At 71.1% G+C, this 115,343-nt stretch carries 99 protein-coding genes, 3 tRNA genes, 1 other RNA gene and 1 pseudogene (2 of these 104 running past the window's edge); 70 read left to right on the forward strand and 34 right to left on the reverse strand.

Annotated elements, in window-relative coordinates; all coding sequences use genetic code 11:
* The 3 genes from mmsA to HRF36_RS01655 form a co-directional block, all read left to right on the forward strand.
* On the forward strand, positions 1-89 hold the end of the coding sequence (mmsA, locus tag HRF36_RS01645) for a multiple monosaccharide ABC transporter ATP-binding protein (protein WP_173205230.1). It extends 1,462 nt beyond the left edge of the window; the window shows 89 of its 1,551 coding nt (coding positions 1,463-1,551); the start codon falls outside the window, past its left edge; its stop codon occupies positions 87-89.
* Positions 86-1,453: a multiple monosaccharide ABC transporter permease gene (mmsB, locus tag HRF36_RS01650; RefSeq protein WP_173205233.1), complete on the forward strand. Its 1,368-nt coding sequence runs from the start codon at positions 86-88 to the stop codon at positions 1,451-1,453. The genes mmsA and mmsB overlap by 4 nt, the downstream gene beginning before the upstream one ends.
* Positions 1,454-1,563: 110 nt before the next feature.
* On the forward strand, positions 1,564-2,661 hold the full coding sequence (locus HRF36_RS01655; protein WP_173205236.1) for a sugar-binding protein: 1,098 nt from the start codon (positions 1,564-1,566) through the stop codon (positions 2,659-2,661).
* 96 nt (positions 2,662-2,757) lie between these two features.
* Here the strand turns inward: HRF36_RS01655 and HRF36_RS01660 are convergent, their stop codons facing one another.
* Positions 2,758-3,165 (reverse strand): hypothetical protein, encoded by a 408-nt coding sequence (locus HRF36_RS01660; RefSeq protein ID WP_173205239.1) that lies wholly within the window; start codon positions 3,163-3,165, stop codon positions 2,758-2,760.
* 322 nt (positions 3,166-3,487) lie between these two features.
* On the opposite strand from HRF36_RS01660, the gene HRF36_RS01665 reads away from it, so the two are divergent.
* On the forward strand, positions 3,488-3,709 hold the full coding sequence (locus tag HRF36_RS01665; protein WP_173205241.1) for a hypothetical protein: 222 nt from the start codon (positions 3,488-3,490) through the stop codon (positions 3,707-3,709).
* A gap of 82 nt (positions 3,710-3,791) precedes the next feature.
* Positions 3,792-4,340 carry an MOSC domain-containing protein gene (locus HRF36_RS01670; RefSeq protein WP_371739962.1) on the forward strand — a complete coding sequence of 183 codons (549 nt, stop codon included), beginning with the start codon at positions 3,792-3,794 and terminating at the stop codon, positions 4,338-4,340.
* 40 nt (positions 4,341-4,380) lie between these two features.
* Here HRF36_RS01670 and HRF36_RS01675 read toward each other — a convergent pair whose 3' ends face one another.
* Positions 4,381-4,947 carry a TetR/AcrR family transcriptional regulator gene (locus HRF36_RS01675; RefSeq protein WP_173205244.1) on the reverse strand — a complete coding sequence of 189 codons (567 nt, stop codon included), beginning with the start codon at positions 4,945-4,947 and terminating at the stop codon, positions 4,381-4,383.
* A gap of 315 nt (positions 4,948-5,262) precedes the next feature.
* Between HRF36_RS01675 and HRF36_RS01680 the strand changes: the two genes are divergently transcribed.
* The 3 genes from HRF36_RS01680 (at position 5,263) to HRF36_RS01690 (ending at position 9,216) form a co-directional block, all read left to right on the forward strand.
* Entirely contained in the window at positions 5,263-6,492 is a 1,230-nt protein-coding gene (locus HRF36_RS01680) for a multidrug effflux MFS transporter (protein WP_173205247.1), read from the forward strand.
* Positions 6,493-6,518: 26 nt separating this feature from the next.
* On the forward strand, positions 6,519-7,229 hold the full coding sequence (locus HRF36_RS01685) for a phosphatase PAP2 family protein (RefSeq protein WP_173205250.1): 711 nt from the start codon (positions 6,519-6,521) through the stop codon (positions 7,227-7,229).
* Between the two features lie 64 nt (positions 7,230-7,293).
* The gene (locus HRF36_RS01690) at positions 7,294-9,216 is read left to right on the forward strand and encodes a helicase HerA-like domain-containing protein (RefSeq protein WP_173205253.1); all 1,923 of its coding nucleotides are present in this window, start codon (positions 7,294-7,296) and stop codon (positions 9,214-9,216) included.
* 22 nt (positions 9,217-9,238) lie between these two features.
* Here HRF36_RS01690 and HRF36_RS01695 read toward each other — a convergent pair whose 3' ends face one another.
* The 3 genes from HRF36_RS01695 to HRF36_RS01705 form a co-directional block, all read right to left on the reverse strand.
* On the reverse strand, positions 9,239-9,877 hold the full coding sequence (locus HRF36_RS01695) for a hypothetical protein (RefSeq protein WP_173205256.1): 639 nt from the start codon (positions 9,875-9,877) through the stop codon (positions 9,239-9,241).
* Between the two features lie 158 nt (positions 9,878-10,035).
* Positions 10,036-10,416, reverse strand: coding sequence for an RNA-binding S4 domain-containing protein (locus HRF36_RS01700; protein WP_173205259.1), 381 nt, complete (start codon positions 10,414-10,416; stop codon positions 10,036-10,038).
* Positions 10,417-10,466: 50 nt separating this feature from the next.
* Entirely contained in the window at positions 10,467-10,991 is a 525-nt protein-coding gene (locus tag HRF36_RS01705; RefSeq protein ID WP_173205262.1) for a YbaK/EbsC family protein, read from the reverse strand.
* A gap of 120 nt (positions 10,992-11,111) precedes the next feature.
* Here HRF36_RS01705 and HRF36_RS01710 point away from each other — a divergent pair.
* The 7 genes from HRF36_RS01710 to HRF36_RS01740 all read left to right on the forward strand — a co-directional run bounded on the left by HRF36_RS01710 (position 11,112) and on the right by HRF36_RS01740 (position 16,478).
* A tRNA-Ser gene (locus HRF36_RS01710) sits at positions 11,112-11,196 on the forward strand.
* 176 nt (positions 11,197-11,372) lie between these two features.
* A complete protein-coding gene (locus HRF36_RS01715) occupies positions 11,373-12,692 on the forward strand; it encodes a PP2C family protein-serine/threonine phosphatase (protein ID WP_173205265.1) in 1,320 nt (439 codons plus the stop codon).
* Positions 12,693-12,788: 96 nt separating this feature from the next.
* On the forward strand, positions 12,789-13,523 hold the full coding sequence (locus HRF36_RS01720) for an ABC transporter ATP-binding protein (protein ID WP_173205268.1): 735 nt from the start codon (positions 12,789-12,791) through the stop codon (positions 13,521-13,523).
* Positions 13,523-14,347 (forward strand): hypothetical protein, encoded by an 825-nt coding sequence (locus HRF36_RS01725; RefSeq protein WP_173205271.1) that lies wholly within the window; start codon positions 13,523-13,525, stop codon positions 14,345-14,347. Before HRF36_RS01720 ends, HRF36_RS01725 begins: the two co-directional genes overlap by 1 nt.
* Positions 14,340-14,504 (forward strand): hypothetical protein, encoded by a 165-nt coding sequence (locus HRF36_RS01730; RefSeq protein ID WP_173205274.1) that lies wholly within the window; start codon positions 14,340-14,342, stop codon positions 14,502-14,504. The genes HRF36_RS01725 and HRF36_RS01730 overlap by 8 nt, the downstream gene beginning before the upstream one ends.
* 82 nt (positions 14,505-14,586) lie before the next feature.
* Entirely contained in the window at positions 14,587-15,810 is a 1,224-nt protein-coding gene (locus HRF36_RS01735) for a histidine kinase (RefSeq protein WP_173205277.1), read from the forward strand.
* Positions 15,807-16,478: a response regulator transcription factor gene (locus tag HRF36_RS01740; RefSeq protein WP_173205279.1), complete on the forward strand. Its 672-nt coding sequence runs from the start codon at positions 15,807-15,809 to the stop codon at positions 16,476-16,478. The genes HRF36_RS01735 and HRF36_RS01740 overlap by 4 nt, the downstream gene beginning before the upstream one ends.
* Positions 16,479-16,530: 52 nt before the next feature.
* Here HRF36_RS01740 and HRF36_RS01745 read toward each other — a convergent pair whose 3' ends face one another.
* Complete coding sequence (locus HRF36_RS01745) at positions 16,531-17,022, reverse strand: GNAT family N-acetyltransferase (protein ID WP_173205282.1); 492 nt, start codon at positions 17,020-17,022, stop codon at positions 16,531-16,533.
* Positions 17,023-17,098: 76 nt separating this feature from the next.
* Here HRF36_RS01745 and pta point away from each other — a divergent pair, with 76 nt between their 5' ends.
* Together pta and HRF36_RS01755 are read left to right on the forward strand one after the other, a co-directional pair.
* Positions 17,099-19,261, forward strand: coding sequence for a phosphate acetyltransferase (pta, locus tag HRF36_RS01750; RefSeq protein WP_173205285.1), 2,163 nt, complete (start codon positions 17,099-17,101; stop codon positions 19,259-19,261).
* Complete coding sequence (locus HRF36_RS01755; RefSeq protein ID WP_173205287.1) at positions 19,258-20,451, forward strand: acetate kinase; 1,194 nt, start codon at positions 19,258-19,260, stop codon at positions 20,449-20,451. The genes pta and HRF36_RS01755 overlap by 4 nt, the downstream gene beginning before the upstream one ends.
* A gap of 116 nt (positions 20,452-20,567) precedes the next feature.
* Here HRF36_RS01755 and HRF36_RS01760 read toward each other — a convergent pair whose 3' ends face one another.
* Complete coding sequence (locus HRF36_RS01760; RefSeq protein ID WP_173205290.1) at positions 20,568-21,248, reverse strand: SDR family oxidoreductase; 681 nt, start codon at positions 21,246-21,248, stop codon at positions 20,568-20,570.
* 54 nt (positions 21,249-21,302) lie between these two features.
* Between HRF36_RS01760 and ffs the strand changes: the two genes are divergently transcribed.
* The 4 genes from ffs to recR all read left to right on the forward strand — a co-directional run bounded on the left by ffs (position 21,303) and on the right by recR (position 33,974).
* Positions 21,303-21,399, forward strand: an RNA gene (gene ffs, locus HRF36_RS01765) — signal recognition particle sRNA small type.
* Positions 21,400-21,811: 412 nt separating this feature from the next.
* Complete coding sequence (locus tag HRF36_RS01770) at positions 21,812-30,784, forward strand: hypothetical protein (protein ID WP_173205293.1); 8,973 nt, start codon at positions 21,812-21,814, stop codon at positions 30,782-30,784.
* Positions 30,785-30,932: 148 nt separating this feature from the next.
* Positions 30,933-33,371 (forward strand): DNA polymerase III subunit gamma and tau, encoded by a 2,439-nt coding sequence (locus HRF36_RS01775; protein ID WP_173205296.1) that lies wholly within the window; start codon positions 30,933-30,935, stop codon positions 33,369-33,371.
* A 3-nt stretch (positions 33,372-33,374) separates the two neighbouring features.
* Complete coding sequence (recR, locus tag HRF36_RS01780) at positions 33,375-33,974, forward strand: recombination mediator RecR (RefSeq protein WP_043595550.1); 600 nt, start codon at positions 33,375-33,377, stop codon at positions 33,972-33,974.
* Between the two features lie 42 nt (positions 33,975-34,016).
* On the opposite strand, the gene HRF36_RS01785 is transcribed toward recR, so the two are convergent.
* Positions 34,017-34,826 (reverse strand): DUF1206 domain-containing protein, encoded by an 810-nt coding sequence (locus tag HRF36_RS01785; protein WP_173205298.1) that lies wholly within the window; start codon positions 34,824-34,826, stop codon positions 34,017-34,019.
* Between the two features lie 156 nt (positions 34,827-34,982).
* Here HRF36_RS01785 and HRF36_RS01790 point away from each other — a divergent pair, with 156 nt between their 5' ends.
* The 8 genes from HRF36_RS01790 to HRF36_RS01825 all read left to right on the forward strand — a co-directional run bounded on the left by HRF36_RS01790 (position 34,983) and on the right by HRF36_RS01825 (position 44,176).
* A complete protein-coding gene (locus HRF36_RS01790; protein WP_173205301.1) occupies positions 34,983-36,248 on the forward strand; it encodes an aspartate kinase in 1,266 nt (421 codons plus the stop codon).
* Positions 36,249-36,357: 109 nt separating this feature from the next.
* Positions 36,358-37,410 carry an aspartate-semialdehyde dehydrogenase gene (locus tag HRF36_RS01795; RefSeq protein ID WP_173205319.1) on the forward strand — a complete coding sequence of 351 codons (1,053 nt, stop codon included), beginning with the start codon at positions 36,358-36,360 and terminating at the stop codon, positions 37,408-37,410.
* A gap of 128 nt (positions 37,411-37,538) precedes the next feature.
* Positions 37,539-39,020 (forward strand): malate:quinone oxidoreductase, encoded by a 1,482-nt coding sequence (locus HRF36_RS01800; RefSeq protein ID WP_173205321.1) that lies wholly within the window; start codon positions 37,539-37,541, stop codon positions 39,018-39,020.
* Positions 39,021-39,096: 76 nt separating this feature from the next.
* The gene (locus HRF36_RS01805; protein ID WP_173205323.1) at positions 39,097-40,260 is read left to right on the forward strand and encodes an Rv2578c family radical SAM protein; all 1,164 of its coding nucleotides are present in this window, start codon (positions 39,097-39,099) and stop codon (positions 40,258-40,260) included.
* 170 nt (positions 40,261-40,430) lie between these two features.
* On the forward strand, positions 40,431-41,666 hold the full coding sequence (locus HRF36_RS01810; RefSeq protein ID WP_173205325.1) for a sensor histidine kinase: 1,236 nt from the start codon (positions 40,431-40,433) through the stop codon (positions 41,664-41,666).
* Positions 41,663-42,835, forward strand: a complete 1,173-nt coding sequence (locus tag HRF36_RS01815; protein ID WP_173205327.1) for a hypothetical protein — start codon at positions 41,663-41,665, stop codon at positions 42,833-42,835. Before HRF36_RS01810 ends, HRF36_RS01815 begins: the two co-directional genes overlap by 4 nt.
* Entirely contained in the window at positions 42,822-43,571 is a 750-nt protein-coding gene (locus HRF36_RS01820) for a response regulator (protein WP_082486345.1), read from the forward strand. The genes HRF36_RS01815 and HRF36_RS01820 overlap by 14 nt, the downstream gene beginning before the upstream one ends.
* Positions 43,571-44,176 carry a thymidine kinase gene (locus HRF36_RS01825; RefSeq protein ID WP_173205329.1) on the forward strand — a complete coding sequence of 202 codons (606 nt, stop codon included), beginning with the start codon at positions 43,571-43,573 and terminating at the stop codon, positions 44,174-44,176. The genes HRF36_RS01820 and HRF36_RS01825 overlap by 1 nt, the downstream gene beginning before the upstream one ends.
* A 332-nt stretch (positions 44,177-44,508) precedes the next feature.
* On the opposite strand, the gene HRF36_RS01830 is transcribed toward HRF36_RS01825, so the two are convergent.
* The 3 genes from HRF36_RS01830 to HRF36_RS01840 all read right to left on the reverse strand — a co-directional run bounded on the left by HRF36_RS01830 (position 44,509) and on the right by HRF36_RS01840 (position 48,187).
* Positions 44,509-44,585 (reverse strand) — tRNA-Pro (locus HRF36_RS01830).
* A 78-nt stretch (positions 44,586-44,663) separates the two neighbouring features.
* Positions 44,664-45,584 carry a metallophosphoesterase gene (locus HRF36_RS01835; protein WP_173205331.1) on the reverse strand — a complete coding sequence of 307 codons (921 nt, stop codon included), beginning with the start codon at positions 45,582-45,584 and terminating at the stop codon, positions 44,664-44,666.
* Positions 45,585-45,628: 44 nt separating this feature from the next.
* Positions 45,629-48,187: a transglycosylase domain-containing protein gene (locus HRF36_RS01840; RefSeq protein ID WP_173205349.1), complete on the reverse strand. Its 2,559-nt coding sequence runs from the start codon at positions 48,185-48,187 to the stop codon at positions 45,629-45,631.
* A gap of 50 nt (positions 48,188-48,237) precedes the next feature.
* On the opposite strand from HRF36_RS01840, the gene HRF36_RS01845 reads away from it, so the two are divergent.
* On the forward strand, positions 48,238-48,396 hold the full coding sequence (locus tag HRF36_RS01845) for a hypothetical protein (protein WP_167599048.1): 159 nt from the start codon (positions 48,238-48,240) through the stop codon (positions 48,394-48,396).
* A complete protein-coding gene (locus tag HRF36_RS01850) occupies positions 48,396-48,866 on the forward strand; it encodes a RidA family protein (protein ID WP_173205352.1) in 471 nt (156 codons plus the stop codon). Before HRF36_RS01845 ends, HRF36_RS01850 begins: the two co-directional genes overlap by 1 nt.
* Before the next feature lie 70 nt (positions 48,867-48,936).
* Here the strand turns inward: HRF36_RS01850 and acs are convergent, their stop codons facing one another.
* Positions 48,937-50,889, reverse strand: coding sequence for an acetate--CoA ligase (acs, locus tag HRF36_RS01855; RefSeq protein ID WP_173205355.1), 1,953 nt, complete (start codon positions 50,887-50,889; stop codon positions 48,937-48,939).
* 368 nt (positions 50,890-51,257) lie between these two features.
* Here acs and HRF36_RS01860 point away from each other — a divergent pair, with 368 nt between their 5' ends.
* The 15 genes from HRF36_RS01860 to HRF36_RS01930 all read left to right on the forward strand — a co-directional run bounded on the left by HRF36_RS01860 (position 51,258) and on the right by HRF36_RS01930 (position 66,468).
* A complete protein-coding gene (locus tag HRF36_RS01860; protein ID WP_173205358.1) occupies positions 51,258-52,340 on the forward strand; it encodes a TadA family conjugal transfer-associated ATPase in 1,083 nt (360 codons plus the stop codon).
* Positions 52,337-53,374 (forward strand): type II secretion system F family protein, encoded by a 1,038-nt coding sequence (locus HRF36_RS01865; protein WP_173205360.1) that lies wholly within the window; start codon positions 52,337-52,339, stop codon positions 53,372-53,374. Before HRF36_RS01860 ends, HRF36_RS01865 begins: the two co-directional genes overlap by 4 nt.
* Before the next feature lie 103 nt (positions 53,375-53,477).
* Positions 53,478-53,732 carry a DUF4244 domain-containing protein gene (locus HRF36_RS01870; RefSeq protein ID WP_173205363.1) on the forward strand — a complete coding sequence of 85 codons (255 nt, stop codon included), beginning with the start codon at positions 53,478-53,480 and terminating at the stop codon, positions 53,730-53,732.
* Entirely contained in the window at positions 53,729-54,115 is a 387-nt protein-coding gene (locus HRF36_RS01875; RefSeq protein ID WP_173205366.1) for a TadE family type IV pilus minor pilin, read from the forward strand. The genes HRF36_RS01870 and HRF36_RS01875 overlap by 4 nt, the downstream gene beginning before the upstream one ends.
* Positions 54,112-54,501 carry an Rv3654c family TadE-like protein gene (locus HRF36_RS01880; RefSeq protein WP_173205369.1) on the forward strand — a complete coding sequence of 130 codons (390 nt, stop codon included), beginning with the start codon at positions 54,112-54,114 and terminating at the stop codon, positions 54,499-54,501. Before HRF36_RS01875 ends, HRF36_RS01880 begins: the two co-directional genes overlap by 4 nt.
* Positions 54,502-54,660: 159 nt before the next feature.
* Positions 54,661-57,624, forward strand: coding sequence for a type I DNA topoisomerase (topA, locus tag HRF36_RS01885; RefSeq protein ID WP_173205372.1), 2,964 nt, complete (start codon positions 54,661-54,663; stop codon positions 57,622-57,624).
* Between the two features lie 40 nt (positions 57,625-57,664).
* Complete coding sequence (locus tag HRF36_RS01890) at positions 57,665-58,813, forward strand: DNA polymerase III subunit delta' (protein ID WP_173205375.1); 1,149 nt, start codon at positions 57,665-57,667, stop codon at positions 58,811-58,813.
* A 123-nt stretch (positions 58,814-58,936) separates the two neighbouring features.
* Positions 58,937-59,599: a TetR/AcrR family transcriptional regulator gene (locus HRF36_RS01895; RefSeq protein ID WP_173205378.1), complete on the forward strand. Its 663-nt coding sequence runs from the start codon at positions 58,937-58,939 to the stop codon at positions 59,597-59,599.
* Between the two features lie 57 nt (positions 59,600-59,656).
* Positions 59,657-59,732, forward strand: a tRNA-Thr gene (locus HRF36_RS01900).
* 206 nt (positions 59,733-59,938) lie between these two features.
* On the forward strand, positions 59,939-60,661 hold the full coding sequence (locus HRF36_RS01905; RefSeq protein ID WP_173205381.1) for a hypothetical protein: 723 nt from the start codon (positions 59,939-59,941) through the stop codon (positions 60,659-60,661).
* A gap of 70 nt (positions 60,662-60,731) precedes the next feature.
* The gene (locus tag HRF36_RS01910; RefSeq protein ID WP_173205383.1) at positions 60,732-61,715 is read left to right on the forward strand and encodes a Gfo/Idh/MocA family protein; all 984 of its coding nucleotides are present in this window, start codon (positions 60,732-60,734) and stop codon (positions 61,713-61,715) included.
* A gap of 31 nt (positions 61,716-61,746) precedes the next feature.
* The gene (dacB, locus tag HRF36_RS01915; protein ID WP_217270851.1) at positions 61,747-63,282 is read left to right on the forward strand and encodes a D-alanyl-D-alanine carboxypeptidase/D-alanyl-D-alanine-endopeptidase; all 1,536 of its coding nucleotides are present in this window, start codon (positions 61,747-61,749) and stop codon (positions 63,280-63,282) included.
* A gap of 38 nt (positions 63,283-63,320) precedes the next feature.
* Complete coding sequence (locus tag HRF36_RS01920; protein ID WP_173205386.1) at positions 63,321-63,929, forward strand: isochorismatase family protein; 609 nt, start codon at positions 63,321-63,323, stop codon at positions 63,927-63,929.
* Positions 63,926-65,419: an NAD-dependent succinate-semialdehyde dehydrogenase gene (locus HRF36_RS01925; protein WP_371739964.1), complete on the forward strand. Its 1,494-nt coding sequence runs from the start codon at positions 63,926-63,928 to the stop codon at positions 65,417-65,419. Before HRF36_RS01920 ends, HRF36_RS01925 begins: the two co-directional genes overlap by 4 nt.
* Positions 65,416-66,468, forward strand: coding sequence for a Gfo/Idh/MocA family oxidoreductase (locus HRF36_RS01930; RefSeq protein WP_173205389.1), 1,053 nt, complete (start codon positions 65,416-65,418; stop codon positions 66,466-66,468). The genes HRF36_RS01925 and HRF36_RS01930 overlap by 4 nt, the downstream gene beginning before the upstream one ends.
* Before the next feature lie 40 nt (positions 66,469-66,508).
* Here the strand turns inward: HRF36_RS01930 and HRF36_RS01935 are convergent, their stop codons facing one another.
* The 9 genes and pseudogenes from HRF36_RS01935 to HRF36_RS01975 form a co-directional block, all read right to left on the reverse strand.
* Entirely contained in the window at positions 66,509-67,543 is a 1,035-nt protein-coding gene (locus HRF36_RS01935) for an enoyl-CoA hydratase/isomerase family protein (RefSeq protein ID WP_173205392.1), read from the reverse strand.
* A 56-nt stretch (positions 67,544-67,599) separates the two neighbouring features.
* Entirely contained in the window at positions 67,600-69,552 is a 1,953-nt protein-coding gene (locus HRF36_RS01940) for an ABC transporter ATP-binding protein (RefSeq protein ID WP_173205396.1), read from the reverse strand.
* 174 nt (positions 69,553-69,726) lie between these two features.
* Positions 69,727-71,073, reverse strand: coding sequence for an MFS transporter (locus HRF36_RS01945; RefSeq protein ID WP_173205398.1), 1,347 nt, complete (start codon positions 71,071-71,073; stop codon positions 69,727-69,729).
* A 225-nt stretch (positions 71,074-71,298) separates the two neighbouring features.
* Positions 71,299-71,919 (reverse strand): annotated as a pseudogene (ribA, locus tag HRF36_RS01950) (GTP cyclohydrolase II); the annotation flags it as partial.
* A 17-nt stretch (positions 71,920-71,936) separates the two neighbouring features.
* Positions 71,937-72,938: a bifunctional diaminohydroxyphosphoribosylaminopyrimidine deaminase/5-amino-6-(5-phosphoribosylamino)uracil reductase RibD gene (gene ribD / locus HRF36_RS01955; RefSeq protein WP_173207815.1), complete on the reverse strand. Its 1,002-nt coding sequence runs from the start codon at positions 72,936-72,938 to the stop codon at positions 71,937-71,939.
* Positions 72,939-72,976: 38 nt separating this feature from the next.
* A complete protein-coding gene (locus HRF36_RS01960; RefSeq protein WP_173205404.1) occupies positions 72,977-73,681 on the reverse strand; it encodes a GNAT family N-acetyltransferase in 705 nt (234 codons plus the stop codon).
* Between the two features lie 2 nt (positions 73,682-73,683).
* Positions 73,684-74,688 (reverse strand): tryptophan--tRNA ligase, encoded by a 1,005-nt coding sequence (gene trpS / locus HRF36_RS01965; RefSeq protein ID WP_173205407.1) that lies wholly within the window; start codon positions 74,686-74,688, stop codon positions 73,684-73,686.
* A gap of 50 nt (positions 74,689-74,738) precedes the next feature.
* The gene (locus HRF36_RS01970) at positions 74,739-75,584 is read right to left on the reverse strand and encodes an exodeoxyribonuclease III (RefSeq protein WP_173205410.1); all 846 of its coding nucleotides are present in this window, start codon (positions 75,582-75,584) and stop codon (positions 74,739-74,741) included.
* Between the two features lie 10 nt (positions 75,585-75,594).
* Complete coding sequence (locus HRF36_RS01975; RefSeq protein WP_173205413.1) at positions 75,595-76,755, reverse strand: YihY/virulence factor BrkB family protein; 1,161 nt, start codon at positions 76,753-76,755, stop codon at positions 75,595-75,597.
* A 165-nt stretch (positions 76,756-76,920) separates the two neighbouring features.
* Between HRF36_RS01975 and ptsP the strand changes: the two genes are divergently transcribed.
* Positions 76,921-78,570: a phosphoenolpyruvate--protein phosphotransferase gene (gene ptsP / locus HRF36_RS01980; protein WP_173205416.1), complete on the forward strand. Its 1,650-nt coding sequence runs from the start codon at positions 76,921-76,923 to the stop codon at positions 78,568-78,570.
* 33 nt (positions 78,571-78,603) lie between these two features.
* On the opposite strand, the gene HRF36_RS01985 is transcribed toward ptsP, so the two are convergent.
* Positions 78,604-79,347, reverse strand: coding sequence for a hypothetical protein (locus tag HRF36_RS01985; protein WP_173205419.1), 744 nt, complete (start codon positions 79,345-79,347; stop codon positions 78,604-78,606).
* A 189-nt stretch (positions 79,348-79,536) separates the two neighbouring features.
* On the opposite strand from HRF36_RS01985, the gene HRF36_RS01990 reads away from it, so the two are divergent.
* Both HRF36_RS01990 and HRF36_RS01995 read left to right on the forward strand, forming a co-directional pair.
* A complete protein-coding gene (locus HRF36_RS01990) occupies positions 79,537-80,652 on the forward strand; it encodes a DUF6177 family protein (RefSeq protein ID WP_173205422.1) in 1,116 nt (371 codons plus the stop codon).
* The gene (locus HRF36_RS01995) at positions 80,652-80,999 is read left to right on the forward strand and encodes a hypothetical protein (protein ID WP_173205425.1); all 348 of its coding nucleotides are present in this window, start codon (positions 80,652-80,654) and stop codon (positions 80,997-80,999) included. Before HRF36_RS01990 ends, HRF36_RS01995 begins: the two co-directional genes overlap by 1 nt.
* Positions 81,000-81,078: 79 nt before the next feature.
* On the opposite strand, the gene HRF36_RS02000 is transcribed toward HRF36_RS01995, so the two are convergent.
* The 5 genes from HRF36_RS02000 to HRF36_RS02020 form a co-directional block, all read right to left on the reverse strand.
* The gene (locus HRF36_RS02000) at positions 81,079-81,834 is read right to left on the reverse strand and encodes a succinate dehydrogenase iron-sulfur subunit (protein ID WP_173205428.1); all 756 of its coding nucleotides are present in this window, start codon (positions 81,832-81,834) and stop codon (positions 81,079-81,081) included.
* Position 81,835: 1 nt separating this feature from the next.
* Entirely contained in the window at positions 81,836-83,644 is a 1,809-nt protein-coding gene (gene sdhA / locus HRF36_RS02005) for a succinate dehydrogenase flavoprotein subunit (protein WP_173205431.1), read from the reverse strand.
* 58 nt (positions 83,645-83,702) lie between these two features.
* Positions 83,703-84,152, reverse strand: coding sequence for a succinate dehydrogenase, hydrophobic membrane anchor protein (gene sdhD / locus HRF36_RS02010; RefSeq protein ID WP_173205434.1), 450 nt, complete (start codon positions 84,150-84,152; stop codon positions 83,703-83,705).
* Between the two features lie 4 nt (positions 84,153-84,156).
* Entirely contained in the window at positions 84,157-84,609 is a 453-nt protein-coding gene (sdhC, locus tag HRF36_RS02015) for a succinate dehydrogenase, cytochrome b556 subunit (RefSeq protein WP_173205437.1), read from the reverse strand.
* 185 nt (positions 84,610-84,794) lie between these two features.
* Positions 84,795-85,937, reverse strand: coding sequence for a glycosyltransferase family 1 protein (locus HRF36_RS02020; RefSeq protein WP_173205440.1), 1,143 nt, complete (start codon positions 85,935-85,937; stop codon positions 84,795-84,797).
* A gap of 96 nt (positions 85,938-86,033) precedes the next feature.
* On the opposite strand from HRF36_RS02020, the gene HRF36_RS02025 reads away from it, so the two are divergent.
* The 10 genes from HRF36_RS02025 to HRF36_RS02070 all read left to right on the forward strand — a co-directional run bounded on the left by HRF36_RS02025 (position 86,034) and on the right by HRF36_RS02070 (position 96,461).
* The gene (locus HRF36_RS02025; protein ID WP_173205443.1) at positions 86,034-87,152 is read left to right on the forward strand and encodes a mannose-1-phosphate guanylyltransferase; all 1,119 of its coding nucleotides are present in this window, start codon (positions 86,034-86,036) and stop codon (positions 87,150-87,152) included.
* Positions 87,153-87,319: 167 nt separating this feature from the next.
* Positions 87,320-88,405, forward strand: a complete 1,086-nt coding sequence (locus HRF36_RS02030) for a BMP family protein (protein ID WP_173205445.1) — start codon at positions 87,320-87,322, stop codon at positions 88,403-88,405.
* Positions 88,406-88,562: 157 nt separating this feature from the next.
* A complete protein-coding gene (locus HRF36_RS02035; protein WP_173205448.1) occupies positions 88,563-90,083 on the forward strand; it encodes an ABC transporter ATP-binding protein in 1,521 nt (506 codons plus the stop codon).
* Entirely contained in the window at positions 90,080-91,357 is a 1,278-nt protein-coding gene (locus HRF36_RS02040) for an ABC transporter permease (protein WP_173205451.1), read from the forward strand. The genes HRF36_RS02035 and HRF36_RS02040 overlap by 4 nt, the downstream gene beginning before the upstream one ends.
* Positions 91,354-92,643: an ABC transporter permease gene (locus HRF36_RS02045; protein ID WP_173205453.1), complete on the forward strand. Its 1,290-nt coding sequence runs from the start codon at positions 91,354-91,356 to the stop codon at positions 92,641-92,643. Before HRF36_RS02040 ends, HRF36_RS02045 begins: the two co-directional genes overlap by 4 nt.
* Positions 92,640-93,077: a cytidine deaminase gene (locus tag HRF36_RS02050; RefSeq protein WP_173205456.1), complete on the forward strand. Its 438-nt coding sequence runs from the start codon at positions 92,640-92,642 to the stop codon at positions 93,075-93,077. The genes HRF36_RS02045 and HRF36_RS02050 overlap by 4 nt, the downstream gene beginning before the upstream one ends.
* Positions 93,078-93,162: 85 nt before the next feature.
* A complete protein-coding gene (locus HRF36_RS02055) occupies positions 93,163-94,458 on the forward strand; it encodes a thymidine phosphorylase (protein WP_371739965.1) in 1,296 nt (431 codons plus the stop codon).
* A gap of 135 nt (positions 94,459-94,593) precedes the next feature.
* Positions 94,594-95,715, forward strand: a complete 1,122-nt coding sequence (locus HRF36_RS02060) for an adenosine deaminase (protein WP_173205461.1) — start codon at positions 94,594-94,596, stop codon at positions 95,713-95,715.
* 2 nt (positions 95,716-95,717) lie between these two features.
* The gene (locus HRF36_RS02065; RefSeq protein ID WP_173205464.1) at positions 95,718-96,164 is read left to right on the forward strand and encodes a PTS sugar transporter subunit IIA; all 447 of its coding nucleotides are present in this window, start codon (positions 95,718-95,720) and stop codon (positions 96,162-96,164) included.
* A gap of 24 nt (positions 96,165-96,188) precedes the next feature.
* A complete protein-coding gene (locus HRF36_RS02070) occupies positions 96,189-96,461 on the forward strand; it encodes a PTS sugar transporter subunit IIB (protein WP_173205467.1) in 273 nt (90 codons plus the stop codon).
* Positions 96,462-96,551: 90 nt separating this feature from the next.
* Here HRF36_RS02070 and HRF36_RS02075 read toward each other — a convergent pair whose 3' ends face one another.
* From HRF36_RS02075 to HRF36_RS02090, 4 genes are all read right to left on the reverse strand, one after another.
* A complete protein-coding gene (locus tag HRF36_RS02075) occupies positions 96,552-98,264 on the reverse strand; it encodes a phospho-sugar mutase (protein ID WP_371739966.1) in 1,713 nt (570 codons plus the stop codon).
* Positions 98,261-99,094 carry a purine-nucleoside phosphorylase gene (locus tag HRF36_RS02080; RefSeq protein WP_173205470.1) on the reverse strand — a complete coding sequence of 278 codons (834 nt, stop codon included), beginning with the start codon at positions 99,092-99,094 and terminating at the stop codon, positions 98,261-98,263. The genes HRF36_RS02075 and HRF36_RS02080 overlap by 4 nt, the downstream gene beginning before the upstream one ends.
* A gap of 61 nt (positions 99,095-99,155) precedes the next feature.
* Complete coding sequence (locus tag HRF36_RS02085; RefSeq protein WP_173205473.1) at positions 99,156-100,913, reverse strand: biotin carboxylase N-terminal domain-containing protein; 1,758 nt, start codon at positions 100,911-100,913, stop codon at positions 99,156-99,158.
* Positions 100,914-100,992: 79 nt separating this feature from the next.
* Complete coding sequence (locus tag HRF36_RS02090; RefSeq protein ID WP_173205476.1) at positions 100,993-101,682, reverse strand: nucleoside triphosphate pyrophosphatase; 690 nt, start codon at positions 101,680-101,682, stop codon at positions 100,993-100,995.
* A 26-nt stretch (positions 101,683-101,708) separates the two neighbouring features.
* Here HRF36_RS02090 and HRF36_RS02095 point away from each other — a divergent pair, with 26 nt between their 5' ends.
* From HRF36_RS02095 to HRF36_RS02110, 4 genes are all read left to right on the forward strand, one after another.
* On the forward strand, positions 101,709-102,950 hold the full coding sequence (locus HRF36_RS02095) for a class I SAM-dependent RNA methyltransferase (RefSeq protein ID WP_173205480.1): 1,242 nt from the start codon (positions 101,709-101,711) through the stop codon (positions 102,948-102,950).
* Positions 102,951-103,021: 71 nt separating this feature from the next.
* Complete coding sequence (locus HRF36_RS02100; RefSeq protein ID WP_371740044.1) at positions 103,022-103,732, forward strand: response regulator; 711 nt, start codon at positions 103,022-103,024, stop codon at positions 103,730-103,732.
* Complete coding sequence (locus tag HRF36_RS02105; protein WP_173205486.1) at positions 103,722-105,029, forward strand: sensor histidine kinase; 1,308 nt, start codon at positions 103,722-103,724, stop codon at positions 105,027-105,029. Before HRF36_RS02100 ends, HRF36_RS02105 begins: the two co-directional genes overlap by 11 nt.
* Positions 105,026-106,072, forward strand: a complete 1,047-nt coding sequence (locus tag HRF36_RS02110; RefSeq protein WP_173205489.1) for a hypothetical protein — start codon at positions 105,026-105,028, stop codon at positions 106,070-106,072. The genes HRF36_RS02105 and HRF36_RS02110 overlap by 4 nt, the downstream gene beginning before the upstream one ends.
* Before the next feature lie 281 nt (positions 106,073-106,353).
* Here HRF36_RS02110 and HRF36_RS02115 read toward each other — a convergent pair whose 3' ends face one another.
* A complete protein-coding gene (locus HRF36_RS02115) occupies positions 106,354-106,632 on the reverse strand; it encodes an acyl-CoA carboxylase epsilon subunit (protein WP_173205492.1) in 279 nt (92 codons plus the stop codon).
* On the reverse strand, positions 106,629-108,242 hold the full coding sequence (locus tag HRF36_RS02120; protein WP_173205495.1) for an acyl-CoA carboxylase subunit beta: 1,614 nt from the start codon (positions 108,240-108,242) through the stop codon (positions 106,629-106,631). The genes HRF36_RS02115 and HRF36_RS02120 overlap by 4 nt, the downstream gene beginning before the upstream one ends.
* Positions 108,243-108,348: 106 nt before the next feature.
* Here HRF36_RS02120 and HRF36_RS02125 point away from each other — a divergent pair, with 106 nt between their 5' ends.
* The 7 genes from HRF36_RS02125 to HRF36_RS02155 all read left to right on the forward strand — a co-directional run bounded on the left by HRF36_RS02125 (position 108,349) and on the right by HRF36_RS02155 (position 114,616).
* Entirely contained in the window at positions 108,349-109,128 is a 780-nt protein-coding gene (locus HRF36_RS02125) for a biotin--[acetyl-CoA-carboxylase] ligase (RefSeq protein ID WP_173205498.1), read from the forward strand.
* A 4-nt stretch (positions 109,129-109,132) separates the two neighbouring features.
* Positions 109,133-109,681 carry a PH domain-containing protein gene (locus HRF36_RS02130; protein WP_371739967.1) on the forward strand — a complete coding sequence of 183 codons (549 nt, stop codon included), beginning with the start codon at positions 109,133-109,135 and terminating at the stop codon, positions 109,679-109,681.
* A gap of 28 nt (positions 109,682-109,709) precedes the next feature.
* Entirely contained in the window at positions 109,710-111,014 is a 1,305-nt protein-coding gene (locus HRF36_RS02135; RefSeq protein ID WP_173205504.1) for a UDP-glucose/GDP-mannose dehydrogenase family protein, read from the forward strand.
* A 95-nt stretch (positions 111,015-111,109) separates the two neighbouring features.
* The gene (locus HRF36_RS02140; RefSeq protein ID WP_173205507.1) at positions 111,110-111,586 is read left to right on the forward strand and encodes a hypothetical protein; all 477 of its coding nucleotides are present in this window, start codon (positions 111,110-111,112) and stop codon (positions 111,584-111,586) included.
* On the forward strand, positions 111,583-112,722 hold the full coding sequence (locus tag HRF36_RS02145; RefSeq protein WP_173205510.1) for a 5-(carboxyamino)imidazole ribonucleotide synthase: 1,140 nt from the start codon (positions 111,583-111,585) through the stop codon (positions 112,720-112,722). Before HRF36_RS02140 ends, HRF36_RS02145 begins: the two co-directional genes overlap by 4 nt.
* A gap of 17 nt (positions 112,723-112,739) precedes the next feature.
* Positions 112,740-113,276 carry a 5-(carboxyamino)imidazole ribonucleotide mutase gene (gene purE / locus HRF36_RS02150; protein WP_371739968.1) on the forward strand — a complete coding sequence of 179 codons (537 nt, stop codon included), beginning with the start codon at positions 112,740-112,742 and terminating at the stop codon, positions 113,274-113,276.
* Complete coding sequence (locus tag HRF36_RS02155; protein ID WP_173205512.1) at positions 113,273-114,616, forward strand: LCP family protein; 1,344 nt, start codon at positions 113,273-113,275, stop codon at positions 114,614-114,616. Before purE ends, HRF36_RS02155 begins: the two co-directional genes overlap by 4 nt.
* A 37-nt stretch (positions 114,617-114,653) precedes the next feature.
* Here the strand turns inward: HRF36_RS02155 and HRF36_RS02160 are convergent, their stop codons facing one another.
* Positions 114,654-115,343: the 3' portion of a glycosyltransferase family 1 protein gene (locus HRF36_RS02160; protein ID WP_173205515.1), read on the reverse strand. 450 nt of this gene lie beyond the right edge of the window; the window shows 690 of its 1,140 coding nt (coding positions 451-1,140); its start codon lies off the right edge, out of view; it ends in the stop codon at positions 114,654-114,656.

A 115,343-nucleotide genomic window follows, 5' to 3' on the forward strand; every position in this document is an offset into this window, starting at 1 on the left:
CCGTCACGAACGAGATCGAGGCCTCAGAGGCCGACGCCGAGACGCTCATGCGAACCATGACCTCGAAGAAGAAGGAGCAAGCCGCATGAGTGGCATCAAAGACCTGAAGAAGGTGTTCGGCGGCAACGCGTCGAGTGCACGCCAGTTCGGCATGATCGCGACGCTCGTCGTGGCGATCGTGTTCTTCCAAGTGCTGACCGGTGGCCTGACGCTCGACCCGCCGAACCTGATCGCCCTCGTGAGCCAGTACTCGTACATCCTGATCCTCGCCATCGGCATGGTGATGGTGATCGTCGCCGGGCACATCGACCTCTCGGTCGGCTCGGTCGCCGCCTTCGTCGGCATCATGGTCGCCACCGCCATGAGCAACTGGAACTTCCCGTGGCCGCTGGCCATCGTCTTCGGCCTCGTGGTCGGGGCCGTCATCGGGGCCTGGCACGGCTTCTGGGTCGCGTACGTGGGTGTCCCCGCGTTCATCGTGACCCTGGCGGGCATGCTGCTGTTCCGTGGTGCGAACCAGTTCGTCGGCGACGCCACGACCCTGCCGGTGCCCGAGGCCTTCACGGTCATCGGCGCGGGCTACCTGCCCGAGTTCGGTCCGAACACCGGCTACAACAACGCGACCCTGCTGCTCGGTCTGGTGCTCATCGTCGCCGTGGTCTACAACGAGTTCCGCATGCGCCGCATCCAGCAGAAGATGGGTTCCGAACGGGCCCCTCTCTGGGTCAGCCTCGTCAAGCTGGTCGTGCTCGTGGGGATCATCGCCTACGCCGCGACGCTCTTCGGCGGCGGACGCGTCGGCACCTCGTTCCCCGTGTCGGGCATCATCCTCGGCGTCCTCGTGCTCATCTACGGCTTCGTGACGCAGAACACGATCTTCGGTCGACACATCTACGCGGTCGGCGGCAACTCGCACGCTGCAGAGCTCTCGGGCGTCAAGGCGAAGCGCATCAACTTCTTCGTCATGATGAACATGTCCGTGCTCGCGGCCCTGGCCGGCATGATCTACGTCGCCCGTGCCGGTGCCTCCGGCCCGCAGGACGGCCTCAACTGGGAGCTCGACGCCATCGCCTCCGTCTTCATCGGTGGTGCGGCGGTCGCCGGCGGCATCGGAACGGTGACCGGCTCGATCGTCGGTGGATTCGTCATCGCCGTCCTCAACAACGGGCTGCAGCTGCTCGGGGTCGAGTCCGACAAGGTCCAGATGATCAAGGGACTCGTCCTGCTCATCGCCGTCGCCGTCGACGTCTACAACAAGAGCCAGGGTCGGCCCTCGATCACCGGCTTCCTCACGCGGGGCCTGCGCCGCGACAAGAACGGCATCGCCGCCTCCGATCTGCCCCCGGGCGCCCAGAACGGTGTCGGCCGCGACGCCGAGACGACCGAGCCCGCCCTCACCCCGAACGGCGACATCTCGGACGTGCAGCGTCCCAAGGCCACCACGCCCAACTAGACCCACCACCCGCGCGCCCGTCCATCGACGGCCGGGCGCGCCTCCACCGGGAGTCCGCACCGCGGGCGACCACACGGCACCACCACTCACAACGAGAAAGTAGACACAGCATGCGCAAACTCGCGCTGACGACCTTCGCGGTCGCCGCAGCAACGACGCTGATCCTGAGCGGCTGCTCGAACTCGGCCCGCACCGACGCGGGTTCGGGCGATGCGGCCGCAGGTTTCGAGTCCGGTTCCCTCATCGGCGTGGCCCTGCCCGCCAAGACCAGCGAGAACTGGGTCCTCGCCGGCGACCTCTTCACCCAGGACATCACCGATGCCGGGTTCAAGCCCGACGTCCAGTACGCTGCCGCGTCCGCCCCCGTGGCGAACCAGCAGGAGATCGTCCAGTCGATGGTCACCAAGGGCGCCAAGGTCATCGTCATCGGCGCCGCCGACGGCGGTCAGCTCGGCACGCAGGTCAAGGCAGCCCACGACGCCGGCGCCGTGGTCATCGCCTACGACCGTCTCATCCTCAACACCGACGACCTCGACTACTACGTGGCCTACGACAACTTCAAGGTCGGCGAGCTCCAGGGCCAGGCCCTGCTCGACGGCATGGCCGCCAAGAAGGCCGAGGGCCCGTACAACGTCGAGCTGTTCTCCGGCTCCTCCGACGACGCCAACTCGAAGGTCTTCTTCGACGGCGCGATGAGCGTCCTGCAGCCGAAGATCGACGACGGCACGCTCGTCGTCGCCTCCGGTCAGACCGACATCAAGCAGACGGCGACCGACGGCTGGAAGCCCGAAAACGCCCAGCGCCGCATGGACTCGCTGCTCACCAGCACCTACGGCTCCACCGAGCTCGACGGCGTCCTGAGCCCGAACGACACCCTGGCCCGCGCCATCATCACCTCGGTGAAGCAGGCCGGAAAGGCCATCCCCGTGGTCACCGGTCAGGACTCCGAGGTCGAGTCGGTCAAGTCGATCATGGCCGGCGAGCAGTACTCGACCATCAACAAGGACACCCGCAACCTCGTCAAGCAGGCCGTCGCGATGGTGACCTCGCTCAGCAAGGGTGACAAGGCCGAGACGAACGACGACGAGTCGTACGACAACGGCAACAAGGTCGTCCCCGCGTACCTGCTGCCGCCCCAGATCGTGACGAAGGACAACGCCGCCGAGGCGTACGCCAACGACACGACCCTCGAGCCGCTCACCAAGTAACACGCCCTCTGCCGTCGGCGGCGCCTTCGCGCCGACCGACCAACAAATGGAGCCGGTCACCCCGTCAGGGGTGACCGGCTCTTGGCGTTCCAGCCGTCAGGCGGTGCAGGCGCGGTAGGTCCCGAGTCCGCCGAGCGCGAGGCCGACATAGGCCACGGCACCGGCCGTCGTGTACACGGCGATCGCCGTGCCGGCCAGACCGATCGCGCAGTCGATCGTGATGGCGTTGGGGTCGGCCACCTGACCGGGTGCGGCCAGGTTGGCCGAACTGATCAGCTTCCCGTCGAGGTACTTCTGCAAGTACGACCCTCGGCAGGTCTGCAGGGACGTGCCGGCCGGCAAGGTCAGGCTCGACCCGTCGGGTTGGACGCAGACGTAGTAGTACTGGCCCGCAGGGTCGGCCTGGGCCGCGGTCGAGCCGCCGACCACCAGGGCGGCGGCGGCTGCCATCGTCGTCGCGACCTTGGCGAAGGTCTTCTTCTTGGTGTTCACAGAGGTGTTCATGTTGCTGCCTCTCTTTCGTCACGACCTCGCCGCTTTGCGAGGCCGACTACAGGCAAGCACCCGGGATGCCCCGCCGGGACCGTCTCGTCGACATGTGAGCACTATCGGACAGACGGGTCTACCCTCATCGATTTGCCGATTTCGGGTGTGCTTGTACACGCACGGACGGAACCGGCCGGACCCTCGTTCGAGAGTCCGGCCGGCCTCATTCAGACGTACATGAGGTCCGCCCGCGAACTCCGCGTGACAGGCGCCCTTCTGCTTCGACGCGGCGTTGTCGACGGACACGAGGAGTCCGTCCCCACCTGTCGAGATGATTTTCATGACGCCACCGAAAGTCGCGACGATGTATTCCTGGGTGACATTGTTCGTGGCCACCTTGCCGCCTCCCGTCATCTCGATCGAGATGACCTGCTTTCCGCTGAGGTACCCCTTCAGGTACGAGCCCTTGCAGGTGCTCAGGGCCGCACCCGAGCGAAGCGTGTTGTTCGAGCCGTTCGACGCGATACAGACCCACGTGTACTTGCCCCCGACGTCCGCGTGAGCGGCCTGCGGTGACACGATGGCCCTGAGGGGTGGCGGGGACCAGTCCGCACTTGTGTGGGCCGGCTGGCTAAGCTCGGCCCGTGCCCCGAGGATCGGACGATCGCCTGCCCGTCTCGGGCACCTTTCCCGTCGGGGTCGAACTGCTGATCGCCGCGCCCCGGTCCCGCTACGTCGGCCGGCCCGCCGACGGCCCGGCTCCGGTTTCGGGCCCCGAGCAGCACGCCACGGTGACGGTGCGGGCGCATCTCGGCATCGTGGGCGACCGGTACTTCAACTCCCCGGCCCATCGCGGCGCCTCCGTCACCCTGTTCGCCGCCGAACAGCTCGAGCACGTCGCCCGGCAACTCGGCCTCCCCGAGGGAGCGGTGCTCGACGCCGCCCTGACGCGGCGCAACGTGGTCGTGCGCGGGGTCGACGTCGACGCGCTCGTCGGGCGTCGGTTCGACCTCGACACGGGTGACGGCCCGGTGTCGTTCCAGGCCCACCGGGCGGCGAACCCCTGCGCCTGGATGGACGTGGTCTTCGGTGCGGGGGCGTTCCGCGCGCTGAGGGGGCGTGGTGGCATCCGATGCGAGCCGCTCAGCGACGGGGTGCTGAGCGTCGGGCCGGGAGTGCTGCGCGCCTCCTAGGCCGACCGGGCCGTGACGCCGGCGACGATCAGGCGTCGCGTCAGCCCCACCAGGTGGGCATCATGAGGTTCATGGTGTCGAGCAGGGCGCGGCGGCTCGTGCGCTTGCCGCCGAGCCAGGCCTCGATGGCGCCGACGAGCCCGTGCGCCAGGTGGCCGGCGGCGATGTGCACCGCCAGGCCCTCGGGCAGACTGCCGGGGGGCAGGGTGCCGAGATGCTGAACGCTGGACTCCTCGAAGTGCCGGGCCAGGGCCTGGTGGATCGAGGCGTCGAGTGGGTCGGGCAGGGCGAGGCGGTAGATCTCGCGATACCGGACGACGTGGTCCACGACCTTCTCCATCGCGCGTCGTGTCGCCTCACGGCCGTCCGCGCGGCCCTCGAGCCTCAGGGCGTGGTCCTCGTCGCGGATCGCGTCGAGCTCGGGGGTGAGCACCGAGGTGAGCAGGCTGCCGGGAGAGGTCGCATGGCTGTAGAACGTGGCGCGGTTGATGCCCGCTGCCCGGGTGACGTCGGCGACCGAGATGCTCGACACGGGCCGGGACGAGGCGAGCTCGACGACGGCGGCGTGCAGCGCCTTGGTGGTCTGGACGATGCGCGCGTCGACCATGAAGGGTCCTCCTCGGGTGCTCGGGCGGGACGGTCGCGCCCGAGGCCAGCTCGAGCCTAGACCGGGCCGGGTCGACCGCCGTCACGGCACGGCGCCGGGGGGCTGTCGCGGGGGCCCGCGGCCGGGATAGGCTGAGAGACGACGGGTGTCGTGCACCGATGCCGTCCCCCTCCCTCATCCCACCCCCTCGAACCACGTGGAGTTCGTGCGCGTCGGCGCGATCGCATCGATTCGACCCGCCAGCCGTCCCGCTCGTCGTGGCCGCGCCTCCACGTGCGCGTCGACCCGTGACCACCCCCAGACAGGACCTGCCTCGTGACCACCGTCGTCCACCCGGGTGACTCCCTGACCCGCCGCCAGCGGCTCGTCTACGTCATCGTGCTCGGAGCGCTCACCGCGCTCGGGCCGTTCACGATCGACCTGTACCTGCCGGCGTTCCCCGAACTCAGCCGCGACTTCTCGGTCGACAGCGGCGTCATCCAGCTGACCCTGACGGCGACCACGATCGGTTTCGGCGTCGGGCAGCTATTGGTCGGGCCGTGGAGCGACAAGGTCGGTCGTCGCACGCCGTTGATCGTGGCCACCGCCGTGCACATCCTCGCCAGCATCGGGGCCGCGAGCGCGCCGACCATCGAGCTGCTCGCCGTGTTCCGCGTGTTGCAGGGGATGGGGGCCGCCGCCGGTGGCGTCGTGGCCATGGCGACCGTGCGCGACCTGTTCGGCGGATTGCCGCTCGTGCGCATGCTGTCGCGCCTCGCCCTGGTCAACGGGCTCGCCCCGATCGTCGCTCCCGTCATCGGCTCGCAGCTGCTGGCCTTCACCAGCTGGCGCGGCATCTTCGTGTTCCTGGTGGCCTACGGCGCGTTCGTCATCATCGCGGCGATCTTCCTGATCGTCGAGACGCTGCCGCCCGCCCGTCGGCACGAGGCCGGGCACACGACGCTGGGCCAGCGCTACAAGGTGCTGTTCAGCGACCGCATCTTCGTCGGTGTCGCCCTGATCGGGGCGATGGTCTTCTCGGGCCTCTTCTCGTACCTGTCGGCGTCGTCCTTCCTCTTCCAAGAGGTCTACGGCCTGAACGCCCAGCAGTACGGCTACCTCTTCGCGATCAACTCGCTCGGCATCGTCGCCGGCGTGCAGATCAGCTCGCGGTTGGCCCGCCGTGTGGGGCCGCAGTGGATCCTCGCCTGCTCGACGGTCGTGCTGTTGCTCGCGGCCGCGGCGATCGTCGTGCTCGACTCGCTCGGGGCCGGCCTCGTGGGCATCCTCGTGCCGCTGTGGTTCTTCATCGCGGCCTGCGGCTTCTCGTTCCCGCAGGTGCAGGTGCTCGGCCTCGCCAACCACGGCAAGGAGGCCGGCACGGCGGCGTCGCTGCTCGGCGCCCTCAACTTCGGCCTGGCGGGACTCATTTCACCGGTGGTCGGGTTCCTCGGCATAGGGTCGGCCGTGCCGATGGGCAGTGTCATGGTGGCCACCTCGTGCGTGGCCATCGCGAGCCTGTGGCTGCTGGTGCGCCCGCGGACGGTGCCGGCGCTCGGTCGCTGACCCGCGCCTCCCGGTACCGTCTGGGTATGCGCACCGACCCGCTCGAGCCGAAGCCCGCCTCCCCGTCCGAGCAGCGGGTCGCCCGCCGCGTGCAGCGTCGGTGGTGGGTGTTCAGCGCGCTCGGCGCGATCGGCGTGGTCCTGCTGCTCGGCGTCGTGATCACGGCCCGGGCGGGCGTGATCGGCGTGGACGAGCGGTTCATGGGAGAACTGGTCGAACACCGCAGCCCGTTCTGGGACGTCCCCTCGTTGGTCTTCAACTCGATCGGCGCCGGGGTGGTCGGGGTCTTCGTCGTACCCCTCGGCGTCGCCGCGGTGTTCCTGCTCCGGCGTCGACCCTGGGCCGCGCTCTATTGGATCGCCGCCTGCGCGGTCAGTGCGGGCGTGGTGCAGGCCGTCAAGCACACGTTCGGCCGGGCCCGACCCGAGGACATCCTCGTGGTGAGCGACTACGGCTCGTTCCCGTCGGGGCACACGGCCAACGCGGCCACGCTCGCGGTCGTGCTCGGGGTCATCCTGCGACGCGTCTGGGTGTGGGTGGCGGGCGTTCTCTACACGGTGCTGATGCTGCTCAGCCGCACCTACCTCGGCGCGCACTGGCTGACCGACACGATCGGCGGACTGCTGATCGGTGCCGGGGTCGCGGTGATCCTGTGGGCCCCGGTGGCGCACCGGCTGCTCGACGAGCAGGAGCGCGTGCGTGGTCGTGGTTGGATCTGGCAGGGCCGAGGCGCGTGATGGTGCCGCCCGGCGTCGCCGAACTCGCCCGGACCGCAGGGCCGAGGGTGCCTAGGCTGGCCGCATGACGGACGCGCTCGAGCAGGCCAGGGCGGAGGCCGCTGCGGCGGTCGCCGCCGCCGAGAAGGCGAAGAAGGACGCGGAGGCGGCGCTCGCGCGAGCCGAGCAGCTCGCGAGCGAGGTGGACGTCGCCGAGGCCGCGGCCGACGCCGGACTGGTCGAGCCCGAACCGGTGGCGGGCAGCCCGGTCGAGGGTCTTCCCACCCCGCCCGGCGGCCCGCTCGACGAGGCAGCCGTCGACGCCGTCCGGGCGGGCTACGGCTTCGAGGGCCCCGCCCTCGAGCTCGGCGCCCTCGTGAACGGCGAGGCGCGGGTCGACGTCCCCGTGCGCATCCCGGTGTCGATGCTCAACCGCCACGGGCTCGTGGCCGGGGCGACCGGCACGGGCAAGACCAAGACCTTGCAGGTGCTCGCCGAACAGCTCTCGGCTGCCGGGGTGCCGGTCTTCGCGGCCGACGTCAAGGGCGACCTGTCGGGCATCGCCACGCCCGGCGAGGCGAACGACAAGCTGCTGACCCGCACGCGGGGCATCGGGCAGGACTGGTCGCCGCAGGCCGCCCCGACCGAATACTTCGCGCTCGGCGGCAAGGGTACCGGTGTGCCCGTCCGGGCCACGGTCAGCGGCTTCGGATCGCTGCTGCTCAGCAAGGTGCTCGGCCTCAACGACACGCAGGAGAGCAGCCTCGGCCTGGTGTTCCACTACGCCGAGCAGGCCGGTCTGCCACTGCTCGACCTGTCCGACCTGCGGGCCGTGCTGACGTGGCTGACCGGCGACGAGGGGAAGGGAGAGCTCGAGGGCCTGGGCGGGCTGAGCAAGCAGACCGTGGGCGTGATCCTGCGCGAGTTGATCACCTTCGCCGACCGGGGTGCCGATGCGTTCTTCGGTGAGCCCGAGATGGACACCGCCGAGTTCCTCCGCACGGCCGAGGACGGCCGAGGCGTGGTCAGCCTGCTCGAGGTGCCGGGCGTGCACGACCAGCCGGCGTTGTTCTCGACGTTCTTGATGTGGTTGCTCGCCGACCTCTACAACGACCTGCCCGAGGTGGGCGATCTCGACAAGCCCAAGCTCGTCTTCTTCTTCGACGAGGCGCACCTGCTGTTCAAGGACGCGTCGAAGGAGTTCCTGGCGCAGATCACCCAGACCGTGAGGCTGATCCGCTCGAAGGGCGTCGGCATCGTCTTCGTCACGCAGACCCCGAAGGACGTCCCCGGCGAGGTGCTCGCCCAGCTCGGCTCGCGCGTCCAGCACCAGCTGCGGGCCTTCACGCCCGACGACGCCAAGGCCCTGCGGGCGACGGTGTCGACGTATCCGACGAGCGACTACGACCTCGCCCAGGTGCTCACCACCCTGGCCACCGGGGAGGCGGTGGTGACGGTCATGAACGAGAAGGGCGCGCCCAGCCCGGTCGCGTGGACGCGCCTCCGGGCGCCGCGCGGATCGATGTCGCCGACCCCCGCCGACGTGATGTCGGCAGCCGTGGCCGCGTCGCCCCTGATCGACGCTTACGGAGCCTCGATCGATCGCGATTCGGCGCGCGAGATGCTCGCGCGGAAGCTCGAGGCCGCCGCGCTCGACCAGCGCGAGCGCACCGACGCCGCGGCGCGACAGGCGACGATCGACGCCCACATGAACGAGGCCGCCGCCCGCGAGAAAGCGGACGCGAAGGCGGCCACGGCGGCGGAGCGCGAGCGGAAGGCCGCCCAGGCCGAGTACGAACGTCAGCAGAAGGAGTTCGAGCGCGCCGAGCGGGCAGCGGCCAAGGCTCGTGCCGGACGCGGGACCACGACCCGCGCCTCCTCGGGGTCGCGCTCGCCGGGGGCCGGGTCGTCCGGGGGGTTGCTCGGCGAGGTCCTCGGCTCGACCGCCGGCAAAGCTGTCGTGCGCGAGGTCGTCAAGGGCATCTTCGGGACGCTTCGTCGGCGGTGATCCCCGAACCGCCCTGGCCGGGTCAGACGCCGTCGCCGAGCGCCTGGAAGAGCGCCACGAGTGCTCCTGTGGCCAGGGCGAACAGGCTGCCGGCGACGGTCACGCCGATCCATGGGCGGCTCTCGTACCAGTACGAGCTGTCCGGGTAGGCGGCGAAGAACTCGCGACGGGTGAGGGCGCGGGGCAGGACGGTGGTCGGGACGCCGAGGGCGTCGACGACGGCCTCCACCGAGGCCTCGGACCAGTAGGTGCTCCGCATCCGGAACAGGCGTCGCCCTCGGTCGTCGAGGGCGAGCAGCTGCGTGACGGTCTCGGTCGAGTGGTCTCGGTACGTGGGCACGAGCACCAGCGAGTCGATCTCGTCACGCCGTAGCCGGACGAAGCCGGGCAGCCAGCCGCGCTTGACGAACTCGGTACGCGTGACGGCGGCGTACGAGAGGCGGTAGCGCCAGTACATGAGGAGTCCCATGACCACGACTCCGGCCGAGACGGCCAGCACCCCGGACTGGTGGCCGGTCGGCAGGGTCAGCCAGAGCACCGCCGCCAGCACGGGCGACAGGCTGAGGACGCCGGTGAGCGTGGCGCCTCGGGCGAGCTCGCGTCGTGGCAGCACGGTGACGGTGCCGCGCTCGGTCGGCATCGCCGCGTCGGTCGTGCTCATGTCGTCCCCCAGAGGTCGGCGTGACTCCGAGTCCCCCGACCCGAGGCCGCTGCTGTCGGGGCAGCGCCGCGCCTTCAGAGTAGACGATGCGTTCGCACAGATACCGGGTCGATCCACCCCAGTGCGGGGAGCCCACGATCGGGGGAGTCGAGAGAGTGTCAGTTTTCGGGGCGGTCTCGAAGACGCTCGATCTCGCGGCGGTCGCGCTTGGTCGGTCGGCCCGCACCGCGGTCACGAACCGGCACGGCTGCGACCTCTTCGCGCGGCGGTGGCGGGGGAGTGAGGTCGGTCAGCGCCTCGGCCGCGGCCGGCGCGCCGACGCGTTTCACCAGGCAGGTCTTGACGAGGACGATGCGCTCGAACCCCGCGATGCGCACCCGGACCTCGTCGCCCGGACGGACGGCCTGGGCGGCTTTGACGCGGTCGCCGTTGACCCGGACGTGACCGGCGCGGCAGGCGGCGTTGGCGGCCGATCGGGTCTTGTAGAGCCGGACGGCCCAGAGCCAGGCATCGACGCGGGCGGACGAGAGGGGCGGCATGCGTCGATGCTACGGGTGGCCGCCGACGTCGACGCTCGGCGGGGTCGGGTTCAGAGGTCGTCGGCGGCGACCCGCACCGGTGTGCCGCCGGTCACCCGCACGAGTTCGTCGAAGGTCGTGGCGAAGACCGTGTTCGCGGTGCCGGCGCTCGCCCACACGACGTCGTGTGCCGTGAGGGAGGTGTCGATCAGGGTGTGCACCGGGTTGGGGTGGCCGAGCGGCGCGACGCCACCGATCACCTGGCCGGTCGCGCGCTTCACCTGGTCGGCGTTCGCCCGCATGATGGGGCCTCGGCCGAGCGTCGACGCGACCAGGTCGGTGTCGACACGATGCGCGCCGCTGGTGAGCACGAGCAAGGCCTCGTCGCCGGTGCGGAACACCAGGCTGCTGGCGATGGCGCCGACCTCGCAACCGAGGGCCGCAGCGGCCTGGGCCGCGGTGTGCGTGGACTCGTCGAACTCGCGGACCTCCCCTTCGGCACCGGCGGCGCGGAGGGCGGCGACGACGGCGCGGGCGCGTGGCGGCAGGGCGGCGACGTCGGGGGGCTCCGAGGAGGGGCGGTGCGCGTCGGTCATGCCCCGACGGTAGCCATGAGGGAGCCTCAAGGTCAGCAGCGACACGGGCGCGTCCGCAGGGGACCTCGGAGTCCGGTACGCTGGACTCGGTCGTGCGCCGGTTCACCGTGTGCCCGCCCTGGAGGATTCGCCTAGTGGCCTATGGCGCACGCTTGGAAAGCGTGTTGGGTGCAAGCCCTCAGGGGTTCGAATCCCCTATCCTCCGCATCAGATGGCTCTTCCCTGAGGGAAGAGCCATCTCTCGTTCCGAACAGGTCCGGTCAGCGACCGTTCGAATCTCCGGCCATTCGCGCCGACGGCCAGGCCGGACCTCCGAGCCACCCCACGTTCTGGGGTACCCCGATGCTCCCGCCGGAGGCTCGACCGCCCTAGCCTTCCTTCATGAGTGTCAGTCAGATGAGCCCCGACGACCGGCGCCCCAGCGTCTGGGGTGACTCGGGCCTTCTCGCGCGGGCGATGACGGCAGGCTCACGACGTCACGTCACGGTGCTCAAGCAGGGCTTCGTCTTCCTCTTCGTCGCGCTCGCCGCCCTCGTGAGCACGCTCATCCCGTGGCTGCCGGTCAGCGATGCGCCGTCGATGTGGGCCGGTGTCTTCGCCGCGTTCTGCGGCGTCGTGTTCGCCGCAGGAGTCTCGCGGCAGCCCCGCCTGCTCCGCTGGGAAATCGTCGTTCCTGCAGCGGACTTCGTGGCGGTGGGATTGCTCCGGTACGGAACAGGCGACAGCGCATCCGTCTTCGTTCCCATCATCCTGCTGCCCATCGTCTGGATCGCCGTGTGGCCAGGTCGATGGAGCATCGTGTGGCTGCTGATCGGATCAGCGGTGACCTTCCTGCTGCCGTTCGCGATCGAGCCAAGCGGACGCCCGCCCAGCGAGTTCATCCGCATCGCGTTCTCCTTGGCCATCTACGCGACCATCGGCCTCGCCATCAACGAGCTCGCACGACAAGCCAGTCGCAAGGTGCAGCTGTCACGTGCGCAACAGCAATCCGTCGAACGCGAGATCGACAGGGCCGCGATCATCCAGCAGTCGCTCCTGCCTCCGAAGACCAGTCTCCTTCCCGAGATGTTCTCCGTCCGGGGGAGGTGCATCCCTGCCCGCACCGTCGGGGGAGACTTCTACGACTGGTATCCCACGCCTGACGGCATCGCCCTGACCGTGGGAGACGTCATGGGCAAGGGCGTGGGGGCGGGGATGATCGCCGCAGCCGTGCGATCCGTCATCCGCAGCTCCTCGGACGACCTCGATCCCGCCGTGGCGCTGCAGCGTGCGACGACGGGCCTCGCGAGCGGTGACAGCGACGTCGACATCCAGTTCACCACCTGCTTCCACGCCCGCATCACCCCGTCGGGCGAAATCCGTTGGGCTGACGGCGGACACGGTCTGGCGGTCATCCGGCGCGCCACCGGTCTCGTCGAAGCGCTGCGGTCGGCCGATCTCCCCGTCGGACTCGGGGATCGCTGGACGTCGTACAGCGACCAGCTGCTGCCGGGAGACACGCTCGTCTGCATCAGCGACGGAGTCCTCGACCTGTTCCCGGACGAACTCCACGCGTTCAGCCAGTTCCAGCTCTTGCTCATCTCGAGCGGTGACCCGAGTGACATCGTGCAGCAGATCACCGAACTCGTCGGCGACGACGAGCAATCCGACGACGTCACCATCGTCGCAGCGACCTTCGCCCCTGCCCTCACGCGCGCGTGACGGCCGTCGCGCGGCGGACGGGACTGGCCTTTCGGACAGGAGGCGCTGGCCGTCCGGCGGGGGTGTCCGCGACGCGGTGTCGCGAAGCTGGACAGCATGAACGAACAGACCCCCCTGCCCCTCGAGGCACACGGCTTGCGCAAAGCCTTCCGCGGCCGACCTCGCATCGACGACGTCACCTTCTCCGTCCGCCCCGGCCGTGTCGTGGGCCTGCTCGGCCCCAACGGCGCGGGCAAGACCACCACCATCCGACTGCTGCTCGGCCTCGTCTCCCGTGATGCGGGCGACGCGCTCGTCTTCGGGGTCCCGTACCGCGATCTCGAACGTCCTCCGCAGCAGGTGGGCGTCGTCCTGGACGCCGGCGGTCTCCACCCGTCCCGGTCCGGCCGGCAGCACCTGACCATGGCGGCACTCCGGGCAGGGGTCGGTGCCGACCGGGTCGAAGCCGTCCTCGCCGAGGTCGGGATGAGCCGGGACGCCGACCGTCGTGCCGGCACGTATTCCCTCGGGATGCGCCAGCGGATCGCGATCGCGGCCGCGCTGCTCGGCGAGCCGCGCCTCCTCGTCCTCGACGAGCCCGCGAACGGGCTCGACCCCGCGGGCATGCATTGGCTCCGTCAGAAGCTCCGAGCCTTCGCGGCCGCCGGGGGCACCGTGCTGGTGTCGTCGCATCTGTTGAGCGACATCCAGGAGATCGCCGACGACGTGGTCGTCATCACCGACGGACGCGTCGTGGCCGAGGCCACGATGGCCGAGGTCCTCGCCGACCCGAGCGGCACCCTCGAGGGCTACTACCTCGAGGTCACCGGCACCGAGGGGATGGTGCGCTGATGTTCCGTGCAGAGATCCTCGGGCTCGTCACTACGACGGCCACCAAGGTCGCCGCCGCCGTCGCGGTGCTGGGTCTCGTCATGACCCAGGTCGTGTTCGTCGTCCTCCTCCCCGCCCTCGCATCGGGTCGGGTCGGCCCCGGGGCCGAGGCCCTCGGCGACGACCTGCCCGACATCGACCTGGCGTCCCCGACGACGCAGCTCGACGCCCTGTCACCGCTCGGCACCACGCTCGGCGGCGGCTCCGTCGGGCTGGCACTCGTCGCGATCGTGTTGCTCGGGGTCCTGGCCGGCACGAGCGACGACCGCCACGGCGGCATCGTCGGCGCCGTCCTCGCCAGTCCGCGCCGCGGTCGGGTCGTGGCGGCCAAGGCAGCAGCCGTCGGCGTCGGCGCAGCGGTCGTCGGTGTGGTCCTGGCCGTCATCAGCCTGCTCACGCTGGCCGGCTCGCTGGCCGTCACGACGACACCCTTCACCGCCGTCACCGGGCAGGTCGTCGCGACGTCGGCCCGCGGGGTCCTCGCCGTCGTCTGCCTCGCCGTCATCGGGCTCGCGGTCGGCATCCTCTGCCGTTCACAGCTCGCCGGCGTGCTCGTCATGATCGGCGTCCTCGTGGCCGAGCCCGTCCTCGCCGCGGTCGCCCAACTCGTCGGTGGCGGAGCAGCGGTCTCGGCGACCCAGTTCCTGCCCGTCGCCCTCGCACAGTCCGTCATCCACGGGGGCTCGGGCACGCTCGGCGGAGGAACCGCCATCGTCGCGCTCCTGGCCCTCACCGTGGTGGCGCTCGCCGCGGCATCTCTCGTCCTGCGCCGCCGTGATGTCTGAGCGGGATCGGCGCCCCCGCCGCCACACGAGGGTCGCCGTCCTGGTCGCCGTCGTGCTGATCGCGGGCGCGGTCGCGTCCGGCATCTGGTCCCGTGTCTCCGGCCCGACCGGCGAGCCGGCGTGGATCGGCGTCATCGAGACGATGACGGGCCCATGACGGGCAGCGGGCGGTGAGCACCGCCGACCGCCGGGACGCCGGCCCCTCCGGGGGTCGGCGTCGGTCATGGTTGACTCGTTCCATGAGCTCGGAGCCGCGACGCGCACCCGCCACGCGCCTCCGTTCGGTGTTCCCGGCGTCGCTCGTGGCGGCTGTCGCGCTCGGGTACATCGCTCTCGATCTCTGGGGAGGGGACGTCCCGGCGACGGTGCCCACCGACGTGCCACCCCTGGTGCACGCCGGCCTCGTGCTCGTGCAGGCGATCGCCCTGCTGGCTCGTCGGCGACACCCCCTGGGCGTGTTCGTCCTCGTCGGCGCCACCGATCTCGTGATCCTCGCCACCACCGCCGGCGAACTCGGCATCGGCGCCCTGGGCGTCATCGTCGGGGCGTACTCGGTCGCCCGGCGTCTCGACCGCACAGGCCGGCTCGTCGCTCTCCTGCTCGCCGGGACCGCGACGGCGGTCATCGGATCGGCCGCGATGATCGTCGGTCCGCTGAGCTCACCGGTCGGGGTCGTGCTCGCGACCGCCGTCGCCCGGGTCGTCGTGCTGTACCTGCTGCCGGCACTGGTCGCCGAGCACGTGCGGGGCCGCGAGCGTCTGCGCGAGGCGCTCGAGGCGCAAGAACGCTCGGCCGACCGGGAACGCCGGGACGACGCGGACCGCGCCGTCCGGTCGGAGCGTGCCGCGCTCGCCCGTGAACTGCACGACATCGCCGGTCACCACCTCTCCGGCATCATCGTCGGAGCGCAGGCGGCCACGGCCCTTCTCGCGAGCGATCCCGAGCGAGCGCGGGGGATGCTCCGGACCGTCCAGGAGGACGCCCGGATCACGCTCGGCGACCTGCGTCGCACCGTCGGACTGCTCCGCGACGACGAGCCCGGCGGCGGTCCCCGCCCCGCGCCCACCATGGCGGGCATCGGGCTGCTCGCGGAGGCGGCGCGTGACCGCGGTCAGGACGTCGCGCTGGCGGTCGTGGGAGGTCCGAGATCACTCGGCCCCCTGGCCGAGGCGACGGCCTACCGGATGGTGCAGGAGTCGTTGGCCAACGCCGCGCGACACGCCCCGGGGGCCCTCTGTCACGTCTCCGTCACGTGGGCGGCGGACCGCGTCGAGGTGGTCGTGCGGAACGAGGCCGCCGACGGGGCCCCGACAGCATCCGCGTCGAGTGCGGGCTTCGGGCTCGCGGGCATGGCCGAACGCGCCGAGCTCGTCGGTGCCCGGTTGACGACGGGACCCGACCTGCAGCACGGCGGCTGGACGAACCGGCTCGTGCTCGTCGGCGACCTCGGGCGGACCTCGTGATCCGCATCGTGGTCGCGGACGACCAGATGGTCGTCCGCGCCGGGCTCTCCGTCGTGTTGGGTGCTCTCGACGACCTCGAGGTGGTCGGCGAGGCCGTCGACGGCGCGGAGGCCGTGCGCCTGGCCCGCGACCTGCGCCCGGACGTGGTGTGCATGGACATCCGCATGCCCGGCACGGACGGCATCTCGGCGACCCGGCAGATCACCGCGGACCCCGCCATCGACGCCGGCGTGCTGGTGCTGACGACCTTCGACGTCGACGCCGACGTCTTCGCCGCGCTCGAGGCGGGTGCCGCCGGCTTCCTGCTCAAGGGGACCGACGAGGAGACCCTGGTGAGCGCCGTCCGGTCGGTCGCGGCGGGGGAGGGGACGCTCGACCAGAGGTTGACCCGCCGTGTGCTCCGCGAGTTCGGCGAGCGTCGCACGGGGGCGCCGGGACGGGTGGGCCCTCCGAAGACGGACGACGGGACACCTCTCACGGCCCGCGAGCTCGACGTGCTGCAGCTGCTGGCTCACGGGTCGTCGAACGCGGAGATCGCCGAGACCTTGTTCATCGAACCCACGACCGTGAAGTACCACCTCGCCGGGCTGCTCCAGAAGACCCGTTCCCGCGACCGGTTGCAAGCAGTGCTCTGGGGCATCCGCGCCGGGATCGTCGAGGTCGTCTGAGCGGTGGAGCCCCGTCGGCGTCGGCGTCGTCGGCGTCGTCGGACGGTCGGGGTCAGACGAGGAGGCGGGTCATGTACCTGAGGTCGAGCCACTCGCCGAACTTCGTGCCGACCTCGCGCAGCACGCCGGCGTCGACGAAGCCCAGTGACGCGTGCAACCGCATCGACGCCTCGTTGCCCGCCTCGATCAGCGCCACCATGACGTGCAGGTCGTCACGCGCGGCGCGGTCGATCAGCTCGGTCATCAGGGCGCGGCCGAGGCCCTTGCCCTGCTGCCCGGGCCGCACGTAGACCGAGTTCTCGCAGGTGTGCCGATAGCCGTCCTTCGAGTGGAAGGGCCCGTAGCTGCCGTAGCCGACCACCTCGCCGCCCTCCACCGCGACGATCGCGCTGCGCCGCGCCTCCTGGTGGCTGGCCAGCCACTCGCGTCGACCGTCGAGGGTCGGCGTGACGTCGGTCCAGATGGCCTTGGAATGCGCCACGGCATCGGCGTGGATCTCGAGGACGCCGGGCAGGTCGGCTTCGGTCGCGGTGCGGATCGGCATGCCGACAGCCTAGGAGGGGCGTCGCGGCCTCCGGCTTCCCCGGCGGCTCGAAGGCGGTCGCCCTAGGCTGGCGGGCGTGTCGACACGCATCTACATCACCTCTGCCGAAGGCCACACGGGCAAGTCCACGATCGCCCTGGGCGTGCTCGACACGCTCAGTCACGAGGTGGGCCGCGTGGGGGTGTTCCGACCGGTCGCCCGGTCCACCGACGAGCGCGACTACGTGCTCGAGCTGTTGCTCTCGCACGACAGCGTCGATCTCGCCTACGACGAGTGCGTCGGCGTCAGCTACGACGCGGTGCACGCCGACCCCGACGCCGCGCTCGCCACGATCGTGAGCAGGTTCGCGGCGGTCGAACGGCAGTGCGACGCGGTCGTCGTGATCGGCTCCGACTACACCGACGTCGGCAGCCCCACCGAGCTGTCGTACAACGCCCGCATCGCCGCCAACCTCGGCGCACCCGTGCTGCTCGTGCTCGGCGGCCGGAGCGCCGACGGCCAGACCCGGCGGTCGGGTGCCGACATGCGCCAGGTCGCCGAGCTGACCACCGCCGAACTGCGCTCCGAGCACGCCAGCCTCCTGGCCGTCGTCGCGAACCGGGTCGACCCCGACCACCTCGACGAGGTCGTCGACGGCATCGGCCACGCCCTCGAGGCATCACCCACCGGTCGCGTCCCGATCTGGACGCTGCCCGAAGACCGGGTGCTCGTCGCCCCGACGATGCGCGCCGTGCTGCAGGCCACCGGCGCGACCCTGCTCCGCGGCGACGACGCCCTGCTCGACCGTGAGGCGCTCGGCGTCGTCGTCGCCGCCATGTCGATGGAGAACGTGCTGCCCCGCCTCACCGAGGGGGCCGTCGTCGTCGTGCCCGGCGACCGCTCCGACGTGCTGGTCGCCACGGTGCTCGCGCACGCGTCCGAGACCTTCCCGTCCCTCGCCGGCATCGTGCTCAACGGCGGGTTCGCCCTCGCACCCCAGGTCGAGCGACTTCTCGAAGGCCTCGACAGTCCGCTGCCGATCGCCACCACGAGCACCGGCACCTACGACACCGCCCTCGCCATCACCCAGACCAGGGGCCGACTCGCCGCGGACTCGCCCCGCAAGTACGACCTCGCCCTGGCCCTCTTCGAGACCCACGTCGACGGGGCCGAGTTGCTGCGCCTGCTGCAGGTCAGCCCGTCCGGGGTGGTCACGCCGCTCATGTTCGAGTACCAGCTGCTCGAGCGGGCCCGAGGGGCACAGAAACACATCGTCATGCCCGAGGGCGACGACGACCGGGTGCTGAGGGCCGCATCGACGCTGCTGCAGCGCGGCGTCGCCGCCATCACGCTGCTCGGCGACGAGACGGCCATCCGTGCCCGAGGGGCCGAGCTCGGCCTGGACCTCGCCACCGCCCGGGTGCTCGACCCGTTCGACCCCAGCCTGCAGGTGCTCTTCGCGACCGAGTACGCCAAGCTGCGGGCGCACAAGGGCATCGCCGTCTCGCAGGCGATGGACACGGTGACCGACGTCTCGTACTTCGGCACCATGATGGTGAAGCTCGGCCTCGCCGACGGCATGGTGTCGGGGGCCAAGCACACGACGGCACACACCATCCGGCCGGCCTTCGAGGTGATCAAGACGCTGCCCGACGTCGGCGTCGTGTCGAGCGTGTTCCTCATGGCGCTCGCCGACCGGGTGCTCGTCTACGGGGACTGCGCCGTCATCCCCGATCCGACCGCCGAACAGCTCGCCGACATCGCGATCTCGTCGGCGCAGACCGCGCAGCAGTTCGGCATCGAGCCTCGCGTCGCCATGCTGAGCTACAGCACGGGCGACAGCGGCTCCGGCGCCGACGTCGAGAAGGTCCGTGCCGCGACGGCACTCGTCCGGGAACGCCGACCCGACCTGCTCGTCGAGGGGCCGATCCAGTACGACGCCGCAGCCGACCCGACCGTGGCCGCCGCGAAGATGCCCGAGTCCGAGGTGGCCGGCCGGGCGACGGTGTTCATCTTCCCCGACCTCAACACGGGCAACAACACGTACAAGGCCGTGCAGCGCAGCGCGGGCGCCGTCGCGATCGGACCGATCCTGCAGGGCCTCCGCAAACCGATCAACGACCTGTCGCGTGGCGCGCTCGTCGGCGACATCGTCAACACCGTCGCCATCACGGCCATCCAGGCCGGGACGCAGTCCGCCGCAGCCGCCATCAGCACCAGTACCAGCACCAGCCCCAGCACCGAAGGAGCCTCCTCGTGAGCACCGTCCTCGTCGTCAACTCCGGCTCGTCGTCGTTCAAGTACCAGCTGATCGAGCTCGACGGCGAACGCACGCTCGCCAGTGGCCTCGTCGAGCGCATCGGCGAGGCGGTCGGGTCGACCCGCCACCGGAACGAGGTCACCGGCGACGAGACCCGCAACGACACGCAGTCGATCGCCGACCACGCCGCCGGTTTCGCCGCCATGCTGACCGCGTTCGACGCGCACGGTCCGACGTTCGCCGAGTACCCGCCCGTCGCGGTCGGCCACCGCGTCGTCCACGGCGGAGCGGAGTTCGACAGGGCCACCGTCGTCACGACCGACGTCGAGAAGGCGATCGACCGGCTCTCGGCCCTCGCTCCGCTGCACAACCCCGCCAACCTCCAGGGCATCCGCGCAGCGAAGGAGGCATTCCCCGACGTGCCCCATGTCGCGGTCTTCGACACGGCCTTCCACCAGACGCTCGCCCCTGCCGCCTACACCTACGCGATCGACGCCGAACTGGCGGCGAAGCACCAGGTGCGCCGATTCGGCTTCCACGGCACGTCGCACAAGTACGTCAGCGAGAAGACGGCCGAGTTCCTCGGGCGGCCCCTAGCCGAGCTGAAGACCATCGTGTTGCACCTCGGCAACGGCGCTTCGGCGGCCGCGATCGACGGCGGTCGGTCGATCGACACGAGCATGGGCATGACGCCACTCGAGGGGCTCGTCATGGGCACCCGGTCGGGCGACATCGATCCCGCGGCGGTGTTCCACCTGCACCGTGAGGCCGGTCTCGACTTCGCCGAACTCGAGACCCTGCTCAACAAGGGCAGCGGGCTGCTCGGCCTGACCGGCAGCGGCGACATGCGGGACGTCCAGGACAGCGCGTCGCGGGGCGACGCCGTGTCCGAGGCGGCGCTCGCCGTGTACCGGCACCGCCTGCGGCACTACATCGGTGCCTACGTCGCCCAGCTCGGCGGCCTCGACGCCGTGGTCTTCACGGCGGGTGTGGGCGAGAACAACGCCCTGCTGCGCCGGCGCACCCTGATGGGCCTCGAGTTCTTCGGCATCCACGTCGACGACGACCGCAACGAACTCGCTTCCCGTGACACGCGCTACATCTCGCCCGAGGGATCGCGGGTCTCTGTCCTGGTCGTGCCGACGAACGAAGAGCTCGAGATCGCCCGACAGGCCGCCGCCCTCAGCTGAATCGCCGGGTCGGCTGCCCGACCCGGCCGCCCCGCGGACGCGAGAGAGCCCCGGTGCGCAGGTCGCGCCTCCGGGGCTCTCGCGCCTCGACCGTGGTGTCGGCGAGGAGGTGCGGGTCAGTACTTGATGGTCGCCAGCGCGTCCGAGACGGGGACGTCGCCCGAGACGGCCTCGAACTGCGTCTTGACGGCGGTGCCCTCGATCAGCGCCGTGGCGATGATCTCGGCCACGTCGGCGCGGGGGATGCTGCCGCGTTCGACCGTCGTGCCGACCGACACCTGGCCGGTGCCGGCGTCGTCGGTGAGGCCACCCGGGCGGACGATCGTCCAGTCCAGGCCCTCGCGACGGCGCAGGTCGGCGTCGGCCTCGCTCTTGGCGCGCATGTACACCTGGTACACGTCGTCGTCGTTCTCGGCGGGCAATTCGGCGCGCGCCGGGTCGAACTCGTCGGTGCCGATGGCCGAGACCATCACGTAGCGCGTGACGCCCGCCTTCTCGGCGGCGTCGGCCAACAGCACGGCGCCGTCCCGGTCGATGGTCAGCTTGCGCTCGGCGCCGCTTCCCCCGCCACCGCCCGCGGCGAAGACGACGGCGTCGGCTCCGTCGAGGTGGCCGGCGAGCGTGTCGACGTCGGTCTTCTCGAGGTCGAGGACGAGGGCACGGGCCCCCGCGGTCTCGAGGTCGGCGGTGTGGTCGGGGTTGCGGACGATGCCGACGGGGTCGTGCCCGGCGTCGGCGAGTCGGCGTTCGAGGAGCTGGGCGATCTTGCCGTGTCCTCCGGCGATGACGATTCTCATGCCCCCAGGCAACACCCCGGGTCGCGGCGACCACTCAGTTGCCGCTAAACTCGTCGAGGCTCCTCACGTGGCGTCATCCAGGCCAACTCCCCCAGGGCAGAAATGCAGCAAGGGTAACCGGGCTCTGGCGGGTGCGTGAGGGGTCATTTCCTTTTCCGGGGCCGAAGACCCCGTGCCCCCTGTTCGTGGGGTAGGCGATCCTGGCGAGGCCCCCTATGCTCGGCAGCACGGCGAGACCGAACCAGCTCGTCGGGAGCGATCAACCACCGCTCCGGCCGCACCCCTCACCACGGTGCGACCTCGCGCGACGGCGCCGTCGCACGCGCACCACCCGATCAGGATCAGGACCGATGAGCCCCTCACCACGGCACGTCAGCAGCACCCGCACCAGGCGAACGAGCCCGCGCATCGCGCGGTAGTGCCGTTCGCCTCGTCGTCGTCCCCGGACGGCGACCCGGCGGCGACACGGCGACACGGCAACAGAACAGCAGCACCTCCCGCCTCACCAGCGGGGGTTCTTCGGATCAGGCGGCGGGCACGTCCCGTCAGGAAGAGGCACACCCATGCGAAGCCAGGCGATCGAGCGTCCCCGGCGCTCCCACGCGTCCCGCGCACTGAAGGCGACGGCCGCCGCCGTCGTCGCGGCGGTGGTCGGCGCGCTCGTCGTCGTCGTCCCCGCTCAGGCGGCCACGACCGATCGCAGCGAGGCCGAGGCCTCGTTGGTCGGCGGATCGGGCATCGTCTCGCTCGACCAGGTCGCCGCTCTCGGCGGGGCCTACTCGGCCTACGGCACCACACAGAACCCGCCGACCTCGCGCAACCCCCTCGACCTGACCGCCTTGCAGCTCCTGAACGTGGGCCTGGGCAACGGCATCCGCCTCCTCGGCGGCAACGGGCTGCTGACCCTCGGCGTCGACGGCCAGTACGCGAACGCCACCGCGACCGGTGCCACGGCCTCGGCCGGCCTCATCGGGGCGGACGGCTCCATCGCCGTCGGCGACGGCAGCCCGGGCCAGGCGACGACCCTGCGCCTCCAGCCGCTGCTCGCCCAGGTGCCCGCCACCCAGGGCGTCCTCAGCGACGTCACGCTGCAGCTCGGCGCGCTGTCGTCGCAGATCACCCAGCAGCGCGGCGCCACCGCGGGCACGCCCACGACGGCCTACCAGGTCGCCGGCGCCCAGTACACGATGACCAGCCCCGCGGTCGCGGGAGTCACCTCGTCCCTGCGCAGCACGGTCACGGGCCTCGGGTCGACGGTCAACGCGGTCGGCGGCTCCGCGGCCTTGACGAACGCCGTGGCACCGGTGACCGCATCGGTCGTCGCCCTCGTCAACACCCTCCCCCTCGCCACCGCCGGGCAACCCACCGTCGTCGTGCGAGGCGCGGTGGACCTGACGTCGACCATCGACACCGAGCTCGCGCGTCCCCTCACATCGGGCATCGTGACGCTGACGCCTTCGACCGGCCAGATCGTCATCGACCTGCAGGCGCTCAACGGGCTTCCGGCGAACAGTGACCTACTGAACCCCGCCACTCTCACGGCGGTCACGACCGGCCTGACCGACATCCTGCAGAACCAGTTGCCGACGAACCTTGTCGCCGCGGCGAACGACGCCATCCGGTCGACCGCCCTCACCGTCGACCTCCAGCTGCCCGTCCGTCTCGCCGGCGTCAACCTCACGCTCGGGGCCACCACGACGACGACGGTCGGACAGCTGATCGACGGCACGACGCCGGCCGGCGCCACGGTCGTCACGGCGCCCCTCGGCCTCGGCGTCCTGGCAGGGGGCGTCACGAGCCTCGTCACCACGAGCCTGCTGCCGACCGTCGGTGCCCTGTACTCACCCGTCGTGAACGGCACGGCCCTCGCCGCGACCACGGCCACCCTGCGGACCACGACGACCGCCGTCATCACGACCCTCGCGCCGCTCACCGGCCTGCTGAACCAGCTCGTCCGCGTCACGATCAACGCCCAGGACGGCGTGGGCTTCCGGGACGGCCGGGGCACCGACGCGGGCTCGAGCTCCGTCCACGCGGTCAGCATCTCGGTCCTGCCGCTCGTGAACGCGGCCAGGGTCGACCTGGCCACCTCGACGGTGCGGGCCTCGGCCCTCGCCGCCCTGAACATCTCCACGCCTACCGCCGGGCAGGTCCTCCTGGTGCCGAACACCCCGGACGCCACGCGCAGCGTCGTGCTCAACGGTGCCGGCGAGCCCGGCGCCACCGTCAGCGTCGACCTCGGCGCCGGTCGAACGGGCACCGGCACGGTGGCGGCGGACGGCAGCTGGAGCGTGACCGTCGGGAACGTGCCCGCCGGGGCCTACACCGCCTCCGTGACCCAGACCCTCGGGGCCGTCACCACCGGCCCGGTCACGCGCGACTTCACCGTCGTCGCACAGCAGCCCCTCGTCGTCACCGCGCCCACGGCAGGACGCGTCTTCACCGTCCTCGACGCCGACGCCACGACCCCCGTCATCGTGTCGGGCACCGCCACGCCCACGGCCACCGTCGCGGTCGACCTGGGCGACGGCCGCACGGCCACCGCCGTCGTCGCCGCGGACGGCAGCTGGACGACGACCGTCGCGGGCGTGCCCGTGGGCGGCTACACCGCGTCGGTGACGCAGGGCCTCGGCGGTGACGTCTCGGCGCCCGTCACCCGGGCGTTCAGCGTCGTGGCCGGTGCAGGCCTCACGATCACGACCCCGACCCCCGGAACCCAGTACCGACTGCCCGGGGCCGACTCCACCCGTGACGTCACCGTCTCGGGCACCGGTCAGGCCGATGCCCCCGTCGCCGTCTCGCTCGGCGGCGGCCGCGACCTCACCGCCACGGTCGCCTCGAACGGCACCTGGTCCGTCACCTTCCCGGCCCTGCCCGTCGCCACCTACACGGCCACCGCGACGCAGACCGTGGGAGGCGCGGTGTCCGCCCCGCAGACCACCACCTTCAGCCTCGTGGCCGCGACCGGGGTGACGATCTCGACGCCGGCTCCCGGTGCGACGATCACGGTCGCCGACGCCACCTCGACCACCCCGGTCACGGTGACGGGCGCCGCCGAGCCGAACGCCCCCGTCCGCGTCGACCTGGGTGGCGGCTACGTCGCCACGACCACCGCCGACGGCGCGGGCGCCTGGACCGCGACGGTCTCGTCCGTGCCGGTCGGGCCTCGCACGATCAGCGTCACGGAGACGGTCGCCGGCGTCGTCTCGGTGCCGGTGACTCAAGCCCTGACGATCGCGGCCGGTGCGCCGCTCGTCATCGAGGCCCCGGCCGAGGGCACCACGGTGCGCGTCGTGAGCAGCGCCTCCTTGTCGGCCCTGCCCGTCTCCGGTACCGCCCAGCCCGGCGCCGACGTCCGCGTCGACCTCGGCGACGGCCTCACCGGCCGCGTCACGGCCGACGCCACCACGGGCGCCTGGTCGGTGATCGTCGCCGACGTGCCCGTCGGCCAGCGCACGATCTCGGCCACGCAGACGGTCGGCGGCACCGTCTCGCCCGCGCAGACGCGCGTCGTGACGATCGTCGCCGGGACCCCGGTCGCGATCTCGACACCCGCCCCCGCGGCGACCATCCCGATCGTCGGCGGGAACACGGCCGACGTGACCGTCACCGGCACGGCCGACCCGGGAGCGACCGTCACGGTCGGCCTCGGTGCGGGCTTCGAGGTGCAGGCCACGGTCGATCCCGCCACGGGCACCTGGACCGCCGTCATCACCGACGTCCCCGCCGGTGACCGGACGCTGGGAGCGACACAGACCCTGGGTGGCACCACCTCGGCACCGGTCACGCAGCCGCTGACCATCGCGCAGGGCACCCCGCTCGACATCACCACACCGCTCGACGGCGCCGAGTACTTCGTCTCCGGCCCGCTCGGCACGACTCCCGTCGTGGTCTCGGGCACCGGTCAGGTCGGGGCGACCGTCGTGGTCGACCTCGGCGACGGACTGATCGGTCAGACCGTGGTGCCGGTGTCCGGCACCTGGTCCGTCACGATCGCCGGCGTCCCCGTCGGCCCGCACACGATCTCGGCGACCCAGAGCGTGAACGGCTCGACCTCGGGCGCCGTGACCCGTGACATCCAGGTCAGCGAGGGAGGCGCCGTCGTCATCGAGGCACCCGCCCCCGGAACCCGCCTCGTGGTGGCCGACGACCAGGGCACGGTCACGGTCACGGTCTCGGGCACCGGCGTGGCCGGGCTGCCCCTGGTCGTGACGGTGGACGGCGTCGACCAGGCGCCCGTCGTCCCTGACGCCCAGGGCGCGTGGTCGCTCGACCTTCCCGCCGTCGCCGTCGGAGACCACGCCGTGGGGGCGAGCCAGCAGCAGGGTCCCGAGCTGCTCGAGGCCGCGCCGACGAACTTCTCCGTGGTGTCGGCGCAGACCGAACTCACCATCACCGCCCCCGGCGACGGCGACGTCGTCACGGTCGCCGGCGACGACGGCGTCACCGCCGTGGTCGTCACCGGCACGGCACACCCCGACGCCGCGGTCCAGGTCACCCTGGCCGGCACCGTCGTTCCGACGACTGCCGGGCCCGACGGACTCTGGTCCGTGACCGTCCCGGGCGTCCCCGTCGGCGACCAGGTCGCCTCGGCGGTCCAGACGGTCGGCGCCACGACGACGACGGTTCCCGTGACCCGGGACTTCGAGGTCCGCGCCGGTGCCGACGTGGCCATCACCACGCCTGCCGGCGACATCCGGTACGTCGTGGCCTCGCCCGAGGCCACGCAGGACGTCCCGGTGGCCGGGACGGCCCAGCCGGGTGCCGCCGTCACGGTGACCCTCGACGGCGTCGCCGTCGGCAGCGCCCTCGCCGACCCCACGACCGGCGTCTGGTCGGTCACCCTCGTCGGCGTCGGCGTCGGTGAGCGCGTCCTCGGTGCCTCGCAGGCCGTGCGCGACACGGTCCAGCAGGCCGAGACCCGTGTCGTGACGGTCGCCCCGGCCGCCGCGCTCACCATCGTGGCGCCGGCCGACGGCGTCCCGATCGTGCTGGCCGACCCGACCTCGACCACGACCCTCGTCGTGTCGGGTCAGGCCGAGCCGGGTGCGGTCGTGCGCGTCGACCTCGGCGACGGCTTCACCGACACGGTCACGGCCGACGCCACGACCGGTGCCTGGACCCTCTCGTTCGACGGCGTCCCCGTCGGCACGCGCACCATCACCGCGACTCAGACGGTGGGCACCTCGATCTCGGCTCCCGAGACGCGGGTCGTGCAGATCCTGGCCGGTGCTCCGCTCGTGGTCCTGGCACCCGCCGACGACTCGGTCGTCGACGTGGCCGGTCCGGACGTCGTGTCGACGGTGACCGTCTCGGGCACGGCGGCGGCCGGAGCCACGGTCGACGTCGTCCTCGACCCCTCGACCGGTGCCGACCTGGTGGGCACGACGACGGCCGACCCCGACACGGGCCGCTGGTCCGTCGACGTGGCGGGCGTCCCCGTGGGCACGGTCGACCTGTCGGTCACCCAGAGCATCGGTGGGACCACCTCGCCGGCGCAGGAGAGCTCGTTCGAGGTGCGCGCGGCGGCACCCGTGGTCATCCTCGACCCGGACGACTCGGTCTTCACCCTGCTCGACCCGGCCGGTTCGGTCGACGTGCCCGTCTCGGGCACGGCGTCTCCCGGCGCGACCGTCTCGGTGCGTCTGAACGGGGGAGCGGCCGTCGTCACGACCGCCGACCTCACGTCCGGCGACTGGTCGGTGCTCTTCTCCGACCTGCCGGCGGCCGTCTACCAGGTGAGCGCCTCGCAGAGCGTGAACGGCACCAGCTCGACCCCGGTCCTCGCCTCGTTCGAGATCGTGGCCGGCGCCGGGCTGGTCGTCCAGCAGCCCACGCCCGGCGCGGTCGTCACCGTCGCCGACGCGACCGCCTCGACGGCCGTCACCGTGAGCGGAACGGCCGAGCCCGGGGCCACCGTCCGCGTCGACCTCGGTGACGACCTCGTCGCCTCGACCGTCGCCGACGGCACGACCGGCGCCTGGAGCGTCGTCGTCCCCGGCGTCACGGTCGGCGAGCGCACCCTGAGCGCCACCCAGGCGCTCGGCGGCTCCGTCTCGCCCGCCGTCACGCAGCCGCTCTCGGTCGTCGCCGCGGCGCCGGTCGTGATCGAGCAGCCCGCCCTCGGTGCGGTCGTCGTCGTCGCCACGCAGGACGCCACGACCGACCTCGTCGTCTCGGGCGGTGCCGAGCCGGGGGCCGCCGTCACGGTCGACCTCGGTGACGGCCTGACCGCCACGACCACGGCCGACGACGAGACGGGCGGGTGGACCGCGACGGTCCAGGACGTCCCGGTCGGCGACCGCACCATCGCGGTCACCCAGGTCGTGGGCGGTTCGACCTCGGCACCCGTGACGCGCGACGTCTCGATCGTCGCCGCCCCGGCCGCTCCCGTCATCGTGACCCCCGTCCCCGGGGCCAGCGTCTCGTTGCTCGACCCGGCCGGCACCACCGCGGTGCTCGTCACGGGCACGGGTCAGCCCGGAGCCGCCATCGCGGTGGACCTCGGCAACGGCCTCACGGCCGGTGCCGTCGTCGACCCGCAGGGCGACTGGCAGGCGACGGTCGACGGCGTCCCGGTCGGCGAGTACACGATCTCGGTGACGCAGAGCGCAGGAGGCGCGACCTCGGTCCCGGCGACGCAACCGTTCACGGTCGCGGCAGCCGCGGGTCTCGTGGTCGACCGTCCCACCGACGGCACGACGGTCGTCGTGCTCGCCGACGGCGACACCGCCTCGGTGGTCGCGTCCGGTACGGCCCAGCCCGGAGCGACCGTGACGGTCGACCTCGGCGACGGCCTCGTCGGTACGGTGGTGGCCGACCCGGAGACGGGGGCCTGGACCACCACCGTGGCCGGCGTCCCCGTTGGCGACCGCACCGCCTCGGTCACGCAGACCGTCGACGGCGCCGTGTCGGCCCCGATCACCCGCGCCGTGTCGGTCGTCGTGGCCGCGCCGGTCACGATCACCTCTCCGCCCGCGGGTTCCTCCGTGGTCGTCGGCGACGCCGACGACACCACCGACGTCACCGTGACGGGCACGGGTCAGCCCGGCGCCACGGTCGTGGTCCAGGTGGGAGACGATCTGTCCGAGACGACCACGGTGACCCCCGGGGGCACCTGGACCGTCACCGTGGGCGACGTGCCCGTCGGGTCGTACCCGGTCGTCGTGACGCAGACGGTCCCGGCCGGCTCGACGACGCCTGCCACGCAGCAGCTCGACGTCGTGGTCGGCACGCCGGTCACCATCACCGAGCCCGCCGCGGGTGCCACGGTCGTCGTCCTCGACGGGCAGACCACGCCGGTCACGGTGTCGGGCACCGCCCAGCCCGGCGCGACCGTCACGGTCTCGCTCGGTGGTGGTCTCACCCAGACCGTCCCGGCCGACCCGACGACGGGGGCGTGGACCACGACCTTCGACGCCGTGCCGGTGGGGGCCGGGCCGATCTCGGTGGTGCAGCAGTACGGCACCGTGACGACGGTCCCCGTGACCCAGCCCTTCGCGGTGGTGGCGGCGGACCCGATCACGATCACCGACCCGGTGACGGGCACGCGCCTCCTGGTGCTGTCCGGCGACTCGACGGTGGATGTGCCGGTGACCGGTTCGGCGCAGGCCGGCGGGACCGTCTCGGTGACGCTCGACGACGGCACGGCTGTCACGGTCGACGTCGACGACGACGGCACCTGGTCGACCACCTTCACGGGGGTCGGCGTGGGCGAGCACGTGGTGTCCGCGACGCAGACGGTCGCCGGGGTCGAGTCGGCTCCGGTCACGACCACGGTCGTCGTCGAGGCCGCCGCCCCGTTGACCGTCACGGCGCCGACCGACGGGCAGCAGTACCAGGCGGGCGGCTCCGGCACCGCGCCGGTCGTCGTCCGAGGCCAGGGACAGCCGGGCGCGCCCGTCGCCGTCACGGTCGACGGGGGAGACCCCGTCACCACGACGGTCGGCGCCGACGGCTCGTGGCAGGTGCCGGTCGTGCTCGGCACCGGGACGCACACCGTCTCGGTCGTCCAGACCGTCGGCGACGCGACCAGCGTCCCGGTCGAGGTCCAGGTCGTGATCGTGCCCGCCCCGGCCGACCCCGCCGCCGCCCCGACCATCACCTCGCCGGCCGACGGACAGCTCGTGACCGACGCCGACGGTGACGGCTTCGTCGACCTGCCCGTCACCGGTACGGGCGAGCCCGGAGCGACCGTCACCATCACCATCGGCGGGCTCACGCAGACGGCGATCGTGACCGACGGCGGCACGTGGTCGGTCACCGTGCCGGGCGTCCCGGTCGGCACGCGCACCGTGGTCGTCGAGCAGACGGTCGCGGGCGTCGTCACCGGCACCGCGTCGGTGACCGTCACCGTGGCCCCCGCCGCGGAGGTCGCGCCGCTCGTGGTGACCTCGCCCGAGCAGGGGTCGATCCTGCCGTCGGGGACCGCGGGCACGACCGACGTCCTGGTCGGCGGCACGGCCCAGCCGAACGCCTCGGTGGCCGTCAGCCTGGACGGTGGCCTGCCGGTCACGGTCACGGTGGGCGCCGACGGCGGCTGGTCGACCACCCTGGTGGGCGTCGAGCAGGGGCAGCACACCCTGTCCGTGACCCAGACCGTGGGAGGCGCGGTGTCGGCACCCGAGACCGTCCTGTTCACGGTCACCGCTCCGGCGAACACCGATGCCGTGGTCATCACCTCGCCGGCCCCCGGGGCCCTGCTCGCCGACGTCGACGGGAACGGCGTCGAGGATCTCACCGTGACGGGCACCGGAACACCCGGTGCGCTCGTGGTGGTGGACCTGGGCGACGGGCTGACACGGACGGCGACGGTCCTGGGTGACGGCACCTGGTCGGTCGACTTCGCGGACGTCCCCGTGGGCGCCTACGTCATCACGGCGACGCAGACCGCGGACGCGGGCACGACCACGACGAGCCAGGACCTCCTGATCGCCGCGGTCGACCCCGTGCTCATCACGAGCCCCGTGGCGGGTTCCGTCCTGCAGGCCGGGGAGTCCGGCACGACGACCGTCACGGTGGTCGGGACGGCGGAGCCCGGAGCGACCGTCACGGTGCAGCTCGACGGGGGAGCGGCGCAGGTCGTCCTCGCGGACCCGGAGACGGGCTCGTGGACGGTCGTCCTGACCGGCGTCGCGGTCGGTCCGCACGTGGTCGCCGCAACGGAGACGATCGCGGGCGCCACGTCGGCCCCGGCCACCGTCGGGTTCTCGGTCTCGGCGGCCGCCGGAACGCCGGGGACCCCCGGAACGCCCGGAACACCGGGGACGCCGGGAACACCGGGCACGCCGGGAACCCCCGGCTTCCCGGGGCTGCCCGGAGCGGGCGCCGGCAACGGCAACGGCAACGGCACCGGCAACGGCACCGGCATCGGCGCCGGCGGGGGAGCGGTCGTGTCCGGGGACGCCTCGGGCCTGGCGTACACCGGCTCGGACGCACTCGGCTGGTTCTCGCTCGCGGCCTTCGCGCTGCTGATCGGACTCGGCCTCGTGTCGGCGACCCGACTCCGCCGTCGAGCGACGAGGTCGGCCGGGTAGTCCACCCGGTCGGAAGCCGCACCCGAGGGCCCGTCGTCACGACGGGCCCTCTCGTGCGTCCTGGGCGCCCGACGCGGGCACTCCCGGGGCCTGCCGACGACGCCTCCCGCCGTCGACCGTTGTCGGTGGCCCCGACTACTCTTGCTGTGTGGTCACCGCCCTGTATCGCCGTTACCGGCCAGAGAACTTCGCCGAGCTCATCGGGCAGACGCAGGTGACCGATCCGCTTCGCACGGCATTGCGCACCAACCGCGTCAACCACGCCTACCTGTTCAGCGGCCCCCGCGGTTGCGGCAAGACCACGTCGGCCCGCATCCTGGCGCGCTGTCTGAACTGCGCGCAGGGCCCGACCGACACGCCCTGTGGCGTCTGCGCCTCGTGTGTCGAGCTCTCGCGCGACGGTGGCGGCTCGCTCGACGTCATCGAGATCGACGCGGCCAGCCACAACGGCGTCGACGACGCCCGCGACATCCGTGACCGAGCCGTGTTCGCCCCGGCCCGCGACCGATTCAAGATCTTCATCCTCGACGAGGCCCACATGGTCACCCCGCAGGGCTTCAACGCTCTGCTGAAGGTCGTCGAAGAACCGCCAGAGCACGTCAAGTTCATCTTCGCCACCACCGAGCCCGACAAGGTCATCGGCACGATCAGGTCGCGAACGCACCACTACCCGTTCCGTCTCGTTCCCCCGGCGCAGATGCTCGAGTACGTGCACGAGCTCTGCGAGAGCGAGTCGGTCGAGGCAGCCCCCGGCGTCCTCCCGCTGGTCGTCCGCGCCGGAGGCGGTTCGGTGCGCGACACCCTCTCGTTGCTCGACCAGCTCATGGCCGGCAGTGAGAACGGCGCGATCGAGTACGAGCGCGCCGTCGCCCTGCTCGGGTACACCCACGCCTCCCTGCTCGACGACGTCGTCGAGGCGCTCGGCGCCCGCGACGGGGCCGCGGCCTTCGCGGCCGTCGACCGGGTCGTCCAGACCGGGCAAGACCCCCGCCGGTTCGTGGAAGACCTGCTCGAGCGCCTGCGCGACCTCATCGTCGTCGGTGCGACGGTCGACGGCGCTTCCGCGGTGCTGCGAGGCGTCACGGCCGACGAACTCGACCGTCTCGTGCACCAGTCGCACGCCTTCGGCGCCGCCGAGCTGTCGCGGTCGGCCGACGTCGTCAACCGGGCCCTCACCGACATGACCGGGGCCACGTCGCCGCGGCTGCACCTCGAATTGATGATCGCGCGCGTCCTCGTCCCCGAGAGCGACCAGAGCGGGCGGGGCGCCCTGGCCCGGGTCGAGCGCCTCGAACGACGTGTCGGGGTCGAAGGGCCCGGAGGCGGGCCGTCCGCGGCACCCGTGCCGACGACCGACGCTCGGCAGGCCGCGGTCCCGGCCGCGTCGGCTCGGCCCTCGCCTGCCGTCGCGCCACAGGTTCCGACCACCGCGGCTCCCTCCGCGTCGTCTCCCTCGGCGTCTCCGGTCGAGGCCACGGCGTCGACCGAGGCAGCCGGGGGTCCGTCGGCCGTCGAGAGCGCGACCGCGTCCTGGGCGACGGCCGCTCCGTCGACCTCGGCCGAACCGGTCGATGCCGGGGCCGCGACGACGACCGAACCCGCCCCTCCGTCCGCCCCGCACTCGGCCGCCTGGGCACAGGCTCCCGACGCCCCAGAGGGTGCCGGGGTCGGTGCGGCCTCGGTGACGCTCCAGCAGATGCGCGACAGCTGGCCCGAGATCGTCGAGGTCGTCCAGAAGGCGCGGCGCACGGCCTGGATGGTCGTCGTCACGGCCACCGTCGTCGACTTCGCCGACGACGTGCTGACGCTGGCGTTCCCCAGTGCGAACGACGTCGAGAGCTTCAAGCGTCCCCAGGGCGCGGCCGAAGGCGTCAGCGAGTACCTGCGTCGGGCGATCGTCGACGTCCTCGGCGTCAAGGTCAAGTACATCGCCCGGGTCGAGGGGGACGGACCCTCGGGGCCCACCCCCGCCGGTGCACCGCCTGCCGACGCCGACGTTCCTTCCGCCGCCGCCCCGTCGAGTCCGCAACCGTCACCGGCACCGACCGGCGAGGTCCGCACCGCGGTCGCGCCGGCCGAGCCCGCCCAGCCCGTCGAGAACGTCGAGAACGTCGAGCGGACGATTCCCAGGCCGGCCACGGCCTCCTCGCGCCCATCGGCAGAGGTGTCGGCACCCGCGCCTGCCGCGCGGCCCGGCGCCTCGGCTCCCGTCACGGGATGGGACGTCGCTCCCATCCCGCAGACCCCGCCCCCCGAGCCCGACGAGCCCGAGCACATCACCGAAGAGCCGCCGGGCGGGGTGCCGACCGTCGATGCCGCGCCTGCGCCGTCCCAGGTCGACGCGACGTCGGCAGGACGATCCGCCGCAAAGACGTCGTCCTCTCCGGTCCCTGGGTCCTCGTCTCCGGCCGTCGCCACCGGCGCCGGCCCGTCGGTGGCCGAGCGTCGCGTGGCCACCGGGGACCCGCGTCGGGGTATCCCGACGGGGTCGCGCTACGGCGAGGCCGTCGTGCGTGAGATCCTCGGGGCCCAGTTCATCGAAGAAGAGACGATCGCCCCTCGGGTCACGCCTCAGAGAAGCGAGTAGCGCGTGTACGAAGGCATCGTCCAAGAGCTGATCGACGAGTTCGGTCGTCTGCCGGGCATCGGGCCCAAGTCGGCGCAGCGCATCGCGTTCCACATCGTGCAGAACGAATCCTTCGACACGTCCCGGCTCGCCGAGCTGCTCGTCGACGTCAAGACCAAGGTCCGCTTCTGCGAGATCTGCGGCAACGTCAGCGAGCAAGAGACGTGCAACATCTGCCGCGACCCTCGTCGGTCACCCGCGACGATCTGTGTCGTCGAAGAGGCCAAAGACGTCCAAGCCATCGAGCGGACTCGTGAGTTCCGCGGCCTCTACCACGTGCTCGGTGGCGCGATCAGCCCCATCGACGGCATCGGTCCCGACGACCTGCGCATCCGCCAGCTCGTGCAGCGGCTGGCCGACGACACCGTGCAAGAGGTCATCATCGCGACCGACCCCAATCTCGAGGGCGAAGCGACCGCGACCTACCTCTCGCGCATGCTGGCGCCCTTCGGGCTCCGGGTCACGCGGTTGGCTTCGGGCCTGCCTGTGGGCGGCGACCTCGAGTACGCCGACGAGGTCACGCTCGGCCGGGCGTTCGAAGGCCGCCGACTCGTCTCCGAATGACGGCCCGCGCCTCCTGAACCCGCCCTCGGTCAGGGCTGCCGGTCAGAGGCGGGCGCGCCGCGCCCGGACGACGCAGTACGCGCCGTAGGCCATCAGCCCCAGGGCGACCGCGGTCAGCACCACGACTCCGAACGGCAGGTCCGCGAGGGCCTTCAGGGCGCCGTCGAGCCCCGTGGCCTCGCTGGGATCGGCGGTGACGGCCGCGACCGCGAAGAGCACGCCGACGACGCCGAGGGCTATCCCCTTGGCGACGTACCCCGTCACTCCGAGAACGACCGTGCCGCGACCGGCGGTGCCACCTGGCAGCGTCAGGTCCTCGCGGAACTTCTGTTTCACGCCCTTGACGACGAAGTACGCCCCGATGGCGACGATGGCGAGGGCGACGACGACGAGCAACACGACGCCCCCTGGCGCGCCGAGCAACCGGGCGCTGAGCGTCTGGGTCTGCCCCGAGCTGTCCGACGACGAGCCCCGGGCGAAGGTGAAGGCCGTGAAGCCCACGGCGAGATACGCGACGCCCTTGCCGCCTTCTTTCGCGCGGTCGGCCCAGTCGTCCTTGTCGGTCCCCCGGACGAGCGCGGCCTCGAGCAGCTGGAACACGCCGAGCCCCCACAGGCCCACGACGATCAGCCAGAGCAGGAGCACCCCGCCCGGGCGGGAGGCGAACTGTCCCAGGGCCCCGCCCTGGTCGGCCTCTCCGCCGCCGCCGAAGGCCACACCGAGGGCGATCACGCCGATCACGACGTGCAGCAGCCCGTTCATGGCGAAGCCCACGCGGGCGGCGGTCGTCAGCGCGCGGCTGTCCTGGAGGCGGCTGGCGGCTCCGCGGGCCTGGTCGGTGGTGTCGGGCATCGGTCCACCGTAGAGGACGGTCGTGGTCGACGCCCTCGGGCTCGGGCCGCGGCCCTCCGATCCGTGTGCGTCACACGCTCTCGACACCGAATAGAATCGCCGGACGCAGGCGTGAGCCGTTTCCCGGCGCGCCCAGTCCCCTTCTCAGGAGTCACCGTGAGCTTGATCGTGCAGAAATTCGGCGGATCGTCCGTCGCCGATGCCGAGAGCATCAAGCGCGTCGCCAAGCGCATCGTCGAGACCCGCAAAGCGGGCAACGACGTCGTCGTGGCCGTCAGCGCGATGGGCGACACCACCGACGAGCTGCTCGACCTGGCGAACGAGGTCAGCCCGTTGCCCGGCGGTCGCGAGCTCGACATGCTGCTCACCGCGGGCGAGCGCATCAGCATGGCCCTGCTCGCGATGGCCATCCGCAGCCTGGGCGTCGAGGCCCGCTCGTACACCGGCAGCCAGGCCGGCATGATCACCGACGCCCAACACGGCAAGGCCCGCATCGTCGACGTCACGCCCGGTCGGGTGCGCGACGCCCTCGATGCCGGGTACGTGGCGATCGTCGCCGGATTCCAGGGTTTCAACCGGTCCACCGGTGACATCACGACACTCGGTCGCGGCGGCTCCGACACGACCGCGGTGGCTCTCGCCGCGGCGCTCGAGGCCGACGTCTGCGAGATCTACACCGACGTGGACGGCGTCTTCACGGCCGACCCCCGTGTCGTGCCGAAGGCCCGCAAGCTCGACCGCGTCACGAGCGAAGAGATGCTCGAACTCGCCGCCGCCGGGTCGAAGGTGCTCTACATCCGTGCCGTCGAGTACGCCCGGCGCCACGGCGTCACCCTGCACGTCCGTTCGTCGTTCAACAACAACGAGGGCACGCTCGTCGTCAACCCGAAAGAGGGAGAGAACGTGGAAGAACCCATCATCAGCGGGGTCGCGGGTGACCTCAGCGAGGGCAAGATCACGGTCGTCGGCGTCCCCGACGTGCCGGGCAAGGCCGCCCAGATCTTCCGCACGGTCGCGAAGACCGGCGCCAACATCGACATGATCGTGCAGAACGTCTCGGCGGCGTCCACCAGTCGCACCGACATCTCGTTCACCCTGCCGAAGTCCGAGGGCGCCGTCGTGCTGCAGGCCCTCGAGTCCGACCGTGCCGAGATCGGCTTCGAGTCGTTGCAGTACGACGACCAGATCGGCAAGCTCGCGCTCGTCGGCGCCGGCATGCGCACCAACGCGGGCGTCTCGGCGCGGCTGTTCACGGCCCTCTTCGAGGCCGGCATCAACATCGAGATGATCTCGACCAGCGAGATCCGCATCTCGGTCGTCACCCGGGCCGACACCCTGAACGACGCGTTGCGCGTCGTCCACACGGCGTTCGGTCTGGACGCCGAGGTCGACGCCGTCGTCCACGGCGGCACCGGCCGCTGACGCGCCCCGTCCCTCGACCACCGGAGGCGCGCGCGGCTCTCGCACCGCGCCTCCGGGCCCTGCTCCCTCAGCACGAGACCCCGCACCACCGAACCCCCAGGAGGCACCCATGGCCGAAGGACTGCGCGTCGGCGTGATCGGCGCGACCGGACAGGTCGGCAAGGTCATGCGCACGCTGCTCGACGAGCGCGACTTCCCGGTCGCCGAGATCCGTTTCTTCGCCACCGCCCGGTCGGCGGGCACGACCCTGCCCTTCCGCGGGGTCGACATCGTCGTCGAGGACGTCGAGACGGCCGACCCCGCCGGTCTCGACATCGCCCTTTTCTCGGCCGGTGCCACGGGATCACGAGCCCATGCGCCGCGTTTCGCCGCGGCCGGCGCGCTCGTCATCGACAACTCGAGCGCCTGGCGCATGGACCCCGAGGTGCCGCTGGTGGTCAGCGAGGTCAATCCCCACGCCATCCGCGAGGCGGTCAAGGGCATCGTCGCCAACCCCAACTGCACCACCATGGCGGCCATGCCCGTCTTGAAGGTCCTCGACACCGAGGCCACCCTGCAGCGGTTGATCGTCAGCACCTACCAGGCCGTCTCGGGCAGTGGCCTCGCCGGGGCCGACGAGCTGCTGCAGCAGACCCGAGCCGCGATCGAGGGCGACACCATCGGTCTCGTCCACGACGGGCGAGCCGTCGACCTGCCCGAGCCCGTCACGTACCTCCGCCCCATCGCCTTCGACGTCATCCCGCTCGCGGGCAGCATCGTCGACGACGGCACGCGCGAGACCGACGAAGAGAAGAAGCTCCGCAACGAGAGCCGTAAGATCCTCGAGCGTCCCGACCTGCTGGTCAGCGGAACCTGCGTGCGTGTCCCGGTGTTCACCGGGCACTCGCTCTCGATCAACGCCGAGTTCGCCTCGGACATCACGGTCGAACGCGCCGAAGAACTGCTGCGCGACGCCCCCGGGGTGGTCCTGACCGACGTCCCGACCCCGCTCCAGGCGGCGGGAGCCGACCCCAGCTTCGTCGGCCGCGTCCGTCACGACGAGGGCGTCCCCGGCCACCGCGGGCTCGCGTTCTTCATCAGCAACGACAACCTCCGCAAGGGCGCGGCACTCAACGCGGTCCAGATCGCCGAGCTCGTCGCTGCCGAGCGCGCCCTGGCCTGATCGCTCGGTGCCGGCCTCGAGGCACCGCGGACGCACGAGGCCCCGGTCTCTCGACATCGAGACACCGGGGCCTCGTCCTCCGGTGACCACCCGGGATCGCCGAGGGGGCCGGGCCTAGACTGACCCTCGTGACCGATGCGAAGAAGCCCGTCGACGTAGCCCTCATCGGGGCCGGCATCATGAGTGCCACCCTCGGTGCCATGATCAAGCAGCTCGAGCCGAGTTGGACGATCCAGATCTACGAGGCGCTGGGTGACGTCGCCCTCGAGTCCAGCAATCCCTGGAACAACGCGGGTACCGGGCACTCCGCCCTCTGCGAGCTCAACTACACGCCCGAGCGGTCCGACGGCACCATCGACACGTCGAGCGCCGTCAAGGTCAACGAGCAGTTCCAGGTGTCCCGTCAGTTCTGGTCGTTCCTCGTCGCCGAGGGGGCCCTGCCGCAGCCCGACGCCTTCATCAACTCGACTCCGCACATGAGCTTCGTCTGGGGCGAGAAGAACGTCGAGTACCTGCGCAAGCGCCACGAGGCACTGCGCGAGCACCCGTTGTTCCAGGGCCTCGAGTTCAGCACCGACGCCTCCGTCATCCGGTCGTGGGCCCCCGTGTTGATCCCCGGGCGGGCGAAGGGCCAGCCCATCGCCGCGACGCGCATCGCCGCCGGGACGGACGTCGACTTCGGCGCCCTCACGCGCCTCCTGTTCTCGTACCTCCAGGGCGAGGGGGCGACGCTCGAGCTCGACCACCGCGTCACGAACCTCACCAAGCGCGCCGACGGCACGTGGCGCGTGGCGCTCCGCAAGCAGATCGGCGGAACCCCGACGACCGTCGACGCGCGCTTCGTGTTCGTCGGAGCCGGCGGGGGAGCCCTGCACCTGCTGCAGAAGTCGGGCATCGACGAGATCAAGGGCTTCGGGGGATTCCCGGTCAGTGGCGAGTTCCTGCGCTGCGACGACCCGGCGGTCGTGGGCAAGCACCAGGCCAAGGTCTACGGCAAGGCCGCCGTCGGGTCACCACCGATGTCGGTGCCGCACCTCGACACGCGCGTGGTCGACGGCAAGGCCAGCCTCATGTTCGGCCCGTATGCGGGCTTCAGCCCCAAGTTCCTCAAGCACGGTTCGATGTTCGACTTGTTCGCCTCGATCCGACCGCACAACCTCTACCCCATGATCCGGGCCGGGCTCGCGAACCTCTCGCTGGTCAAGTACCTCGTGGGTCAGCTGGCGGCGAGCAAGCAGACCAAGTTCGAGGCGCTGCGCGAGTTCATGCCCGACGCCGACCCCAAGGACTGGTACCGCATCACGGCAGGTCAACGGGTGCAGGTCATCAAGAAGGACCGCAAGAAGGGCGGGGTGCTGCAGTTCGGCACCGAGGTCATCACGGCGCGTGACGGCACCATCGCGGGCCTGCTCGGGGCGTCCCCGGGGGCCTCGACGGCCGTCCCGATCATGCTCAGCGTGCTCGAGCGGTGCTTCCCCGACCGCATCGTGTCGTGGAAACCCCGACTGAACGCGATGATCCCGACCTACGGCGACGACCTGTCGTCCGACGAGCAGCGAGCAGCATCGACGATCGGGGCGACCGCCGAGGCGTTGCACATCCACGCCTGAGCCCGGCCGGGCTCGGCGTCCTCGGACGCCGAGGCCCCGGGTTGACCTCGCTTCGAACGTGTGTTCGAATGGGGCCATGCGATGGTCCGAGCAAGCGATCGACACCGAGAACGCCTCGGCGCTGCCCGGCCTGGCCCGGTTGAACAACCTCATCACCTCCGTCACGACACCAGAATTCGCGGGGGTCACGTTCCACGAGGTCGTGGCGAAGAGTGCGCTCAACCGCGTCCCGGGCGGTGACTCGGCCTTGCCCTTCGGCTGGACGATCAATCCCTATCGCGGGTGCAGCCACGCCTGCGTGTACTGCTTCGCCCGTCCCACGCACGAATACCTCGACCTCGACGGCGGCGACGACTTCGACCGCCAGATCGTGGTCAAGGTGAACGTGGCCGAGGTCCTGGCGCGCGAGCTGCACCGCCCGACGTGGCAGCACCACCCGGTCGCCCTCGGCACCAACACCGATCCCTACCAACGGGCCGAGGGGCGGTACCGGCTCATGCCCGGCATCATCGCCGCGCTCGCCGACTCGGGCACGCCCTTCAGCATCCTGACCAAGGGCACGCTGCTGCGGCGTGACCTGCCCCTGCTCGCCGAGGCGGCGCAGCACGTACCCGTCGACCTGGCCGTGTCGATCGCCGTCTACGACGACGAGCTGCAGCAGTCGGTCGAGCCGGGCACCCCGACGACGTCGGCTCGACTGGCCACCGTCTCGGCGGCCCGCGAACTGGGATTGTCCTGCTCGGTCTTCATGATGCCCGTGTTGCCCTACCTCACCGACGGTCTCGACCACCTGCACGCGGCATTGGCGGCCGTCCGCGACTCGGGTGCTTCGAGCGTCATGTACAGCGCGCTGCACCTCAAGCCCGGGGTCAAAGAGTGGTGGTTCGCCTGGCTCGAACGAGAGCACCCCGAGCTCGTGTCGAAGTACCGTTCCCTCTACGCGCAGGGCACCTACGCGCCGACTGGCTACCGCTCCTGGCTGGCCGGGCGCCTCCGGCCCCTGTTGCGCGAGTACGGGCTCGAGAAGGGGCAGGCCGATCCGGCGACGGGGTCCATGCGCTCGGCGGCACTCGACGACAGCACGCGATCACTCCGTCTGATGGGGTTGAACGGCACCGGCACCGGCGTCACCCCGGGCAGTCCCGACCTGACGATCGACACCGGTCGCACCCCCGCACCGCGGGCCATGATCGCCCACGAGTTGCCCGGCGGGTTCCGCTCTCAGCCGAGACTGTTCTGAGCGACCGAGCTCACGGGGCACCGGTGGTTCGTGCGCCGGCCGGCTGGAACGGGGCACAAACCAGGCCTCTCGCCCGCCCGGCGTGGCTCTTGTCCCCACATGTCGGGGTACAGCCCGGGTCCACCTTCTGCCATGCTCTCTCCAGATCGCGAACGAGCCGAGGAGGCCCCATGCTGCTCGGCCTGCCCGCCCACCTGGCGCCCGTGGCCGTCGGCGACTCGGTGTCGAGGGCGTGTCACGCGATCGCGGCCACGGTCCTCGCGGCGGCCGCCGCCCTGCTGCTCGCCAAGCAGGCCGCCACACCCGACCTGTTGCTCTGGCCCGCCCTCGTCTCGCTGGTTCCGCTGGTGGTGCTGCTCCTCGTGGTCGAGCGCGCGCGCACCACGACGGCTCACCTCGCGTACCTGATCGTCGGGACCGCCGCCCTGTACTGGTACGCCGTCACGCTCTTCTCGCAAGTCGCCGCGGTGCAGGCATCGGACGCCTTCTCGCTCTCGCTGCCGAAGATCGCCCTCATCATGGTCGGCAGCACGGCCGTCGGACCCCGCCGGGGACTCCTCTGGTCGGCGGCGGGCTACGCGGCCGGCGAGCTCGCGACCCAGCTGGCGACCTGGCACACGGGAGCCTCCCTCCGGCTCGACGTCACCGCCCTGCTCGCGTTCGTGCTCGTGGCCGTGGTCACCGGCCACGCCGAGACGTCGCGAGGGCGCGCACGCAGAGCCCAACCGCGATTGCACCGTGCGGCGCTTGAGCAGCAGGTCCAGGGCATCCGTGTCGACATCGAGCAGCAGGCCGCGGCCCTCGTCCACGACACGATCCTCGGGCACCTCGCGGCCGTCGCGACCGCACCTCCCGGCGCTCTGCCGCCCGAGACCAGCCGGGCGATCGTCGCCGACCTCGAGATGCTCATGGGGCGAGACTGGCTCTCGGCCGGTACCGCGCCTCCCGGGGTCGCCGAGGCGGCTGCCGACGCCTGGGAGCACAGCCGGGTGCACGCCGCCGTCGAGCGGTCACGGTCGGGCGGTCTCGAGGTGTCGGTGACGGGGGACGTCTCGGCCGTCGGCCGGCTCGCCCCCGTCACGGCGGACGCACTCGGTCTCGCCGTCTCGCAGTGCCTCGTCAATGTGAGCCGCCACAGCGGGGTCGCCAAGGCCGAGCTCGTCGTCTTCGGTGACGGCACCGACCTCACCGTGATGGTGATCGACGACGGTGTCGGCTTCGACACGGCATCGGTGGCCCCTGATCGGCTCGGGCTCACGAACTCGGTCGAGGGCCGGCTGGCCCGGGTCGACGGTCACGTGCAGATCTGGTCGTCCCCCGGCAGCGGCACGTCGATCGTCCTCAGGGTCCCGTTCGCCGTGGCGACGTCGACCGTCGTTGCCACCGACGACGGGGTGCGGTCATGACCGCCGGCGTCCCTCCCCGGTCGGCCGCGCGCGCCTCCGGACGGACGCCCCAAGAGGTCGATCCCCTCGGCGCCCTGGCGGCCCGGCCGGTCACTCTCGGGGCAGCCCTCGCCGCGGTGCTCGTCGCCGTCGTGTATACGCTGCTGCGGGCTCCCGACGTCTCGTCGCCGGGGGCGGCGGTCGCGGCGCTCGTCGTCGTGGCCGTGGGTGGTGCCGTGCTCGTCGTCTCGGCCGTGCCCCTCAGGGCGCCGTTCGGGCCCGGGGCGCTCTGGTGCGTCGCCGCGGCCTGCGCGGCGGCAGGCGTCCTGTCCGCCCTGGCCACCGCTGGCAGCAATCCCTTCGTCCGGGACGACTGGGCGGGCATCGCCGCGGGTGTCCTCCTGCTCGGGGTGGCCCCGTACCGCTCCGCGCACGAGATCCTCGCGGCCGGAGGGGCCGTGGCGGCCGTCCTCGCGGTCGTGGTCCTCGTCGAGGCTCCCGGGTTCGTCACGGCGGTGCCCGTCGCGTCGTACGTCGTCGTCGCCCTCACGCCCTTGTTCGCCCTCACGGCCGCTTCCGCCGTCTTCTCGGCCGTCTTCGTCGCCCACGTCGAGGGATGGGTCTCCCGGGCCACGGAGTTCCGGAGGGCCGGCACCGACGAATTGCGGGTGACCCTGGCCCGGTCGGTCCAGCAGGACCGCGTCACGGTGCTGAACCGCGAGGTGGTGCCGTTCTTCGCGCGGCTGGTCGAGTCCGGCCGGATCGACGAGGACGACGCCGACGAGGCGCGGCGCGTGGCCGACTCGCTGCGCGCCTCCCTGGTGGCCGAGGCCGACGCGACCTGGCTGGCACGGCGTCTCGGGGGCCCCGGTCGTCGGGTCCCGGCCGAGGTCGTCGACCCCGATCGCCTCGCCGACCGTCTGGGGCCCGAGCACCGCACCGCGCTCTGGGCGCTCTTCGCCACGCTCGACGACGGTGACGTCGTCGACGCCCACTCGCTCCGGGTCGTGCTCGAGGCCGAGGAGGCGCGGGTCGGCATCACCGTCGAACTCGCGTGTGGGTCCTCGGTCGCCGCCGCTCGACGGTCCCTGGCCCCCTGTCTGACCGTGCTGCGACTCGTCTCGGGCGACCTGCGGGTCGACCGGGCCGCGTCTCTCCTGACACTAAGGTTTTCTTATGACCAGCACTGAGCCGAGCGGCCGCTCGTCCCACCGTCCGGGCTTCGGGAGGCCCGTCGCAGCACCCTCGTGGGCCACCGTCGGCCCGGGCTCCGAAGCGCCGCCCGCTCGTCGCGTCCGGCTCGCGATCCTCGACGACCACGAGGTGCTGCTCGACAGTCTCAGCAGCTGGATCAACGTCAACGCCTACGACTTCGATCTGGTCCTCACGGCACACACCTGGCTCCAGCTGGTGCACAGCGACAACTTCCCGACCGACCTCGTGTTCCTCGACTTCCAGTTGAAGGAGCCCGTCTCGATCGAGGCCCGGGTCCGGACGTGCCGCGCGGCCGGGGCCAAGGTCGTCGTGCTGTCCAGCCTCGACACCCGTGAGTCCCGCGAGCGGGCCCTCGAGGCGGGGGCATCGGCGTTCCTGTCGAAGACCTTGCCGATGCGCGAGGTGATGGACGCCGCCCGACAGGTCATGGGTGTCGCCCGCGACAACTCGCCCCAGCGCGACTGGCGTCCGCTCCCCGCCGGCGCGGCGAATCAGACCCGCCCGAAGCTCAGCGCAGGCGAGGCCGAGGCGTTCCGGTTGTACGTCTCGGGCTTCAGCACGAACGAGGTCGCGGCGCAGATGAACGTCCAGTACGAGACGGCCAAGACCTTCCTGCGTCGAGTCCGCGAGAAGTACGCCAAGGCCAACCGGCCGGCCAGCAAGAAGTCCGAACTCATCAGGCGGGCTGCCGAAGACGGTTACCTCCAGTAGTGGCGAAGCTCTACTTCCGCTACGGCGCGATGAACAGCGGCAAGAGCACGGCTCTGCTGCAGGCGGCGTTCAACTACGAAGAACGCGGCCAACGAGTGCTGCTGGCCAAACCGGGGGTCGACACCAAGGGCGAGGACGCAATCGTCTCTCGGTTGGGCGTCACCCGGGCGGCGGACGTCACCTTCGCCCCCGACGACGAGGTCCGGCGGGTGTTCCTGGCGCGGCGTGACGCCGTCCGGGGCCAGACGGGCTCGAGCCTCGCCTGCCTGCTCGTCGACGAGGCGCAGTTCTTGTCCCCTCGTCAGATCGACGATCTCTTGCGCATCGCGATCCTCGACGACGTCCCCGTGCTCGCCTACGGCATCCGGACGGACTTCCGCACGGTGGCCTTCCCGGGCAGCCGGCGGCTGCTCGAGGTCGCTCATTCGCTCGAAGAGCTCAAGACGATCTGCCGGTGCGGTCGCAAGGCGGTCTTCACCGCTCGGACGGTGGGGGACCGGTTCGTCTTCGACGGCGACCAGGTCGCCATCGACGGACAGCAGGTGACGTACGAATCCTTGTGCGGGGCCTGCTACCTCGCCGAATCCGGCGGTCGTCTCGCCTGACCACGGGCGAACCATCAGGCACAGAGACCACATGGCCCCACCCGAAGGTGGAGCCAATGTGCGTGTCGCCCGAAGGACGAACCAGTGAACACAAGAAAATTGGCCCCACCCAAAGGTGGAGCCAATCTCTGTGTCGCCCGAAGGGCGAACCAGTGAACACAAGAAAATTGGCCCCACCCAAAGGTGGAGCCAATTTCCGTGTCGCCCGAAGGGCGAACCCTTGAACACAAGAAAATTGGCCCCACCCAAAGGTGGAGCCAATTGCGTGTCGCCCGAAGGGCGAACCAGTGAACACAAGAAAATTGGCCCCACCCAAAGGTGGAGCCAATTTTTGGTCGGGGTAGCGGGATTCGAACCCACGACCTCCTCGTCCCGAACGAGGCGCGCTACCAAGCTGCGCCACACCCCGATGTCTTCGCGTTCTCACGTGAAGCAACCTGACAAGAATAGCCCATGTTCGGGCCTGCTCGTGTCACCCCGCGAAAGCTCAGGCCGTCAGGGTCACGATCACGGCTTCGGGTCGGCAGGAGAACCGCACGGGGGCGTAGATCGAGGTGCCGAGGCCGGCTGAGATCTCGAGGTGTGCGGTCTTGCGGGCGTGGCTCCAGGTGGTCAGCCCGCTGACCTTGCTGCGCGGCAGGTCGCAATTGGTCACGAGGGCGCCGTAGCCAGGTACCTGGACCTGTCCGCCGTGCGTGTGACCGCCGAAGATGACGTCGGCCCCGTTGTTGACGAACGAGTTGAGGACGCGTTGGTACGGCGCGTGGGTGACGCCGATGCTGATGGGGTCGGGCCCGCCACGATCGTCCTGCCAACCGACGTTCTCGCGCAGGTCGTCGAGGGCGCCGGGGATGCGATCGAGCCGGTCCCAGCCGCGGTGGGCGTCATTGACGCCGAAGAGCTCGAGTCGCGAGCCCCGCAGTTCGAGCGCGCGTGCCCTGTTGTTCAGGTCGAGCCAGCCGAGCTGGTCGGTGAAGAACGACTGCATCCGATCGATGTCGAGGTCGACCGGCGTGCGGTGGGCCTTGCTCGGCCCGCCGAAATAGGCCAAGGGGTTCTTGGGGGAGGGGCCGTAGTAGTCGTTCGAGCCGTTGACGAAGACTCCGGGGACGCCACGGAAGGGCTCGAGCGCGTACTCGAGGGCGGTGTGGGCGTCCTCGTGTCCGACGTTGTCCCCGGTGTTGACGATGAGGTCGGGTTCGAGCACGGCGAGGCCACGCACCCACTCCTGCTTCTCGGACTGCCAGGGTGCGAGGTGGAGGTCGGACAGGTGCAGGATCGTCAGCGTCCGCGAACCGGGTTCGAGCACGGGCAGGACCTCGTGACGCACCGTGAACCGGTTGCGCTCGACGAACACGCCCCACGCCAGCGCCCCGAGGCCGACGGCCGCGCCCGCTGCTGCGGTCACGGCCGTCGTCTGGAGGGCGCTCGGCCCACCGGTGCTCCGTGGGCTCACGCGCAGTTGCCCGGGTCGTTGCCGTCCTTGTCGCCGTAGACCGTCAGCCCGATGGCCGAGTCCTTCGCGACGGACGAGGCGGCGGGAGGGTTCGTCGAGGCGACCTGGCAGGCGTTCTTCCCGTCTCCGGGGGTGAATCCGGCGATGGACACCTTGGACGTGTCGAAGCCGGCTCCACCGATGGACTTGACCGCGTCGCCCACCTTTTGCCTCGTGACGTCGGGAACCGCCGCTGCCCCGCTTCCGTCACTCGTGAAGACCTTGACGGTCGTGCCCTTCGACACGACGGTGCTGACGGCGGGATCCGAACCGATGACCTGACCGGCGGGCAGGGCCGAGGGCTGGGTGCCGCCGTCCTGGTAGGCCAGGGACACGCCCCTCAGGAGCGCCTGGGCCGCCGAGGGAGTCGTGCCGGCCATGTCCGGGACGGCCACACCCGAGCCGCGCAGCACGGCGCCGGAGGCTTCACCGAACTCGCCCCCCGGGTACACGGTGTTGTTCACGCTCTGCACGGCCTTGAAGTACTGCACACGGGCCGTCGCGTAGCTCGTCACCCCTGCGAGGTTCGGCGAGTTGTACGACCGGAGGCTCTTCTTGGGGCCGTCCGCGACGCCCTGCCAGACGGCGGTGGCGATCTTCGTCGTCGCGCCGATGATCCAGATCTGGTCCTTGAGGTCGGTGGTGCCGGTCTTGCCGATCTCGGGGTAGCCGTCGGCCGGGAGGCCGCCGACGCCGGTGCCGTTCCGCCAGAGACCCTGCATCGCCACCGCGGCGGCCGCGGCCACCTGCGGGTCCACGACCTGGCTGCACGACTGCGGCTGTCCGCCGAGGTCCACGCCCTTGTCGTCCTTGATGTTGTCCACGACGATGGGCGAGCAATAGACGCCGCCCGCAGCGATCCCGGCGTAGGCGGTCGCCATGGTCAGCGGAGCGATCTCGTCGGCTGTACCGAGGATGGACGACGCGAAGTCGTTCAGCTCGCCTCCGTCGGCACGGTGCACCCCGAGCTTCTTGGCGACGCCGTTGATGTCGGCGATGTCGAGCTTCTCGGCCATGGCGGCGAAGGCCGTGTTCATGGACTTGGCCGTGGCGTCCGCGACGCGCATCTGACCCGGCTGCTCACCCGCGTCGTTCTTGGGGGTGTACTTGTTGCCCCGCCTGCCGTCGATGGTCATGTTGAACGTGCGCGGCTTGGCGTTGACGCTCTCGTAGATGCCGTGCCCGTGCTCGAGCCAGTCGATCAGCGTGAAGGGCTTGTAGGTCGAACCGGGCTGGAATCCTATCGATCCGCCGTAGTCCCTGTCGGTGCTGTAGTTGACCGAGGTGAGGGTGCGGTCCGGACTCGAGGTCTCGGAGAACGTGGTGTTCTGCGCCATCACCACGACGCGTCCGGTCCCGGCCTCGACGGAGTCCACGACGCTGCCGAGCTGGAAGTTGCTCTCGGTGGCCGGTGCGTACTTGTCCACCTGGGCCTTGGCGTTCTCGTTGAGGTCGAGGTTCAGCGTCGTATAGACGTCGTAGCCACCGGTGTTCCAGTTGGCCTGGCGTTCTTCCGGGCTGGAGCCGAGCACGGCGAGGTCCTTGATGCTCTTCTTCACGTAGTCGCAGAAGTAGGCGGCCGAGGGCACGGTCACGGCGCCGCAGCCCTGCGACGGGGCCGTGAGGACGACGTAGCTCTCGACGGGTGTGGCGAGCGAGGCGTCGGCGGTGGCCTGGTCGATGTCTTTCTCGGCGAGCATCGACTTGATGATGACGTCGCGCCGGGCCTTGTTGGCCGGGTACTTCTCGGGCGTCGACATGTTGCGCGAGTCGGGGTACTGCACGATCGCGATGAGACTCGCGGCCTCGGGGACGGTGAGTTCGGCCGCGCTCTTGTTGTAGTAGTGCTGCGCCGCGGCCTGCACTCCGTAGGTCTGATCGCCGAAGTAGGCGATGTTGAGGTAGGCCAGCAGGATGTCGTCCTTGCTGTACTTCTTCTCGAGCCCGATCGCGAACTTCATCTCTTCCAGCTTGCGGTCGAGGGTCGTGGTCGTCGCCTCTTTGTAGGCGGCGTCCCGCTCGTCCTGCGTCGGCAGCTGCTGCGACTGCGCGATGCGGATGTTGCGGACCAGCTGCATGGTCAACGTCGAGCCACCACCGCTGGCACCGAGCTCACCGGCACCGGCCGAGCCGACGGCGGCACGGACGAGAGAGGTGACGTCGACGCCTCCGTGCTCGTAGAACCGACGGTCCTCGCCGGCGACGACGGCGGTCTTGAGGTTCGGGCTGACCTCGTCCCACGAGAGCTCGACGCGGTTCTCGCTGTAGAGGGTGGCGAAGGGCACCTGCTGCCCGCCCTGGGTCGCGTACAGCGTGTTGCGCTGCTGAAGCTTGCCGATCTCGATGTACTCGGGGATCGACTCGAAGACCCCGATCGAACTCGAGGCCGTCATGCCGGCGACCGCGATGGCCGGCGTCACGCCGATGGTCACCAGGAGGCCGGCCAGAACGCTGAAGCCGACGAATCCGAAGAGTGCCCCGATGGCGGACGTGGGCTTCGATTTTTGGGCAGACATAGGATCAGGGTAAGCGACATCGCCGATTTTCAAGCTGAACGGAAGCCGAAATGGTCCTTTGGGAGTACACGACGACGCCCCTGCTGGTGCACAACAGCACGGCGATCCTCAACAACTGGGGCTCCGACGGGTGGGAGCTCGTCCAGGTGACCCAGGGCCCCGAGGGCGGTCCCGTCGCGTGGCTCAAGCGCCCCCGGCAGGACGCCTGATGGCGACGGTCGACGAACGCCTGACCGAGCTCGGTCTCGTCCTCCCGCCCGTGGCGGCGCCCGCGGGCTCGTACGTCCCGGCCCTCCGCACGGGGTCCCTCGTCTACACGGCGGGTCAGCTGCCGTTCGTCGACGGTCGGCTGCCGGCCACGGGCAAGGTGGGCGAGGGGCACGGCCTGGTCGCGCCCGCCGACGCCCAGGCGCTGGCGGCGACCTGTGTGCTGAACGCCCTGGCCGCCGCGGCGACGGTGCTCGGCTCGCTCGACGACATCGTCCGCGTCGTCAAGCTGACCGGATTCGTCGCCTCCGATCCCGACTTCTCCGGCCAGCCCGGGGTCATCAACGGCGCCTCCGACCTCCTCGGGCAGATCTTCGGCGAGGCCGGGCGTCACGCCCGCAGCGCCGTGGGGGTGGCGGTGCTGCCGCTCGACTCGCCCGTCGAGGTCGAGCTCGTCCTCGAGGTCCGCTGACGCGCCTCCTCGTCCGGTCGTGCCGACGGCCCCTCCTCGAGAAGAGGAGGGGCCGTCGGCACGACCGGGGTCAGCGCATCTCGGCGGTGATCACCGACATGACCGAGGTGTCGGCCAGTGTGGTCGTGTCACCGACCTCGCGTCCTTCCGCCACGTCCCGCAGCAGACGGCGCATGATCTTGCCCGAGCGCGTCTTCGGCAGTTCGTCGACGAGCACGACGGTGCGAGGACGCGCGATCGCGCCGATCTGGTGGGCGACGTGCGCGCGCAACGCGGCCACCGCCTCCTCGGGGCTCTGCGTCGTCTTCGCCTTGTTCCGCAGGATGACGAACGCGACGACCGCCTGACCGGTGGTCTCGTCGGCCGCGCCGACGACGGCGGACTCGGCGACGATCGGGTGCGACACGAGGGCCGATTCGATCTCGGCGGTCGACAGGCGGTGACCCGAGACGTTCATCACGTCGTCGACACGACCGAGCAGCCAGATGTCGCCGTCCTCGTCACGGCGGGCGCCGTCTCCGGCGAAGTAGCGGTCGCCGAACCGGCTCCAGTACGTCTCGACGTAGCGCTCGGGGTCGCCCCAGATGCCGCGCAGCATGGACGGCCACGGCTCGGACACGACCAGCAGGCCGCTCTCGCCCTTGCCCACGGGTGTGCCGTGGTCGTCGACCACGTCGACCGAGATGCCCGGCAAGGGGGTCTGGGCCGACCCGGGTTTCGTGGTCGTGACGCCTGGCAGTGGTGAGATCATCTGCGCGCCCGTCTCGGTCTGCCACCAGGTGTCGACGATGGGTGTGCGCCCGGCGCCGATCACCTCGCGGAACCACAGCCAGGCCTCCGGGTTGATCGGCTCACCGACCGACCCCAGGAGGCGCAACGACGTCAGGTCGCGCGCCCCCGGGATCTCCCTGCCGGATTTCATGAAGCCCCGGATGGCCGTCGGTGCCGTGTAGAAGATCGTCACGCCGTACTTCTCGACGAGGTCCCACCAGCGTCCCGGCTCGGGGAAGTCGGGGGTGCCCTCGTAGAGCACCTGCGTCGCGCCGTTGGCCAGCGGGCCGTAGACGACGTAGCTGTGCCCGGTGATCCACCCGACGTCCGCCGTGCACCAGTAGACGTCGGTCTCGGGGCGGAGGTCGAAGACGACGGAGTGGGTGTAGGCGACCTGGGTGAGGTAGCCGCCCGAGGTGTGCAGGATGCCCTTGGGTTTCCCGGTCGTGCCGCTCGTGTAGAGGATGAAGAGCGGGTGCTCGGCCTCGAAGGGCTCGGCGACGTGCTCGCCGTCGACCGTCTCGATCGCGTCGTGCCACCAGACGTCGCGGCCGTCGGTCCAGTCGACGTCGTTGCCGCCGCGCCGGACGACGAGGACGTGTTCGACCGTCGAATCGCCACCCACCGCCAGGGCCTCGTCGACGGCCGCCTTGAGCGGCGAGACCGCTCCCTTGCGCCAGCCGCCGTCGGCCGTCACGACCAGGCGGGCACCGGCGTCGTCGATGCGGGCACGCAGGCTCTCGGCGCTGAAGCCGCCGAACACGACCGAATGGACGGCTCCGATCCGTGCCACGGCCAGCATGGTCACGACGGCCTCGGGGATCTGCGGGAGGTAGACGACGACGCGGTCGCCGGCCCGCACGCCGAGGGAGAGCAACAGGTTCGCCGCCCGCTTGACCTCGTGGGTCAGCTCGGCGTAGGTCAGCGAGCGGGCGTCGCCGGGCTCGCCTTCCCAGTGCAGCGCGACGCGGTCGCCGTGCCCGGCCTCCACGTGACGATCCAGGCAGTTGTAGGCGACGTTGAGCGTGCCGTCGGCGAACCAACGGGCGAAGGGCGCGTCCGACCAGTCGAGCGTCTCGGTCGGAGTCCGGGCCCAGGTGACCCGCTCTCGGGCCTGGTCGGCCCAGAAGGCGAGGCGGTCGGCCGCTGCCCGTCCGGCGAGGTCGGGGCCGGCCGAGGATGTCCGGGCGAAATCGGCGGGCGGGGGGAAGGTGCGTCCTTCGATGGGCTGGTCGTCGGTGCCGTCGAGCATCGGAGTCCTCTCGCGTCGTTGCGTGAACCGCGGCACGGAGCCGCGCCGACGACCTTACTCCGGACGTCGCGCCGGGCAGAGGTGGGCGACACGCTGAGCAGGTCCCTGCGACGTGGTGTTCCCAGGCCGTTCTGGGGTACAGTGAACGAGTCGGATTCAATTCCGACGTGCGTCGCGCTGATTCCCCCCAATCGCCCGACGCACGTGGCGGCACCGGTTCCCCCCAACCGGTGCCGCCCCTCTCTTTTAACCCGCTGGTCGCCCGGGTGGATGGTCGCCTCGTCCCCAGGGGTGGCGAGGCTCGATCTCTCCACAAGGCACTCGACCGATCGGTCTGTTCCGGTCGGTCGCCTCCTACGGTCGGGGCCATGTCCCACGAGTTGCCAAGCGGTGTCGGCGGTCACCCGTCCCTCACCCTCGATCACCCTCCCACCCGCTTCGCCCCGCGTCCCGTGGTGGCCTCCACGACAGGGTGGGGTACAGAGAATCAATTCGGGGTACAAGGGCGGTTCACTCGTCAGGAGCGATCCGCGTTCGGACCCCTGGGCCGCCTCCTCGACGACCCGGCCGTCACCGACGTGTTCGTCACCGGCGGCGTGGGCGTCTGGGTCGATCGCGGCCGTGGCGCGGAGCCCGAGACGAGCCTCCACCTCCCCGAGGCCGCGGCACGCCAGGTCGCCGTGCGCCTGGTCTCGCTCGGGGGACGGCACGTCGACGAGTCGAGTCCCTGTGTCGACGTGCGTCTGGGCGACGGCCTCCGGGTGCACGTCGTCCTGCCGCCGCTGGCGGTCGCGGGCACCGCTCTCTCGATCCGCGTGCCGCGCGCGGGGGCACTGTCACTCCTCGACCTGGACGGCCGGGGATTCTTCCCTCCCGGAGCGCTCGAGACGGTGAGGGGGTGCGTCGAGCGACGTGCCAACGTCCTGGTCAGCGGGCCGGGGGGTGCGGGCAAGACGACGTTCCTCGGTGCAATGCTCTCCCAGGTCCCCGCCTCCGACCGCATCGTGACCATCGAGGACGTGGCCGAGCTGCGGCCCCGGCATCCCCACGTCGTGGCGCTCGAGACGCGTCAACCCAACCTCGAGGGAGCAGGCGGCGTGGACCTGTCCCGCCTCGTCCGAGAGGCCCTCCGGATGCGCCCCGACCGTCTCGTGGTGGGCGAGGTCCGCGGTGCCGAGATCCGCGACCTGCTCTCCGCCCTGAACACCGGGCACGACGGCGGTGCGGGCACCGTGCACGCCAACGGCCTCCACGACGTCCCCGCCCGGCTCGAGGCGCTCGGGGCGCTCGCGGGGCTCGGGGTCGACGCGCTGGCCCGACAGGCCGTGAGCGCGATCGACGCCGTGTTCCACCTCGAACGACGAGGTGGACACCGGATGCTCACCGAGATCGGTCACCTCACCGTCACTCCCGACGGGCGCCTCTCCACGCGGTCGGGACCGCGGGGGTGAGCGACGTCCCGGGGCCGGACTCCCGGCGCCCGAGGGCGAGGCGGGCCCGGCTGACTCCGGCGGCCGTCCTGGTCGAACGGCTCGCGGTCCTCGTCGGAGCGGGTGTCGCGCCGTTCCGGGCCTGGGGACACGTCGGCGCGGTCGAACCCCCGGGCCCGGTCCGACGCCTGGCCGAGGCGGTCGCCCTCGACGGCGGCGACGGCGTCGCGGTCTCCGACAGTCTCGTGTCGTGGCTCGACACCCGGCCCTTCGACGGTGCCGTCGACGCCGACGGGCACGAACGCACCTGGCGGCAGGTCGCCTGCGCGTGGCGGGTGGCCGAGACCAGCGGTGCGCCGATGGCCGACTGCCTGCACTCCGTCGTCTCGGCCCTGCGCGCGGCCGACGAGGCCCGTCGAGACGTCCAGGTGGCCCTGAGCGGACCACGGGCGACGGCCAGCGTGGTCCTCTCCCTCCCGCCGGTGGGACTCCTCTTCTCCATGGGACTGGGTTTCGACGCCGGAGCGGTGCTCGTCGGCACCCCGATCGGATGGGCGTGCCTCGTCGGCGCAGCCGGCCTCGTGACCCTCGCGCGTCGATGGAACGCCCGGCTCGTGCGCGCCGCCCTCCCGTCCGCGAGGGTGCCGGGCCTGCGCCCCGAGCTCCTCGCCGTGGCGCTGTCCGGCGGTGCCTCGTGGGCCTCCGGCCTCGCCGCCGTCGACGAGGCGATCGCCTCGTGCAGGGTCGAGGCCGTACCACCCGGCACGCGAGGAGGCGCGGGTCGGGTCGACGAAACCGCGGACCGGCTCGAACGCCGCCGGTGCGAGGCCGTGCTCGACCTGTCCCGTCGCGCCGGGGCGCCGGCGGGTCTCCTGCTGCGTTCCGAGGCCCGCGAGCTGCGACTCGAGGCCCGCACGGCCGCCCAGACAGCGGCCGGCCGGCTCGGGGTCACCCTGATGCTGCCGCTCGGCGTGTGCATCCTTCCGGCGTTCTTGATCGTCGGGGTCGTCCCCCTCGTCGTCTCGCTCGTGTCGTCCACAACGGGCTCCTGGTGATCAGCCGTCCCCAGCGCGGGAGGACGCCCGCGGCCCACCCGACGATTTTCGCCAGGCTCGACTCGTCACCGCAGAGGTGTCGACAACCTACGAAAGGAACATCATGACCGTTGCCCTGACCCCACCGCCCGTCGTCCCGACGACGGGGCCGCGCTCCTCCCGCTCCTCGTCGGCGGGTCGTCTCGCGTCCGTCGCGCGTCGCCTCGCCCGGGCCGACGACGGTGCGGCCACGGCCGAGTACGCGATCGTCATCATGGCGGCCGTCGGCTTCGCCGGCCTCCTCGTGACCATCATGAGGTCGGACGAGGTCCGAGGTGTCCTGTCCGACCTGGTCCGTTCGGCCCTCACCGTCGGATGACGGCCGAGCAGACGGTCGAGGTCCGCCGCCGCCTCTGCCACCTCGTCCGGTGTGCTCGCGGCGAAGGGGGCAGCGCGACCGTCGAGTTCGCGATGACGATGCCCGCCGTCGTCATGGTCGTCGTGTTCGTCGTCGCGAGCCTGGGGGTCACGTCGCAGTCCGTGCGGCTCGCGGACGCCGCAGCCGTGGTCGCCCGGCAGAGTGCTCGGGGTGATCGCGCTTCGGTCGGCACGACGCTGGCGCGGCTCGCACCGGGTGCCTCGCTGTCCGAGTCCGTGGGCGCGGACCTCGTCTGCGTCGACCTCCGCCGTCAGGTGCGGGTCGGCCCCGTCGGCGAGGTCGCGTTGACCTCCCGCAGTTGCGCACCGACGGCCGGACGATGACCGTCCTCCGCGTCCTCCGCGTCCTCGGGGGCGACCGGGGTGGCTCGACCGTCGTCCTGGCCGGCGGCATCGTGACGGTCGCCGCCGTCTGCGTCGTCCTCGTCGGATCGCACTCGGCCCTCGCGGTCCGGTCGCGCACCGCCGGGGCCGCCGACGCCTCGGCGCTCGCCGCGGCCGATGCCCTCGCGGGGGTCGTCGCCGGCTCTCCGTGCGACCGGGCCGCCGCGATCGCGGAGGCGAACGGCGTCGAGCTGTCGGCCTGCGCCGTCTCGGGCGCCGAGGCCACGGTGGAGGTCTCGACGGCCCTCGGACCGATCGGCGTCACGGCCCGCGCGACGGCCGGTCCACCGCCCCTGTCGGCCCCGCCCCGGGGCCGTGTCCCGTGAAGGAGGCCCGAGCGTCGGGTGTGTATGGTGTGGCTGTCGGCTGCACGGCTCCCGACGTTCCTCGGGGTCGGTGGGAGCGATCGAGCACCCCGTCCTCGCCCTGCAGCCCCTCGCCCGGTCCGTCGGACCGGGTCGCCGCACCACCACCCAAGGAGTCCCGTGCCAGGCACGAAGAAACTGGTCATCGTCGAGTCGCCGGCAAAGGCCAAGACGATCGGGCAGTACCTCGGCGACGGATACGAGGTGCTGGCCTCCGTCGGTCACATCCGCGACCTCGTCGAGCCCAAGAACCTCCCGGCCGAATTGAAGAAGGGATCGATGGGCAAGTTCTCCGTCGACGTCGAGAACGGTTTCGAGCCCTACTACGTCGTGTCGGACGCGAAGAAGAAGACCGTCTCCGACCTCAAGCGCGCCTTGAAGAACGCCGACGAGCTCTACCTCGCGACAGACGAGGACCGCGAGGGCGAGGCCATCGCGTGGCACCTCCTGCAAGAGCTCAAGCCCAAGGTCCCCGTCAAGCGCATGGTCTTCCACGAGATCACCAAGGACGCCATCCAGAAGGCGCAAGAGAACACGCGTGACCTCGACACCGCCCTGGTCGACGCCCAAGAGACCCGCCGCATCCTCGACCGCCTCTACGGCTACGAGGTCTCGCCCGTCCTGTGGCGCAAGGTCGGCCCCGGTCTGTCCGCCGGCCGCGTCCAGTCGGCCGCGACGCGCCTGGTCGTCGACCGAGAACGCGAACGACTCGCTTTCGTCTCCGCCTCGTACTGGGACCTCACCGCCACCTTCGAGCCCGTCGCCGCCGAGGGTGAGGCGAAGGTCGCCTTCGGGTCACGCCTCGTCCGCGTCAACGGGGGACGCGTGGCCGCCGGTCGGGACTTCGACGACCGTGGTCGTCTGAAGGGCGAAGCCGTCGCGCTCGACGAGGCGGCGGCACGAGCACTCGCCGAGGCCCTGGGGTCCGCCGACGTCGAGATCGTCGTCGGCTCGGTCGACTCGAAGCCCTACACGCGGCGTCCTGCCGCTCCCTTCACCACGTCGACGCTCCAGCAAGAGGCCGCCCGCAAGCTACGGTTCTCCGCCCGGCAGACCATGAGCGTCGCGCAGTCGCTCTACGAGAACGGCCACATCACCTACATGCGCACCGACTCGCCGGCACTGTCCCAGCAGGCGATCGGTGCGGCGCGCAGCCAGGCGGCGAAGCTCTACGGGGCCGAGACGGTTCCCGACAAGCCGCGGCTCTACACCGGCAAGAGCAAGAACGCCCAAGAGGCCCACGAGGCCATCCGTCCCTCGGGTGACACCTTCAAGACTCCCTCCGAGATGCAGAACGTCCTGCGCGGCAACGACTGGAAGCTCTACGACCTCATCTGGAAGCGCACGGTCGCGTCGCAGATGGCGGACGCCAAGGGATCGACCGCCTCGGTCGTCGTCTCGGCGACCACCCCGGGCGCGGTCGAGGGCATCGCCTCCCGTACCGCCGCCGGCACGCTCGCCGAGTTCGCCGCGTCGGGGACGGTTATCACGTTCCGTGGGTTCCTCAACGCCTACGAAGAGGGGCGTGACGAGGACCGCCACGGCGCGGCCGAACCCACCGAGTCCAAGCTGCCTCCGCTGACCGCCGGTCAGGCCCTCGGGCTCGACGAGGTCGAGGCGAAAGGGCACGACACGTCGGCTCCGCCGCGCTACACCGAGGCGAGCCTGGTCAAGACGCTCGAAGAACTCGGTATCGGCCGCCCCTCGACCTACGCCGCCATCATGTCGACCATCGTCGACCGCGGCTACGTCACACCGCGCGGCACGGCCCTCGTCCCGAACTGGATCGCGTTCTCGGTCGTCCGTCTGCTCGAGGACTACTTCTCCGATCTGGTCGAGTACGACTTCACGGCCAGCATGGAGGACGACCTCGACCTCATCGCCGGTGGCGACGCCGACCGCGTGGACTGGTTGAACGGCTTCTACTTCGGCAACGAGTCGCACCGGGGTCTCCGCAAGGTGATCGACAACCTGGGCGAGATCGATGCGCGCGACATCAACTCCATCGTGCTCGCCGACGGCGTGACCCTGCGGATCGGTCGCTACGGTCCGTACCTCGAGGCGCCGGGCGACGATCCCGAGACGCCCCGCCGGGTGAACGTGCCCGAAGACCTCGCCCCCGACGAGTTGACCGCCGAGAAGGCGCGCGAGCTGATCGACGCCCCCGTCGTCGGTGACCGCGTGCTGGGTCTCAACCCCGAGACGGGCAAGGAGGTCATCGCGAAGGACGGCCGATTCGGCCCCTACGTGACCGAGCGGACCCCCGAGTCGGCGACCGACGAGGCGTCGGGCGAGATCGTGGCCGACCCGGCCACCGGAGAGGTGACCGAGCCGGCGGCTGCCGCCGCGACCACGACCGGAGCGAAGAAGACTCCCGCGAAGAAGACCCCCGCCAAGAAGGCCGCCGCTCCGAAAGAACGCACCTCGTCGCTCTTCAAGAGCATGGGCGTCGACACGATCGACCTCGACACGGCCCTCCGGCTGCTCGACCTGCCCCGCACCGTCGGCACCGACCCCGAGAGCGGCGACGAGATCCAGGCGCAGAACGGCCGTTACGGTCCCTACCTCAAGAAGGGGACCGACACCCGGTCGTTGACCAGCGAGGACCAGATCTTCGAGATCGACCTGCCCGGGGCTCTCGAGCTCTACGCCCAGCCGAAGTACGGTGCCCGCAAGGCCAGCAGTGCCCTCAAAGAGTTCGAGGCCGATCCGGTCAGTGGCAAGCCCATCAAGGTGAAGGACGGTCGGTTCGGCGCGTACGTCACCGACGGTGAGACCAACGCCACGATCCCGCGGGGTGAGACGGTGGAAGAGGTCGACTTCGACCGTGCCGTGCAATTGCTCGCCGACAAGCGAGCCAAAGGGCCCGCCAAGCCGAAGACCGCCGCGAAGAAGGCACCGGCGAAGAAGGCCCCCGCCAAGAAGCCGAGCACCGCCAAGGCGCCGGCCAAGAAGTCGACCACGGCGAAGACGTCGACCGCCAAGGCCTCGACGACGGCGGCCAAGAAGGCTCCGGCGAAGAAGGCCCCGGCGGCCGAGGCGACGACGGCGACGGCCGCGGCGCCGGAGGCCCCGGCCGAGTGACGGACGTGGTCGGCCCCGGAGCCGAGGGCGCACGCTGACCATGCCCCTCTGGGAACACCTCACGGGCCAGCCCGACGCCATCGAGGCGTTGACGGCAGCAGCGTCCACGCAGCCCGGCAACGCCTCGATGACCCACTCGTGGCTGATCACCGGGCCGCCCGGCTCGGGTCGCTCGAACCTCGCCTACGCCTTCGCGGCCGCGCTGCTCTCTCGAGGGCAAGCGGACGAAGAGGCGACCCTCCGCCAGGTCGCCGCCCGGTCGCACCCCGACCTCGCAGTCCTCAGCACCGAGCGCATCATCATCACGATCGACGAGGTCCGGGCGCTGGTCGCGGCGAGCCAGTTCTCGCCGTCGGTGGGTCGCTACCGGGTGGTCGTCATCGAGGACGCCGACCGCATGACCGAGCGCACCTCGAACCTCCTGCTCAAGGCGCTCGAAGAGCCGCCGCCCCGAACGGTCTGGCTGTTGTGCGCCCCGAGCGAGGCCGACCTCATCCCCACGATCCGGTCCCGCGTCCGCAGCGTGCGCCTTCGCATGCCCGCCGTGGGTGACGTCGCCGCCCTCCTCGAGAACCGGGACGGGGTCGACCCCGAGACGGCTCTCGTGGCGGCGCGCGAGGCCCAGAGCCACATCGGCATGGCGCGGCGCCTGGCACTCGACACCTCGGCGAGATCGAGACGTCGTCAGACCCTCGAGACCGCTCTCGGCATCCGCAGCGTCTCGGACGCCGTCATCGCGGCGGCCACCCTGCTCACGGTCGCGGGTGACGATGCCAAGGCCATCACCGAAGAGCGCGACGCCGACGAGCGGGCGAGCGCCCTGCGGTCGTTGGGCGTCGAACCGGGTGGCACCGTCCCCCCGGCGCTGCGCAGCCAGCTGCGGGCACTCGAGGACGACCAGAAGCGTCGGGCGACGCGCAGCCTCCGCGACGGGATCGACCGCATCATGGTCGACCTCCTCTCGCTGTACCGCGACGTCCTGTTGCTGCAGCTCGGAGTCGACGAGCAGCCCATCAACGAGGCCATCCGGGCACAGCTCGACGCCGCGGCGGCCGCCTCGACGCCGGCTGCGACCCTGGCCGTGCTCGACGGGATCGCCCTCGCCCGACGCCGCATCGAGGCCAACGTGTCGCCGGCCATGGCGCTCGAGGCCATGCTGGTCGTCGTCAGCCGTCACGCCACCCGCTGACCGGCGCGCACCGGCGCGCGCGGCACCGGCGAGAGCACCGGCGCTCCCGGGTCCGGTGCGAGCGCCGGATCGGAGCGTGAGCCGCCCATCCCTTTCCCCGGCTGCATGCGCGATGATGGCCTGATGAGCGACCCGAACGCCGCCCCCGGTCTGCGCGAGCGCAAACGTCTGGCCACCCGTCGTGCGATCCAGGTCGCCGTCCTCGACCTCATCGTCGAACACGGACTCGACGCGGTGACGGTCGACATGGTCAGCCGCCGGGCCGACGTCTCGCCGCGCACCTTCTTCAACTACTTCCCGTCCAAAGAAGAGGCCGTCGTCGGCGATCCGCCGGCCCTGCCCGACGGCCGCGATCTCGAGCGGTTCGTGGCCCAGCGCGACGAGCCCGTGCTGTCGAGTCTGATCCAGCTCTTGACGCACGCCGTCGAGTCGGCCACGGTCGACCGCGAACTGGTCGTCCTGCGCCGTCGGGTGCTGCGGGCGCACCCCGACCTGTTGGCCCGCCGCATCGCCTCGACGCGCGTCTTCGAGGAGCGCCTGACGACCGTCGTCGCGCAGCGCATGGCCGCCGACGCGGGTGTCGCGGCCGACGCGGTGGACGCCTCGTTGGTCAGCCGCGCGCACCTGGTGTCCCTGGTCAGCATCGCCACCCTGCGGCACGCCTGGGCGGAATGGATCGATGACGACGACGTGGACCACCTCAGCGACATGCGCTACAGCCTGCGTGCCCGGATGGAAGCCAGCTTCGACGAGCTCGGTCGCCTCGTGACGCGCGAGGTCCGCTGATCCTGTACAGTATCTAATCGTGCCGCGAGGCACGGGCAACCGGCCGAGGTCGGTCCCGCCGCTTTAGCTCAGTCGGTAGAGCGTCTCACTCGTAATGAGAAGGTCATCAGTTCGATTCTGATAAGCGGCTCCACCAAAGCCCCGGGTCACGACGACCCGGGGCTTTTCTCGTCGGCAGCCCGGGCCGTCGGCGTGCCGTCAGAGCCCCTGGCCAGGCCGCTCCGCCCCCAGTAGTGGTGAGCGCGTCGCCGAGTCGTACCCCGAACGGTCCACCGGCCGTGCCTGCCGTCGTACGGTCGATCTGCGATGCCCGCCGGTCCCCGGAAGGAGGTGGCACGCATGCCCCTCCGACTGATCTGCACCGCGCTGCTCGCCGCGGTCCTGGCCGGTGTCCTCGTCGTCGTCTGGGCCGGGGGCGACTCCTCGGCCCTCGCCACGGCCGGAGTGGCCGACGGGCGGGCGGCGGTGCTCGCCACGAAGGGCGACCCCGAGACCCAGACCGAGACCGACGGCGCAGGAGGCGCGGGCTGCGTCGATGACGGGGCCGGCGCCTCCGTCGCCTCACCCACGCAGCCCGGGGCCGACGTGTCGTCGAGGCCCCCGGGCGCCTCCGACGCCGCGAGCGGCGCGACGGGCACGACCGCCGCCGACCTCGACGCGTTCCGCACGGCCTACGAGCAGCAGAGACAGGCGGCGTGCCTGGGGCTGTTGCCCGCCGAGAACGTGCGCCACGACGCGTGCCTCGAGCAGTACCTCTTCTGGGTCGCCGGTGATCCGAGCCCCGATCCGTTGAGCGCCTGGGGACACAAGGGAGCGGTGGTCCGCAGCGACGGCGTTCCGCCGGTCGGCTGCGACGGCAACCTCGCGGGTGGGACCGGCACGACCGGGGACGTCGCCGCCGCCAAGTGGTGGGCCTCGGCTCCGCACCGGGCGGCCGTCTACCGACCGGACTTCCGTGGAGATCTCGCTCACGCCTGCCTCGGGTTCGCCTCGGTGCACGGGGGAGTGCCCGATGACGGCCCGGACTTCGTCCGGTCGGCCAGCCGCTGGTTCGCCTGCTGACCGACGGACCCCGAGGTCGCGCCCGGGGTGCTCCACGGTCGACGTCGCCGGTGGCTGGTAGACAGTCCGCATGACACTTCGATGGGGAATACTCGGCGCCGGCGGGATCGCCGCCACCTTCACCTCCGACCTGCAGGGTGCGGGGCTGACCGTCTCCGCCGTCGGGTCACGCGACCTGGCGAAGGCTCGGGGGTTCGCCGAGCGGGCCGGGGTCCCGGGGGCGCACGGCAGCTACGACGACCTGGTGGCCGATCCCGAGGTCGACGTGGTCTACGTCGCCACCCCGCACCCGTTCCACGCCGAGAACGCCCTGCTCGCCATCGCCGCGGGCAAGCACGTCCTCGTCGAGAAGGCCTTCACCGTGAACGCGGCCGAGGCCGAGAGGGTCTACTCGGCCGCCCGAGAGGCCGGGGTCGTCGTCCTCGAGGCGATGTGGACGCGGTACACGCCGCAGAGTGCGCGACTGCGCGAGGTCGTGCGGTCCGGTGTCATCGGCGAGGTGCGCCTCCTGACGGCCGTGCACGTCCAGTCCTTGCCCACCGACCCCGGCCACCGCATCAACGACCCGGCCCTCGGAGGTGGGGCCCTGCTCGACCTCGGGGTCTATCCCGTGTCGTTCGCGGACGACTTGCTCGGGGCACCCTCGACCGTCTCGGCCGCCGCCACGCTCAGCTCCCAGGGTGTCGACGCCCGCGTCGCGATCCAGCTCGGTCACGCGTCGGGGGCGACGGCCCAGCTCTACGCCGCGCTCGACACCTCGGGCCGCAACACGGCGAGCCTGCTCGGCACCGCGGGGCGGATCGACGTCGACGACACGTTCTACGCGCCGGGCGGGTTCACCGTGCGGGACTCCGACGACACCGTCGTCGAGCGATTCGACGCCGACGAGGGTGGCTTGCGGGGCATGCACCACCAGGCGCTCGAGCTCGAACGGGTCGTGGCGGCGGGTGAGCACGAGAGCCCGTTGCTGACGGCTGCGGACGGCGTGGGCGTCATGCGCACCATGGACGAGGTCCGACGGCAGATCGGCGTACGGTACCCGTCCGAACGATGACGTCGGCGCTCGGCTCCGTATGATGTCCTCGATGAGCGATCAGGGTGAGCCACGTCACGACCGTCCCGAGGTGACCCCGAGGGGTGGTGAGGCGGGCCCCGGCGACGCGGCCCCGAGCCGCTCCGTCGAGTCGGGCTCTTCCGTGTGGCGCTGGGTCGCCTCGCGGCCGCGAGGGGTCCTCGTGTCGGCGGGCGTCCTCGTGTTCGCCCTGCTCGGTGGCGGCGCGGTCGCCGCCGGGGCCGTGACCGCTCCCGACTCAGCGACGGCGCGGGCCGCCTCCTCCACCCCCGAGCCGGCGGTCACGATCACTCCGACCGCGACCCCCACGGCCGACGCGGCGCGGTCGGTACCGGGGGTCATCCCGGGGGCCACGCGCTTGCGGACCTGCTCGGTCGCCGGTGCCGCGTCCGACGCCCGTCTGGCCCAGTTCGAGGGCAGCGTCGTCAACGCGGCCACGGGTGAGGTGCTCTTCGACCGCAACGGCTCGACCCCGGCTCGCACGGGCAGCGTGCTGAAGACCCTGACGAGCGCGGTGGCCTTGTCGGTGCTCGGGCCCGACGCCCGTCTCACCACCCGCGTGACCGGCGACGCCGGGACGGGCGCGGTGGCCCTGGTCGGCGGCGGCGACGCCACGCTCAGCGCCACGGGCTCGAGCGTGTACGCGGGGGCTCCCACGGTCGCCGACCTCGCGACCCAGGTCAAGGCGTCCCTCGGCGAGCAGCCGCTCACGCAGATCACCCTCGACGCCACCTACTGGAATCCCGCCGACAAGTGGGACCCGTCCTGGAAGCGCACCGAGCAGACCATCGGCTACCACTCCGAGGTCACCGCGCTCATGGTCGACGGCGACCGGGCGAATCCCGCGGCCCAGACGAGTCCGCGCAGCACCGACCCCGTCGCCCGTGCCGGTGAGGCGTTCCGGTCCGCACTCGTCACGGCCGGGGTGGTCGGTGCCGAGTCCGCCATGATGAGCCAGGGCACGGCCACGAGCGGCACCGTCATCGCCCAGGTGTCCTCCCAGCCGGTCGGTCGCCTGATCTCGCAGCTGTTGCCGACCTCGGACAACACCCTCGCCGAGATGCTCGCGCGCGCCTCGTCGAAGGCGTCCGGTGCGGACGGGTCGGCCGCGTCCCTCACGGCCCTCTACAAGTCGGTCCTGTCGTCGACGTACGGTCTCGACACGTCGTCGCTCACGATCATCGACGGGTCCGGCCTGAGTGAGAACGACGCCGTGCCCTCGACCTTTGTCGCGCGCCTGATGATCCAGGTGCTGAACCGCGAACACGGCCTCGGCGTCGTGTACGACGCCCTCCCCGTGTCGGGAAAGACCGGAACGCTCGCCTCCCGCTTCACGGGCTCGAACGCCGTGGCCCGCGGGGCCGTGCACGCCAAGACCGGCTGGATCGACACGGCCTACACGCTCGCCGGCACCATCGACGCGGCGGACGGCACCAAGCTCACCTTCGCCTTCTACGCGATCGGCTCCGTGCAGGACAACGCGCGGGCCGCCCTCGACACCCTGACGACGGCCGTCTACAGCTGCGGCGACAACCTGGCCAACAGCTGAGGCGGGCCGCGGTCGGTGCGGCGGGCGAGAATGGACGCATGACCAGAGCACTCTTCGTCATCGACGTCCAGAACGACTTCACCGAAGGAGGCGCGCTCGGGGTCACCGGCGGCGCGCATGTCGCGCAGGCGGTCACGGATCACCTCCGCGCCCGTCGCGACCGGTACGACCTCGTCGTCGCCAGCCGTGACTGGCACGCGCCCGACGGTGACAACGGCGGCCACTTCAGCACCGAGCCCGACTTCGTCGACTCGTGGCCCCCGCATTGCGTCCAGGGCTCGTCCGGCGCCGAGTACCACCCGGACCTCGACACCTCGTTCGTCGACGTGCACGTGCTCAAGGGTGACGGCCGTCCGGCCTACTCGCTGTTCGACGGAGTCGTCGCCGACGGCCGACCGTTCGGAGGGGTCCTCGCCGCCGCGGGTGTCGACGAGGTCGAGGTCGTCGGCCTCGCGACCGACCACTGCGTCCGGGCATCGGCACTCGACGCCGTCGCCGCCGGTCTCCGGGTGACCGTGCTGACCGACCTCGTGGCGGGTGTGGCCGCGGCCCCGAGCGATGCCGCCCTGGCCGAGCTGCGCGCTGCCGGCGTCCGCACCGTCCCGTCGTCCGACGTCGTCGACGGCTCGACCGGGGTCCCGGCGTGAGCGGCCCGGCTGTCACGGCGGCCGATCGCCGTCGTGTGCTCGATGCCGTGCCCACCGGTCTCTTCGTCGGGGGTGCCTGGGGTCCGTCGTCCTCCGGCGGCACCATCGACGTCGTCGACCCGGCCACGGGTGCGGTCCTGGTCGCGGTGGCCGACGCCACCCCTGCCGACGGCTTGCGGGCCCTCGATGCGGCGGCCGCCGCGCAAGAGGACTGGGCGGCGACGTCTCCCCGTCACCGCAGCGAGGTCCTGCGCCGAGCCTTCGACCTGCTGATGGAGCGACGTGACGACTTCGCCCTGCTGATGACGCTCGAGATGGGCAAGCCGCTGGACGAGTCGCGCGGCGAGGTGACCTACGGGGCCGAGTTCCTGCGGTGGTTCTCAGAAGAGGCCGTGCGTGTCTCGGGCCGCTACGGCACCAACCCCGAGGGCACCGGTCGCACCACGGTGCTGCATCGGCCGGTGGGCCCCTGCCTGCTGATCACGCCGTGGAACTTCCCCCTGGCGATGGCGACCCGCAAGGTCGCCCCCGCCCTGGCCGCAGGATGCACCGTGGTCGTCAAGCCGGCCGAGCTGACGCCGCTCACGACGCTCGCCTTCGCGGCGCTGCTCGCCGAGGCCGGCGTGCCCGACGGTGTGGTCAACGTCGTGACGACCCTCGCGGCGAACGACGTGTGCGAGCCCCTGATCCGTGACCCGCGCCTCCGCAAGCTCAGTTTCACGGGGTCGACGCCGGTCGGCTCGACGCTGCTGGCGCAGGCCTCGCAGCAGGTCTTGCGCACCTCGATGGAGCTCGGTGGCAACGCCCCGTTCGTGGTCTTCGACGACGCCGATCTCGACGCCGCGGTGGAGGGCGCGATGCAGGCCAAGTTCCGCAACGTGGGCCAGGCCTGCACGGCCGCCAACCGATTCATCGTGCACGAGTCGGTCGCCGACGAGTTCACCGCCCGGGTCGTCGAGCGAGTGCGCGGACTCCGGGTGGGTGCGGGTACCGAGGACGCGGTCTCGATCGGTCCCCTGATCGACGACCGGGCCGTCGACAAGGCCGACCGGCTGGTGCGCGACGCGGTCGGCCGCGGAGCCGTGGTCGAGACCGGCGGGCGCCCCGTCGACGGGCCCGGCACCTTCTTCGAACCGACCGTCGTGTCGCGCGTCGCCCCCGGCAGCGAGATCCTCACCACCGAGATCTTCGGGCCGGTGTTGGCGATCTCGACCTTCCGGGACGAGGCCGAGGGCGTCCGCCTCGCGAACGACACCGAGTTCGGGCTCGTGGCCTACGCCTTCACGCGCGACCTCGCCCGAGGGCAGAGGCTCGCCGAACGGTTGCAGACCGGCATGCTCGGGCTCAACGTCGGTGTCGTGTCGAACGCCTCGGCGCCGTTCGGCGGCGTCAAGTCGTCGGGTCTCGGTCGCGAGGGCGGTGCCGAGGGCATCCACGAGTACCTCGAGACGGTGTACGTGCTCACCCCCGATCCGTTCGCCGCCGCATGAGTGCCGTCGAGCCGCTGCGCGTCGGCATCGTGGGTTACGGCCTGGCCGGCCGGGTGTTCCACGGTGCCCTGCTGGCCGCCGACCCTGCCTGGCGGGTCGACGCCGTCGTCACACGCGACCGGGATCGCGCGGGGCAGGTCACTGCGGCGCACCCCGGGGCCGTGATCGTGTCCGACCTCGACGCGCTCGTGCGCCGTGAACTCGACCTGGTGGTCGTCGCCACCCCCAACGACAGCCACGTCGAGACCGCGACGCGTGCCCTGGGTGCCGGGGCGGCCGTGGTCGTCGACAAGCCGCTGGCGACCTCGGCGGCCGAGGCGCGGGGGCTCGTCGAGTTCGCCGAGTCGCTCGGCCGGCCGCTGACGGTCTACCAGAACCGACGCTGGGACGGCGACTTCCTGACGGCGACCCGCCTCGCGGGGTCCGGCGAACTGGGCGAGGTGCACACGGTCGAATCCCGCTTCGAACCCTGGAAGCTCGAGAACCGCGACGGCTGGAAACGCCGAGCGACCCCGGCCGACGGTGGGGGCATCCTGTTCGACCTGGGGCCGCATCTCGTCGATCAAGTCCTTCGGCTCGTCGGGCCGGCCCTGACGGTCCACGCCGAGATCGCGACCCGCCGCCCGTCCGGTTCGGCCGACGACGACGTGTTCCTGTCGCTCGAGCACGACGGAGGCCGGCGGTCGCGGTTGGTCATGAGCCACGTCGCCGCCCTTCCCGGACCGAGGTTCCGCGTGCTCGGGTCGGCCGGAGCGTACGAGGTGCACGGTCTCGACCCGCAAGAGGCTCAGCTGGCGTCCGGTCTGGCACCGGCCGACTCCTCCTACGGCGTCGACCGGGGTGATCGTCGCGGCGTGGTGACGGCGGGTGGCTCTCGCCGTGACGAGCCCACCGACCCCGGGCGATACCCCGAGTTCTACTCGCAGCTGGCCCGTGCCCTGCGGGGTGAGGGCGCACTGCCGGTCGACCCCTGGGATGCCGTCCGGGTTCTCGAGGTGATCGAGGCCGCTCGTCGTTCGGCCGACGAAGGACGTGTGGTTCGCCTCTGACCGCAGCACGAGCAGCGCCCTGCCCCTGCTCGTGCTGCGGTCAGAGCCTCGTCGTCCAGTCCACCGTCGCGAGGACCGCGGGGACGTCGACCTCGGCGAGGGTCGACGGTGACCACCGGGGCCGACGGTCCTTGTCGATCACGCGTGCCCGGATGCCCTCGGCGAGGTCCGGCGAGGCGGCGAGCGAGGTGACGATGCCCAGCTCCTGCCCGAGCACGGTCTCGAGGTCGGGCAGACGAGCGGCCCGTCGGATGGCCTCGAGGGTCAGGACCACCGACGTGGGTGAGGCCGCCTCGAGGTCGTCGGCCACCGCTCCGGCCTCGGACGTACCCGCATCCGCCAGGACGCGGAGCCGCCGCAGGATCGTCTCGGCGTCGTCACCGCGGTAGGCGTCGTCGATCCAGTCGGCGGCCCGGGAGAGGTCGGACGGGCCCGCATCCCCGCCGAGCGCCCGGACGGCGTCGGGCCCGCCCTCGGCGAGTGCCGGCAGCACCCTCGCCAGGTCGGTCGACGGCACGAAGAGGTCGGCGAAACCCGTGTGCAGGGCGTCGGCAGCCGTCATGGCGCGCCCGGTCAGGGCGAGGTGCGTGCCGAGCTCGCCCGGAGCCCGCGACAGCAGGAAACTGCCGCCCGCGTCGGGGGAGAGGCCAATTCGGGTCTCGGGCATGCCCAGCGAGCTGCGCTCGGTGACGATGCGCAGCGTGACGTGACCACCGAGCCCGATGCCGGCCCCCATGGCGATGCCGTCGAGCAGCGACACGACCGGTTTCGACCAGCGTGACAGACGCAGGGTGCCCCGGTACTCGCGCCGCCACATGTCGACGCTCCGATGCGGGGCCGTCGTGACGTTGGCGTGGATCCAGCCGATGTCGCCTCCGGCGCAGAACCCGCGTTCCCCGGCGCCCTGCAACAGCACCGACGAGACCGTGGGGTCGTCCTCCCAGGTGTCGAGGGCCTGCTCGACGAGAGTGAGCATCTCGAGGGTGACGGCGTTGATCTTCTGCGGCCGGTTGAGGGTGACGACACCGACGCCGCGGTCGACGTGGGTCAGGACGGTGGGAACGACGTCGTTCATCGGGCCATCGTCGCACGGCGCCGTCCTCGGGCGCCGGCGACCGCGCGAGGGCGGCCTCAGACGAGCAGCTGGTGCTTGGCGAGGTCCTTGTAGAGCGGGGTCGTCTGCACGAGCTCGGAGTGTGTGCCGACACCCACCACGCGACCGTCCTCGACGACGACGATCTGGTCGGAGTCGACGACGGTCGACAATCGATGGGCGATGACGATCAGCGTCCGGTTCTCGGCGACAGCGTCGATGGCCTCGCGGAGGCGCTGCTCGTTGAGGCCGTCGAGGCTCGAGGTCGACTCGTCGAGCAGCAGGATCGGTGGCGCGTTCAGCAGTGTGCGTGCGATCGCCAAGCGTTGACGTTCGCCGCCGGAGAGCATCACGCCGTCCTCGCCGACCTGAGCGTCGAGCCCCTGGTCGCCACGGTCGAGCACCGCCGTGAGGTTCACGGCCTCGAGCACCCGACGGCAGTCCTCGTCGGTGGCCTCGGGAGACCCCAGGGTGAGATTGTCGCGGATCGTCCCGGCGAGCACCGGGGCGTCCTGTTCGACGTAGCCGATCCGTGAGCGCAGGTCGCGTCGATCGAGGGTGCGGACGTCGGCTCCGTCCACTCGCACGGCACCCGAGGTCGGGTCGTAGAAGCGCTCGATGAGCGACAGGATGGTGCTCTTGCCTGCTCCCGAGGGGCCGACGAGGGCCGTGCGCTTGCCGACGGGAACCGAGAAACTCACGCCACGCAGAACCGTGAGGTCGTCGTCGACCCCGTCTGCGTCCGACGTGCGGGCCACGACGTCGGACACCGGGGTGCCAGCCGACGTCGGTCCGGCCGGCGCCGGCGAGTCGGGGTAGCGAAAGTGCACGTCGTCGAAGCGGACCGCGACGCCGTCCCCCTGACCGTGGCCCGTGGCGACCTCGGCCTCCCGCGTCGCGACCTCGGCCGCGAGCTGATCGTCCCCGTCGGTCTCGCTCGGCAGGTCGAGGATCTCCTGGATGCGCCCGAGGGCGCCGAGGGCCTGGTTGACGCTCAGCACGGCCCCGAGGGCCTGGCCGAGCGGCATGATCATGAGGAAGAGGAACAACACGAACGAGACGAGTGAGGCGATCTCGATGGCACCGCTGGCCACCCGGTAACCGCCCACGCCGAGCACGACGAGGAACGACGCCTGCAGGGCGACCGACGAGATCGGGACGACGAGGGCCGAGATGCGCGCCACCTGCAGGCCGCGCTGGTAGGCGCCCTCGGCGTCGCGTTCGACGCCGACGATCTCGCGCTCGGTGGCGCCCGAGGCCCGGATCGTGCGCACCGAGCTGATGGCGCGTTCGACGGCGGCGGTCAGATCGCCGACCTTCTCCTGCGCCTGGCGGCTCGCGACTCGGATGCGGCCGGAGAGCAACACGACGACCACGACCGACACGGCGACGACGAGGACGGTCAGTCCGAGCAGCACGGGGTCGATCAGGAACATGCCCACCAGCGCGCCGACGAAGGTCAGGCTGCCGCCGATCGCTTCGACGAGCCCCTGCGTGAGCACGGCCCGGAGCAGGGTGGTGTCCGAGCCGACGCGCGACACGAGGTCGCCCGTCCGCCGCGTGTCGAACTGGCTGATCGGCAGGCGGAGCATGCGTCCTACGAGTCGTCGGCGGCTCGAGAGCACGACGCCCTCGCCGGTCCGCTGCAGGAGGTAGTGCTGGAATCCGCTGATCAGGCCGGCCACGACGACCAGCGCGACCAGCGCCCAGACGAGGGGCCCGAGCGTCACGCCCTGCTGCACGGCCGAGATGACCTGCTGCACGAGCAGGGGTTGGCCCAGCGACGCCGCGGCCCCGAGCACGCTGAGCACGATGATGAAGGCCATGACCTTCTTGTGCTCGAACAGGTAGGGCAGCAACTGGCTGAACGTGGCGCGAGGACCCTCGGGCTGCGGGCGGCGACCCCATCGCGACCGGGGCGCGACGGGCGGGTCGACCCGCGCCTCCCGGCCGTCGGACGTCCTCGTGCGCGCGCGTGTGTCGGAGCTCATGATGCCTCTCGTGCCAGGTGACCGGCGTCGCAGGGTGCGGCGGTCGGATGTCGCGGCGGTGCCACCGCCGCGTACGACCGTACTTCGTCCCGGTGACTTCCACCTGCGTCGCGACACGGGCCCGCGCCTCCGGTCAGGAGGCGCGGGCCGGGCGGCAGGGTGCGATGCGTCCGATCAGCCGGCCGTGTCGTAGTCGACGTCGCGGGTCTCCCGGCTGAGCACGAGCGCGATCAGCGTCAGGACGGCCATCGACGACAGGTAGAGGCCCACGAGCCAGGTGCTGCCCCCTGCCGCCGTCCAGAGCGCCACGGCGATGAACGGAGCCACGGCGGCCCCGAGGATGCTCGCCACGTTGTAGCTGATGGCCGAGCCGGTGTAGCGCACGCTCGTGGGGAACAGCTCGGGCAGCACGGCCCCCATGGGTCCGAAGGTGAGTCCCATCAGGACGAAGCCGATGATCAGCAGCGCCTGCGCCCCGAGGGCCCCGGCCGCGAACAAGGGGGCGAAGGTGAAGCCGAACACGAGGATGCCCGCGGTGACGCAGATGAGCATCGCCCGCCGCCCGTACTTCTCGGCGAGCGGCCCCGAGACCAGGGTGAAGATGCCGAAGAACACCACGCCGAGGATCAGCATCCAGAGGAACTGCGTCCGGGGGATGCCCAGACCCGCCGGGTCACCCGCGGCGTCGGCCGTCCCGAACGTCAGCGTGAACGTCGTCATCAGGTAGAAGAGCGTGTAGGTGGCCAGCATGATGAACGTGCCGAGCAGCAGGGGGCGCCAACTCGACCGGAACACGCGGGCGAGCGGCAGGGAGGCCACGTTGCCCGAGTCGACGACCTTCTGGAACGCGGGGGTCTCGATCAGCTTGAACCGGACGTACAGGCCGATGATCACCAGCACCGCGCTCGCCAGGAACGGCAGACGCCAGCCCCAGGCCATGAACTGCTCCTCGGTGAGGGTCGTGTTGAGCAGCACGAAGAGCAGGTTGGCGATGATGAAGCCGATGGGCGCACCCAGCTGGGGGAAGGTGCCGTAGATTGCGCGGCGGTTCGCGGGGGCGTTCTCGGTCGCGAGCAGTGCGGCACCGCTCCATTCGCCGCCGAGGCCGAGACCCTGGCAGAAGCGCAACACGACGAGACAGGCCGGCCCGGCGACCGCCCAGCCGGGCGTGGTGCCGGTCGGGATGCAGCCGATCAGCACCGTCGCGATGCCCATCGTGAGCAGCGAGGCCACGAGGGTGCCCTTGCGGCCGATGCGGTCCCCGAAGTGTCCGAAGACGATCGAGCCGACCGGCCGGGCGATGAACGCGACGCCGAAGACGGCGAAGGAGGCGAGCCGCGCGACGGCGGGATCGTCGTTGGCGAAGAAGATCGTCGGGAACACGAGCACCGCGGCGGTCGCGTACACGTAGAAGTCGTAGAACTCGATCGAGGTGCCGATGAGGCTCGCGACGATGACGCGTGAACGCTTGTTGGTGGCGGGGGCGGACGACGTCGACGAGTCGACGGTGGGGGCAGACACGGGGGCACTCCGAAGCAGGGGTCGAGGGCCCGGCGGACGTCGACGACCGGGCGCGAGATGCGGCGCCACGGGCGGACGGAGGCGCGGTGCAGGGATCTGCGAATCGCTCGGCCGGGAGAGACGGTGGCCGCTCGTGACGGCCGTCCCCGATGGTACTCCCGGAGGGGCCCCGGCTCGACCGTCCGTCGTCGATTCGTGACGGAGCGGGACCTCGGCCCGGGGGATTCAGTCGTCGGAGCCGAGGCGGCCGGGCAGCTCGTGACCCATGCGGTCCCGTTTCGTGTCGAGGTATCCCTCGTTGAATGCGCCGACGCCGACGACGAGGGGCACCAGTTCGGTGACCTCGATGCCGTGCTGGCCGAGCTGACGTCGTTTCTCGGGGTTGTTGCTGAGCAGACGGACGCGGGTGAGGCCGAGTTCGCGCAGCACGTCGGCGGCTGCGCCGTAGTCGCGGGCGTCGGCAGGAAGCCCGAGGGCGAGGTTGGCGTCCAGGGTGTCGAGGCCGTCTTCTTGCAGGCGGTAGGCCCTCAGCTTGTTGACCAGGCCGATGCCGCGCCCTTCGTGACCGCGGAGGTAGACCACGATCCCGCCGTGGTCACGGATGGTGTCGAGTGCGGCGTCGAGCTGGGGACCGCATTCGCACTTGAGCGAGCCGAACGCCTCGCCGGTCAGGCATTCGGAGTGCACGCGCACGAGTGCACCGTCCGCCGGGGGGAGACCCGTGGGGTCGCTCGCGATGATGGCCACATGGTCGGCCCCGGTGAGGGTGTCGCGGTAGGCCCGCATGCGGAACGTGCCGTGGCTCGTGGGCACCGTGGTCTCGACCTCGAACGACACCTGCGACGATGCGGCGGGGGTGGTGGTCATGCGTGCCTCCTGGGGGTGTCGCGGGCGACGACCACGAGGTCGTCACCGAGGGGGTGCGCATCGGTGACGCGCAGTCGTCGTTGTCGGTCGATGTGGTCGACGCCGAGGTCGTCGAGGGCGGTCCGGGGACCGCCGAGCAGCGTGGGGGCGAGGTACACGACGTAGTCGTCCACGAGCCCGAGCCGGACGAACGCACTCGCGACCGTCGGCCCGCCCTCGACGAACACGCTGCGGATGCCGCGGTCTCCGAGGTCGTCGAGCACGGCCTCGAGGTCGCGGGTACCCGTCTCGACGACCTCGCGGGGGTGTCGGCACAAGGCGGCGTCGGCGGGCACCGAGCGCGTGCCGACGACGACGGGCACCGGCTGGTCGGGCAGTAGCTCGCCGCCGTCGCCCCGAGCGGTCAGACTGGGGTCGTCGGCCAGTACGGTGCCCGTTCCGACGAGGATCGCGTCGTGAGCGGCCCGTTGCTCGTGAACGTGCTGCCGGGCGGCCGTGCCGGTGATCCACCGACTGCTGCCGTCGGACGCGGCGGTGCGGCCGTCGAGGCTCGAGGCCCACTTGAGCGTGACGAAGGGGCGACCCGTCCGGGCCGTCACCAACCAGCGGCGGGCCATCTCGGAGGCCTCCTCGGCGAGGACGCCGGCGACCACCTCGACGCCGGCCCGACGGAGTCGTTCCGCCCCGCCGCCGGAGGACGCGCCGGGGTCGTCGACCGCGTGGACGACCCTCGCGACGCCCGCCTCGATCAGTGCCACGCTGCACGGCCCGGTCCGGCCCACGTGATCACAGGGTTCGAGCGTGACGACGGCCGTCAGCCCGCGGGCCTCTCCGGGGACGACCTGTGAGAGGGCATCGACCTCGGCGTGCGGGGTGCCCGCACCCCGGTGCCATCCCTCGGCCGCCGTGCTGCCGTCGGGTCGCAGGAGGACGCAACCGACCTGCGGGTTGACCCCGCGGGCCGGCCCCCGTCGCGCGAGCGAGATCGCTCGACTCATGGCGCGCTCGAGGTGGTCGTGGTCGATCGCGTCGATGCTCACGGTGCCTCCGGGAGGGAACGGTCGCGCGCCGGGGCGTGAACGGTGGGGGACGGACGGACGACGCCGTCGACGGCATCGGTGAGGGAGTCAACGCCGTCGGCGACGGGGTATTCCGTCGGCCCGCCGGGGTGCGTCGCCCGGTGACCCAGGTCGGGCCAGCCCGGTCGTGCCACCCGTGCGTCCCCCGGTCGCAGGCGTGCCTTCCAACAGAGGGGATGGCCGCCGTCCCGATCGGGGTGCAGCCCGGGGCCGACACCCTGGTAGGTGAAGCCCGTGCGACGGGCGACCGCGGCCGAGGCGTCGTTGCCGACGTATCCCTCCCAGAAGAGCTCGCGCAGTCCACCGGAGCCGAAGGCCCAATCGGCCACGAGGCCGAGGGCCTCGGTCATCAGCCCGTGACCGCGCGAGTCCGGTGCCGTCCAGAAACCCACGTCGGACGATCGGAGCCGCACGCTGATGATGCCCTCGAGTAGACCCGACCCCGGGCGCCGGAGCCCCCAGGTGAACTCACGCCCGGTCGCCCAGCCGTCGTCGACAATGCGACGGAGGAAGAACTCGGCATCCGACCGGTCGTAGGGCACGGGGACCGTGGTGAACCGCTGCAGCGTCTCGTCGCGGCAGGCGTCCACGATGGCCGGCACGTCGGCCGCGCTCGGCACCAGCAACTCGAGGGTCGGCGACGCGAGCACGAACGGCAGCACGATCAGGCCTTGCGGACGAAGCCGATGCGGTCGTACACGGTGTCGATGGTGGCCTGGGCGATCTCGTTCGCCCGGTCGGCGTTGACCGCGAGGATGCGGTCGAGCTCGGCCGGGTCGGCGAGCAGTTCGAGTGCCCGTGTACGGACGGGGGCGAAGGTCTCGACGACGACCTCGGCCACGTCTTTCTTGAGGTCGCCGTAGCCGCGACCCGCGTACCGCTCTTCGAGGTCGGCGACACTGTCGCCCGAGAACGACGACAGGATGGTGAGCAGGTTCGAGACACCCGCCTTGGCCCCTCGGTCGAAGCGGATCTCGCGCTCGGCGTCGGTGACCGCCGACTTGATCTTCTTGGCCGTGCGGCTCGGCTCGTCGAGCATCCAGACGACACCCGCGTCGGTGGCCGCCGACTTGCTCATCTTCGACTCGGGCGACTGCAGGTCGTAGACGCGTGCCGACTCTTTCTGGATCGTCGCCTCGGGCACGACGAACGTCTCGCCAAAGCGCGAATTGAACCGGGTGGCGAGGTCGCGGGTGAGCTCGACGTGCTGGCGCTGGTCGTCACCCACGGGGACCGTCTCGGCCTGGTAGAGCAGGATGTCGGCGGCCATCAGCGTCGGATAGGCGAACAGGCCGAGCGAGGCCGCGTCGGACCCCTGCTTGGCCGCCTTGTCCTTGAACTGCGTCATGCGGCTGGCCTCACCGAATCCGGTCAGGGTGTTGAGCACCCAAGCCAGCTGCGTGTGCGCCGGCACGTGCGACTGGATGAACAGGGTCGACTGCGTGGGGTCGATGCCCGCGGCGATGTACTGCGCGGCGGTACCGCGAATCTGGGCGCGCAACGCCGCGGGGTCCTGCGGGACGGTGATGGCGTGCAGGTCGACGACGCAGAAGAGGGCGTCGTGCGTCGTCTGCAGCGACTTCCACTGCTGGAGGGCGCCGATGTAGTTGCCGACGTGGAGGGAGTCGGCGGACGGCTGCATGCCGGAGAAGAGACGGGGTTTGGTCATGAGGTCCTCGGTCGGGGTGGTGCGAGAAGAGTGACGGGTGGGGCGCGGGGTCAGAGCCGGTAGTCGACCACGACGGGGGCGTGGTCCGACCACCGCTGGTCGTAGGCGGACGCCCGGTCGACGACGTAGTGCTCGACCGTGTCGGCGAGGGCCGGGGTGGCCAGCTGGTAGTCGATGCGCCAGCCGGCGTCGTTGTCGAACGCCTGACCGCGGTAGGACCACCACGAGTAGGGCCCGTCGACCTCGCCCGCGAATCGTCGACCCACGTCGACCCACCCGAGACCCTCGCCGCCCGAGCCGTCGACGGTCTCGACCTGCTCACCCGCCGGGCCGAGGAAGCGGTCGAAGTACGAGCGTTCCCGGGGCAGGAAGCCGGCGCTCTTGACGTTGCCCTTCCAGTTCTTGATGTCGAGCTCGCGGTGACCCACGTTGAGATCGCCCGTGACCACCGAGAGTTCGTTGTGGGCGGCGAGTTCGGGCAGCCGCGCCGACATGGCGTCGAGGAACTTCCATTTCTCGTCCTGCTTGGGGGTGTCGACCTCGCCCGAATGGACGTACGTGCTGACCACGGTGACGACGGTGCCGTCGATCTCGTAGTCCGCCTCGAGCCAACGGCCGGCGCTGTCGAAGTCGTCGGGCCCGAGCTCGACGCGGTGCACGTGTGCCTTGCCCCGACTGGCGATGGCGACCCCGGCCCGGCCCTTGGCGGACGCCGGGTCGTGGAGGACGTTCCACTCGGGGCCGAGCAGGCCCTCGAGGTCGTCGGTCGAGGCGCGCACCTCTTGCAGCGTGAGGACGTCGACGTCACGAGCCGAGAGCCACTCGCCCATGCCCTTGCGGAAGGCGGCACGGACGCCGTTGACGTTGACGGTGGCGAGACGGAGGCGCGTGGACATGGGCTCCAGACTAGCGGCGGGCACCGTCACGGGTGCCTTCCGGGGGGCCCGTGGGCGGGGCGTCGGGCGGGCTGCCCCGGCGGGCGACGCGCAGCGACCGCGAGAGCAGGCCGCGCGCGCCGACGACGAGACGTCCGCGGCGTGACCGGACCCGCGCCTCCTCGGCTCGCCGTTCGTCCTCGAGGCGCTGCAGGCGGGCCGCCTCCTGGTGCGGGTCGGCGAGGACGCCCAGGTCATCCATGCCGACGGCGATCCAGCCGGCGCTCAGCAGCAGCACCTGGCAGAGCAGGTTGATCACGATCAGCAGTCCGACGATCGCCGCGAACGAGGCGACCAGGGGGTTCGAGCCCGTGGCGCGCAGCACGACGCCGCCGACCACCGTCAACGAGACGAACCCGGCCGCACCGATCATCGCCCCCGACAGCAGCCGCCGGAAGGGGATGTGCAGACCCGCCAGCACGCGGAACAACACGGCGAGCACCGCCGTCTCGAACACGAACACGAGGACGATGCCGACCACGCGCAACGTCGTCTCGCCGATGAGGGACCGGGTCGAGACGCCGACGCCGGACAACAGACCCGACACCGCCGTGGTGCTGACCAACGACAGCGTCGCCGAGACGACGACCGCGGCGCCGAAGGCCAGTGCCAGGCCGAGGTCACGCACGATCAGCCGGCCGAGGGGCGTCACGGGCTGCGGTGCCCGGAAGACGATCCGCACGCAGTCGCGCATGCTGCCGAGCAGGGTGACGGCCGACACGAGCAGGCCGAGCAGGGCGACGGCTCCGGTCCACCCGAAGACCGACGCGTCGAGCAGCAGCTCGGGGTCGACGACGCCCGTGCCGTCGGCGTCCTGGATCAGCCCGGGAACGGCCGAGCGGATGAACACGATCAGTTCGTCCCGGAGCAGCTCGTCACCCGAGACCACGAAGCCTGCGACCGAGAAACCCACCCACAGGGCCGCGAACAGCGCGAACAGTGCCTGGTAGGTCAGTCCCGCGGCGAGCAACGGGCCCTTCGCGACGACGTGCCGTGCCAGCACCCGGGTGGGGCGAGAACCCACGACGCGCGACCCGGCCCGGCGGGCCCGTCCGGACGGGCCACTGACCGAGGAGGCGCCGATCGCCTCGACCGGGTCGGGCGTCGGTTCTCGAGTCCACGGCGCGTGCATTCGTCCAGGGTAGAGGCGGCCCGGGCAGGCGGTCCGGGCCTCCGGGTCCGAGCCGGAGATCGGAGCTGACCGGACCCCCGAGCGTTCCGTCTACGATGGACCGACCGTGGGCGTGCCCGGCGTTCCGCCGTACGTCCCCACCATCGAGACTCGAAGAGGTTCACCGTGGCACTACAGGGCGTTGGCGTCGGACGTGGAGTGGCCGTCGGCCCCGTGAAGAAGATGCCCGATCCGCTGCCCGAGCCGGGCACCGACCCCCGCACGGCCGACGCGGCCGTCGAATATGACGCCGTGCTCACCGCCCTGACCGCCGTCGCCACCGACCTCACGGCGCGGGGCGAGAAGGCCGGCGGCGAGGCGAAGGACGTGCTCGACGCCCAGTCCCTGATGGCGCAGGACCCCACTCTCACGGACGACGTCAAGGCCCGCATCGACGACGGTCGCACCGGCGAACGCGCCGTCCACGAGGCCTTCGCGGCGTTCCAGGACTTGTTGGTCGGCATGGGCGGTTACATGGCCGAGCGCGCCACCGACCTCGGTGACGTGGCGCAGCGCGTCATCGCCTCGCTGCGCGGGGTCCCCGCCCCGGGCGTGCCCGAGAGCGACACCCCGTTCGTCCTCGTCGCGCCCGACCTCGCCCCGGCCGACACCGCCCTGCTCGACCTCGACAAGGTGCTCGCGCTCGTCACCCGCGACGGCGGGCCCACCTCGCACACGGCCATCCTCGCCCGGTCGAAGTCGATCCCCGCCATCGTCGGAGTGACCGGTGCACTCGACCTGGCCGACGGGACCGTCGTCGTGGCCGACGCCGCGAGCGGGGTCGTCACGGTGGACCCGTCCCCCGACGAGGTCGCCGAGGCCGAGAAGCGCATCGCCGACCGTGCGGCCGCGGCCGCAGCCCCGCTGACCGACGGGGCACTGGCCGACGGCCACGCCGTCCCGCTGCTCGCCAACCTCGGTGCGCCCGGCGAGGCCGCGGGCGCGGTCGAACTCGGTGCCGAGGGCGTGGGCCTGTTCCGCACCGAGTTCCTGTTCCTGGGCAATTCGTCGGCGCCCACCGTCGAGAGCCAGACGGCGAGTTACACCGCGCTGCTCGAGGCCTTCCCGGGCAAGAAGGTCGTGGTCCGCGCCCTCGATGCGGGCGCCGACAAGCCGCTCAGCTTCCTGAACGACGCTCACGAGGAGAACCCGGCGCTCGGTCTTCGCGGCCTCCGTGCGTTGCGGGTCAAAGAAGACATCCTGCGCGACCAGTTGACCGCGCTCGCGGCGGCACAGGCCGCGACGACCGCCGACCTCTGGGTCATGGCACCCATGGTCAGCGACGCGGAAGAGACCGAGTACTTCGTCACCCTGGGCCGTGAACTCGGTCTCAAGACCGTCGGAGTGATGGCCGAGGTCCCGTCGCTCGCCGTCCTGGCCGACCAGATCTTCGCCCGTGCCGACTTCGTCAGCGTGGGCACCAACGACTTGACGCAGTACACGATGGCCGCCGACCGCATGCTCGGTTCCGTCGCCGCCTACCAGGACCCGTGGCACCCGGCCGTGCTGCGCCTGGTCAAGTCACTCGGCGACGCCGGGGCGACGGCGGGCAAGCCGGTGGGCATCTGCGGCGAGGCCGCGGCCGACCCGCTCCTCGCCGTCGTGCTCGTCGGTCTCGGGGCCACCACGCTCTCGATGACGCCGGCCGCGCTGGCCGACGTCCGACTCGAGCTCTCCCGGTACACCCTCGACCAGGCCCGTCGACTCGCGGCCGCCGCGATCGCCGCGACCACCGCCGCCGGCGCACGAGAGGCAGCCGAGGCCGTCAGCGTCTGAGCCCGGCGCAGAATTCGCCGGACCCGGTCGAGCTCAGTTCGCGGCCATCTCCGCACGACGATGGTCCAGGTGGTCGGCGAGCTCGCCCCAGGCGACGACCACGTCGCGGAGCGCGCCGGCCGTGGCCTCGTCGAGCACCGAGACGAGGCCGCGGGGGTCGTCAACGAGGACGAGCGCGCTCGAACGTGACAGCACCGCGTACGACGACGATCGGTCGCCGACGGGGGCGTTCGTGCCCCGCAGTTCGAGGTGCAGGCGGCCCGACGACCGGGTCAAGCGGGCCCGCACGGGGTCGCCGTCCGATGCGAAGAACTCGGCCAGCGCCTCCCGGTCGTCCGACAGGACGTCACGCTCCCACCCGTTCTCGGCCAGTCGTGAATCGGCACCGGCCACCGATTGCCAGAGGACGACCGATCTCTCGGTCGGCGAGGCTCCAGGGCGCAGGCCGAAGCGCGCCTCGAGGTTGTCGGCGACGGCGGCGGCCACCGCTGCGCGGTCGACCGACGACGGCGGATCGAGCCTGTCCACGACGACGGAGACGACGGCGTCCAGCTCGCGCGGCCAGATCGACACCCGGGTCTCGTCCAGCAGGCGGTCGTGTTCACCCGAGAGCAAGGCCTTCTCGGCGAGCTCGTCGAGGCGGGCCAGGGCCCGTCCGAGCTCGCGGTCGGCCGTGGGTCGCAGGGACGGTCTGGTCCGCAGCGCTCTCGCGAAGGCGCGACGGCGTTCTCGCTGGTCGACGGGCTGCTCGCCGTTGCGGTACGGACGTCGCCTCACGAGATCTCTCGCAGGGCGGACCGGCGGGGCCGTCGGTCGAGACGTCGGACGTCGTGCATGGCGTGCCTCTCGAGGGTCTGTGGCGATGACGGGCACCCAGCCTAGGCCGCCCGAGCCGTCCCGGGCCGTGCTCATCCGAGTCCGCCGTGCATCCGGTCACCGCCGTCCGGCACGGAGCAGTATCGAGTAGTGGGCACCCCAATCCGACACCCGTTGGTCGACGCGATCACGTCGCGCGCCATCCGGGTCGACAGCAGGGCCCGTGTCGTCCGACTCAGTCGTCCGCTCGCGGACCTCCTCGGCCGACCCACGACGAGTCGACGTGTCGTGCTGGTGACCAGCGAGCGGTCGCGCCTCACGGTCGGACTCCGAGCCGCGCTGGTCGCCGCCGGGGGAGTCTGGGCCGTCCACGACGACCAGGACCGCCTGCGCGACGGCCTCACGGGCGTGCCCTACGAGGACGTGGACGCCGCCGCCACCGTGGCGGAGGCCGAGCCCGCCGCGGGGCTGGTCGCCGAGCGGCTGCTGGTCATCGCCGACGCGGTCGACACGACGTGCCAGCTCAGTGTCGACCTGACGATGCTGCACCGGGCCTCACACGACACGAGCCTGGGAGGCGCGGTCGAGATCCTGGGAGCAGCCGCCTCGGGCACCGTGCCCACCCGGTGGGGCACCACCGAGCCCCTCGGGCACGTCTGGGACCGGTGGGTCCTGACCCAGCACGCCCGCCATCAGGCACCCGAGACCGTGCGGGTCGTCGTCGAGGGCCCGCACCTGTCGGCGACGATCACCGCGCGGGTCACCGAGCACGGCATCGAAGAGACCACGGCCCTGACGGTCGACGTGACCGAGGGCTCGCTCGACGACGCGATCGCCCGGTTGACCGACGCCCTCGGCCGCATCGCCGAGTCGTCGCTGCCGACCTTCGCCCTGGTCATCGCCCGCGAGGGCGAGTCCGACCGGTGCGTCCGGGCGGTGACGTACCCGCCGCCGAACCCGGTCGCCCTGCTGATCGGGGCACCGTCCGTCCGGCGGCTCGGCCTCGAGCGCTCGGCACTGGACGCCGAACGGCCGGTCGTCGTGGTGGGCCGACCGCGTCTGCCCGCCTACGTCGTCCCCCTGGGCGACGCAGCCACCTCGGGGTGGAACGCCCTGCACCGTACCCTCGAGGCCGTCGGCCCCGAGCGGCTCGCCCAACTCGTCGCCAGCCCCCTGCTTCAGGCGTGGGAGGAAGACCTGCACGAACTCGACCTGTTGCACGAGAGCACGACGGAGGCCGAGCGTCCGGTCGAGGACGAGTCCTGATGCCCCGCGACATCACCATCCTGAGCCCGCACGTCTACGACCAGCTCGATCTCGTGACTGCCGCTCACGCGGTCGACAGTTCGTTCGGCGTGCGCGAGATCGACGGTGGAGACGCCCTGCAGGTGTTCGCGGCGGGGGGCGTGCCCCTCCTCACGATCTATCAGGCGGCCGAGCTGACCCAGGTGGACGAGCTCGACCGTCTCCTGCCCGACCCGCCCTCGGTGCGCCTCCCGGTGTTCTGGATCGACGCCGTCGCCCCGATGGGCGACGAAGGAGAGACCGGAGTCTCGGTCGCCCTCCGGCTCGCCCTCGGCCTCGAGGCCGCGTGCATCGTCGAGGACGACTGACGCCGCAGCGTCCTCAGGCCACGGATGAGGGCCCGACCACCTCGGTGGTCGGGCCCTCCTCCGTATGGTCGGTCGGGTGTCAGGCCCGGCCGCGCAGGACCGCCTGCTTGACCTCGGCGATCGCCTGGGTGACCTGGATGCCCCGCGGGCACGCTTCGGTGCAGTTGAAGGTGGTGCGGCATCGCCACACGCCCTCTTTGTCGTTGAGGATGTCGAGGCGCACCTGGGCGCCCTCGTCGCGGGAGTCGAAGATGAAGCGGTGCGCGTTCACGATCGCTGCCGGGCCGAAGTACTGGCCGTCGGTCCAGAACACCGGGCAGCTCGACGTGCAGGCGGCGCAGAGGATGCACTTGGTCGTGTCGTCGAACCGCTCGCGCTGGGTGGCGCTCTGCAGGCGCTCCTTCTCGGGCTTCGACGAGGCCATCAAGAACGGCTGGATCTCGCGGTACGACTGGAAGAAGGGCTCCATGTCGACGACGAGGTCCTTCTCGAGGGGAAGACCCTTGATGGCCTCCACGTAGATCGGCTGCGAGATGTCGAGGTCTTTGATGAGGGTCTTGCAGGCCAGCCGGTTGCGACCGTTGATGCGCATCGCGTCCGAACCGCAGACGCCGTGGGCGCAGGACCTGCGGAAGGTCAGCGAACCGTCTTGTTCCCACTTGATCTGGTGCAGGGCGTCCAGCACGCGGTCGGTGGGCAGCACCTGCACGTCGAAGTCCTGCCAGCGGGGCTCGTCGTCGACCTCGGGGTCGTACCGACGGATGATGAGCGTGGCCGTGAACGTGGGGACGGCGTCGGAGCCCTGGGGCTTGTTCTCGAGGACAGCGGTGCTCATGTCAGTACTTCCGTTCCATCGGCTGGTAGTTCGTGATCACGACGGGCTTGGTGTCGAGGCGGATGTGGTCGCCGGCCAGCGACGAGTGCGCGTCGCCGGTGAGGTAGGCCATCGTGTGGACGAGCCAGTTCGCGTCGTCGCGCGTGGGGTAGTCCTCGCGGAAGTGTCCGCCGCGGCTCTCCTGTCGCGAACGCGCCGAGTAGACGACGACCTCGGCGAGGTCGAGCAGGAAGCCCAGTTCGATGGCCTCGAGCAGGTCGGTGTTGAAGCGCTTGCCCTTGTCCTGCACCGAGATGTTCTTGAACCGCTCTCGCAGGTCGGCGATCACGTGGGTGACCTCGTCGAGCGTCTCTTCGGTTCGGAACACCTGGGCGTTGCGGTCCATGCTGTCCTGCAGCTCTTTGCGCAGCGTCGCGATGCGCTCGGTGCCCGTCGCGTTGCGGACGTCCTCGACGAGACCGCGGACGAAGGCGGCGGGGTCGTGGGGGAGCGGCACGAACGGGGCGTCCTTGACGAACTCGACCGCGTTGTTGCCGGCCCGCTTGCCGAACACGTTGATGTCGAGCAGCGAGTTCGTCCCCAGGCGGTTCGAGCCGTGCACGCTGACGCAAGCGCACTCGCCGGCGGCGTAGAGGCCGGGAACGACCGTCGTGTTGTCGCGCAGCACCTCGGCCTTGACGTTGGTCGGGATGCCACCCATGGCGTAGTGGGCCGTCGGCAGGACCGGCACCGGCTCGGTGTAGGGCTCGACACCGAGGTAGGTGCGGGCGAACTCGGTGATGTCCGGGAGCTTCGCGTCGATCACGGCCGGATCGAGGTGGGTGATGTCGAGGTAGACGTAGTCCTTGTGCGGACCCGCCCCTCGGCCCTCTCGGATCTCGGTCGCCATGCAGCGCGCCACGATGTCACGTGGTGCCAGGTCTTTGATGGTGGGGGCGTAGCGCTCCATGAAGCGCTCGCCCTCGCTGTTGCGGAGGATCGCGCCCTCGCCGCGGGCGGCTTCGCTCAACAGGATGCCGAGACCGGCCAGGCCGGTCGGGTGGAACTGGAAGAACTCCATGTCTTCGAGCGGCAGGCCCTTGCGCCAGATGATGCCCACGCCGTCACCCGTGAGCGTGTGCGCGTTCGAGGTCGTCTTGTAGATCTTGCCGAAGCCACCCGTGGCGAAGATCACGGCCTTGCCCTGGAAGACGTGCAGGTCACCCGTCGACAGCTCGTAGGCGATGACCCCGGCGGGGCGCTCCTCGCCGTCGATCTCTCCCATGATGAGGTCGAGGACGTAGAACTCGTTGAAGAAGTTGATGCCGTGCTTGACGCAGTTCTGGTACAGGGTCTGCAGGATCATGTGGCCGGTGCGGTCGGCGGCGTAGCAGGCCCGACGCACGGGGTTCTTGCCGTGTTCGGCCGTGTGTCCGCCGAAGCGTCGCTGGTCGATCTTGCCCTCGGGGGTGCGGTTGAAGGGCAGGCCCATGTTCTCGAGGTCGAGGACGGCGTCGATGGCCTCTTTGGCGAGGATCTCGGCGGCGTCCTGATCGACGAGGTAGTCCCCGCCCTTGACGGTGTCGAAGGTGTGCCACTCCCAGTTGTCGTCCTCGACGTTGGCGAGGGCGGCGGCCATGCCGCCCTGGGCCGCGCCGGTGTGCGAGCGCGTCGGGTAGAGCTTCGAGATGACCGCGGTGCTGGCGTTGGGGCCCGCCTCGATGGCTGCTCTCATGCCCGCACCCCCGGCCCCGACGATGACGATGTCGTGCTGGTGGTAGTGGACGCCGTCGACGACGGTGCTGGTGGGTTCGGGGGAGGGTGTGGTCACGGTTCTTTCCGGTGATGGACGTGCGGCCGGGGGCCGGAGTGGACGGTGGGCCGGGTGCTCAGCCGGCGCTGCAGAACGACGGCAGCAGGTCGGCCGGGGCGTTCGCGGGGCAGGGGTCGAACGTGTAGATCACGAGCGTGCCGAGGACGAGCAGCACGACCGTCGACACGAGCAGCGTGACGAGTAGCACCTTGCGCACCATGGGCTTCGACACGTAGTCGTTGACGATCGTGCGCATGCCGTTCGTGCCGTGGATCAGCGCGAGCCAGAGCAGCAGGGTGTCGTAGACCTGCCAGAACGGGCTGGCCCACTTGCCGGCCACGAAGGCGAAGTCGATGGCCTTGACGCCACCCTCGCTCGCGAGCAGGTTGATGAAGAGGTGGCCGAACACGAGCACGACGAGCAGCAGGCCGCTGGCGCGCATGTAGATCCAGCCCCACTTCTCGTAGTTGGTGGTGCGCTGGGCCGCACGGGCCGAGCGCGGGGCTTCGACGGTCTGGGTGGTCATGGCTCTACTCCGAGAAGACGTTCATCAGGTGGCGCGGCGCGAAACCGGCGAACAGGACCGCGGCGACGCCGATGACGATCCAGAACATGAGGCGCTGGTACTTGGTGCCCGGGCCCCAGAAGTCGATCAGGATGATGCGCAGGCCGTTCAGGGCGTGGAACAGGATCGCCGCGACCAGACCGGTCTCGCCGAGCCCCATGATCGGGTTCTTGTACGTGCCGATCACGGCGTTGTAGGCCTCGGGGCTGATCCGCACGAGGGCGGTGTCGAGGATGTGCACCAGCAGGAAGAAGTAGATGCTCACGCCGGTGATGCGGTGCAGCACCCATGACCACATGCCCTCACGGCCCCGGTAGAGGGTGCCGGCGATCTTCCCGGGCGCCTTAGGCGCGCTGATCTTCGGTGCACCCGGTCTGCCTGACGGTGATGCGACCGTTCCCGTCGACTGCTCGGCCATGAGCACTTCTCCTCGCGGATGGGGCGGACGACGCTCTCGCTCGGTCGGTACGAGGGACAGCCGTGTCCGCTGGTGATGTTCTCAGAACCCCTCCATCCTATGTTCCCGCCGAGAGGGGCCGCCGCCCCACCCCGCCGAACTCGTTCGACGTCGAGACAAGACGGACCGGTCCGGTCGCGCCGGGGTCAGCGCACGGAGGCGCGCTCGGCCCGGTCGCGCACGCTCGCCATCGCGCGTCGGTAGTGCTCGACGAGTTCGTCGCCGAGGGTCTCCCACGTCCGAGAGACGACCACGCGCCTCCCGGCCTCGCCGAACCGGGCACGCAACTCGTCCGAGTCGACCAGGGTGCGCACGCTCCGGCGGAGCGAGTGGTCGTGGCGGGGGTCGAAGAGGAACCCGTCGACCCCGTGCCGCACCAGGTCGAGGGGGCCACCGGCGGCCGGCGCGACGACCGGCAGTCCGCTCGCGTGGGCCTCCTGCACGGTCTGGCCGAAGGTCTCGGTCGAGCCCGTGTGCACGAAGACGTCGAGGGCCGCGTAGGCGTCGGCGAGGTGCTCGCCGTGGAGGGGCCCGGTGAAGACCGGGTCGAGGTGGCGCAGTCGCCGGCGCAGGGCGGGCAGGGACGGGCCCCCGCCGACGACCACGAGGCGTGTCTGCCGCAGCGGTCGCAGGGCCGCGAGCCGTTCGACCTGCTTCTCGGGAGCCAAGCGGCCCACGTATCCGACCAGCACGTGGTCGGGGGAGCCCCAGGACTCGCGCAGGGCACGCACCGCGTCGCCCGACTTGCGGTTCGGGTGGAACAGGGCCGAGTCGACCCCTCGCCCCCAGGTCGCGAGTCGCCGGACGCCGGCCGTCTCGAGGTCCCTCGAGGAGGCGCGCGAAGGGACCAGCGTCGTCGTGGCCTGGTCGTGGATGCGACGCACGAGTCGCCAGGCCACGGCCGAGCCGAGGCCGAGTCCGTTCGTCCCCGCGTATCGGGCGACGTCCGTCTGGAACACGGCGACCGAGGGAACCCCCAGGCGTGCCGCGGCGGCGATCGCCTGGGCGCCGAGCAGGAACGGCGAGGCGACGTGCACCACGTCGGGACGGAACGCGGCGATGGCCGCGGCGACCTGGGGGTTCGGCAGACCGACCGGAAACTGGCGGTAGGCCACCGACGGCACCCGGTGGACGGGGAAACCGGCGTAGCTCGTCGTGCCCCGGCCGGCCGGGGCGATCACGAGGGCCTCGTGCCCCCGTCGGGCCAGATGGTCGAGCACGCGCAGCACGCTCGTCGTGACCCCGTTCACGGTGGGAAGGAAGCTCTCGGTCACGATCACGACTCGCATCGGTCCTCCTCGGACTGCTCGTGCTGCGAGCCTCACCGGCGACGGTGGCGAGAGGGGATCGGAGGCATGGAGGAAGGGCGTCGATAAGGTGAACGCATGACGATCCAGGAAAGCCTCGACCGCTTCTACAGCATCATCCCGGCGGGCGGCATCGGGTCCCGTCTCTGGCCCCTCAGTCGCGCCGACGCGCCGAAGTTCTTGCACGACCTCACTGGCAGCGGGTCGACGTTGTTGCGGGGCACGTGGGATCGCCTGGCCCCGCTCAACGGTGACCAGCGCATCATGGTCGTCACCGGGCGGGCTCACCGCGCAGCGGTCGAGTCGCAACTCCCCGGCCTCGCCGACCACAACGTGGTCCTCGAGAGCGAGCCGAAGGACAGCACGGCGGCCATCGGTCTGGCCGCCGCCGTGCTGCGCCGGCGCGAACCCGACGTGATCATCGGCTCCTTCGCCGCCGACCACGTCATCGCCGACACCCGGGGCTTCGGTCGCGCGGTCCGCGAGGCCATCGTCGCCGCCGACGAGGGCTACATCGCCACCATCGGCATCACGCCCACCGAGCCGGCGATCGGCTTCGGCTACATCCACGTGGGGGCGCCGCTCGACATCGAGGGGGCTCCGAGCGCCCGTACGGTCGAGGCCTTCGTCGAGAAGCCCGACCTCGAGACGGCCGAACGCTACGTCTCCGGCGGCGACTACCTCTGGAACGGCGGCATGTTCATCTCGCGTGCCGATCGGCTGCTCGAGCAGCTGGGTGAGACGCGCCCCGAGCTGCTCGAGGGCATCGAAGAGCTCGCCGCGGCGTGGGACACCCCGAGGCGCGGCGCCGTCGTCGACAAGGTCTGGCCGGGTCTCGAGAAGATCGCCATCGACTACACCGTCGCCGAGCCCGCGGCGGCGGCGGGCCGTCTGGCCGTCGTTCCCGGCGACTTCGACTGGGACGACGTCGGCGACTTCGCGTCGATCGCCAAACTGCACTCCGGTGGCCGCAAGAGCGATCTGGCGATCCTCGGCGAGAACGCCCGCGTGCTGGCCGACAGTTCGAGCGGCATCGTCGTCGGCAACAGCGGCCGGCTGATCTCGCTGATCGGCGTCAGCGACATCATCGTGGTCGACACCCCCGACGCCCTTCTCGTCACGACCACGGCCAACGCGCAGCGCGTCAAGAGCGTCGTCGACGCCCTCAAGCTCAGCGGTCGCAGCGACGTCCTCTGACCCGCTCGGGGGCCGCGAAGGTTTCACGTTCGTTACGTCGTGGTCGCGACTGTGTAACGCCTCGGCATCACTACCACCCGACGGTCGGCGGCGCTCGTCACAGTAGGTAACCTGGCAGCCATACCCACCCGGCGCGCCTCGTGCCGGGCTGCACCCTGGAGGACAACTTGACTACAACTGCGCGCAAGGCCGTGCTCAGCGGCCTCGCCCTGGCGAGCACCGCCGTCATCCTGGCCGGCTGTGCCTCGGCCCCCGACAGCGGCTCTGGCTCGACCAGCGGCGCCTCGAGCGACTTCGTCCCTTGCATGGTCTCCGATGCCGGTGGATTCGACGACAAGTCGTTCAACCAGCTCGGCTACGAAGGCCTCAACGAAGCCGCCGAGGCCATCGGCGCGACACCCAAGACGGTCGAGTCGGCCGACGAGACGGTCTACGACGCCAACCTGTCGAACCTCGCCGACCAGGGCTGCAACCTGATCGTCACGGTCGGCTTCGCCCTCGCCGACGCGACCAAGTCGGCGGCCGAGGCGAACTCGGGCATCAACTACGCCACCATCGACGACGCGTCGATCACGGCCGACAACGTCCAGCCGATCACCTTCAACACCTCCGAGGCGGCCTTCCTGGCGGGTTACGCGGCAGCCAGCTACTCGAAGACCGGCGTCGTCGGCACCTTCGGCGGCATGCAGTTCCCGACCGTCACGATCTTCATGGACGGCTTCGTCGACGGCGTGAAGTACTTCAACGAGCAGAAGAGCGAAGACGTGAAGGTCGTCGGCTGGGACGTCGACTCGCAGACCGGCAGCTTCACGGGCGGCTTCGAGGCCGGCACCACGGCCAAGCAGAACGCCCAGACCCTGATCGACCAGGACGCCGACGTCATCCTGCCGGTCGGTGGGCCCATCTACCAGAGCGCCGCCGAGGCCATCCGCGACTCCGGCAAGGACGTCGTCCTGGTCGGTGCCGACAGCGACACCTACGAGACCGACAGCGCCAACAGCGACCTGTTCCTCACCTCGGTGCTCAAGGGCATCAAGCAGGCGACCGACGCGGTCGTGACCCAGGCCAGCGAGGACAAGTTCTCGAGCACTCCCTACGTGGGCACGCTCGAGAACGACGGCGTCGGCATCGCCCCGTTCCACGACTACGCCGACAAGGTCGACTCCGGTCTGCAGGACGAGCTCGACACGATCAAGGCCGGCATCATCGACGGCTCGATCGAGGTCGAGTCGCCGTCGGCGCTCACCAGCTGACGAAAGCACCTCCCGTCATCGATTAGCATCGACTGACCCAGGGCCGGGAGCGACGGTCACCCCGTCGCTCCCGGCCCTCTCAACGCCCGTGGGCGGACCGCCGACCCGGTGCCGTCCGACCACACCCGAATGCCTAGACCCGAGGTAGCCACCTGAGATGAAGCTCGAACTGCGGGGCATCACCAAGCGATTCGGCGCATTGACCGCCAACGACCACATCAGCCTGACCGTCGAGCCCGGCGAGATCCACTGCCTGCTCGGCGAGAACGGCGCCGGCAAGTCCACGCTGATGAACGTCCTCTACGGCCTGTACCAGGCCGACGAGGGCGAGATCCTGCTGGACGACGCCGTCCAGCACTTCTCGGGCCCGGGTGACGCCATGGGCGCCGGCATCGGGATGGTCCACCAGCACTTCATGCTCGTCCCGGTCTTCACCGTCGCCGAGAACGTCATGCTCGGCCACGAAGAGACCAAGTCGGGCGGCCGACTCGATCTCGCCGCGGCCCGCGCGAAGGTGCGCGAGATCAGCAGCCGCTTCGGGTTCGACATCGATCCCGACGCCCTGGTCGAAGAGCTGCCCGTCGGCGTCCAGCAGCGGGTCGAGATCATCAAGGCCCTGTCCCGTGACGCCAAGGTCCTCGTGTTCGACGAGCCCACCGCCGTGCTGACGCCGCAAGAGACCGACGAGCTCATGGTGATCATGCGTCAGCTGCGCGACGCCGGCACCGCCATCGTCTTCATCACCCACAAGCTGCGCGAGGTGCGCGAGGTCGCCACCCGCATCACCGTCATCCGCCTGGGCAAGGTCGTCGGCGAGGCCGAGCCGAGCGCCTCGAACGCCGAGCTCGCCTCTCTCATGGTCGGGCGTGCCGTCGAGCTCACCGTCCAGAAATCCCCGGCCGAGGCCGGAGAGGCCGCCCTCGTGGTGGAGAACCTCAGGGTCGTCGACCCGATCGGCCAGGTCGTCGTGGACGACGTCTCGTTCGAGGTCCGCCGAGGCGAGATCCTGGCCATCGCGGGCGTCCAGGGCAACGGTCAGACCGAGCTGACCGAGGCGATCCTCGGCCTGCAGCCACGTGTCGAGGGCCGGGTCTCGCTCGACGGGCGCGACATCACGGGTCGCAGCGTGCGCCAGGTGCTCGACGCCGGTGTCGGCTTCGTCCCCGAGGACCGCAACCAGGACGGCCTCGTCGGCGAGTTCACCGTCGCCGAGAACCTCATGCTCGACCGCTCGCAGTCGGGCCCTTTCGTGAAGCGCGGCTCCCTGAAGCTCGCCGAGCTCGCGGCGTTCGCCGTGGCCAAGGTGAAGGAGTTCGACATCCGCACGCAGGGCATCGCCACGCCCGCCGGTCGTCTCTCGGGCGGCAACCAGCAGAAGGTCGTGCTGGCTCGCGAGCTCAGCCGCGACCTGCGGCTCTTCGTGGCAGCTCAGCCCACCCGGGGCATCGACGTCGGCTCGATCGAGTTCGTGCACAAGCGCATCGTGGAGACCCGCGATCAGGGCGTACCCGTCATCGTCGTGTCGACCGAACTCGACGAGGTCGCCGCCCTGGCCGACCGCATCGCCGTGATGTACCGCGGCACCATCGTCGGCATCGTGCCGGCGGACACCCCTCGCGACGTGCTGGGGCTCATGATGGCCGGCGAGATGCCGCAGGGAACGGAGCAGGCAGCGTGAGCGACGCCACCACCACCACCACGCAGGGCCCGGGCACACCACCCGCGCCGTCGTCACCGGAGACCGCCGAGGGACGCGGCTCGCGCCTCCTGAGAGAGATCACGACCGGCAACGCAGCCATCTCGGTGCTCGCCGTCGTGCTGGCCCTCGTGGTCTCGGGTCTTCTGATCGGGTTCACCGACACCTCGGTGCAGGGCACCCTCGGTTACTTCTTCTCGCGTCCGGCCGACTTCTTCCAGGCGTTCTGGGCCGCGGTCGGCGGGTCGTACTCGTCGCTCTTCCAGGGGGCGATCTACAACTTCCGGGTCGACGGCTTCGCAGCGGGCATCCGTCCTCTGACCGAGACGCTGAACTACGCCGTGCCGCTCATCGCGGCAGGCCTCGGCGTGGCGGTGGCGTTCCGCGTGGGCCTGTTCAACATCGGTGCCCGCGGGCAGATGCTGATGGCCTCGGCCGCGGCCGGCTGGGTCGGGTTCTCCTTCCACCTTCCGCTCGCCGTGCACCTGCCCCTGGCCCTCGCCGCCGGAATCGCCGCCGGAGCGCTCTGGGGCGGCATCGTGGGTCTGCTCAAGGCCCGCACCGGCGCCCACGAGGTGATCCTCACGATCATGCTCAACTACATCGCCTTCTACCTGCTCGCCTTCATGCTGCGCACACAGGGGCTGCTCCAGGCCCCGGGCAGTGCGAACCCGAAATCGCCCGCGACGCTCGACACGGCGATCCTGCCCGACCTCTTCGGTGCCCGGTACAACCTCAACTGGGGCTTCGTGCTGGTCATCGTCATCACGGCGGTGGTCTGGTGGCTGATCAACCGGTCGACGCTCGGCTTCCGGTTCCGGGCCGTCGGCGAGAACCCGCACGCGGCCCGCACGGCCGGCATGAACGTCAAGAACATCTACCTCTACGCGATGCTCATCTCGGGTGCCCTCGCGGGCGTGGCCGGGTCGACCCAGGTGCTCGGCACGCTGACCAGCGGCTTCACCTCGGGTATCGACGCGGGTATCGGCTTCGACGCGATCACGGTCGCGCTGCTCGGTCGCTCGCGGCCGTGGGGCGTCTTCGGCGCCGGTGTCCTGTTCGGGGCACTCAAGGCGGGCGGGTACTCGATGCAGGCCGCCAACGGTGTGCCGATCGACATCGTGCTCGTCGTGCAGTCCCTCATCGTGCTGTTCGTGGCCGCGCCCCCGCTGGTCCGAGCGATCTTCCGTCTGCCGGCCCCGGGCCTCCGCCCGGTGCGCAAGGCCCCGATCAAGGAGGCGGTGGTCACCAAGTGAGCACGCTCACCCCCGACACCGCGGCGCCCGCCGCCCCGTCGCCCGACCTGGGCCGGGCCACGACCCGCAGTCTCAAGGCCCCCGTGGCCTTCGCGATCTTCACCGTCGTCGCCGCCGTGTTGTTCCTCGGCCTGGCACGTGACGGCGAGAGCACGTTCCGACTGTCGACCGCGACGGACTTCTTCGCCCTGCCCGACGCCGTCCTGCCGGCGGCAGGCACCGGCATCGTGCTCACGGTGCTGTTGGCCGTCATCACCGTGGTCGCGGTGCTCCGCGCCGTGCGCTTCCAGAAGGTGCCGATCTGGTTGGTCGCCGTGTTCGGCGTCCTGTTCCTGCTCGGCTTCCTCACCTGGGCGAGCGCCGGTGAGACCATCCCGGTGCCCGGTCTGCTGCTCGGTGCCCTCGCGCTCAGCACCCCCCTCATCTTCGGCGCCCTCGGTGGCGTCATCAGCGAGCGGGTCGGCGTGGTCAACGTCGCGATCGAGGGGCAGCTGCTCGCCGGTGCCTTCGTCTCCGCCATGGTCGCCTCGGCGACCGGATCGGCCTACGTCGGCCTCGTCGGCGCGATGATCGCGGGGGTCCTCGTGTCGATGGTGCTCGCGGTCTTCAGCATCCGGTACATCGTCGACCAGGTCATCGTCGGAGTCGTGCTCAACGTGCTCGTCACGGGCCTCACCAGCTTCCTGTACTCGCAGGTGCTGTCGAAGTCCGAGTCGCTCAACCGCGGCGTGCGCTTCCCGCAGCTCGACGTCCCGGTGCTCAGCCAGATACCGATCGTCGGGCCCGTCTTCTTCCGCCAGACGATCATCGTCTACCTGATGTACATCGCGATCGCGGTCGTCTTCTACGCGCTGTTCCGTACCCGATGGGGGCTGCGCCTCCGTTCGGTGGGCGAGCACCCGCAGGCCGCCGACACCGTGGGTATCAAGGTCAACGCCACGCGCTTCTGGAACGTCTCCCTCGCGGGTGCCATCGCGGGTCTCGGTGGGGCCTACTTCACGCTCGGCTCCCTCGGCAACTTCCAGAAAGAGATGACGGCGGGCGCGGGCTTTATCGCCCTGGCCGCGGTCATCTTCGGACGTTGGGACCCAATCCGCGCCACGCTCGCCGCGCTGCTGTTCGGCTTCGCGAGCAACCTGCAGAACGTGCTCGGGGCCATCGGTTCGCCGGTGCCCAGCGAGTTCATGCTCATGCTGCCGTACGTCGTGACGATCTTCGCGGTCGCCGGCCTGGTCGGGCAGTCCCGGGGTCCTGCGGCCTCGGGCAAGCCCTACATCAAGTCGTGACGGCCCGCAGCAGCGAGTCGGTCGTCGCCGAGACCGACTGGGACGCCCTGCGTGCGGCCGCCCGCGACGCCATGCGCAAGGCCTATGTCCCGTACTCGCGGTTCCCGGTCGGGGCGGCCGCCCTCACCGACGACGGGCGGATCGTCTCGGGGTGCAACGTCGAGAACGCTTCGTACGGCATCACCCTCTGCGCCGAGTGTTCACTCGTGTCCGACCTCGTCATGACGGGCGGCGGCCGACTGGTCGCCTTCGCCTGCGTGGACGGCAACGGCGGGGTGCTGATGCCCTGCGGTCGCTGTCGGCAGTTGCTCTACGAACACTCCGACGAGGCCATGGTGCTCGACACCGTCTCGGGCTTCAAGACCATCGACGAGGTGATCCCCGATGCGTTCGGGCCGCGCCAACTCGAGCAGTACCGGGCCTCGCAGAACTGACCCGCGCCTCCTCGTCCGTCCCGGTCGCGACGTCCGCGTCGCGCATCGTCGCACCACCCATCGCACCACCGCTAGGAGCCTCACCGTGACCCAGAACGCCGTCGAACCGTTCGACACCGTCGACCTCATCCGCGTCAAGCGGGGCGGCGACGCCCTCAGCACCGAACAGATCGATTGGTTGATCGACGCGTACACGCGCGGCTACGTCGCGGACGAGCAGATGTCGGCGTTGACCATGGCGATCTTCCTCAACGGCATGGAGCGTCGTGAGATCCGTGACATGACCATGGCCATGATCCGGTCGGGCGAGACGATGGACTTCGCCGGGCTCGGCAAGACGACCGTCGACAAGCACTCCACCGGTGGCGTCGGCGACAAGATCACCCTGCCGCTGGCGCCTCTGGTCGCGTCGTTCGGTGTCGCAGTGCCCCAGCTCTCGGGCCGGGGCCTCGGCCACACCGGGGGCACGCTCGACAAGCTCGAGTCGATCCCGGGCTGGCAGGCGTCGATCTCGAACCAGCGCATGCGCGAGATCATGGCCGACAGCGGCGCCGTGGTCTGCGCCGCCGGTTCGGGCCTGGCACCGGCCGACGGCAAGCTCTACGCCCTTCGCGACATCACGGGCACCGTCGAGGCCATCCCGTTGATCGCGTCGTCGATCATGAGCAAGAAGATCGCCGAGGGGACCGCGGCGTTGGTCCTCGACGTCAAATTTGGTTCGGGCGCGTTCATCCAGGACATCGAGCGGTCGCGTGAGCTGGCCCGCACCATGGTCGACCTCGGCACCGACGCCGGGGTGGCGACGACGGCTCTGCTCACCGACATGAACGTGCCGCTCGGTCTGACCATCGGCAACGCCCTCGAGGTGCGTGAGTCGGTCGAGACCCTCGCCGGAGGGGGCCCGGCCGACATCCGAGAGCTCACCGTGGCCCTCGCCCGCGAGATGCTGACCCTCGCGGGCCGACCCGACGCCGATGTCGAGGCCGCCCTCGACGACGGCCGCGCGATGGACGCCTGGAAGCGCATGATCCGCGCCCAGGGCGGCGATCCCGACGCCGCGCTGCCGACCGCCCGCGAGACGCACGTCGTCACCGCCGGCAGCACGGGCTACCTGACCGAGCAACACGCGCTTCCGTTCGGCATCGGTGCCTGGCGCCTCGGCGCCGGTCGCGCCCGCAAGCAGGACCCCGTGCAGGCTGCCGCCGGAATCGAGCTGCACGCGAAGCCTGGTGATCGGGTCGCCGAGGGGCAGCCCCTGTTCACGCTGCACACCGACGAGCCCGGCCGCTTCGAGCGTGCCCTCGAGGCCGTCGACGGCGCGTGGACGATCGGTGACGAGGCGCCGGCGGCGCGCACCATCGTCGCCGAGCGGATCGGCTGACCGGACCCGTTCGGCGCACGTACCGCCGGCGCCGCGCCTCCGTCCAGGAGGCGCGGTGCCGGTTCTCGTGACGAGCCCACCCGTCTCGTGGCGCGCGTCCAGAGTCGTCACCCCGACCGCTAGTAGATTGGGAGCATGAGCGCTCCCGACAAGGACTACCGGCTGCCGAACGGGGGACCGCGCCTCGCGGCCCTGCCCAAGGTGTCGCTGCACGACCACCTCGACGGGGGCCTGCGACCCGAGACCATCGTCGACCTCGCGGTCGAGGCCGGGATCGACCTCCCGGCCTCCGAACCCGAGGCGCTCCGCCGGTGGATCGTCGAGAGCGCCGACTCGGGCAACCTCGTGGACTACCTCGCGACCTTCGAGCTGACGGTAGCGGTCATGCAGACCGCCGACCAGCTGACCCGTGTCGCCCATGAGTTCGTCCTCGACCTGGCCGCCGACGGCGTCGTCCACGCCGAGGTCCGTTGGGCACCCGAGCAGCACCAGCGACAGGGGCTCACGCTCGACCAGGCGGTCGAGTCCGTGCAGGCCGGCTTCGCGTCGGCCGCTCGAGCACTCGCCGCCGACGGGTACGAAATCTCGGTCGGGCAGATCCTCAGCGCTCTGCGCCAGGGCGAGCGCTCGCTCGAGATCGCGCAGCTCGCCGTCCGGCACCGCGAGAACGGCGTGTTGGCCTTCGACATCGCCGGGCCCGAAGAGGGGTACCCGGCCGCCGATCACAAGGTCGCGTTCGACCTGTTGGCCCGCGAGTTCATGCCGGTCACGGTGCACGCGGGCGAGGCCGACGGGCTCGACAGCATCCGGGGGGCGTTGATCGACGGGCGAGCACTCCGCCTCGGGCACGGCGTGCGCATCGCCGAAGACATCCGCGTCGTCGCCAGCAAGGGCTCGACCTCCACGGTCGAGATCGGGCCGATCGCTTCGTGGGTGCGCGACCGCGAGATCCCCCTCGAGCTGTCGCCGCAGTCCAACCTGCAGACCGGCGCCGTCGCCGCCTGGGGCCCAGACCTCGACGACCACCCCTTCGACCTCCTGTACCAACTCGGGTACAGCGTGACGGTCAACACCGACAACCGCCTCATGAGCGACACGAGTCTCTGCAAAGAACTCGCCTTGCTCGGCCAGGCCTTCGACTACGACCTCGACGACCACGAGACGTTCCAGCTCAACGCCGCCGCGTCGTGCTTCCTGCCGCTCGAGGACCGCGAGGCGCTGGCCGACCGCATCACCGCCGGCTTCGAGGGGGTCTGAGCATGGCGCTTCCTCCGCTGCCCGACGAGGCGGTCGTCATCGGTGCCCGGGTCGCCGACTGGCGCGACGCCGTCCGGGTCGCGGGGCACGCGCTGGTCGACTCCGGCGCCGCCCGAGAGGGTTACGGCGACGAGATGGTGCGCATGATCGATGAGCACGGCCCCTACGTGGTCATCGCACCCGGCCTGGTGCTCGCCCACGCCCGCCCGGGCGACGACGTCGTCCGCGACGGTCTCGCGGTGGTGACTCTGGCCGAGCCGGTACCCTTCGGGCACCCGCACAACGATCCCGTCAGCGTCGTCCTGGGTCTCGCCATCGTCACGGTCGGCGGCCACCTCGAATCGATCGCCGACCTCGCCAACGTGTTCAACGAGGCCTCCGTCATCCCCGCCCTCGCGGCCGCCACCTCGGTCGACGAGGTTCGTCGGTTGATGGGCGTCCCCGCCTGATCCCCCACAGATCGAGACAACCCCATGAAGATCGTCACCATCTGCGGCGCCGGCATCGGCAGCAGCGGAATCCTCAAGGTCAACGCCGAGCGGGTCCTGGCCCGGCTCGACATCGAGGCGGAGGTGGTCGCCGCCGACATCGGCTCGATCGCCTCGATCGGGGACGACGCGCAGGTCATCCTCACCTCGGCCGAGTTCGTCGAGGCGATCGGCTCGACGTTCGCCGACGTCATCGTGATCCAGAACCACTTCGACCAGGCAGAGCTCACCGAGAAGCTCCAGAAGTCGCTCGGCTGAGCGCGGCCGGTCACGACAGCGAGAGACCCCGGAGGCGCAGCTCGCGCCTCCGGGGTCTCTCGCGTCGGATGGGCGGTCACCGCCCGACGGTCACGCCAGCAGGGCGCGCATGCCGGAGTCGAGGTCGGCGACGGCCGCCTCGGCGGCGTCCCGACGAGCGACGGCGTCACCCTCGGTGCTCGACGCATCGATGTAGACCTTGAGTTTCGGCTCGGTACCGCTCGGGCGGACGATGACCCGTGAGCCGTCGGTCAGCCAGTAGCGCAACACGTCACCCGCCGGGAACGACCCGAACCCGTCCCGGAAGTCGTCGATCCGGTCGACCCGGTGCGAGCCGATCGTGGCGGGCGGGTGCTGCCGAAGGCGGGTCGTGAGCGCGGTGATCGTGGCGAGGTCGTCGACCCTGATCGAGATCTGCGACGAGGCGTACGCCCCGAACCGCTCGTCGAAGGCGACGAGGTGCTCTGCCAGGCTCGACCCGGCGGAGTGCAGCTCGGTCGCGAGGGCGAGCAGGTCGACCGCGGCCGAGATGCCGTCCTTGTCGCGCACGACGTCGGGGTCCACCAGGTAGCCGAGAGCCTCCTCGTAGCCGTAGATCAGCCCCCCGACACGGGAGACCCACTTGAAGCCGGTCAGGGTGTCGACGTAGTCCAGTCCGTGCACGCGGGCGATCTCGCGGAGGGCGGGGGAGGAGACGATGCTCGCGGCGAGCGTGCCGTCGCGGTCGTCCCGCCGTGCGCGCTCGGCGGCGCGCCAGCCGAGCAGGGAGCCGACCTCGTTGCCGCTGAGTCGACGCCATCCGCCGTCGACGGGGATCGCGACCGCGAGCCGGTCGGCGTCGGGGTCGTTCGCGATGACCAGGTCGGCCTCGACGCGGTCGGCCGTGGCGTACGAGAGATCCATGGCGCCGGGCTCTTCGGGGTTGGGGAAGGCCACGGTCGGGAACGCGGGGTCGGGCGCGCTCTGCTCGCTGACCGGGATCGGTTCGGCGAAGCCCGCGGTGGCGAACACTCGACGGGCGACCTCCCACCCGACGCCGTGCAGGGCCGTGTAGACGACGCGCGGCTGGTCACCGGCTGCCGCCGTGCCGGCCACGGCGGCGGTGCGACGGACGTACTCCATGACGAGGTCGTCGCCGGCCTCGCGATAGTCGTCGGAGCGGGGCAGCTCGGCGACCGAGGACTGCGCCGCCTTCTCGATCTCGGCCGCGATCTCTCCATCGACGGGCGACACGATCTGCGACCCGGCGTCGACGCCGCCGAGGTAGACCTTGTAGCCGTTGTCCTGCGGGGGGTTGTGGCTGGCGGTGACCATGACGCCCGCGCTGACGTCGAGGTGACGCACGGCGAACGCCAGCACCGGGGTCGGCAGGGCGCGCGGCAGGATGGTCGCGGCGACGCCGGCCGCCGCCATGATCTGGGCCGTGTCGCGTGCGAAGACGTCGGAGTTCTTGCGCCCGTCGTAGCCGATGACGATCGAGGGGTGCGACTCGCGGCCCAGCAGGAACGCGGCGAAGCCGGCCGCGGCCTGGGCCACGAGGACGCGGTTCATGCGATTCGAACCCGATCCCAGGGCGCCGCGCAGGCCGGCCGTGCCGAACTGCAGACGACCGGCGAAGCGGTCGGCGAGTTCGGCCGAGGCGTCGGAGTCGTCGGACCCGGCCCGGCTCAGGAGCCGGTCGAGCTCGTCGCGCGTCTCGTCGTCCGGGTCCTGGTCGCGCCAGGCCGTGGCCGTCGCGAGGAGCTGGTCGAGGGCGGATGCCGACGCGCCGGCGGTGCCGGACCCCGTCACGTCGCCGCTCACAGGGCCGCCACGATGCGAGCGAGCAGATCGCTGATCTTCGTCTCGGCGTCGCGCCCGGCCTCGAGCACCTCGGCGTGGCTGAGCGGGGTCTTCTGGATGCCCGCGGCGAGGTTCGTGATGAGGGACATCCCGAGTACCTCCATGCCGGCCTGACGCGCGGCGATGGCCTCGAGGGCCGTCGACATGCCGACGATGTGTCCGCCGATGGCCTTGGCCATCTGGACCTCGGCGGGGGTCTCGTAGTGAGGCCCGCGGAACTGCGTGTACACGCCCTCGTCGAGGCTCGAGTCGATGCCGCGCGCGAGGTCGCGCAGGCGTGACGAGTAGAGGTCGGTCAGGTCGATGAACGTGGCACCCTCGAGCGGCGAGTCCGCCGTCAGGTTGATGTGGTCGCTGATCAGCACGGGTGTGCCGGGCTTCCAGGTCTCTTTGATGCCGCCGGCACCGTTCGTCAGGATCATCGTCGTCGCACCCGTCGCGGCGGCCGTGCGGACGCCGTGCACGACCCGCCGGACGCCGTGGCCCTCGTAGTAGTGCGTCCGGGCGCCCATGACCAGGGCGTGCTTGCCCGAGGGCAGGGCGATGCTCCGGATGGAGCTCGTGTGCCCGACGACGGCCGACGCCGCGAAGCCGGTGATCTCGGTCGCCGGGACCTCGGCGACGGTCTCGCCGATCAGGTCGGCGGCCTTGGCCCAGCCGCTGCCCAGGGTCAAGGCGATGTCGTGCCGGGCGACGCCGGTCTTCTCGGCGATCTCGGCGGCGGCGGTGCGGGCGACCTCGAACGGGTCGGCTGCGCGGTCGTCGAGTGGGTGCGTGGTGGTCTCAGACATGGCGTCCACTCTAGGGTCTGCCGACCCGCCACCCCGGTCGCGGAGGGGCCCGTCGTGCGGGTCAGTCGATGCTGAGCAGGACGTGACCCGACGACACGGTCTCGCCGACGACGGCCGCGATGCCCGAGACGGTGCCGTCGCGGTGGGCGGCGACGGGCTGTTCCATCTTCATGGCCTCGAGCACGAGCACGAGATCGCCCTTGACGACCTGCTGGCCCGCCTCGACGGCGAGCTTGACGACGGTCGCCTGCATGGGTGCCTTGACCTCGGCACCGGTAGCGGTCACCACCGACGACCGGGGTGCGCCCCGGCGTTTCGGAGCGACCGCAGGAGGCGCGGTGCGTGACCCGAGACCGGCCGGCAGCGAGACCTCGAGTCGCTTCCCGCCCACCTCGACCACGACGGTGTCGCGTTCGTCGACCGGGCGGGGGGCCTCGGCCTCGCCGCTCCAGGCGGGGATGGTGTTGTCGAACTCGGTCTCGATCCAGCGGGTGTAGATCGAGAACGGCTCGCCGCCGGCGGGCGCGAAGGCCGGGTCGTCGACGATCGCGCGGTGGAAGGGCAGCACGGTCGGCAGACCGGCGACCTCGAACTCGGCGAGGGCGCGGCGCGAGCGCTCGAGAGCGTCCTCGCGCGACGAGCCGGTCACGATCAGCTTGGCGAGCAGCGAGTCGAACGACCCGCTGATCTCGTCACCGGCCTGGACGCCGCTGTCGACCCGGACGCCGGGGCCGCCCGGGGCTCGGAAGACGTGGATCGGGCCGGGGGCGGGCATGAAACCGCGACCGGCGTCTTCGCCGTTGATGCGGAACTCGAACGAGTGGCCGCGGGCCTCGGGGTCGCCGTACTCGAGCACGCCGCCCTCGGCGAGGCGGAACTGCTCGCGGACCAGGTCGATGCCGGTCACCTCTTCGGAGACGGGGTGTTCGACCTGCAGTCGCGTGTTGACCTCGAGGAACGACACGGTGCCGTCCTTGCCGATGAGGAATTCGCAGGTACCGGCGCCCACGTAGCCGACCTCGCGCAGGATCGCCTTCGAGGACTCGTAGAGCTTCGCGGTCTGCTCGTTGGTCAGGAACGGTGCCGGGGCCTCTTCGACGAGCTTCTGGTGTCGGCGTTGCAGCGAGCAGTCCCGGGTGGACACGACGACGACGTTGCCGTGGGCGTCGGCGAGGCACTGGGTCTCGACGTGGCGCGGCTGGTCGAGGTACTTCTCGACGAAGCACTCACCGCGCCCGAAGGCGGCGACGGCCTCGCGGGTGGCGGAGTCGAACAGCTCGGGGACCTCGTCGCGGGTGCGGGCGACCTTGAGCCCGCGCCCGCCGCCGCCGAAGGCCGCCTTGATGGCGACGGGCAGTCCGTGCTGGTCGACGAACTCGAGCACCTCGTCGGCGTCGGACACGGGGTTGAGGGTGCCGGGGGCGAGCGGGGCCCCGACGCGCTCGGCGATGTGGCGTGCCGACACCTTGTCGCCGAGCTGCTCGATGGCCTCGGGCGACGGGCCGATCCAGACCAGGCCGGCCGTCTGGACGGCCCGGGCGAAGTCGGCGTTCTCGGCGAGGAACCCGTAGCCCGGGTGCACGGCGTCGGCGCCCGAGCGGCGGGCGACCGAGAGGATCTTGTCGATGACCAGGTAGGTCTCGGCGCTCGTGGTGCCGCCCAGGGCGTAGGCCTCGTCGGCGAGGCGGGCGTGCTGGGCGTCGCGGTCCTGGTCGGCGTACACCGCCACGGAGCCGATTCCGGCGTCACGCGCGGCCCGGATCACGCGGACGGCGATCTCTCCACGGTTGGCGATGAGGACCTTGCTGATACGCGGCATAGTCCCCCACCCTATTGCGCGCCTCGCAGCTGCCTTTGGCTGACGTGCACAAAAAGGACCAGGAGGGGCGAGGCAGAACCTACAAAGCCCCTGCGGTCGGCGAGGTCCACAGTTCGTGCCACGGCACGCCGAAGCCCCGCACGAGCGACCGCAGCACGGGTACGGAGAGGCCCACGACGGCACTCGGCGTGCCCTCGATGTGGGTGATGAACGCGGAGGCCCGTCCGTCGATCGTGAAGGCTCCCGCGACCTCGAGCGGCTCGCCCGTCTCGACGTAGGCCGCGAGCTCGCGGGGGTCGAGGTCGTCGGCGAAGGTGAGGGACGCGCTCGCGACCCTGCCCGCGCCTCCTTCGGGGTTCTCGGCCGTGGCACGTGGAGCGCCGCCACGGTGGTCCACCAGCCAGTGGCCCGACCAGAGGGTGCCGTGACCGACCTCGGCCATCCGGCGCCACCGATCGAGTGCCAGCGCGGCCTCGTGAGGTTTGCCGTGGACCTCGCCGTCGAACTCGAAGGCGCTGTCGCCGCCGAGCACGAGACCGTCGAGGGGACGGCCGTCGATCACGGTGTCGAGCACGGCTTCGGCCTTGAGTCGGGCGAGGTGCTGCACCGTCTCGCTCGCCGTGAGCTCACGGCCGAGACGGCCCGCCTCGGCCCGGACCGCCGCCTCCTCGTCGACTCCGGGGCTGATCAGCACCGGCTCGATGCCGGCCGCGCGCAGCAGGGCGAGTCGGGCGGGGGAGGTGCTGGCCAGGTAGAGCGGGACGGTCATGCCGTCCAGCCTGTCAGACTCGACGCATGGGAGACATGCTGGGCCGCGAGGTCGAACTGGACGTGACGGGCATCGCACACGGGGGCATCTCGGTGGCCCGACTCGACGGGCGGGTGGTGTTCGTCACCGACACCCTGCCCGGCGAGACGGTCGTGGCGCGCATCACGGACGATCGCAAGAAGGCGTTCTGGCGAGCCGACACGGTGAGCGTCCTCGAGGCGAGCGGACACCGCCGACCTCACGTGTGGGGCGCCGCCGCCCTCGAGGTCGATCCGGCCGACCGTGCCGGTGGGGCCGAGTTCGGTCACGTCGAGCTCGCCCATCAGCGCGAATTGAAGCGCCGCGTGGTCGTCGACGCACTCATCCGGATGGGCGGCGTCACGGACGCCGAGGACAGGGTCACGGTCGAGGCGCTGCCCGGCGACGACGAGCGTGGCGGCATCGGGTGGCGGACGCGCCTGCGCCTCCACCTCGACGCCGAGGGGCGTCCCGGTCAGTACGCGGCGCGCTCGCACCGGGTCGTGCACGTGCCCGACCTGCCGCTCGCCTCGCCGGAGGTCGCCGAGGTGGCGCCGTTGGGCGACGCCTTCCCGGGCGAAGAGCACGTCGACGTCGTCGCCCCGAGCGTGGGAGGCGCGCGACTGATCATCGGACGGCAGGCCCGGTCGACCATCACCGAGATCGTCGGCGACCGTGAGTTCCGCCTCGACGACGGTGGGTTCTGGCAGGTGCACCGTGAGGCCGCCGCCACGCTCACGACGGCCGTGCAGACCATGATCGACCCCGAGCGCTTCGATCCCAAGGCCGCCAACCTCGACCTCTACGGCGGGGTCGGCCTCCTCGCCGCCGCCGTGGGCGACCGGTTCGGTGCCGGGACGCGCATCACGAGTGTCGAGAGCGACGAGCGGGCCACGGAGCACGCGTCCGAGAACCTGGCCGAGTGGATCGGTGCGGCGGCCGTGACCGGACGCGTCGAGCGGTGGCTGAGGCAGACCGCGTCCCAGGCGAGCGAGGCCGAGCGCGAGCGTCTCGCCGCCGCGACGATCGTGCTCGATCCGCCCCGGTCGGGAGCCGGCCGTGACGTGGTGTCCGAGATCGCGGCGCTGCGCCCCGCCCAGGTCGTCTATGTCGCGTGCGACCCGGTCGCCTTGGCCCGCGACATCGCTCTCTTCGCCGAACGCGGGTACGCGCTCGACGCCCTGCAGGCGTACGACCTCTTTCCCCACACGCACCACGTCGAGACGGTCGTGCGCCTGCTGCCTGCCTGAGCCGCGAGCCGGTTACGATGTACCCCGTGCACGCCCGGGGTTCAGGGACCAGGGCACACGCCGACCGAAGGATCACCGTGTCAGACCTCACGACCGAGACCCCCACTGCCCCCCGCCCGACCGCGCCCGTGCGGGTGGCCGTCGTCGACGACCACGAGTCGGTGCGGCTCGGCATCCAGGCCGCCTGCCAGAACGAGGGCTTCGAGGTGATCCTCACCGCGGCCGGCGTGCAGGAGTTCGTCGAGAACCTCGCCGGCCGCGAGGTCGACGTGGTCGTGCTCGACCTGTCGCTCGGCGACGGGTCGACCGTGACCGAGAACGTCAAGCGGGTCCAGGCCACGGGATCGGCGGTCCTCGTCCACAGCATCGCCGACCGGGTGGCGTCGGTGCGCGAGGCGCTCGCCGCGGGCGCGGCCGGGGTCATCCCGAAGTCCTCCGCCACGAAGACCGTCATGGCCGCCGTCGCCACCGTCGCACGGGGGGACGTGCTCAACAACCTCGAGTGGGCGAGCGCGATCGACGCCGACCGCGACTTCGCCAAGGCCCAACTCGGCCGACGTGAGCGCGAGATCCTGCACCTCTACGCCTCGGGCCTGCCTCTGAAGCTCGCCGCCCAGCAGCTCGGTATCGGTTACTCGACGGCTCGCGAGTACCTCGATCGCATCCGCGTCAAGTACGTCGAGGTCGGCCGTCCGGCACCCACCAAGGTCGATCTACTGCGTCGTGCCGTCGAGGACGGCATCCTGCCGGGTCTCGATGCGGACGGCGGCGATGGCCGGTGAGGGTCGGCTGAGCCACCCGAACCCACTCGGGGCGCTCCGGCCCCCGCGCAACCCGATCAGCCGTGCCCTGCTCGACAAGGTGCTGGGGCGCATCATCGCGGCGGCCGGACTGGTCTTCGGACTCCAGGCGCTCCCGGGCATGATCGGTCAGGTCGACGACATGCAGATCGCCTGGGCCTGGGCCATCGGCGTGGCCATGTTCGGTGGGTTCGTCGCGCTCGCCGTGGCGAGCCTCGTCCAGCGAGGCGTGACGACGGTCGAGGCGTTCGTCGCGATCGCGTACCTCATCGCGTTGGTCACCTGGCCCCTCGCGGTCGACGACCCCAGCGAGATCCAGTCGAGCGTGCCGTGGTTGTGGTACCTGTGCACGGTCGCCACCGCATCGGCCGCCTCCGCGTTCTCCACCTGGATCGCCACGGGATACCTCTTCGTGGCACCGGCCGTCTACGGCTTCATCCGTCTGACGCCGTCGGGCGGGGCGGTCTCGCCTCAGCGCGCGACCCTCGACTCCGTCTACGCGATCCTTCTCGGCGGCGCCGTGCTGATCCTCGTGGTGATCCTGCGCCAGGCGGCCGCGAACGTCGATCAGGCCCAGGCGACCGCCGTCGCACGGTACTCCGAGGCCATCCGCGAGCACGCCACCGAGCTCGAGCGGGTCGAGGTCGACGCCATCGTCCACGACAGCGTCCTCACGACCTTCATCCAGGCGGCCAGGGCGTGGTCGCCCGAGGAACGCGAGCTGTCGACCAACATGGCCCGGAACGCCATGTCCCATCTCTCGGCCGCGGCGAGCACCACGCCGTTCGACGAGTCGGACACCACGCTCGTGAGCATGGTCGACCGCATCGAGGCCGCCGTGGCCGATCTGGGGGTGGTGGTGTCGGTGCAGCGGGGATCGATCGAGGGCGAGGCCGTCCCGTCCACCGCCGCCGAGGCGCTCTACTCGGCCACGGTGCAGGCCCTCGTCAACAGTTCACAACACGCCGGCCACGGGCCCGGAGTCAGCCGGTGGGTCGGCATCGACCGTGACGCCGGGGGCCTGACCACCGTCGAGGTCGGAGACACGGGCAGGGGGTTCGAGCCGGCCTCCGTGCCGACGGAACGCCTCGGGGTCCGTGTGTCGATCCACGAGAGACTCAACAACGCCGGGGGGCTGGCCACCATCGACTCGTCACCGGGGCAGGGCACCGTCGTGCGGCTGCGGTGGCCGGTCGACGCTCTCCCGGACGGGAGCGAGGCCCCCGACCGGTCGCCCGATCGCGCCGACGAGACGGGCGTTGCAGGGGGTTCGCGGTGAGGGTCTCCGTGCCTCGGTGGTTGATCGTCTCGCTCGCCGCGGTCTTCTCGGCCTACCACCTGGTCCTGGCCGCCGTGTCGCTGGACCGCTTCGCCGACCCAATGCCCGTCGTCGCCTGCATGGTCCTCTACGCGGCCGCCACCGTCACGGCGCTCTGGCCCGGAGGCCACGTCATCATGCCCGTCTGGATGGCCTCGTTCGCGCTGGCGGTCAGCATCGTCCTCCCTCTCGTGGTCACCTCGCAGCTCGATCCGTCGGTCAAGAACGGCTATGCGACCTGGTACGTCGCCGCGGTCGGCACGCTGATGGTGATCGTGTCGACGCGCCGACGACAGGGATTCGCGTGGCTCGGCGCCGGCTTCATGGCGGTGCACGGCCTGGTGTGGGCCGGCCCCGCCGAGATCGCCGACCTCGGCATCGTCGGGAGCGTGGTCTGGGTGGCCTTCAGCCATGCCATGTCGAGCACGCTCACGCGCGCCGGACGTGAGACGCGCGAGTTCATCCTGGCCGAGCACGAGGCGGCCGACTGGCAGGCGGCCCAAGAGGCTCACGTCAACGAGCGCCAGTACCGCCTGCTGCAGACAGGGCGGACGGCACGCCCGATGCTGCAGACGATCGTCCGACGACACGGCGACCTGACCTCGACCGAACGGCAGGAGTGCCTGAACCTCGAGGGCGCGATCCGGGACGAGATCCGAGGACGCCGCCTCCTCGACGACGACGTGCGTCACGAGGTCATGGCCGCACGCCGGCGCGGCGCGGTCGTCAGCCTGCTCGACGAAGGAGGCATCGACGACCTCGGGCCGGGGGACCTGCGACGGGTCCACGCGGTGCTCGCGGCTGCCCTGCGCGACTCGGTCGCCGACCGCATCGTCGTCCGGACGGTCCAGGGAGGCGGCGACGACGCCGTCACGGTGGTCGGGCTCGGCTCCGCCGACCTCTCGTCGAGCGCGCTCGGTCGGGGTGTCTCGGCCGACGCGGACGAGGACGACGACGGCGACGAGGTCCAGCTCTGGCTGCAGATCCCTCGCGCCGCGCCCTGAGGGTCCGTCGAACCCACGGGATCGACCAACCCGGCGAGGACGGAAGAAGGGCCGGACGATCGTCCGGCCCTTCCGAGACCCTGAGTCAGGGCGGCAACCCGAATGTCGCCCTGACTCCCCCCGGGCTGGAGCCCGCTTACCCTGGTCGGCTCCTGCTCGGTGGTGTGACTCTGAGAGACACCTAGCACGTGTAACTATGGCCGGTCGTCGACGCTCGTGCAGTCGTCATTTAGGGGGACAGGTGGGGGAGGATGACTTCGTCTACCCCTGTTCGAGGCTCCTCAGCCCGAGAAACCGCGCCAGCGGCCGTCTCCGGCGACGATCGCCGGACGAGGTGCGCGAGCCGAACGGGTCCAGGCCGACGAACGGGGGCGGGACGTCGTCCCTGCCGACCCGGCACGAGCGGCCTCGACCGCGGCGAGCAGCGCCGTCACCGCCGCCAGCTCGTCGGGGCTCGGGTCTCCGGCGACGACCCTCAACAGCGGAGCCTCCGCCTGGTCGCCCGCGTCGCGGGGTGTGTCGGTCGCATCCGGGGACTCGGCCGCGTGCCGCCCGCTCACAGGGGGATGTTCCCGTGCTTCTTCGGCGGCAACGTCGCCCGCTTCGTCCTGAGGGCGCGGAGTGCCTTGATCACGGCGACCCGGGTCGCCGCGGGTTCGACGACACCGTCGAGCTCGCCTCGCTCGGCGGCGAGGAAGGGGCTCGCGACGTTGTACGTGTACTCGTTCGCGAGTCGCGTGCGCACGGCCGCCACGTCCTCGCCGGCTTCGGCCGCCGCCTTGATCTCGTTGCGGTACAGGATGTTGACCGCGCCCTGGCCGCCCATGACGGCGATCTCGGCCGTCGGCCACGCGAGGTTGATGTCGGCACCCAGTTGCTTCGACCCCATGACGATGTACGCACCGCCGTAGGCCTTTCGTGTGATGACCGTGACGAGCGGGACGGTGGCCTCGGCGTAGGCGTAGAGCAGCTTCGCTCCTCGGCGGATCACGCCCGTCCACTCCTGGTCGGTGCCGGGCAGGTAGCCGGGCACGTCGACGAGCGTGAGGATGGGGATGTTGAAGGCGTCGCAGAAGCGCACGAAGCGGCTGGCCTTCTCGCCGGCCTCGATGTTGAGCGTGCCGGCCATGGCCGACGGTTGGTTGGCGATGACGCCGACCGGGCGGCCCTCGACCCGGCCGAAGCCCACGACGATGTTGGGCGCGAACAGCGGCTGGACCTCGAGGAACTCGCCGTCGTCGACGACGTGTTCGATGACGGTCATGACGTCGTAGGGCTGGTTCGGACTGTCGGGGATCAGGGTGTTCAGCTGGCGATCGTGGTCGGTCGTCTCGAGTTCGACGGGGACGTCGAAGACGTGCGGATCGGCGAGGTTGTTGTCGGGCAGGTACGAGAGCAGCGTCCTGGCGTAGTCGAGGGCGTCGTCCTCGTCGCTCGCCAGGTAATGCGATACGCCGGAGACCTTGTTGTGGGTCAGCGCCCCGCCGAGTTCCTCGAAGCCGACGTCCTCGCCCGTGACGGTCTTGATGACGTCCGGTCCGGTGACGAACATGTGGCTCGTCTTGTCGACCATGATCACGAAGTCGGTCAGCGCCGGGGAGTACACCGCGCCTCCGGCCGCCGGACCCATGATCAACGAGATCTGGGGGATGACCCCCGATGCGGCCGTGTTCAGCCGGAAGATCTCGCCGTACTTGCCGAGGGCGACGACGCCTTCTTGAATCCGGGCCCCGCCCGAGTCGAGGATGCCGATGATCGGCACCCCGGTCTTCAACGCGAGCTGCATGACCTTGATGATCTTCTCGCCCGCGACCTCGCCGAGCGAGCCGCCGAAGATCGTGAAGTCCTGCGAGTAGACCGCCACCTGACGACCGTGGATCGTGCCCGTGCCCGTGACGACCGCGTCACCGTAAGGACGCTTGGCCTCCATGCCGAAGGCGTGCGTGCGGTGACGGACGAACTCGTCGAGCTCGACGAACGAGCCCGGGTCGAGCAGCTCGTCGATGCGTTCGCGGGCCGTCTTCTTGCCCTTGGCGTGTTGTTTGGCGATCGCGGCCTCGCCGCTCGCCGTCACGGCCTCGTGATAGCGGGCCTTGAGATCGGCGAGTTTGCCCGCGGTGGTGTGCAGGTCGGGCGCGGCGTCGGAGAGGGGCGCGGAGTCAGGAGTCACGCGCTTCACTCTACTGATGGCCTTCCGGCCTCCCGTTGGAGGATTCCACGCGTGGACGTCCTCGGACGTCGTAGGACTCCTCAACGCGGCCCCCTAGGCTGAGCCGATGGCCTTCCCCCTCAGCGCGACCGTCAGCCCCCACCTCGTGGTGCTCGAGTCCACGGGGTCGACCAACGCCGACCTGCTCGCCGCCGTCGACGAGCCGCACCTGGCGACCTGGCTGACGCTCGACCAGTCCGCCGGCCGGGGGAGGCTCGACCGGCGGTGGGAGTCCGTGCCCGGCCGGTCCCTCGCAGCGAGCGTGCTCCTGCATCGTGGCGACTTGCCGATCGAGTCGCTGGGCTGGGTGCCGCTCCTCGCCGGGGTCGCGATGCGTGCCTCCGTCCTGCGCGTGGTCGAGAGCGGAGACGTGACGCTGAAATGGCCCAACGACGTCCAGGTGGACGGCGACAAGGTCTGCGGCCTGCTCGCCGAGCTGCGGCCCGACGCGAGTGCCGTGGTCGTCGGCGCGGGGGTCAACCTGACGGTTCCCGGGGACGAGCTGCCCACGCCGACCTCGACGTCCTTGGGACTGCACGGCGCCCGGGGGACGGCCCTCGAGCTCGCCGACGTCGTGCTGTCGTCGTGGGTCTCGGGCCTGACCCGGCTCGTCGGTGACCTCGCCGCGTCCCGCGGTGATGCGGCGGCGAGTGGTGCCCAGGCGCTGGTGCGTGCGGACTGCGCGACGCTCGGGCGCGAGGTCCGAGTCGAACTCCCGGGAGGCGCGGCACTGGTCGGCGAGGCGGTGGACGTCGACGAGGCGGGTCGACTGGTGGTCCGTTCCGCGTCGACGGGCGGGCTGACGGCCGTCGCTTCCGGTGACGTCACACATCTGCGGTATGAATGAGTCTGTGAACACCGACGGACCGCAGCCGACCGAGTACGTGGTCGCGCGGTTGCGACCTCACGCCCGCGTCCTGTTCTTGCCCTCTCTCGCCCTCGTCGGCGTCTGCGCGGCGGCAGGCTACTTCGGCGGCCGCTTCGAGGCCGCCTGGCAGAACTACGTCGTGCTGGGCGCGGCCCTGGCCCTGATCGTGCTGCTGTGGCTGATCCCCGTCCTGATCTGGCTCGGCAAGCGCTACGTCGTCACCTCACGACGTCTGGTCGTCCGCAAGGGGCTGTTCCTCCGAACCCGCCAAGAACTCCTGCACAGTCGCGGCTACGACCTGACCGTGCGCAAGAACTCGATCCAGAGCGCGTTCCGCAGCGGCGACGTGCTGATCAACACCGGTCTCGACCGCCCGCTCGTCCTCTGGGACGTTCCGACGGCCGACCTCGTCCAGTCGACCCTGCACGACCTGATGGAGTCGAACCTCAACAGCGTGGCGCAGCGCCGCCAACACGAACAGTCCGTCGGACACGCCGACACCACCTCATGGGGCGACGATCGGGTCGTCTGACCCGGCGCTCGTGATATAGGATATTATAATGCGAATCTCTGTCATCGGTTGCGGTTACCTCGGAGCCGTCCACGCCGCGTGCATGGCCGACCTCGGACACGAGGTGGTCGGTATCGACGTCGATCCCGGCAAGATCGAGATGCTCTCGTCGGGTCACGCGCCGTTCTTCGAACCCGGTCTGCCCGAAGCGCTCCGTCGGGCCCTCGACTCGGGGCGTCTGCGGTTCTCGACCGACCCGGCCGACGCCGCGGGGTCACAGGTGCACTTCGTGGCCGTGGGTACGCCTCAGACGGCCGGCAGCGACGCGGCCGACCTGACCTATGTGGACGCGGCCGTCCACGGTCTGTTGCCCCACCTCGCCGACGGTGACCTCGTGGTGGGCAAGTCCACCGTGCCGGTCGGCACCGCGAGCCGACTCGCCGACCTGGTCCGCGCCTCCTCCGGCGCCGACCTGGCGTGGAACCCCGAGTTCCTGCGAGAGGGATTCGCCGTCGCCGACACCGTCGCGCCCGATCGTTTCGTCTACGGTGTGCCCTCCGGCGACGCCGGCGACCGTGCGACGGCCGTGCTCGACGAGGTCTACGCGACCGCGCTCGCCACGGGCACGCCTCGCCTGGTGACCGGGTACGCGACGGCCGAACTGGTGAAGGTCTCGGCCAACGCGTTCCTCGCCACCAAGATCTCGTTCATCAACGCGATGGCCGAGATCGCCGAGGCCACCGGCGCCGACGTGACCCAACTCGCCGACGCCATCGGGCACGACGCCCGCATCGGCCGGCGGTTCCTCAACGCAGGCCTGGGCTTCGGTGGCGGATGCCTGCCGAAAGACATCCGGGCGTTCCGGGCGCGTTCGCGCGAGTTGGGGCTCGAGTCCCTGGACTTCCTCGCCGACGTCGACGCCGTCAACCTGCGCCGCCGCGACCGCGTCGTCGATCTCGCGGGCGAGCTGCTCGGCGAGGTGCGCGGTGCGCGCGTCGCCGTCCTCGGCGTGGCGTTCAAGCCCGACAGCGACGACGTCCGCGACTCGCCGGCACTCGACGTCGCCCGCCGACTCCATGCCGCGGGCGCCGACGTGGTGGTCCACGACCCCGAGGCCAACGAGACGGCAGCCCGGCTGGCCCCCGACCTCAGCTACGTCGACGACGTCCCGAGCGCGCTCCGCGGGGCCGAGCTCGTCCTGGTCCTCACCGAATGGAAGCAGTTCAAGGCGCTCCGACCGGCCGAGGTCGCCGCGCTGGTCTCCGGCCGTCGCCTCGTCGACGCCCGCAACGTCTTCGAGCCCGCCGAGTGGCGTGATGCCGGATTCGAGTTCCGGGCGCTCGGGCGGCCGTAGACGACCTGGCGGACGAGGCGGGCTCCGGACGGTCCTCGGCCGCGCCTCCGGCACGTCCGTCCTCCTCCCTCGAGTGCCACCGTTACGATGACGACATGACGAACCGGGCTCTCATCGCCGTGCTGACCGCCGGGGCTCTGACCCTCACCCTCTCCGCCTGCACCAGTGGTGACGACGACCCCGCGCCGACGGTGTCGAGCTTCAGCCCGACGTCGACCGCGTCGCCGTCGGCTCCCGACACGGGGGCCGAGACCACCGCCCCGACCGTGCCGGCCGACGACCCTGTCGACGCTGCCGAGACACCCGTGCCCGTTCCGGCCGACCAGGCCGACGGCTGGACGGATGCGCGTGCCTACGACGCTTGCCGGAACGAGGCCACGAGGTCGCAGGGGGCCGACTACACCTGGAACGACCGGTCGTCCCAGATTCTCGTCCAGGGCTCGACGGGACGCACGATCGACGTCGCCGGGCTGTACACCGGCGGTGACGTCGGCGTCGCCAACGTCACCTATCGGTGCGTGGTCGGTGGCACGCCGGACTCGCCGCAGCTGAGCGGGGCGGTCGTCCGATGACGGCGCTCCGTGTTGGCGTGGTGGGCGGCGGCCAGCTCGCCCGGATGATGATCCCGCCCGCGGTGCATCTCGGCATCGAGATCAGCGTCCTGGCCGAGGCCGAAGGTGGTTCGGCTCGGCTGGCCGCGACCCGCGTGGGCGACTACCACGACGTCGACGTCGTCCTCGAGTTCGCCCGGACCGTCGACGTCGTCACGTTCGACCACGAGCACGTCCCCCAGTTCGTCCTCGCCGCCCTCGTCGACGCGGGCGTGCGCGTGCATCCCGGCCCGTCCGCCCTGGCCGTCGCGCAAGACAAGATCGTGATGCGTCAGAAGCTCTCCGAGCTCGGGTTGCCCGTTCCCGACTGGGCCGCCGTCCGTGACGCAGCCGAACTCGAGACCTTCCTGGCCGACCACGGCGGTCGCGCGGTCGTCAAGACGGCTCGTGGGGGCTACGACGGCAAAGGTGTCAGGGTGGTCTCGGCCGCCCACGACGCCGACGACTGGTTCGGGGCCCTGGCCGAGGACGGCAACGGAGGCGCGCTCCTGGCCGAGGAGCTCGTCGAGTTCCGGCGTGAGCTGTCGCAACTCGTGGCCCGGCGGCCGAGCGGAGACGTCGTGGCCTGGCCCCTCGTCGAGACCGTCCAGCGGGACGGCGTGTGCTCCGAGGTGTTCGCTCCGGCGCCGTCGAGCGCCGGTCGGCTGTCCGACGTGGCCGACAAGATCGCCCGGACGGTCGCCGAACGGCTCGGTGTCACGGGCGTCCTCGCCGTCGAGCTCTTCGAGACGACCGACGAGCGCCTCCTGATCAACGAACTGGCCATGCGGCCCCACAACACCGGACACTGGACGATCGACGGCTCGACGACGAGCCAGTTCGAGCAGCACCTCCGGGCCGTGCTCGACCTGCCCCTCGGCGACACGACCCCGCACCGGCCGTGGAGCGTCATGCTGAACGTGCTGGGCGGACCGTCGACGGGGTCGATGGCCGACCGTCTTCCGGCCCTCATGACCGACCAGCCGGCGGTCAAGGTGCACGACTACGGCAAGGACCCCCGGCCGGGTCGCAAGGTCGGGCACGTCACGGTGGTCGGTGACGACCTCGACGAGGCCGTCTTCCGGGCGCGCGCCGCTGTCGAGTTCTTCACCGACTGACGGCTATCCTCTAGTCCGTGTCCGACCCGAAGAGCACCGACGTGCGCCCGAACGACCCCGCCGTGCCCGCGAAGGTCGCCATCGTCATGGGTTCCGACAGCGACTGGCCGACGATGCAGGGCGCGTCGACGATCCTGTCCGAGCTGGGCATCCCGCACGAGGTCGAGGTCGTCTCGGCGCACCGCACGCCCGACAAGATGATCACCTTCGGTCGAGACGCTGCCGGTCGAGGACTGTCCGTCGTCATCGCCGGGGCCGGGGGAGCGGCTCACCTGCCGGGCATGATCGCCTCCGTGACGACCCTTCCCGTGGTCGGTGTACCGGTCGCCCTGGCGAAGCTCGACGGCCTCGACTCCCTGCTCTCGATCGTCCAGATGCCCGCCGGCATCCCCGTCGCGACGGTCTCGATCGGCGGTGCCGTGAACGCCGGTCTCCTGGCGGCACGCATCATCGGCACGCACGACCCCGTGATCTCCGAGCGCCTGGCCCGGCACGCCGAGTCGCTCACCGAGCTGGTCGAGCAGAAGAACACCGACCTTCGTCGATCGCTGTGAGCACGTCCCTGCCCGTCCGTCATCCGGACGTCACCTCCGAGCCCTTCATGACGAAGCGGGCGTGGGTGCTCGTCCTCCTCAACGTGGTCGTGCCGGGCTCGGCGCAGGTGCTCGCGGGCAGTCGCCGACTCGGCCGGTGGGGACTGGCCTCCACGTTGGTCTTCTGGGCGGTCGCGATCGTGGTCATCGTGCTGGCGTTCGCGTTCCGCTCACCCCTGATCGAGATCGCGACCAACGTCGTCGCCTTGACCGTCGTCCAGATCTTCCTCGCGTACTACGCGGTGCTGTGGGTGGTGCTGACCGTCGACACCCTGCGGCTGGCCCGGATCGTCCGGACGAACCCCTCGGCGAGGGGCCTGCTCGCCGGGGCCATGGTGCTGCTGATGGTGGTGACCGTCGGGCCTGCCGCCTACGGTGCCTATCTCGCCGGGGTGCAGCACGGTCTGCTCAACAGTCTGTTCACGTCCCAGGCCGACGCCGCGCCTCCCGTCGACGGTCGCTACAACATCATGTTGCTGGGCGGCGACGCCGGATCGGACCGCACCGGTCTGCGTCCCGACAGCATCTCGGTGGCGAGCATCGACGCCGAGACCGGTGCGACCACGATCGTCGGCATTCCCCGCAACCTCTACGACGCGCCCTTCGTCGCGGGATCACCCCTCTACGGCGACTATCCCGACGGGTACGACTGTGGCGACGACTGTCTCGTGAGCTTCTTGTACACCTACGGGGAAGAACACCCCGATCTCTACCCTGACGCCGAGTCGAAGGGCAGCAACCCGGGGGTCGAGGCCATGCGCGACGCCGTCGAGGGCATCACGGGCCTCACGGTGCAGTACTACGCTTTGATCGACATGCAGGGCTTCGTCGACCTGATCGACGCCCTCGGTGGCATCCAGGTGGACGTGCAGCAGCGCATCCCGATCAACGGGGGTGTCGACCGCAACGGCCAGCCGATCAACGTCGACGGCTGGATCGAACCCGGCGAGCAGAAGCTCGACGGCTACCACGCACTCTGGTACGCGAGGGCGCGGCACGGCACGAGCGACTACGACCGCATGGCTCGTCAACGAGAGGTCCAGCAGGCTCTGCTCTCGCAGTTCCAGCCGGCGACGGTGCTGTCGAAGTTCCAGGCCGTCGCGGCGGCGGGCGTTCAGACGGTCGACACCGACATCCCGCAGGGTGCCCTGGCCGCCTTCGTCGATCTGGCCGTCAAGGCCAAGTCGCAGCAGATCACGAGTCTCGAGCTCGTCCCGCCGACCTACGACAACGTCTATCCCGACTACGACGCGATGCGGGCGGCTGTCGCCCAAGCGACCACGGCGGCCACCGCACCCTGACGACGGACCAGCGGTCGGGCGGCGCGTGACCGGTGACTCAGAGGTCGGCGTGCAGCTGCCACACCTTGTCGGCCGAGTCCCGCCAACTGAAGGCCCGGGCGCGATCGATGCCGGCGATGCCGAGCCGGGTGGACAGCTCGACGTCGGACACGACCTGGAACATGGCCTGCGCGAGGCGTTCGGGGTAGCCCGCTGCGTCGTCTCGGGCCACGCTGACCGCCGCGTCCGCCGCGACCTCGAGCAGGGCCGGGGCGTCCGACACGATCGTGGGCGTGCCGAGGCTGAAGGCTTCGACGACCGGTAACCCGAACCCCTCGGCGAGACTGGGGAACACGAAGACCGAGGCTCGCTGCAGCAGCACCGCCAGCTGTTCGTCCGACACGAAGCCCATGGTGCGGACCTTGTCGGCGGGTAGGCCGGCGGCGGCCACCAGGTCGGCCACCTTGACGTCTCCCCACCCCTCGGGCCCGACGATCAGCAACGGCAGGTCGGGGGCGTCCGGGTGTGCGAGAGCCTGGATGAGTGGCTCGATGCCCTTGCGTGGTTCGAGCGTGCCGACGCTGAGTGCGTAGCGCTCGGGCAGGTCGAGGGAGTCGGCGACCTCGTCGGAGTCCGCCGGAACGGCCAGTTTGGGGCTCACCGCCCCGCCGATGACGCGAAGGCGGTCCCCGAAGGGGAAGAGTTCGGCGAGTTCGCGCGCGACGCTGTGGGTCGGCACCACCACGCC

It is taken from the genome of Frigoribacterium sp. VKM Ac-2836, assembly GCF_013248995.1.
In the GTDB taxonomy this organism is placed as follows: Bacteria; Actinomycetota; Actinomycetes; order Actinomycetales; family Microbacteriaceae; genus Frigoribacterium.

Coding starts and splice junctions, on each gene's coding strand:
- HRF36_RS02085 (WP_173205473.1), bottom strand. CDS start 100,913: ATGCCGCGTATCAGCAAGGTCCTCATCGCCAACCGTGGAGAGATCGCC.
- mmsB (WP_173205233.1), top strand. CDS start 86: ATGAGTGGCATCAAAGACCTGAAGAAGGTGTTCGGCGGCAACGCGTCG.
- HRF36_RS01690 (WP_173205253.1), top strand. CDS start 7,294: ATGACGGACGCGCTCGAGCAGGCCAGGGCGGAGGCCGCTGCGGCGGTC.
- HRF36_RS01725 (WP_173205271.1), top strand. CDS start 13,523: ATGTTCCGTGCAGAGATCCTCGGGCTCGTCACTACGACGGCCACCAAG.
- ribD (WP_173207815.1), bottom strand. CDS start 72,938: ATGAGTCGAGCGATCTCGCTCGCGCGACGGGGGCCGGCCCGCGGGGTC.
- HRF36_RS02080 (WP_173205470.1), bottom strand. CDS start 99,094: ATGTCTGAGACCACCACGCACCCACTCGACGACCGCGCAGCCGACCCG.
- HRF36_RS02125 (WP_173205498.1), top strand. CDS start 108,349: ATGGCCTTCCCCCTCAGCGCGACCGTCAGCCCCCACCTCGTGGTGCTC.
- HRF36_RS02090 (WP_173205476.1), bottom strand. CDS start 101,682: ATGACCGTCCCGCTCTACCTGGCCAGCACCTCCCCCGCCCGACTCGCC.
- HRF36_RS02145 (WP_173205510.1), top strand. CDS start 111,583: ATGACGGCGCTCCGTGTTGGCGTGGTGGGCGGCGGCCAGCTCGCCCGG.
- HRF36_RS02095 (WP_173205480.1), top strand. CDS start 101,709: ATGGGAGACATGCTGGGCCGCGAGGTCGAACTGGACGTGACGGGCATC.
- HRF36_RS01660 (WP_173205239.1), bottom strand. CDS start 3,165: ATGAACACCTCTGTGAACACCAAGAAGAAGACCTTCGCCAAGGTCGCG.
- HRF36_RS01730 (WP_173205274.1), top strand. CDS start 14,340: ATGTCTGAGCGGGATCGGCGCCCCCGCCGCCACACGAGGGTCGCCGTC.
- HRF36_RS01770 (WP_173205293.1), top strand. CDS start 21,812: ATGCGAAGCCAGGCGATCGAGCGTCCCCGGCGCTCCCACGCGTCCCGC.
- trpS (WP_173205407.1), bottom strand. CDS start 74,688: ATGACCAAACCCCGTCTCTTCTCCGGCATGCAGCCGTCCGCCGACTCC.
- acs (WP_173205355.1), bottom strand. CDS start 50,889: ATGCTCGACGGCACCGACGACCAGCCCATCGAAGGACGCACCTTCCCC.
- HRF36_RS01840 (WP_173205349.1), bottom strand. CDS start 48,187: ATGTCTGCCCAAAAATCGAAGCCCACGTCCGCCATCGGGGCACTCTTC.
- HRF36_RS01850 (WP_173205352.1), top strand. CDS start 48,396: ATGGCGACGGTCGACGAACGCCTGACCGAGCTCGGTCTCGTCCTCCCG.
- HRF36_RS01785 (WP_173205298.1), bottom strand. CDS start 34,826: ATGCCCGACACCACCGACCAGGCCCGCGGAGCCGCCAGCCGCCTCCAG.
- HRF36_RS01880 (WP_173205369.1), top strand. CDS start 54,112: ATGACCGTCCTCCGCGTCCTCCGCGTCCTCGGGGGCGACCGGGGTGGC.
- HRF36_RS01820 (WP_082486345.1), top strand. CDS start 42,822: ATGACCAGCACTGAGCCGAGCGGCCGCTCGTCCCACCGTCCGGGCTTC.
- HRF36_RS01940 (WP_173205396.1), bottom strand. CDS start 69,552: ATGAGCTCCGACACACGCGCGCGCACGAGGACGTCCGACGGCCGGGAG.
- HRF36_RS01870 (WP_173205363.1), top strand. CDS start 53,478: ATGACCGTTGCCCTGACCCCACCGCCCGTCGTCCCGACGACGGGGCCG.
- HRF36_RS02060 (WP_173205461.1), top strand. CDS start 94,594: ATGAGCGCTCCCGACAAGGACTACCGGCTGCCGAACGGGGGACCGCGC.
- HRF36_RS01910 (WP_173205383.1), top strand. CDS start 60,732: ATGACACTTCGATGGGGAATACTCGGCGCCGGCGGGATCGCCGCCACC.
- HRF36_RS01700 (WP_173205259.1), bottom strand. CDS start 10,416: ATGCCGCCCCTCTCGTCCGCCCGCGTCGATGCCTGGCTCTGGGCCGTC.
- HRF36_RS01845 (WP_167599048.1), top strand. CDS start 48,238: ATGGTCCTTTGGGAGTACACGACGACGCCCCTGCTGGTGCACAACAGC.
- HRF36_RS01810 (WP_173205325.1), top strand. CDS start 40,431: ATGCTGCTCGGCCTGCCCGCCCACCTGGCGCCCGTGGCCGTCGGCGAC.
- HRF36_RS01975 (WP_173205413.1), bottom strand. CDS start 76,755: ATGCACGCGCCGTGGACTCGAGAACCGACGCCCGACCCGGTCGAGGCG.
- HRF36_RS02070 (WP_173205467.1), top strand. CDS start 96,189: ATGAAGATCGTCACCATCTGCGGCGCCGGCATCGGCAGCAGCGGAATC.
- HRF36_RS01715 (WP_173205265.1), top strand. CDS start 11,373: ATGAGTGTCAGTCAGATGAGCCCCGACGACCGGCGCCCCAGCGTCTGG.
- HRF36_RS01795 (WP_173205319.1), top strand. CDS start 36,358: ATGGCCGAAGGACTGCGCGTCGGCGTGATCGGCGCGACCGGACAGGTC.
- HRF36_RS01995 (WP_173205425.1), top strand. CDS start 80,652: ATGCCCCGCGACATCACCATCCTGAGCCCGCACGTCTACGACCAGCTC.
- HRF36_RS02020 (WP_173205440.1), bottom strand. CDS start 85,937: ATGCGAGTCGTGATCGTGACCGAGAGCTTCCTTCCCACCGTGAACGGG.
- HRF36_RS02105 (WP_173205486.1), top strand. CDS start 103,722: ATGGCCGGTGAGGGTCGGCTGAGCCACCCGAACCCACTCGGGGCGCTC.
- HRF36_RS01920 (WP_173205386.1), top strand. CDS start 63,321: ATGACCAGAGCACTCTTCGTCATCGACGTCCAGAACGACTTCACCGAA.
- HRF36_RS01805 (WP_173205323.1), top strand. CDS start 39,097: ATGCGATGGTCCGAGCAAGCGATCGACACCGAGAACGCCTCGGCGCTG.
- HRF36_RS01860 (WP_173205358.1), top strand. CDS start 51,258: ATGTCCCACGAGTTGCCAAGCGGTGTCGGCGGTCACCCGTCCCTCACC.
- HRF36_RS01815 (WP_173205327.1), top strand. CDS start 41,663: ATGACCGCCGGCGTCCCTCCCCGGTCGGCCGCGCGCGCCTCCGGACGG.
- HRF36_RS01905 (WP_173205381.1), top strand. CDS start 59,939: ATGCCCCTCCGACTGATCTGCACCGCGCTGCTCGCCGCGGTCCTGGCC.
- dacB (WP_217270851.1), top strand. CDS start 61,747: ATGAGCGATCAGGGTGAGCCACGTCACGACCGTCCCGAGGTGACCCCG.
- HRF36_RS01685 (WP_173205250.1), top strand. CDS start 6,519: ATGCGCACCGACCCGCTCGAGCCGAAGCCCGCCTCCCCGTCCGAGCAG.
- HRF36_RS02135 (WP_173205504.1), top strand. CDS start 109,710: ATGCGAATCTCTGTCATCGGTTGCGGTTACCTCGGAGCCGTCCACGCC.
- HRF36_RS02025 (WP_173205443.1), top strand. CDS start 86,034: ATGACGATCCAGGAAAGCCTCGACCGCTTCTACAGCATCATCCCGGCG.
- HRF36_RS01935 (WP_173205392.1), bottom strand. CDS start 67,543: ATGAACGACGTCGTTCCCACCGTCCTGACCCACGTCGACCGCGGCGTC.
- HRF36_RS01745 (WP_173205282.1), bottom strand. CDS start 17,022: ATGCCGATCCGCACCGCGACCGAAGCCGACCTGCCCGGCGTCCTCGAG.
- HRF36_RS02140 (WP_173205507.1), top strand. CDS start 111,110: ATGACGAACCGGGCTCTCATCGCCGTGCTGACCGCCGGGGCTCTGACC.
- HRF36_RS02065 (WP_173205464.1), top strand. CDS start 95,718: ATGGCGCTTCCTCCGCTGCCCGACGAGGCGGTCGTCATCGGTGCCCGG.
- HRF36_RS02035 (WP_173205448.1), top strand. CDS start 88,563: ATGAAGCTCGAACTGCGGGGCATCACCAAGCGATTCGGCGCATTGACC.
- HRF36_RS01665 (WP_173205241.1), top strand. CDS start 3,488: ATGACGCCACCGAAAGTCGCGACGATGTATTCCTGGGTGACATTGTTC.
- HRF36_RS01705 (WP_173205262.1), bottom strand. CDS start 10,991: ATGACCGACGCGCACCGCCCCTCCTCGGAGCCCCCCGACGTCGCCGCC.
- HRF36_RS01720 (WP_173205268.1), top strand. CDS start 12,789: ATGAACGAACAGACCCCCCTGCCCCTCGAGGCACACGGCTTGCGCAAA.
- HRF36_RS01675 (WP_173205244.1), bottom strand. CDS start 4,947: ATGGTCGACGCGCGCATCGTCCAGACCACCAAGGCGCTGCACGCCGCC.
- sdhC (WP_173205437.1), bottom strand. CDS start 84,609: ATGGCCGAGCAGTCGACGGGAACGGTCGCATCACCGTCAGGCAGACCG.
- sdhD (WP_173205434.1), bottom strand. CDS start 84,152: ATGACCACCCAGACCGTCGAAGCCCCGCGCTCGGCCCGTGCGGCCCAG.
- HRF36_RS01655 (WP_173205236.1), top strand. CDS start 1,564: ATGCGCAAACTCGCGCTGACGACCTTCGCGGTCGCCGCAGCAACGACG.
- HRF36_RS01695 (WP_173205256.1), bottom strand. CDS start 9,877: ATGAGCACGACCGACGCGGCGATGCCGACCGAGCGCGGCACCGTCACC.
- HRF36_RS01930 (WP_173205389.1), top strand. CDS start 65,416: ATGAGTGCCGTCGAGCCGCTGCGCGTCGGCATCGTGGGTTACGGCCTG.
- HRF36_RS01970 (WP_173205410.1), bottom strand. CDS start 75,584: ATGTCCACGCGCCTCCGTCTCGCCACCGTCAACGTCAACGGCGTCCGT.
- HRF36_RS01760 (WP_173205290.1), bottom strand. CDS start 21,248: ATGAGAATCGTCATCGCCGGAGGACACGGCAAGATCGCCCAGCTCCTC.
- HRF36_RS01735 (WP_173205277.1), top strand. CDS start 14,587: ATGAGCTCGGAGCCGCGACGCGCACCCGCCACGCGCCTCCGTTCGGTG.
- HRF36_RS01890 (WP_173205375.1), top strand. CDS start 57,665: ATGCCCCTCTGGGAACACCTCACGGGCCAGCCCGACGCCATCGAGGCG.
- HRF36_RS02000 (WP_173205428.1), bottom strand. CDS start 81,834: ATGAGCACCGCTGTCCTCGAGAACAAGCCCCAGGGCTCCGACGCCGTC.
- HRF36_RS01875 (WP_173205366.1), top strand. CDS start 53,729: ATGACGGCCGAGCAGACGGTCGAGGTCCGCCGCCGCCTCTGCCACCTC.
- HRF36_RS01895 (WP_173205378.1), top strand. CDS start 58,937: ATGAGCGACCCGAACGCCGCCCCCGGTCTGCGCGAGCGCAAACGTCTG.